This is a genomic window from Parendozoicomonas sp. 2304DJ65-17 (assembly GCF_058148445.1).
The window spans coordinates 288358-403700 of the sequence record NZ_JBYVJV010000003.1 but is presented as its reverse complement, the minus strand read 5'-3'; the positions used below and the strand labels follow the sequence as shown (position 1 = coordinate 403700).

Annotated in this window: 96 protein-coding genes (1 of these 96 running past the window's edge); 64 read left to right on the top strand and 32 right to left on the bottom strand. The window is 48.5% G+C overall.

Annotated elements, in window-relative coordinates; all coding sequences use genetic code 11:
• From cobB to gdhA, 3 genes are all read left to right on the top strand, one after another.
• A protein-coding gene (gene cobB, locus ACY2RR_RS11190) for a Sir2 family NAD+-dependent deacetylase (RefSeq protein WP_490108230.1) crosses the window boundary here: on the top strand, positions 1-387 show its 3' portion. The gene continues 318 nt to the left of window position 1, outside the view; only the last 387 of its 705 coding nucleotides appear in the window; the start codon falls outside the window, past its left edge; its stop codon occupies positions 385-387.
• A 158-nt stretch (positions 388-545) separates the two neighbouring features.
• A complete protein-coding gene (locus tag ACY2RR_RS11185) occupies positions 546-1229 on the top strand; it encodes a hypothetical protein (RefSeq protein ID WP_490108229.1) in 684 nt (227 codons plus the stop codon).
• Between the two features lie 127 nt (positions 1230-1356).
• Positions 1357-2718, top strand: coding sequence for an NADP-specific glutamate dehydrogenase (gene gdhA / locus ACY2RR_RS11180; RefSeq protein WP_490108228.1), 1362 nt, complete (start codon positions 1357-1359; stop codon positions 2716-2718).
• Positions 2719-2758: 40 nt separating this feature from the next.
• Here gdhA and ACY2RR_RS11175 read toward each other — a convergent pair whose 3' ends face one another.
• The 4 genes from ACY2RR_RS11175 to ACY2RR_RS11160 all read right to left on the bottom strand — a co-directional run bounded on the left by ACY2RR_RS11175 (position 2759) and on the right by ACY2RR_RS11160 (position 6858).
• Complete coding sequence (locus tag ACY2RR_RS11175) at positions 2759-3937, bottom strand: vWA domain-containing protein (RefSeq protein ID WP_490108227.1); 1179 nt, start codon at positions 3935-3937, stop codon at positions 2759-2761.
• 86 nt (positions 3938-4023) lie between these two features.
• Entirely contained in the window at positions 4024-4779 is a 756-nt protein-coding gene (locus tag ACY2RR_RS11170; protein ID WP_490108226.1) for a hypothetical protein, read from the bottom strand.
• A 162-nt stretch (positions 4780-4941) separates the two neighbouring features.
• Entirely contained in the window at positions 4942-5754 is an 813-nt protein-coding gene (locus tag ACY2RR_RS11165) for a helix-turn-helix transcriptional regulator (RefSeq protein WP_490108225.1), read from the bottom strand.
• 261 nt (positions 5755-6015) lie between these two features.
• Positions 6016-6858 (bottom strand): AAA family ATPase, encoded by an 843-nt coding sequence (locus ACY2RR_RS11160; RefSeq protein WP_490108224.1) that lies wholly within the window; start codon positions 6856-6858, stop codon positions 6016-6018.
• A 244-nt stretch (positions 6859-7102) separates the two neighbouring features.
• Between ACY2RR_RS11160 and cysK the strand changes: the two genes are divergently transcribed.
• Positions 7103-8074, top strand: a complete 972-nt coding sequence (gene cysK, locus ACY2RR_RS11155) for a cysteine synthase A (RefSeq protein WP_490108223.1) — start codon at positions 7103-7105, stop codon at positions 8072-8074.
• A gap of 14 nt (positions 8075-8088) precedes the next feature.
• On the opposite strand, the gene ACY2RR_RS11150 is transcribed toward cysK, so the two are convergent.
• On the bottom strand, positions 8089-8769 hold the full coding sequence (locus ACY2RR_RS11150) for a pseudouridine synthase (RefSeq protein ID WP_490108222.1): 681 nt from the start codon (positions 8767-8769) through the stop codon (positions 8089-8091).
• 258 nt (positions 8770-9027) lie between these two features.
• Between ACY2RR_RS11150 and ACY2RR_RS11145 the strand changes: the two genes are divergently transcribed.
• The 3 genes from ACY2RR_RS11145 (at position 9028) to ACY2RR_RS11135 (ending at position 12832) form a co-directional block, all read left to right on the top strand.
• Complete coding sequence (locus ACY2RR_RS11145; protein WP_490108221.1) at positions 9028-10254, top strand: OmpP1/FadL family transporter; 1227 nt, start codon at positions 9028-9030, stop codon at positions 10252-10254.
• 245 nt (positions 10255-10499) lie between these two features.
• Positions 10500-11744: an OmpP1/FadL family transporter gene (locus ACY2RR_RS11140; protein WP_490108220.1), complete on the top strand. Its 1245-nt coding sequence runs from the start codon at positions 10500-10502 to the stop codon at positions 11742-11744.
• A 137-nt stretch (positions 11745-11881) separates the two neighbouring features.
• Positions 11882-12832, top strand: a complete 951-nt coding sequence (locus tag ACY2RR_RS11135) for a LysR family transcriptional regulator (protein ID WP_490108219.1) — start codon at positions 11882-11884, stop codon at positions 12830-12832.
• A gap of 12 nt (positions 12833-12844) precedes the next feature.
• Here ACY2RR_RS11135 and ACY2RR_RS11130 read toward each other — a convergent pair whose 3' ends face one another.
• Together ACY2RR_RS11130 and ACY2RR_RS11125 are read right to left on the bottom strand one after the other, a co-directional pair.
• A complete protein-coding gene (locus tag ACY2RR_RS11130) occupies positions 12845-13615 on the bottom strand; it encodes a class II glutamine amidotransferase (RefSeq protein ID WP_490108218.1) in 771 nt (256 codons plus the stop codon).
• A gap of 37 nt (positions 13616-13652) precedes the next feature.
• Positions 13653-14054 carry a hypothetical protein gene (locus tag ACY2RR_RS11125; protein ID WP_490108217.1) on the bottom strand — a complete coding sequence of 134 codons (402 nt, stop codon included), beginning with the start codon at positions 14052-14054 and terminating at the stop codon, positions 13653-13655.
• 221 nt (positions 14055-14275) lie between these two features.
• Between ACY2RR_RS11125 and ACY2RR_RS11120 the strand changes: the two genes are divergently transcribed.
• From ACY2RR_RS11120 to ACY2RR_RS11085, 8 genes are all read left to right on the top strand, one after another.
• Complete coding sequence (locus ACY2RR_RS11120) at positions 14276-16327, top strand: S9 family peptidase (RefSeq protein ID WP_490108216.1); 2052 nt, start codon at positions 14276-14278, stop codon at positions 16325-16327.
• A 26-nt stretch (positions 16328-16353) separates the two neighbouring features.
• A complete protein-coding gene (locus ACY2RR_RS11115; protein ID WP_490108215.1) occupies positions 16354-17106 on the top strand; it encodes a DUF599 domain-containing protein in 753 nt (250 codons plus the stop codon).
• Positions 17107-17198: 92 nt separating this feature from the next.
• The gene (locus tag ACY2RR_RS11110) at positions 17199-17705 is read left to right on the top strand and encodes a PaaI family thioesterase (protein WP_490108214.1); all 507 of its coding nucleotides are present in this window, start codon (positions 17199-17201) and stop codon (positions 17703-17705) included.
• The gene (locus ACY2RR_RS11105) at positions 17695-18123 is read left to right on the top strand and encodes a PaaI family thioesterase (protein WP_490108213.1); all 429 of its coding nucleotides are present in this window, start codon (positions 17695-17697) and stop codon (positions 18121-18123) included. The genes ACY2RR_RS11110 and ACY2RR_RS11105 overlap by 11 nt, the downstream gene beginning before the upstream one ends.
• A complete protein-coding gene (locus tag ACY2RR_RS11100) occupies positions 18120-19067 on the top strand; it encodes an AEC family transporter (protein ID WP_490108212.1) in 948 nt (315 codons plus the stop codon). Before ACY2RR_RS11105 ends, ACY2RR_RS11100 begins: the two co-directional genes overlap by 4 nt.
• A 120-nt stretch (positions 19068-19187) precedes the next feature.
• Entirely contained in the window at positions 19188-21116 is a 1929-nt protein-coding gene (htpG, locus tag ACY2RR_RS11095) for a molecular chaperone HtpG (RefSeq protein ID WP_490108211.1), read from the top strand.
• Positions 21117-21273: 157 nt separating this feature from the next.
• The gene (locus ACY2RR_RS11090) at positions 21274-22950 is read left to right on the top strand and encodes a M4 family metallopeptidase (protein ID WP_490108210.1); all 1677 of its coding nucleotides are present in this window, start codon (positions 21274-21276) and stop codon (positions 22948-22950) included.
• A 26-nt stretch (positions 22951-22976) separates the two neighbouring features.
• Complete coding sequence (locus ACY2RR_RS11085; protein WP_490108209.1) at positions 22977-27002, top strand: ubiquitin carboxyl-terminal hydrolase; 4026 nt, start codon at positions 22977-22979, stop codon at positions 27000-27002.
• Positions 27003-27067: 65 nt separating this feature from the next.
• Here the strand turns inward: ACY2RR_RS11085 and fabB are convergent, their stop codons facing one another.
• Together fabB and fabA are read right to left on the bottom strand one after the other, a co-directional pair.
• Positions 27068-28285, bottom strand: a complete 1218-nt coding sequence (gene fabB / locus ACY2RR_RS11080; RefSeq protein ID WP_490108208.1) for a beta-ketoacyl-ACP synthase I — start codon at positions 28283-28285, stop codon at positions 27068-27070.
• A 17-nt stretch (positions 28286-28302) separates the two neighbouring features.
• Positions 28303-28815, bottom strand: coding sequence for a 3-hydroxyacyl-[acyl-carrier-protein] dehydratase FabA (gene fabA / locus ACY2RR_RS11075; protein ID WP_490108207.1), 513 nt, complete (start codon positions 28813-28815; stop codon positions 28303-28305).
• A gap of 401 nt (positions 28816-29216) precedes the next feature.
• On the opposite strand from fabA, the gene ACY2RR_RS11070 reads away from it, so the two are divergent.
• From ACY2RR_RS11070 to ACY2RR_RS11050, 5 genes are all read left to right on the top strand, one after another.
• Entirely contained in the window at positions 29217-30248 is a 1032-nt protein-coding gene (locus tag ACY2RR_RS11070) for an NAD(P)H-dependent glycerol-3-phosphate dehydrogenase (protein WP_490108206.1), read from the top strand.
• A gap of 73 nt (positions 30249-30321) precedes the next feature.
• Positions 30322-30654 carry a DUF4389 domain-containing protein gene (locus ACY2RR_RS11065; protein WP_490108205.1) on the top strand — a complete coding sequence of 111 codons (333 nt, stop codon included), beginning with the start codon at positions 30322-30324 and terminating at the stop codon, positions 30652-30654.
• Positions 30655-30664: 10 nt separating this feature from the next.
• Positions 30665-31111: a phosphohistidine phosphatase SixA gene (gene sixA / locus ACY2RR_RS11060; protein WP_490108204.1), complete on the top strand. Its 447-nt coding sequence runs from the start codon at positions 30665-30667 to the stop codon at positions 31109-31111.
• A 321-nt stretch (positions 31112-31432) separates the two neighbouring features.
• Positions 31433-32653 (top strand): MFS transporter, encoded by a 1221-nt coding sequence (locus tag ACY2RR_RS11055; protein WP_490108203.1) that lies wholly within the window; start codon positions 31433-31435, stop codon positions 32651-32653.
• A gap of 4 nt (positions 32654-32657) precedes the next feature.
• Positions 32658-33950 (top strand): MFS transporter, encoded by a 1293-nt coding sequence (locus ACY2RR_RS11050; protein WP_490108202.1) that lies wholly within the window; start codon positions 32658-32660, stop codon positions 33948-33950.
• Positions 33951-33958: 8 nt separating this feature from the next.
• On the opposite strand, the gene ACY2RR_RS11045 is transcribed toward ACY2RR_RS11050, so the two are convergent.
• From ACY2RR_RS11045 to ACY2RR_RS11035, 3 genes are read right to left on the bottom strand one after another with little or no spacing between them, the layout of a single operon-like run.
• A complete protein-coding gene (locus tag ACY2RR_RS11045) occupies positions 33959-35245 on the bottom strand; it encodes a TRAP transporter large permease (protein ID WP_490108201.1) in 1287 nt (428 codons plus the stop codon).
• Positions 35246-35253: 8 nt separating this feature from the next.
• Entirely contained in the window at positions 35254-35757 is a 504-nt protein-coding gene (locus ACY2RR_RS11040; protein ID WP_490108200.1) for a TRAP transporter small permease, read from the bottom strand.
• Between the two features lie 60 nt (positions 35758-35817).
• Positions 35818-36942 (bottom strand): C4-dicarboxylate TRAP transporter substrate-binding protein, encoded by a 1125-nt coding sequence (locus ACY2RR_RS11035; RefSeq protein WP_490108199.1) that lies wholly within the window; start codon positions 36940-36942, stop codon positions 35818-35820.
• Positions 36943-37138: 196 nt separating this feature from the next.
• On the opposite strand from ACY2RR_RS11035, the gene ACY2RR_RS11030 reads away from it, so the two are divergent.
• The 5 genes from ACY2RR_RS11030 to ACY2RR_RS11010 are packed head-to-tail and all read left to right on the top strand — an operon-like array spanning position 37139 to position 41691.
• Positions 37139-37558: a hotdog fold thioesterase gene (locus ACY2RR_RS11030; RefSeq protein ID WP_490108198.1), complete on the top strand. Its 420-nt coding sequence runs from the start codon at positions 37139-37141 to the stop codon at positions 37556-37558.
• 43 nt (positions 37559-37601) lie between these two features.
• Positions 37602-38486 (top strand): alpha/beta fold hydrolase, encoded by an 885-nt coding sequence (locus ACY2RR_RS11025; RefSeq protein ID WP_490108197.1) that lies wholly within the window; start codon positions 37602-37604, stop codon positions 38484-38486.
• 18 nt (positions 38487-38504) lie between these two features.
• Positions 38505-39077, top strand: a complete 573-nt coding sequence (locus ACY2RR_RS11020) for a DUF4892 domain-containing protein (protein ID WP_490108196.1) — start codon at positions 38505-38507, stop codon at positions 39075-39077.
• A 54-nt stretch (positions 39078-39131) separates the two neighbouring features.
• On the top strand, positions 39132-40109 hold the full coding sequence (locus ACY2RR_RS11015; protein WP_490108195.1) for a patatin-like phospholipase family protein: 978 nt from the start codon (positions 39132-39134) through the stop codon (positions 40107-40109).
• Between the two features lie 49 nt (positions 40110-40158).
• Positions 40159-41691: a peptide ABC transporter substrate-binding protein gene (locus ACY2RR_RS11010; protein ID WP_490108194.1), complete on the top strand. Its 1533-nt coding sequence runs from the start codon at positions 40159-40161 to the stop codon at positions 41689-41691.
• A 72-nt stretch (positions 41692-41763) separates the two neighbouring features.
• Here the strand turns inward: ACY2RR_RS11010 and ACY2RR_RS11005 are convergent, their stop codons facing one another.
• On the bottom strand, positions 41764-42312 hold the full coding sequence (locus tag ACY2RR_RS11005; protein ID WP_490108193.1) for a Smr/MutS family protein: 549 nt from the start codon (positions 42310-42312) through the stop codon (positions 41764-41766).
• A 193-nt stretch (positions 42313-42505) separates the two neighbouring features.
• On the opposite strand from ACY2RR_RS11005, the gene ACY2RR_RS11000 reads away from it, so the two are divergent.
• From ACY2RR_RS11000 to ACY2RR_RS10980, 5 genes are all read left to right on the top strand, one after another.
• A complete protein-coding gene (locus ACY2RR_RS11000; protein WP_490108192.1) occupies positions 42506-43249 on the top strand; it encodes a phosphatase in 744 nt (247 codons plus the stop codon).
• 81 nt (positions 43250-43330) lie between these two features.
• Positions 43331-44272 (top strand): 50S ribosomal protein L3 N(5)-glutamine methyltransferase, encoded by a 942-nt coding sequence (prmB, locus tag ACY2RR_RS10995; protein WP_490108191.1) that lies wholly within the window; start codon positions 43331-43333, stop codon positions 44270-44272.
• Positions 44273-44361: 89 nt separating this feature from the next.
• The gene (gene aroC, locus ACY2RR_RS10990) at positions 44362-45456 is read left to right on the top strand and encodes a chorismate synthase (protein WP_490108190.1); all 1095 of its coding nucleotides are present in this window, start codon (positions 44362-44364) and stop codon (positions 45454-45456) included.
• A 216-nt stretch (positions 45457-45672) separates the two neighbouring features.
• Entirely contained in the window at positions 45673-47316 is a 1644-nt protein-coding gene (locus tag ACY2RR_RS10985; protein ID WP_490108189.1) for an OmpP1/FadL family transporter, read from the top strand.
• Positions 47317-47330: 14 nt separating this feature from the next.
• Positions 47331-48284 carry a hypothetical protein gene (locus ACY2RR_RS10980; RefSeq protein WP_490108188.1) on the top strand — a complete coding sequence of 318 codons (954 nt, stop codon included), beginning with the start codon at positions 47331-47333 and terminating at the stop codon, positions 48282-48284.
• Between the two features lie 70 nt (positions 48285-48354).
• On the opposite strand, the gene ACY2RR_RS10975 is transcribed toward ACY2RR_RS10980, so the two are convergent.
• The 3 genes from ACY2RR_RS10975 to ACY2RR_RS10965 all read right to left on the bottom strand — a co-directional run bounded on the left by ACY2RR_RS10975 (position 48355) and on the right by ACY2RR_RS10965 (position 52919).
• On the bottom strand, positions 48355-50469 hold the full coding sequence (locus ACY2RR_RS10975; RefSeq protein WP_490108187.1) for a tRNA(Met) cytidine acetyltransferase TmcA: 2115 nt from the start codon (positions 50467-50469) through the stop codon (positions 48355-48357).
• A 33-nt stretch (positions 50470-50502) separates the two neighbouring features.
• Complete coding sequence (locus tag ACY2RR_RS10970) at positions 50503-51945, bottom strand: TrkH family potassium uptake protein (protein WP_490108186.1); 1443 nt, start codon at positions 51943-51945, stop codon at positions 50503-50505.
• Positions 51946-52049: 104 nt separating this feature from the next.
• Positions 52050-52919, bottom strand: coding sequence for a LysR family transcriptional regulator (locus ACY2RR_RS10965; protein ID WP_490108185.1), 870 nt, complete (start codon positions 52917-52919; stop codon positions 52050-52052).
• Positions 52920-53116: 197 nt separating this feature from the next.
• Between ACY2RR_RS10965 and leuC the strand changes: the two genes are divergently transcribed.
• The 4 genes from leuC to asd all read left to right on the top strand — a co-directional run bounded on the left by leuC (position 53117) and on the right by asd (position 57480).
• The gene (gene leuC / locus ACY2RR_RS10960; protein WP_490108184.1) at positions 53117-54553 is read left to right on the top strand and encodes a 3-isopropylmalate dehydratase large subunit; all 1437 of its coding nucleotides are present in this window, start codon (positions 53117-53119) and stop codon (positions 54551-54553) included.
• Positions 54553-55200 (top strand): 3-isopropylmalate dehydratase small subunit, encoded by a 648-nt coding sequence (gene leuD / locus ACY2RR_RS10955; protein WP_490108183.1) that lies wholly within the window; start codon positions 54553-54555, stop codon positions 55198-55200. The genes leuC and leuD overlap by 1 nt, the downstream gene beginning before the upstream one ends.
• Positions 55201-55263: 63 nt before the next feature.
• On the top strand, positions 55264-56340 hold the full coding sequence (gene leuB, locus ACY2RR_RS10950; RefSeq protein WP_490108182.1) for a 3-isopropylmalate dehydrogenase: 1077 nt from the start codon (positions 55264-55266) through the stop codon (positions 56338-56340).
• Between the two features lie 18 nt (positions 56341-56358).
• Entirely contained in the window at positions 56359-57480 is a 1122-nt protein-coding gene (asd, locus tag ACY2RR_RS10945; RefSeq protein ID WP_490108181.1) for an aspartate-semialdehyde dehydrogenase, read from the top strand.
• Between the two features lie 164 nt (positions 57481-57644).
• Here the strand turns inward: asd and ACY2RR_RS10940 are convergent, their stop codons facing one another.
• Positions 57645-60248, bottom strand: coding sequence for an inositol phosphate phosphatase SopB (locus ACY2RR_RS10940; protein WP_490108180.1), 2604 nt, complete (start codon positions 60246-60248; stop codon positions 57645-57647).
• 134 nt (positions 60249-60382) lie between these two features.
• On the opposite strand from ACY2RR_RS10940, the gene ACY2RR_RS10935 reads away from it, so the two are divergent.
• From ACY2RR_RS10935 to ACY2RR_RS10880, 12 genes are all read left to right on the top strand, one after another.
• Entirely contained in the window at positions 60383-61396 is a 1014-nt protein-coding gene (locus ACY2RR_RS10935) for an Asd/ArgC dimerization domain-containing protein (RefSeq protein WP_490108179.1), read from the top strand.
• A 203-nt stretch (positions 61397-61599) separates the two neighbouring features.
• Entirely contained in the window at positions 61600-64575 is a 2976-nt protein-coding gene (locus ACY2RR_RS10930) for a motility hub landmark protein FimV (protein ID WP_490108178.1), read from the top strand.
• Positions 64576-64707: 132 nt separating this feature from the next.
• Positions 64708-65547, top strand: coding sequence for a tRNA pseudouridine(38-40) synthase TruA (gene truA / locus ACY2RR_RS10925; protein ID WP_490108397.1), 840 nt, complete (start codon positions 64708-64710; stop codon positions 65545-65547).
• Between the two features lie 45 nt (positions 65548-65592).
• Complete coding sequence (locus ACY2RR_RS10920; RefSeq protein WP_490108177.1) at positions 65593-66237, top strand: phosphoribosylanthranilate isomerase; 645 nt, start codon at positions 65593-65595, stop codon at positions 66235-66237.
• Entirely contained in the window at positions 66227-67462 is a 1236-nt protein-coding gene (gene trpB, locus ACY2RR_RS10915; RefSeq protein WP_490108176.1) for a tryptophan synthase subunit beta, read from the top strand. Before ACY2RR_RS10920 ends, trpB begins: the two co-directional genes overlap by 11 nt.
• A gap of 11 nt (positions 67463-67473) precedes the next feature.
• The gene (trpA, locus tag ACY2RR_RS10910) at positions 67474-68301 is read left to right on the top strand and encodes a tryptophan synthase subunit alpha (RefSeq protein WP_490108175.1); all 828 of its coding nucleotides are present in this window, start codon (positions 67474-67476) and stop codon (positions 68299-68301) included.
• Positions 68302-68381: 80 nt separating this feature from the next.
• Complete coding sequence (gene accD / locus ACY2RR_RS10905; RefSeq protein WP_490108174.1) at positions 68382-69317, top strand: acetyl-CoA carboxylase, carboxyltransferase subunit beta; 936 nt, start codon at positions 68382-68384, stop codon at positions 69315-69317.
• Between the two features lie 123 nt (positions 69318-69440).
• A complete protein-coding gene (locus ACY2RR_RS10900; protein WP_490108173.1) occupies positions 69441-70766 on the top strand; it encodes a bifunctional folylpolyglutamate synthase/dihydrofolate synthase in 1326 nt (441 codons plus the stop codon).
• Positions 70767-70931: 165 nt separating this feature from the next.
• Complete coding sequence (locus tag ACY2RR_RS10895; protein ID WP_490108172.1) at positions 70932-71438, top strand: SPOR domain-containing protein; 507 nt, start codon at positions 70932-70934, stop codon at positions 71436-71438.
• A gap of 103 nt (positions 71439-71541) precedes the next feature.
• Entirely contained in the window at positions 71542-72036 is a 495-nt protein-coding gene (locus ACY2RR_RS10890; RefSeq protein ID WP_490108171.1) for a CvpA family protein, read from the top strand.
• Positions 72037-72159: 123 nt separating this feature from the next.
• Complete coding sequence (gene purF, locus ACY2RR_RS10885; RefSeq protein ID WP_490108170.1) at positions 72160-73671, top strand: amidophosphoribosyltransferase; 1512 nt, start codon at positions 72160-72162, stop codon at positions 73669-73671.
• Positions 73672-73760: 89 nt separating this feature from the next.
• Positions 73761-74954, top strand: a complete 1194-nt coding sequence (locus tag ACY2RR_RS10880) for an O-succinylhomoserine sulfhydrylase (RefSeq protein ID WP_490108169.1) — start codon at positions 73761-73763, stop codon at positions 74952-74954.
• 25 nt (positions 74955-74979) lie between these two features.
• Here ACY2RR_RS10880 and ACY2RR_RS10875 read toward each other — a convergent pair whose 3' ends face one another.
• Complete coding sequence (locus ACY2RR_RS10875) at positions 74980-76101, bottom strand: protein kinase family protein (RefSeq protein WP_490108168.1); 1122 nt, start codon at positions 76099-76101, stop codon at positions 74980-74982.
• Between the two features lie 99 nt (positions 76102-76200).
• Positions 76201-77271: a hypothetical protein gene (locus ACY2RR_RS10870; protein ID WP_490108167.1), complete on the bottom strand. Its 1071-nt coding sequence runs from the start codon at positions 77269-77271 to the stop codon at positions 76201-76203.
• Between the two features lie 150 nt (positions 77272-77421).
• Here ACY2RR_RS10870 and ACY2RR_RS10865 point away from each other — a divergent pair, with 150 nt between their 5' ends.
• Positions 77422-79671 carry a YgiQ family radical SAM protein gene (locus ACY2RR_RS10865; RefSeq protein WP_490108166.1) on the top strand — a complete coding sequence of 750 codons (2250 nt, stop codon included), beginning with the start codon at positions 77422-77424 and terminating at the stop codon, positions 79669-79671.
• A gap of 56 nt (positions 79672-79727) precedes the next feature.
• On the opposite strand, the gene ACY2RR_RS10860 is transcribed toward ACY2RR_RS10865, so the two are convergent.
• Complete coding sequence (locus ACY2RR_RS10860) at positions 79728-80189, bottom strand: pilin (protein ID WP_490108165.1); 462 nt, start codon at positions 80187-80189, stop codon at positions 79728-79730.
• A gap of 202 nt (positions 80190-80391) precedes the next feature.
• Here ACY2RR_RS10860 and ACY2RR_RS10855 point away from each other — a divergent pair, with 202 nt between their 5' ends.
• The 3 genes from ACY2RR_RS10855 (at position 80392) to ACY2RR_RS10845 (ending at position 84327) form a co-directional block, all read left to right on the top strand.
• On the top strand, positions 80392-81294 hold the full coding sequence (locus tag ACY2RR_RS10855) for an AAA family ATPase (RefSeq protein ID WP_490108164.1): 903 nt from the start codon (positions 80392-80394) through the stop codon (positions 81292-81294).
• Positions 81291-82250 (top strand): DUF58 domain-containing protein, encoded by a 960-nt coding sequence (locus ACY2RR_RS10850; RefSeq protein WP_490108163.1) that lies wholly within the window; start codon positions 81291-81293, stop codon positions 82248-82250. Before ACY2RR_RS10855 ends, ACY2RR_RS10850 begins: the two co-directional genes overlap by 4 nt.
• Before the next feature lie 64 nt (positions 82251-82314).
• Positions 82315-84327 (top strand): transglutaminase TgpA family protein, encoded by a 2013-nt coding sequence (locus ACY2RR_RS10845; protein WP_490108162.1) that lies wholly within the window; start codon positions 82315-82317, stop codon positions 84325-84327.
• Positions 84328-84343: 16 nt separating this feature from the next.
• Here the strand turns inward: ACY2RR_RS10845 and ACY2RR_RS10840 are convergent, their stop codons facing one another.
• Positions 84344-85048 (bottom strand): pseudouridine synthase, encoded by a 705-nt coding sequence (locus ACY2RR_RS10840; protein ID WP_490108161.1) that lies wholly within the window; start codon positions 85046-85048, stop codon positions 84344-84346.
• Positions 85049-85125: 77 nt separating this feature from the next.
• Here ACY2RR_RS10840 and radD point away from each other — a divergent pair, with 77 nt between their 5' ends.
• Positions 85126-86898, top strand: coding sequence for a DNA repair helicase RadD (gene radD, locus ACY2RR_RS10835; protein WP_490108160.1), 1773 nt, complete (start codon positions 85126-85128; stop codon positions 86896-86898).
• 207 nt (positions 86899-87105) lie between these two features.
• Here radD and arfB read toward each other — a convergent pair whose 3' ends face one another.
• Both arfB and ACY2RR_RS10825 read right to left on the bottom strand, forming a co-directional pair.
• On the bottom strand, positions 87106-87519 hold the full coding sequence (gene arfB, locus ACY2RR_RS10830; protein WP_490108159.1) for an alternative ribosome rescue aminoacyl-tRNA hydrolase ArfB: 414 nt from the start codon (positions 87517-87519) through the stop codon (positions 87106-87108).
• Between the two features lie 107 nt (positions 87520-87626).
• Complete coding sequence (locus tag ACY2RR_RS10825) at positions 87627-88247, bottom strand: phytochelatin synthase family protein (RefSeq protein ID WP_490108158.1); 621 nt, start codon at positions 88245-88247, stop codon at positions 87627-87629.
• A gap of 56 nt (positions 88248-88303) precedes the next feature.
• Here ACY2RR_RS10825 and ACY2RR_RS10820 point away from each other — a divergent pair, with 56 nt between their 5' ends.
• On the top strand, positions 88304-88681 hold the full coding sequence (locus tag ACY2RR_RS10820; RefSeq protein WP_490108157.1) for a GIY-YIG nuclease family protein: 378 nt from the start codon (positions 88304-88306) through the stop codon (positions 88679-88681).
• Here the strand turns inward: ACY2RR_RS10820 and ACY2RR_RS10815 are convergent, their stop codons facing one another.
• Both ACY2RR_RS10815 and ACY2RR_RS10810 read right to left on the bottom strand, forming a co-directional pair.
• Entirely contained in the window at positions 88682-89872 is a 1191-nt protein-coding gene (locus tag ACY2RR_RS10815; RefSeq protein ID WP_490108156.1) for a pyridoxal-phosphate-dependent aminotransferase family protein, read from the bottom strand.
• Between the two features lie 134 nt (positions 89873-90006).
• On the bottom strand, positions 90007-90492 hold the full coding sequence (locus ACY2RR_RS10810; RefSeq protein ID WP_490108155.1) for a DUF4442 domain-containing protein: 486 nt from the start codon (positions 90490-90492) through the stop codon (positions 90007-90009).
• A gap of 109 nt (positions 90493-90601) precedes the next feature.
• On the opposite strand from ACY2RR_RS10810, the gene ACY2RR_RS10805 reads away from it, so the two are divergent.
• The 6 genes from ACY2RR_RS10805 (at position 90602) to ACY2RR_RS10780 (ending at position 97321) form a co-directional block, all read left to right on the top strand.
• The gene (locus ACY2RR_RS10805) at positions 90602-91072 is read left to right on the top strand and encodes a DUF3465 domain-containing protein (RefSeq protein WP_490108154.1); all 471 of its coding nucleotides are present in this window, start codon (positions 90602-90604) and stop codon (positions 91070-91072) included.
• Positions 91073-91164: 92 nt separating this feature from the next.
• Positions 91165-91872: an SGNH/GDSL hydrolase family protein gene (locus tag ACY2RR_RS10800; protein WP_490108153.1), complete on the top strand. Its 708-nt coding sequence runs from the start codon at positions 91165-91167 to the stop codon at positions 91870-91872.
• 47 nt (positions 91873-91919) lie between these two features.
• Positions 91920-93656: a hypothetical protein gene (locus tag ACY2RR_RS10795; protein ID WP_490108152.1), complete on the top strand. Its 1737-nt coding sequence runs from the start codon at positions 91920-91922 to the stop codon at positions 93654-93656.
• Positions 93653-95395, top strand: a complete 1743-nt coding sequence (locus ACY2RR_RS10790; protein WP_490108151.1) for a hypothetical protein — start codon at positions 93653-93655, stop codon at positions 95393-95395. The genes ACY2RR_RS10795 and ACY2RR_RS10790 overlap by 4 nt, the downstream gene beginning before the upstream one ends.
• Positions 95396-95633: 238 nt before the next feature.
• Positions 95634-95813 carry a hypothetical protein gene (locus tag ACY2RR_RS10785; RefSeq protein WP_490108150.1) on the top strand — a complete coding sequence of 60 codons (180 nt, stop codon included), beginning with the start codon at positions 95634-95636 and terminating at the stop codon, positions 95811-95813.
• Positions 95814-95830: 17 nt separating this feature from the next.
• Positions 95831-97321, top strand: a complete 1491-nt coding sequence (locus ACY2RR_RS10780; protein WP_490108149.1) for a gamma-glutamyltransferase family protein — start codon at positions 95831-95833, stop codon at positions 97319-97321.
• Between the two features lie 45 nt (positions 97322-97366).
• On the opposite strand, the gene ACY2RR_RS10775 is transcribed toward ACY2RR_RS10780, so the two are convergent.
• The 4 genes from ACY2RR_RS10775 to ACY2RR_RS10760 form a co-directional block, all read right to left on the bottom strand.
• Positions 97367-100435, bottom strand: a complete 3069-nt coding sequence (locus ACY2RR_RS10775) for a MexW/MexI family multidrug efflux RND transporter permease subunit (protein ID WP_490108148.1) — start codon at positions 100433-100435, stop codon at positions 97367-97369.
• A 4-nt stretch (positions 100436-100439) separates the two neighbouring features.
• Positions 100440-101519: an efflux RND transporter periplasmic adaptor subunit gene (locus ACY2RR_RS10770; protein WP_490108147.1), complete on the bottom strand. Its 1080-nt coding sequence runs from the start codon at positions 101517-101519 to the stop codon at positions 100440-100442.
• A 210-nt stretch (positions 101520-101729) separates the two neighbouring features.
• Positions 101730-102893: an acyl-CoA dehydrogenase family protein gene (locus ACY2RR_RS10765; RefSeq protein WP_490108146.1), complete on the bottom strand. Its 1164-nt coding sequence runs from the start codon at positions 102891-102893 to the stop codon at positions 101730-101732.
• 89 nt (positions 102894-102982) lie between these two features.
• Positions 102983-103414, bottom strand: a complete 432-nt coding sequence (locus tag ACY2RR_RS10760; protein ID WP_490108145.1) for a DUF1499 domain-containing protein — start codon at positions 103412-103414, stop codon at positions 102983-102985.
• Positions 103415-103492: 78 nt separating this feature from the next.
• On the opposite strand from ACY2RR_RS10760, the gene ACY2RR_RS10755 reads away from it, so the two are divergent.
• The 5 genes from ACY2RR_RS10755 (at position 103493) to ACY2RR_RS10735 (ending at position 109084) form a co-directional block, all read left to right on the top strand.
• Positions 103493-104287 (top strand): MOSC domain-containing protein, encoded by a 795-nt coding sequence (locus ACY2RR_RS10755; RefSeq protein ID WP_490108144.1) that lies wholly within the window; start codon positions 103493-103495, stop codon positions 104285-104287.
• 101 nt (positions 104288-104388) lie between these two features.
• Positions 104389-105846 carry an aminoacyl-histidine dipeptidase gene (locus tag ACY2RR_RS10750; protein WP_490108143.1) on the top strand — a complete coding sequence of 486 codons (1458 nt, stop codon included), beginning with the start codon at positions 104389-104391 and terminating at the stop codon, positions 105844-105846.
• A 153-nt stretch (positions 105847-105999) separates the two neighbouring features.
• Entirely contained in the window at positions 106000-107133 is a 1134-nt protein-coding gene (locus ACY2RR_RS10745) for a hypothetical protein (protein ID WP_490108142.1), read from the top strand.
• 39 nt (positions 107134-107172) lie between these two features.
• Complete coding sequence (locus ACY2RR_RS10740) at positions 107173-108525, top strand: L-serine ammonia-lyase (RefSeq protein WP_490108141.1); 1353 nt, start codon at positions 107173-107175, stop codon at positions 108523-108525.
• A 163-nt stretch (positions 108526-108688) separates the two neighbouring features.
• A complete protein-coding gene (locus ACY2RR_RS10735; protein ID WP_490108140.1) occupies positions 108689-109084 on the top strand; it encodes a hypothetical protein in 396 nt (131 codons plus the stop codon).
• Between the two features lie 735 nt (positions 109085-109819).
• Here ACY2RR_RS10735 and ACY2RR_RS10730 read toward each other — a convergent pair.
• From ACY2RR_RS10730 to ppsA, 3 genes are all read right to left on the bottom strand, one after another.
• The gene (locus ACY2RR_RS10730) at positions 109820-111148 is read right to left on the bottom strand and encodes a Y-family DNA polymerase (RefSeq protein WP_490108139.1); all 1329 of its coding nucleotides are present in this window, start codon (positions 111146-111148) and stop codon (positions 109820-109822) included.
• A complete protein-coding gene (locus ACY2RR_RS10725) occupies positions 111109-111534 on the bottom strand; it encodes a LexA family protein (RefSeq protein ID WP_490108138.1) in 426 nt (141 codons plus the stop codon). The genes ACY2RR_RS10730 and ACY2RR_RS10725 overlap by 40 nt, the downstream gene beginning before the upstream one ends.
• A gap of 196 nt (positions 111535-111730) precedes the next feature.
• The gene (ppsA, locus tag ACY2RR_RS10720) at positions 111731-114100 is read right to left on the bottom strand and encodes a phosphoenolpyruvate synthase (RefSeq protein WP_490108137.1); all 2370 of its coding nucleotides are present in this window, start codon (positions 114098-114100) and stop codon (positions 111731-111733) included.
• A gap of 349 nt (positions 114101-114449) precedes the next feature.
• Here ppsA and ppsR point away from each other — a divergent pair, with 349 nt between their 5' ends.
• The gene (ppsR, locus tag ACY2RR_RS10715; RefSeq protein ID WP_490108136.1) at positions 114450-115286 is read left to right on the top strand and encodes a posphoenolpyruvate synthetase regulatory kinase/phosphorylase PpsR; all 837 of its coding nucleotides are present in this window, start codon (positions 114450-114452) and stop codon (positions 115284-115286) included.
• Positions 115287-115343: the final 57 nt, after the last annotated feature.

Sequence of the window (115343 nt, the reverse complement as noted above, 5' to 3'; positions counted from 1 at the left end):
GAAAACCTGATTCATATGCATGGGGAATTATTAAAGTCCCAATGCCTGAATTGCGGGGATGTCGCTGCCCGGTCAACGGATATTCAGAGTCTCAGTGAATGCGGTCATTGTAGCTCAAGCGGTGGTTTACGACCCCATATTGTCTGGTTTGGTGAAATGCCCCTTGAAATGGGAACTATCGACCGGGCTCTGGAGAGTTGTGATCTGTTTGTCAGTATTGGAACCTCCGGCAATGTCTATCCCGCCGCTGGCTTCTTTCAGCAGGCCAAGGCGGCCGGAGCTTATACCGTAGAGCTGAATCTCGATCCTGGTGAGCACGCCAGTCAGTTTGATTCCTGTATAAACGGAAGGGCTACAGAGATTGTTCCTTCGTTTTTCAATCCCTAAATACCTGGTTAGCCAGACTAACAGCAAATGTCAGTGCTTCTGACATTTGCTTGTTGGTATTGCTGAACCTTGTGTTAGCTGCTCTGTCTGAACAGGGGTAAGGATCACCAGATAACCGGTATGGATGCCGCCAGCAGATAATAAAATGGGGCAGACATATGACGTTCAGACTCTCAGGGGCTGTTTTTGGTATTGTTATGGCTGCGGGAATCGCTTTCCCGGCCGCGGCTACAGAAGACTTTCATCCAGTCCAAACTTATGAAACTAACACCAGAATTCTTGGGTTTGAGGTTGTCCTAAATGCCGATGGGAAATCCTGGCAGGGGCAGGTGGTTATGGCCCATGAACAATGGTTGAACGGTAGTAATCTCAGGCTCAGCAGCCACTTCTCTAACACTCCTCCGGAGCATGTGCGACTACCTGACTATGAAGATCTTCAGGAAGACGGTGGCATGATATTTACCCGGGTTTCTTCATCAGTGAAGCCTAAGAGTGACAGTGAAGAACTGGTACGGGTCACAGAATACGGAACATTCGCTCATATGAGTGAAATGGTGGGCAAGCTCTCTTCACTTCCTGAAGGGCGCAAATCTGTTAACAATAACCGGCTTTATCTCAGTCAATTTCTGTTGCTGGATGAGCCTGCTTCGGTCAAAGAAATTGATGCCAGCCATACAGGCAATGGTTATGAATACGACCTGATCATGAGCGACAGTTCACACATAACTTACCGGTTGGATAGCAAGAAAGAACTTCAAGGTATAACTATTGAAAGGCTCGATAAAACCCTGACTTACAGAGTCGCACCGTCCGTTGATACACGGGTTGCTACTCACCCCTGATGCATTTTGGTCGGCCTGAGATAAGAGCATTTTTAGAACAGGTTTTTCTGGCTGCCGTTCTGGTTGATGGGGAGAAACGGCGCTAGGATAGCCTTACAAACTGCTCTCATTTTGGGTAAAGGCTGCCATGAATATTCAGGGTATGAAGTTTGAAGAGGTGATGGACTGTTTTATGAACGGATTTCAGCGCAGAAATCCGGGAGAAGAAAACTTCCATCAGGCGGTCAGGGAGCTGGCAGCCGATGTCATTCCTTTTATGATTGTCACGCCGCGCTATGCCCGAATGAATATTCTTGAGCGGTTAACCGAGCCTGACAGGATAATCAGCTTCCGGGTCAACTGGCTGGATGATGAAGGTAATGTGCGCACTAACCGCGGTTACCGTGTTCAGCATAATAATTCTATAGGCCCCTATAAAGGCGGGCTCCGTTTTCACAAGAACGTTACCCTCGATACGCTGAAGTTTCTTGCCTTCGAACAAACCTTCAAAAACAGTCTGACCGGTCTGCCGATGGGGGGAGCCAAAGGTGGTTCTGATTTTAACCCCAAGGGTAAAAGCGAACGGGAAATCATGACCTTCTGCCAGGCCTTTATGTCTCAGCTTTATCGCTATATCGGCCCCCATACTGATGTGCCTGCCGGTGATATTGGTGTGGGAACCCGGGAAGTCAGTTTTATGTACGGGCAATATAAACGCCTGACTAATGAACTGACACCGGTTATGACCGGTAAAGATCTCGCCGTTGGTGGTTCTCTGATTCGGCCAGAAGCCACGGGTTATGGGGCGGTGTATATGGCTGAGAATATGCTCGCGACCCAGGGAGATTCTCTGGATGGAAAAACAGCACTGATATCCGGTTCCGGTAATGTGGCTCTGTATGCGGCTGAAAAGCTGTTAAATAAAGGTGCGAAAGTGCTGACCGTGTCGGACTCCAGCGGTTATGTTTTTGATCCCAATGGTATCGATGCCGATAAGCTGGCCTGGCTTATGGATTTGAAGTTTCAGCGTCGTGGACGAATTGCTGAGTATGCCGCTGAGTTTAAAGGCGTAGAGTTTTATGAAGGTCAGCGGCCCTGGAGTATTCCGGCAGATGTGGCATTTCCCTGTGCGACCCAGAATGAAATTGATGAAAATGAAGCCCAGGTTTTAATTGATAATAAGTGTCGTCTGGTTTCTGAGGGCGCCAATATGCCAACCCGGGAAGAGGGCGTTCGCCTGTTCCAGAAATCCGGATTGCTTTATGCTCCTTCCAAAGCTGCCAATGCTGGTGGTGTTGCGGTATCTGGCTTGGAAATGTCCCAGAACAGTATGCGGATGGGCTGGCCCCGTGAAGAAGTTGATAAGCAACTTCAGCAGATCATGAAGCAGATACATGGTCGTATGGTGGAGTATGGCGCGGAAGGTGGTTCGGTGAACTATATGAAAGGCGCGAATATTGCCGGCTTTATTAAAGTTGCTGATGCCATGCTGGCGCTGGGAATCATTTAAATGCATAAGCTCCCGGCGTATCCGGGAGCTTACTGAGGGGCTAGCGGCTTAGGTAACGCATCCCATCTTCAATACCCTTCACTGTAAGAGGGTACATCCTATTCTCAACCAGCTTCAGAATTTGGTCGGTTGAAGTTGTGTATTCCCAATGGGTTTCAGGATAAGGATTCAGCCATACCAGCTTGCGGTATTTTTCCATAAACCGCAGCATCCATGTGGAACCGGCTTCTTCGTTCCAGTGCTCAACGCTGCCACCGGGTTCTGTCACTTCATAAGGTGCCATAGTGGCATCACCCACAAAGATCACTTTGTAGTCCTCGCCGTACTTATGAAGAATATCCAGAGTCTGAATGCGATCCTGGTGGCGGCGCAGGTTGTCTTTCCAGACAGACTCATAAATAAAGTTATGGAAGTAGAAAAACTCGAGATGTTTGAATTCAGTTTTAATGGCTGAGAACAGTTCCTCACACACTTTAACGTGGGCATCCATGGTGCCACCGATATCCATAAACACCAGAACTTTCACATTATTGTGGCGTTCCGGCACCATCTTGATATCCAGCATGCCACCGGCTCGTGCTGTGGAATGGATGGTGTCATCCATATCCAGTTCTTCCTGGGCACCTTCTCGGGCAAACTTTCTTAAACGACGCAGGGCGACTTTGATATTACGGGTGCCCAGTTCGACCGAATCATCAAGATTCTTGAACTCCCGTTTATCCCAGACTTTTACCGCACTTTGGTTGCGGCCGCCATCCTGCCCCATACGAATGCCTTCAGGGTTAAAACCGTAGGCTCCAAAGGGCGATGTACCGCCGGTACCAATCCACTTGTTACCACCCTGGTGGCGTTTCTGCTGTTCGGCAAGACGTTCTTTGAACTGCTTAATCAATTCTTCGAAATTGCCAAGACTCATGACTTTGGCTTTTTCTTCGTCGGTAAGGAATTTTTCAAACTCCTTACGCAGCCACTCATCAGGAATCATAGCTTCAGGCAGCATTTCAAGAGTATCGACACCGTCAAAGAATGCTGAGAAAGCGCGGTCAAAACGATCGAAGTGTCGTTCGTCTTTGATAAGGATGGCTTTGGCTAAATGGTAAAACTCTTCACGATCAGCGAAAACAAGGTGAGCTTTTAGTGCTTCCAACAGATCCAGATACTCGCGGATACTGACAGGAGCTTTATACCGCCTGAGGGTATCAAAGAAGTTCAACAGCATATTCTTGTCGTTTTAATCAAATGCAGTGGAGCAAGAATAGGGGAGTTGCTGCGGGCATGCAATGGACTCCCCGTTTACTGACAGAATTACTGGTTTGCTGCAGCCAGCAGATTATCAACAATTTTACGATTAAAGCGGATCATGATCGTTGGGAAATTATTATCTTTATAATCAAGCAGCGGCTTTTCAATAAAGCGCCATGTTTTGTATGCATTCTGGATGGTCCGGAATGATGCTTCACTCTTATCAGTCTGATCGTAAAGAGCTTTCAGTTCTTTACTGAATTCCTGTGCTGCCAGATCAACCTCAAAGTTTTGTTCGCCTGTGTAAAATGCATCGCCTGAATCAACCGAGCTGGCTATAGAGAGGTAAGCCATTGTGATTTTTTCCATAGAGGTTGCGAGAGCTCGATAGGGGTTTGGAGTCAAACTGTTATTCTCAGCCAGTTTTTGCCGAGCCTGCTCAATTATCAGCGTTAATTTATCCAGAGTTTTGTTAAGGTCAATGATGGTATAGGCGTCGGTATAACCTTCACTGGCAATCGTGTTGCCGAGAGCTAGCTGCTGAAACTCGGGCATAATCTTTGCCATTTCGGAAACTTCGGTCGATATGCTTTCATCAGGTTTGGAAATTAAACCACCCAGAACAAGATCAATCTCTTTGAGAGTGTTCTCAACTGTGAGATTAGAAGCTTCAGAACCGGTTTCCAGTGTCACTATATAAAATGCTGCAACTGCCTGGTAAGACAATCGTTCAAGAGCATCAAGTTGTTGTGACTGGGACGCCAAAAGAAAACCGGAAGGGAAGGCGAGCAAGGTGGCCAGGATACAACGAAGCAACATATTTAATCCTTTAATAGATGCGTTTTTATTGTGTGCCTACCAAGAAAATCATAAATGGGACAAACGTTCAATGTCCGTTAAGCCATTAGCGGAGTTCATAAGTGGAGGAAAGGGGGAGGTATGTAATTCAGGACCTGACGTGCAGGCCCTGAGAGAGGCTGTTTAGATGATTTTGTGATCTTTAGCGAGTGATACCAGATGAGTCCGGTTTCTGGCACCGAGTACTCGTTTAGCTTCCCGGTAGTGATAGTTCACGCCGTTGTCGCTGATATCAGTCATATCTGCGATAGACCGTGAGGAATAACCTTCGGAAGCCAGTTTAAGAATGTGCCTTGCCCGAGGGGAAAGGACTTTTCTCACGATGTATGGGTTGAACTTTTCCTGCCTGAAAGCCATAAGCTCCAGGTGCCAGCCCAGTACCCGAGCATTCAGCTCTTTACGGACGCTTTGGTAATGAACGGCCAGCTCATTAGCCGGCAGCTGGCTTTGCAGTGAGAAAATGCAGAACCAGTCGGATCCTGTTTGCCAGCGCAAAGGCAGAATCACCATGCTGGAAATGTTGTAACGCTGGAAAAGATCCAGTGTGGCAGATGTACCAGTGCCTGGAGCAGGGTAGATAATCGGCTCGTGAGCGGATATCAGCTTGGTTATCAGATCATCGTCTTCCGCCAGTGTGTGGTAATAAGAGCGAAGAATCTTTTCGGATAAGGTGCCAAAGCCTTCCCGGCCATCGGCTCTCTGCTTAACGTCGAAGTTAAGGTGCTGACCACGCTCTTTATTAGCCAGACTGGTTGGAACTGAGCTGTAGCGGAAGCTGCTAAAACCAAGATTGGTAATAGTGTTCTGAATTTCCACCTGGATGACATCAAGTGATCTTGCGGATTGTGAAAAAATATCTTCGTTGTCCTGGCTACTGCTTTCCATAGCTAACTGGCTACTGAGAACAACTCTTCCCCCGGCTTTGACCTGTTGCATTAGAACCCCCTGTGTTATCCGTAAACGAATATGATTTCCCTTGTATCCATACGACGAGTGTCTTTTTATGTACTTGAATAATGTCAGACTCTGTTTTAGGAAGTAAGGGGTTTTCTAGGCAGATAAGAAAAAAAGTGTAAGAAAATGGTGTTTGAGGGATTAATTTTCGCCTAATTAGTTTTTGTAAAGACTAATTAGGCGAGCTTATTAAGGGAGAAATATAGATATTGTCGGTATTCTATTTTTGAATACGTTTATTTTTTAACCGCCACGCCTTGCCATGAAAGCAAGTTTTTCAAGCAGTTGAACATCCTGTTCATTTTTAACCAAAGCACCAGCCAGCGGTGGGATGGCTTTGGTTGGATCTCTCTCACGAAGCAGGTTTTCTGAAATTTCATCAGCCATAAGAAGTTTGATCCAGTCAACTAGCTCGGAAGTAGAAGGCTTCTTCTTGATACCGGGGACTTTCCGAACATCAAAGAACAGTTCTAGAGCTTCTTTCACCAATTCATCACGAACATCAGGGAAATGCACTTTAACAATTTCTTTCATTGTTTCCCGATCTGGGAAATTAATGTAATGGAAGAAGCAACGACGCAGGAATGCATCGGGAAGGTCTTTTTCATTATTACTGGTAATAATAACTATTGGTCGTTTTTTAGCCTTGATTTGCTGCTGTGTTTCATAAACATGGAATTCCATGCGATCAAGTTCAAGCAACAAATCGTTAGGGAATTCAATATCTGCTTTATCGATTTCATCAATCAGCAATACAACCTGTTCTTCAGATTCAAAGGCTTCCCACAGTTTGCCTTTCACAATGTAGTTGCTGATGTCGTTAACACCCTCAACACCAAGCTGGGAATCTCTCAGGCGTGAAACCGCATCATATTCATACAAACCCTGGTGAGCACGGGTTGTTGATTTGATATGCCAGGGAATCAGACGCATGTTCAGGGATTCTGCCAGCTCTTCTGCCAGCATGGTTTTCCCTGTACCGGGTTCACCTTTAACAAGCAGTGGACGCTCGAGAGTGATGGCGGCGTTTACGGCAAGACGTAAATCATCAGTCGCTATATATTGTTCTGTGCTGTTGAACTTCATTATTGTACCCGCGAGGTGGCTTATCCCGTGTGGCGCGGTCAGGGTGAGCCTGTACCGTCATTTTTGTTTTGATGTACTCTATCCATACGCTTGACTTATATCAATGTTTGAAGCTGCCAGAGGTAGGCATATAACCATTTCTTCTAGGGTCATAAGACAACAATCGTTTACAGCTCTTAAAGACTGGGAGATAGTTTTCGCCTGCTTTTTTAATTAACAATAATTTCAGGGATCAGTGATAACTATGAGTTCCATATTTCCCGATAATGCTCAGACGATTGGCAAAACACCTCTGGTTAAGATTCAGCGCCTAGCAAAAGGTAAGAATATCTTTGCCAAAATTGAATCCCGCAACCCAGCAGGCAGTGTGAAGTGTCGTATCGGTGCCAGCATGATCTGGGATGCGGAACAGAAAGGCTTATTAAAGCCTGGTGTTGAACTGGTGGAGCCAACCAGTGGTAATACCGGTATTGCTCTGGCTTTTGTCGCCGCTTCCAAAGGTATTCCTCTGACTCTGACCATGCCGTCTTCCATGAGCCTTGAGCGCAGGAAACTGTTGAAAGCTTTAGGCGCGAAACTGGAGCTGACCGAGCCTGCCAAAGGTATGAACGGTGCCATAGCCAAGGCGAAAGAAATTGTTGCCACCGATCCAGATCGTTACTTGTTGCTGCAGCAGTTTGAGAATCCTGCTAACCCCAGAATTCACGAGCAGACCACTGGTCCGGAAATCTGGAATGATACCGATGGCGAAATCGATGTACTGGTAGCTGGCGTAGGTACTGGAGGTACAATTACAGGTGTCTCTCGCTACATTAAGCAGGAGCAGGGCAAGCAGATTATCAGTGTTGCGGTTGAGCCGGTGTCTTCTCCGGTTATTTCCCAAACCTTGGCAGGAGATGAAGTGAAACCTGCTCCTCACAAAATCCAGGGTATTGGCGCAGGGTTTGTTCCAGGTAATTTGGATCTTTCCGTAGTTGACCAGGTTGAGCAGGTGACTAATGAAGAGGCTATTGAAACAGCCCTAAGACTGGCTCGTGAAGAAGGTATTCTCTGTGGTATCTCTTGCGGAGCGGCAATGGCTGCAGCCCTGAAACTGGCCGAAAAACCAGAGTTTGAAGGCAAGAATATTGTGGTTATCCTGCCAGACTCCGGTGAACGTTATCTCTCCAGCCCGCTGTTTGCAGATATGTTCTCCGAACAGGAGCTGGTGCAGTAATCAGCTGTAAGAGTTTAAAAAGGAGGAGTTGACTGCCCGGTTAGCTCCTTTCCTGTTTCAGGGTGTTTCACTTTCAAGTAGCAGGCGTGAAGGTTTAATCTTTCTGCCGCCTTTATTGTTTCCACTGTTCCATAAAACCGGCAACCGAGAATAGGGTGGCCCAATTCTGTGCAATGTACTCGTAATTGGTGAGAGCGACCTGTTATAGGAACCAGCTTGAGACGAGTTGTGTTCTGTGAACGATCTTTTTGTAAAACTTCGTAACGAGTCTGGGCTGATTTACCCAATTCAAAATCTACAATCTGTTTCGGGCGGTTTGGCCAGTCGCACCGAAGTGGTAGGTCAATAATTCCTTCATCCTTCTCTACAATGCCGGCAACTTTGGCAATGTACTCTTTTGTGGTTTCACGATCCTGAAACTGTCTGCTCAGTTCCCTATGGCTTTCTTTTCCTCTGGCCAAAATCATTACTCCGGATGTATCCATATCCAGGCGATGAACGATCAGCGCATCTGGGTAGGTTTCCTGAACCCGTGAAATGACACAGTCACGATTCGCCGGATGGCGCCCAGGGACAGACAACAGGCCTGAAGGTTTGTTGATGAGCAGGCAATGTTCATCGGCGTAAATAATTTCAACCTGCTCTACACATTCAGGTACAAAAAATTGAGGGCGTTCGAGGGTGTTGGCAGTCATCGGCTATGGAGGAAAAAATTGGCATCAAAGTCAGCGGTGGCACACCTTACCAAAAATAAATTGTATCTGTCTGTTTCAGAATTCCGAAGGTGATATGCATGAGGGGAAAATCAGATAGCTGCATAAGTCATTAGATTCATACTGTAACTTTTCGTAAAGTGCGCTCCGCAATAATGATCTGCGTCAATGTGATGGGTGAAGGTATTGCGCACTGACGTTATAAAAAACGCACCAGACTACACATTTCAAGGGGTTTTCATGAACCGCAACGGGACGATTAAGCTTTTCTCCCTGACCACTCTTTTTGCCGCAATGCTGCCTGCCATAAATGCCAGCGCTGCCGGTTTCCAGGTTAACGAACACAGTGCCGCAGGTCTTGGCCGTGCATTTGCCGGTGAAGCTGCTATTGCTGAAGATGCTTCCGTTGTTGCCCGTAACGTAGCGGCCATGTCTTTCCTTGAAGGCCCAATGTTCACTGGTGCGGTGAGCTACATCAAACCTGAAGTGGAAGTTGAAGGCCATTCCCCTCTCGGTACCAGCAAAGACAAAGCAGTAGCTGGTGAAGCCTTGGTTCCTGTTTTCTATTACGTGGCTCCTATCAATGATAAGTGGAGTTACGGTGTAGGCGGTTTTACTAACTATGGTTTTAATACAGACTACAAAACGAGCTCTGTTCAGACTTCTCTAGCAGATCATTCGGAAGTTATGTCGTATAACTTGAATGGTAGCGTTTCCTACAAAATCCAAGATAACCTGAGTGTTGGTTTCGGCTTGAATGCTGTTTATGTTGACGCTCAGCTGACTAACTCTGTCGGTGGCAGAGATATTATGGATGTTGCTGGCGATGACTGGGGTTATGGTTGGAATGTCGGTGTGTTCTGGGAACCTGTGGTGGGTACTCGTATTGGTGCAAGCTACCGTTCTGAAATCAAGACTACCCTTGAAGGTGAGTCTAAATCTGACGTGTTCAAAGGGCAGGCTGCCGGTGTCCCTAACTTTGTAAGTGATGGGTCTGTAGATCTCGATCTGCCTTCAATTGCAGAGATTTCTATCTGGCAGCAAATCAATGATCGCCTTGCTGTTCACGCAAGCTATATGCAGATCGGTTGGTCCAGCTTTAAAGAAATCGTAGTTGAACTGGATAACGGTGTGTCTATCACTGATGAACAAAACTATGAAGACAGCTCCCGTTGGGCCGTAGGTGCAACCTACAGGTACAACAAGGACTGGACTCTTCGTGGTGGTTACGCCTACGACAATAGCCCTGTAGGTAACCACGATCGCAGCTTCCGTATCCCTGACTCCGATCGCCAGTGGTTCACTGTGGGTGCTAACTACAAGATTGATAAGCAACAAAGTGTTGATCTGGGTTATGCCTTCCTGAAAGCAGCGAAAGCTGATATTGAAGAAGAAGGTGGTGTTGGTGGAGAAATCACCAGCGGGAATGCTCATATCATAAGTGTTCAGTACAACTACAGTTTCTGATCCTTATAATAACTTTCTCGAAAGCTCGTCTGATAAATTTCAGGCGGGCTTTTTGGTTTATGTAAACTTATGTTTCAAAAACAACTACAAAATAAAAAGATATGCGAATGGCGCAATTCTGATTGAAAGAAAAGTCATTTGTTGCATATGTGTGTGAACGGTAGAGTCTGCGGCGTCAATTGAGGCTGGTCTGGAAGCTGGCCCTATAAAAACATATTCAGACGCACACACATTTCGAGGTTGTTATGAACCGCAACGGGACGATTAAGCTTTTCTCCCTGACAACATTGTTTGCCGCGATGTTACCGGCCATGCAGGCCAGTGCTGCTGGTTATCAGGTCAGTGAACACAGTGCCGCCGGTCTTGGCCGTGCTTTTGCCGGTGAAGCTGCCATGGCAGATGATGCTTCAGTTGTGGCGCGTAACCCTGCCGGTATGAGTCTGTTAGATCGTACTACCGTCACTGTAGTGGGCAGCTATGTTATGCCCAAGATCAAAGTGAAGAACTACAGCGGTTCCCAGAGCGGATCTCGAAAGGTTGGTGATGAAGCCTTTGTTCCTGCCGCTTATATTGTTATGCCGGTAAACGACAAGTGGTCCATGGGCTTTGGTGCCAATACCAACTTTGGTTTTGGTACTGATTATGGTCTTTCATCTGGTATTACTGGATCAGCCGATGAAAGTGAAATCATTTCCATGAACTTTAATGGCAGCGTCGCATATAAAATTGATGATGCCTGGAGTGTTGGTTTTGGTTTGAATGCAGTACATACCGAAGCAACTTTGACCTCATCACTTCCGTCAGGGGCAGAAGTGATGGATCTGAATGGTGATGACTGGAGTCTTGGTTGGAACACTGGTGTTTTGTGGCAAGCAACAGCCAAGACCCGCTTAGGTTTAAGTTATCGTTCGGAAGTGAAGAATAAGCTTGAAGGTGAGTCTAAGTCTGAGGTCTTTACAGGTAATCCAGGTGGCATGGGGCCAAACTGGAACAGTGATGGCAGCGTTGACTTGGATCTGCCAGCAATTGCAGAATTCTCCATCAATCATCAGTTAACCGATACTGTGTCTGTACAGGCCAGCTGGATGCGTATCTTCTGGTCCAGCTTTGAAGAGATTGTGATTGACCTCGACAATGGTGGTAATGGTGTTGCTATTCCTGATACCCCTGAGAACTGGAGCGACTCCGATCGTCTGTCTGTTGGTGTCACCTGGGATTACAGCAATAAGTGGACATACCGTGCTGGATTTGCCTACGATGAGAGCCCGGTTGATGATCACTATCGCACCTACCGTATCCCTGATGTCGATCGTTACTGGTACACAACTGGTGCCACTTACCGCATCGATCAGGATCAGAGTGTAGACTTTGCTTATGCCTATATTACAGGTGATGGCGATAAGATTTACGAACGTGATGATGCGCCTCACGGTGAAATTGAAAGCTCTGAAGCACATATTGTCAGTGTTCAATACAATTACCGATTCTGATTCCAAACCGGTTTGTAACGGTTTGTAGTGGTAATTCCGTAGATGTTCGGCTCGCTCATCCGGTTAGGATGAGTGAGCCTGGTCGTATAGTCTCTCCAAGATTTTGTTTTTGCGGCCCGGTTACTCCGGAGCTGTAAATGAAACCTGATAATCTGCGTCGATTTGATCTTAATCTTTTGGTGACCCTGCATGTTCTTTTGGACGAATGCAGCGTAAGCCGTGCCGCAGATCGTCTGTGTCTCAGCCAATCGGCTATTAGTCGCTCCCTTGGGCGTTTACGGGATATCTTTGAAGATGACCTGTTTATTCGCCGCCCACACGGTTTGCAGCCAACGGTGAGAGCTATTGAGCTGCAGGCGGAACTTGCCGATGCTTTGGGTATGGTGTCCCGTGTTGTCGCCCCTCCGGAATTTGATCCAGCGCGATGTACCAAACAATTTACCATCAGTGTGATGGAGCATCTTTCCATGCAGATTATGCCGCCACTTCTGGCCCGACTAAGAAGAGAGGCTCCGGATGTGAAGGTGCGCGTGTATCCCTGGTCAGCCAACAGTCTCAATGATATGGCAACAGGCAAGCTGGATATGAGTATTAATATTCTGCCGCTGGAGCGTGCAGACCTGCACAGGCAGATTATTGTTCCGGTGCAGGGAAAGGTTGTTATGGCGCGCAATCATCCCTACGCCAGTCTTGAACGGTTAACCCGTTCTCAATACCTGGCTTATCCCCATGTCAGTTTGACGATTGCAGAATATGCAGAAAAACCCTTTGCCAACAAAATTGCAATGTTGCTGGCCAACCGGGAGATTATGCTGTCGACATCCGATCCGCACCTGGCTTTTGAAGTGGTCAGCCAGACAGACGCCATAATGATTGGTACAACATCTCTGAACAGTATGTTACTGGATCGATACAATCTCAGAGCCGTGTCGCTTCCAGAGGAGTTAGACTCTCTCTATTCACACTACCAACTGACCTGGCACCGTTTGATGAACCGCGATCCTGCACATATGTGGTTTCGGGGTTTATTGTTCGATGAGTGCCAGTCTTTGCAGCATGGTGACTTTGATACCCGTGGTGTGGCCTAGAAAGTTCCAGGCCTATAGAGGTATATCTTCACCTTTACGGAACACCTGCATATCTCCTGCTGATATAATGTTCCAGTGCTCGTTATCCGTCAGTGGCATGGTCGCTATAACGGTTACCACATCATTCGGTGTAGTTTCCTGGTGAAAGTCCACCGTCACATCCACGTCTTTCAATGACGCAGTGGTGAAGGGAGCTTTGCGGGTAATCCAGCAAAGCTTTGTTGAGCAGTAGCAACCCAGATCGCGGCCATCACTCAATAACATATTGAATACGCCCAAAGGCCGAAGCTGGTCGCATAATGTCCTGATAAAACGCCATAACGTAGCGGGGCGGGCAGGAGGTTTTGGATAACGCAGACGAATCTGGTCCATTATCCAGCAGAAGGCATATTCGCTGTCGGTTGTCCCTACGGGATGGTAGAACTCTAAAGCTTTGGATTTGATGTTTTTAAGCTGACCATTGTGGGCAAATGTCCAGTAGCGGCCCCAGAGTTCCCGGGTAAATGGGTGGGTGTTTTCAAGACATACCCGGCCAGCATTGGCCTGGCGGATATGGCTTATTACTGTTTCGCTTTTAATTGGATAGTTCTGCACCAATTGGGCGACTTCTGACTTGCAGGCTGGATCTGGGTCACGAAAATCCCGGATACCTTTTCCTTCATAGAAGGAAATACCCCAGCCATCCCGGTGAGGGCCGGTTACGCCACTGCGTTGCATCAGGCCGGTAAAACTGAAAACAATATCGGTAGGGGTGTTGGCACTCATGCCCAGCAGTTCACACATTTCTTATAACCTCAGGCACCCAAGACACTTAAGATAATTAACGTTTGGCCACAGAAATTTTCGGCTCGGAACGATTCTCGCCGGTAGGCTTTTTGGTTGCCTTCTTTTTAGCGGGGGCGGCTTTGCCAGAATTACGGAAGAATACAACTTTGATCAAACTGGCAAGAACCAGTGCACCTCCCACGATAATGCCATTACGAACCATAGCATCCGGACCAATGGTCAGCGCATCATAAATCATGGCCAGAAAAGCGGGGGAGAACCAGGTCATCTCTTGATTGGTAAACCCAGGAACAAGCACCAATACGGCAGCCCAGAGTCGGAGCCAGCTGGCAACTTTGGCATTCAGGCCTGAGGTGATCTTTACCCATACAGCAAGACAGCCGACAGCTGCAGCGAGATAAACAGTCCAGGCAATCAAATACTGTGTCAGGGTCATGGAATTGTAAGTAACCTTGAATTATTTAGGCTGAAATAATGCGCTAATTTTACTTGGCTGGTGGCTTTGAGGAAAGCACGGAACGTGATTTCCAGATTTCACCCTGCTTTATAGCCACTATTCTGTAATGACAGTGTCTATGGACACTCTCTATAATTGCCGGTTTCGTTTTCATGCGATCAACTTTTACAGCTTGCCTGAAATAAGGACAGTCCTACTTTATGGAATCCATGCCGTTCCCTCACTCTGCTACTCCACCTATTGCACCCCGCCGCTCGCAGATTATTAAAGACCCTCACGGCCAACGTGTGGATGAGTACCTTTGGCTGGAACAGCGAGGCAGTGATGAGGTGCAGGCCTGGCTGGAGGGGGAGAATGATTATACCCGCGCGGCTATGGCAGATACCGAAGCTTTGCAGAACACCCTTTATGAAGAAATGAAGGCACGGCTGAAAGAAGATGATGAATCCCAGCCTTACCAGTGGCATGGCTATGAATATTTCAGCCGAACGTTTACTGGTAAGGACTATGCAGTTCATTACCGCCGAAAGCCCGGAGCAAAGGAAAAGCAGGTTGTTTTCGATGGAAACGAGCATGCAGGGGACGAGGAGTATTTTGATCTTGGGGTTATGTCAATCAGCCCTGACAACACGCTGTTAGCCTGGGCAGAAGACTTTGCCGGTAATGAAAGCTGGACTCTACGAATCAAGGAATTGGAAACAGGCAAACTTCTCAAGGATGTTCTTGAAGGGTGCGCCGCTAATATTGTTTGGGCTAAAAATGGTCAGGCCTTCTGGTATATAAAGCTGGATCGTAACTTTCGCCCCTGGCAATTGTGTTTCCATCAACTTGGAACAGATTGTGCTGACGATAAAGTGATTCTTGAGGAAACTGATGAGCGTTTTTTCCTGTCAGCTTACCCGGATCGCAGTGAATCCCGACTGCTGGTAGAACTTTCCAGTACCGACACAACAGAATGTTTTGTTAGCGGGCTGAACAATGCTGATGAACAGCTGGTTATGATTCGGCCACGGGAGACCGGTCTCGAATATTACCCGGACTCCGATGGCGAAACATTGTTTATTCGCACCAATGACCACGGCATTAACTACCGCCTTGTAACGGCTGATTTTAATAATCCGGGCAACTGGCAGGAGTTTCTGCACCACCGAGAGAGTTCAACTCTGGAAGATTTTGAGCTATTTCCCGATCGGGTTGTGACTTTTGAGCGTGAACAGGGATTGGTGCAGGTGCGTATTCGCCCAATTCAGGGAAAGGTTATTACCCTGGAATTTCCTGATGATGCTTGGTCAGTGGGTGGGTGTGACAATGCGGAATATCATGCAGGCTTTCTTCGTCTGGAGTATGAGTCCCTGAACCGCCCATCATCGGTGATTGATGTTGACCTGGATACGGGAGAACAGACCTTACGGCGACAGATGCCTGTGCTGGGAAACTTTGACGCTAATAGCTATGAGACTCGTCGCCTTATGGCGAAGAGTCATGACGGTGTTGATGTTCCGGTGAGTATTGTTGGCCGCAAAGAGAGCTTTCAGAACAAAGCTCCCGTTCTGCTTTATGGCTACGGTGCTTATGGCATGAGCGAAGATCCTTATTTTGCCCGTGCCCGTTTGAACCTTTTGGATAGAGGGGTTCTGTTCGCTATTGCCCACGTCAGGGGTGGTGCTGATCTGGGCGAACAGTGGTACCGAGACGGACGTCGGTTGCAGAAGAAGAACTCATTCCATGACTTTATTGCCTGTGCAGAAGAGTTAATTCGTACCGGCGTAGCAGACAATGAGCGAATTGTTATTTCAGGAGGCAGTGCGGGTGGTTTGCTGATGGGTGCGGTTTTGAATATGCGTCCAGAGTTATTTGCCGGTGCTGTTCTTGATGTTCCTTTTGTGGATGCCCTCAGTTCCATGTTGAATCCGGATCTGCCTCTCACAGTCACTGAATATGATGAATGGGGCGATCCTGCTGAAAAAGACGTCTATGACTATATGGCAACCTATTCTCCCTACGACAATATTGCCGAGGTTTCCTATCCGCCCCAGTTGGTTATGGCAGGTCTGGAAGACCGTCGGGTACAATACTGGGAACCTGCGAAATGGGTGGCGAGAATGCGTGAGCGTTCAACAGGTGCCAATCCTGTGTTTTTGAAAACCCATATGGGAGCAGGGCACTTTGGTGCATCGGGGCGTTACGAAGCCATGAAAGAGGCGGCTTTTGAGCAGGCGTTTATTCTTAAGGTTCTCTCTGCGGAGACGTAGTTTTAGTTGGTAATAATTCGAGATAAATGAACGCTATTGAGCAGCTGCTAGGCAGTATTGAACATGTTGGGGAAACGGTGCAGGGGCTGGATGCCCTTGCGCTGAGCTGGATGCTTGGCATCTGGGTTGTGTACACCTTGTTCGCTAACTACCGAGGTAAAACCCATACCTGTCTAGCTTCTGTTCTATTGCTTTATCGAAAGCAATGGTTGTTGCGGATGCTGAAACGTGAGAATCGCATTGCAGATGCCAACCTTCTGGATCAGTTGCGCAGCAGTGTCAGCTTCTTTGCTTCCACCACCATTCTGGTTATCGCCGGATTAGCGACCGGTATGGCTGCCTCTGAGCAGGGGCTCAGCATTCTTTCTCATTTACCTGTGGCCGCCACTGATACCCGCGAGTTGTGGGAATACAAAATCCTGGTGATGATCGCCATTTTTGTTTATGCCTTTTTCGAATTTTCGTGGGCTGTGCGGCTGTACAACTATGCGGCAGTGTTTATGGGCAGCGCTCCTTTGCCGGAAGAGGTGAAAGATAACGATGCCTGGGCTGATGCTTATGCCGACAGCGGGGCGCGTACGATTTCATTGGCAGCCAAGCATTTTAATTATGGTTTGCGAGCTTATTACTTTGGGCTGGCGACACTGGCATGGTTTGTTTCGGTCTGGTGTTATCTTCTATTGGTCACCGTTGTAGTGGTGATTCTGTATCGTCGGGAGTTTCATTCCAAAGCTTTGCGAGCCATGGCTTACAGTTCTACTGACGGGACTGACTGTTAAAACACTCTCTTGGTTAGGACGTTTTGATCAGTAATTTATGGTATAAGGCGTCAGAGAATTAAAAATTACTGAAACAAACAATAAAGCTGTCAATGTCCGAATCAAAACAACCCGATAAACCGGATAATAAAACCATCCAGGTTATGGCAACACAGTTTCTGTCCGCAATTCCACATTGCAAAACACTGGGCATGTCGATTGTCAGTGCAGATCAGTCTGGTATCACCATTGAGCTGCCGTGGAGTGAACAAATTGTTGGCAACAAGGAAACCGGAGTTATTCACTCAGGCGTTGTGACCACGTTGATGGATACAACGTGCGGTATCTCAACAGTTACAGCCTTACCTGCCCCTGAAGCTTGTCCAACCCTCGACCTTCGTATTGATCACATGACCACTCCAGAGCCTCGTAAGTCTCTGTTTGCGACAGTAGAAGCTTATCGTGTGACCCGTAATATTGTTTTTACTCGTGGCACAGCCTGGCAAAACAGCCCTGATGAGCCTATTGCTCATGCCGTGGGTACATTTATGCGTTTGAATAAACTGTTGCCTGGCAAAATGGGTGGAAAAAACAAAAAGGGTAGTAATCATGAGTCTTGAGAGTGCAGTAAAACAGGCTCGTGAAACCGGGCAGTTAGATCAACTGATTGAAAATATTCCATACGCCAAAATGATTGGGGTGAAAGGGCAGCTTGTAGGGGATGAAGCTCTGTTTCTTTTACCTCCCCAGGATACCAATATCGGTAACCCTGTTCTGCCCGCCATTCACGGCGGTGTTATCGGAGGCTTTATGGAAACGGCAGCGGCCTTACATCTGCTGTTATTTATGAACCAGCCTAAAATACCGGCCATAATCGATTTCTCTATTGATTACCTCAGGAGTGGCCAGTTAAGGGATACTTTTGCGGAATGTCAGCTCCACCGTCAGGGGCGCCGAGTTGCCAATGTATCTGTCACTGCATGGCAGAGTCATCGTGATGTTCCCATTGCAACTGGGCGTGTGCATTTCCGGTTATGAGTGAAAGTTTCCAGGCAGTAGCCGTCCTGTTTCTCTACATCGCTCTTGGCTGGGTAGGTGTTCGCACCTTGCTCAGCCAGGAAATGATGCCGGGGCTGAATCGTTTTGTTTACTATTTTGCTGTGCCTGCGTTGTTATTTAATGCAGCCAGTAAGCTATCTTTGAATCAATTGTTGGCACCATTACCCTTAACTGCTTTTTTTGCAGGGGCTTTGGTTACCGGCTTGTTAACAGTTTTTAGCTGTCGTCTTTTGTTTCGTTGCACATCAGGAGCACAGCTAACAGCTCGAGCGTTAAATACGACCTTTGCCAACTATGCTTATATGGGTATTCCTGTGGTGTCCGCGATTCTGGGAGATGCCGGTTACGCAGCGATTATCACTATTATTCTGGCAGGCAATCTGGTGTTGATTGGTGGTGCCCAGATTTTGTTTCAAAGTTTTGAAAACAAAAGTGGTCAGAGTTCGCTTGGGCAGAAGGTGTGGTTGGTATTGCAGCAATCTTTGCTGAAAAGTCCGATTTTTCTCTCTACCGTGGCAGGTTTAATCTTTTCGGGAACAGGGCTGGTTATGCCGGATATTCCTGATCAGGTTCTGTCATCCATTGGAGCTACCACTGTACCGCTGGCGCTGTTCTGTCTTGGGGCTGGTTTGCAATTCCGGCTAGAAGACTCTTCTCTATCAGAAATCAGCTGGCTGATAGCTATTAAACTGTTCGTCCATCCGGCTGTAACATTCCTTATGCTCTGGCTTTTGGGTATTACTGACCCAATGTGGATGACGGCGTTGGTTATGATGACCGCTCTTCCCACTGGGGCTCTGGCCCATGTGGTGACTTCTCACCATGATGTTTTTGCCCGGGAAACATCCCAGATTGTCACTCTGACAACGCTGCTCTCTCTGCTTACTCTGCCAGTCTGGATAACCATCATGTCAGGCTTTTGAAAATTCTTCTGTTTTTTCCCCTTGAAAACCTCAGGGGGTGTCCCCATTTTCCGTTTTACCGAAACTTTGTAACTGTTCATGGCTTTGCCAGAACGTGAATTCCTGAGGACTTGTGGTTTTATGACGACTGAGACAAGCAGCACTGAGACTCAAAAAGAAACGCTGGGCTTTCAGACAGAGGTGAAGCAGCTTCTGCACCTGATGATCCACTCTCTGTACTCTCATCCAGAAATCTTCCTGCGTGAGCTGGTATCCAACGCCAGCGATGCGGCAGACAAACTGCGTTACGAATCCCTGCATGACACTACTCTGCTGGGCAATGATCCGAATCTTGAAATCCGTATTGGCTGCGATGCGGATACCAATACCGTAACCATTACCGACAACGGTATTGGCATGAACCGCGACGACGTGATTGCCAACCTGGGTACTATCGCTAAGTCCGGCACCGCAGACTTCCTGAAGAACATGACCGGTGACCAGAAGCAGGATTCCCAGCTGATTGGTCAGTTCGGTGTTGGCTTCTACTCCGCCTTTATCGTGGCAGAGAAAGTTCGCGTTGAAACCCTGAAGGCTGGCGAAACTGAAGCCATTGCCTGGGAGTCTGATGGTTCCGGTGAGTTCACTCTTGAGCCTGCGGACAAGAAAACCCGTGGTACCCGCATCACCCTGTTCCTGAAGGATGAGCACAAAGAGTTTGCCAATGGCTGGCAGCTGCGCACCATTATCCGCAAGTACTCTGACCATATTTCTCTGCCCATCATGATGCTGAAGGAAGAAATGCCTTCTGCAGAAGAAGAGGAAAACAAGGAAGAGAAAGCTCCTGAGTGGGAAACCGTGAACACTGCCAAGGCCCTGTGGACCCGCAGTCGCAGTGAAATCACTGATGAAGAGTACAAAGAGTTCTACCACCACATTGGTCACGACTACAGCGATCCGCTGAAGTGGAGCCACAACAGTGTGGAAGGTAAGCTGGAATACACCAGCCTGCTGTATGTTCCAGGCAAGGCACCTTTTGATCTGTACAACCGTGAAATGGATCGTGGCCTGAAACTGTTTGTTCAGCGCGTATTTATCATGGACAAGGCAGAAGAGTTCCTGCCTATGTACCTGCGCTTTATCAAGGGTGTTCTGGATACTAACGATCTGTCCCTGAACATTTCCCGTGAAATTCTGCAGCAGGATCCACAGGTAGATAGCATGCGTAATGCGCTGACCAAGCGTGTTCTGGATATGCTCACCAAGATGGCCAAGAACGACGCTGAAACTTACCAGACTTTCTGGAAAGAGTTTGGTCAGGTTCTGAAGGAAGGCCCGGGTGAAGATTTCTCCAACAAAGAGAAAATTGCCAAGCTGTTGCGCTTCTCTTCCACCGAAGATAGCAAGGAAGAGCAGGATGTTTCTCTGGAAGCTTACATTGAGCGCGTGAAGGAAGGTCAGGATAAAATCTACTATGTGACTGCGGAAACCTTCAATGCCGCTAAGAGCTCCCCACATCTGGAAGTATTCCGTAAGAAGGGTATTGAAGTTCTGCTGATGTCAGACCGTATCGATGAGTGGCTGATGTCCCATCTGAACGAGTTCGATGGCAAGCAGTTCGAAGATATTGGTCGTGGCGACCTGGATCTGGGCAAGCTGGATTCCGAAGACGATAAGAAAGCTCAGGAAGAAGTTGAGAAGCAGAGCGAAGATCTGGTTAAGCGTATTCAGGACACTTTGAAAGAAGAGGTTGAATCTGTACGTGTGACCCATCGTCTGACCGATTCCCCAGCTTGCCTGGTGGTTGGTGCCAATGATATGGGTGCCCAAATGCGCCGGATGATGGAAGCAGCTGGTCAGGCTGTGCCTGAGTCCAAGCCAATCTTTGAGGTCAACCCTGAGCATCCGCTGATTACCCGCCTGGATAATGAAGCTGATGAAGATCGTTTCGCTGAGCTGAGCAAGGTTCTGTTCGATCAGGCTCGCCTGGCCGAAGGTGGCCAGCTGGATGATCCGGGCGCTTATGTTCTCCGTCTGAACAAGCTGTTGCTGGAACTTTCTAATGGTTGATCGGCTTAACAGCTGATCTGCTTTTTAGCAGCCGTCGTTCCCAAAACCGCCATACCAGAAAGGGATGGCGGTTTTTTGTCATCTGCCTGTTAGTTTCTCACTGTTGCCAGAGAAGTACCGATAGCCAAGAGGATAAATTCTCTTTCAGGGATCTTCTATGGCCATCGCATTCCGCCGCTTTTCACTGCTCAGGTTCTGCCTGCTGTCTTTGTATTCTTCATTTTTGCTGGCTGCCCCTGTGCAGGCTGTAGATGATGAGCTGATAAAGGATGAATCTGCTGAAGATTTAAAGCAGTTTTCTCTTGTGGACGACACCACTGAAGATCTGGATGCTGATACCTTTGACCACAGCCTGGTGCAGATACGCAGTTTTACCCTGAAAGAAAATCGTTATGTCAGATATCGCCAATACTACCAGGGACTGGAAGTGGTGGGGCGCAGTGTGGTTGGTCACTATGGCAAGACCAGTGACAGCTGGGACCATGATGGAGCCCGCTTTTTTGGTAAGCTGGCCAAAAACATCAAGCTGCCTGTTCATAGCGAATACCTGACTGATACCTTCCGCTCCAATATGGGCACATTCGCCCGTGAAGATTTCAATACCCGTTTTAAAGTGACCGGCAAGGTATCGGATCTTGATACCCAGCCGGTGATCTGGATTGATAAGGACAGCAAACCCCGCCTGGCTTACCGGGTGAATTTCCGGGTTCAGCCACAAGCCGGTCCACCCCTGTGGCCTCATTACATGATTGCTGCTGCAGATAATGAGATTTTCCAGTACTGGAACAATGTTCAGGGGCTTTATTCTGACCGGGCCCCCGGAGGTAATGGTAAAACCGGGAAGTACCAGTATGGCTCCGCCAATATGCCTTCCTTTGCGGTGACCAACAACAACGGTACCTGCATGTTGGGGAATTCGCTGGTGAAGGTGGTTTCCCTTAATAATGGCTGGTGGGTGGCCAATAACCCGGCCCCTATAAGCTATGTGTGTGGTAAGAATACTGGTGATGCATCGAACGGAGCCTGGTCTCCGGGTAATGATGCTTATGTCTTCGCAAACCTGGTTTCATCCATGTATCAGGGCTGGTACAACTCGCCGGTTCTGGCTTATGCGAACGGTAATCCCAAGCAGTTACTGGTTCTGGTGAATGTTGGTCAGAACTACGAGAATGCCTTCTGGGATGGCACTTATCTGGCTTTTGGTGATGGGCATTTGAGCTATTACCCGCTGGTTTCCGTCTCCATTGTTTCCCACGAATTAAGTCACGCCTTTACCAATCAGCATTCAAATCTGATTTATGCCAATCAGTCTGGTGCTATTAACGAAGCCTTCTCAGATATGGCCGCTATCGCAGCTGAGTACTATCTCAAGTACTACAGCAGCGACGCTTATGAAACCCTGCTGGGCACAAGAAATATTGACTGGCGTATTGGAGACCGGATTACCAAGGGCAGCTTCTCCATGCGTTCGATGGATAACCCTTCAGCTTACAGTTCTGCCGAGTGTGAAAGACGGGTTTCCGGGTGTGACCGAACCTGGAGCGATGTTTTGACTGCTTCTGAACAGATTCCTTTCGCCAGCCGGCAGAGCTACATCGTTCATAAGGGTAGCGGTGTCATGAACAGGGCGTTCGTAAATATTGTGAACTCGTTGAATGGTGATGTTCGTAAAGCCTTTGCCCTTATGGTTCGCTCTAACATGTTGTATTGGACATCAACAGCCACGTTCTCTGAGGCTGCGTGTGGGGTGAAGCAGGCAGCACAGGTTGATGGCATAAGTACAAGCAAGATTGATCAGGCATTTGAGCAGGTGGGAGTAACGCCCGGTTGCTAATGGGATTTCGGTAAAGGGACTTTATTATGCGCGTAGATTCTCAACCTGGAGCTATCCGGCAGTTTCTGGATAAATATCTTCCCCCAATTGGGTGGCTGGTGGGGTGGGTTGTCAGTTTGGTGAAGCCTAAAAAGAATATTGGGCTGACACCCTCTCAATCCACTGAGGGAAGACCGCTGTCAAACTATTCAATTACCCAGGTTCCGCCCCATAAGGTTGAAACAATGGTTAAACCCAAAATTGTGCAGCCACTGGGTAGCCCTCCTCCACAGCAGATGCCCAGATATCGATCCTCTGTTGGTCGGGAAATGCCCCGCGGCCGGGTTGAAAGAGGGGTTGTTTCTCAAAGCTCCGGAAGAATAGATGTAGAGGCCTATCTCAAAGAGAAGAGTGTACCGATCAAGCATGAAGCCGCGCTAAAAATACGTGCAGCGTTACCTGAAGCCTGGGGAACAGAAGATTTGTGCCAAAAGCTGCAAACATTTCAGCACATGCGGTTTTATGGCGCAGAGCTGACATCGCAGGATTTTATTGATGCTTATGATCGTGGTTTGATCGAGCAGGAGTCCATAGATGCAGCGGTTTATAGAATGGGGACTGAGCTTAATATCATTCTGACTCAGGCGGGATACAAACTGCGCGAAGAATTACATCCAAAACCTCGACCTAATAAGCCCAGTGCAAGAAAAACTGTTACCCCTTCATCGAGCCCGTCCAGGTCTCCTGAACCACCAACAATGCCGGTTCATGTTTCAGAACCTCCTGTGACTGCCCAGACAACACCTTCTACCAGAGCTCCTCAGGATTTTAATTTTGAGGCAGAAATAACAGAAATTGTTCCGTTGGAAGATGTTCCCGTTTTCTTGCAGGGCTTGCAGCGAAAAGGCAAAAAAGCGGTTGGTGATATTAAGGCTCTTTATCAGGCAATGCGTAATACCAAGTTAACAGGGGCTATAACAGCTGAGCAATGTGTTCTATTGATGAATGCAGGTAGTGTGGATCGGGGGCAGTTGAAAAACTTTCCCAGAGAAGGGGTCGAGGAACACAGGTCGACAGCTCAACAACTGAGAAACTCTCTGACGGTTCCTGAAGCTCAGAGGACTAATGCTGTTTACACAGCTCCAGTTGTTAATGAGGCTCCGGTAGTTCAAGAGCAAACCCTTCCACCCGAATATGCTTTTGAAGCTCAGGTCACTGATATTGTTGGTATCAATGATGTTGCTTATTTTATGGGGGAGCTCGAACGAACTGATGCGAGTATTGTTTATCTCAAGGCGCTTTATCAGGCGATGAAGAAGTCCCCTGAAAAGCTAACCCGTGAACAGTGTGCATTGCTTATTAGTTCAGGTAATGTAAATGTACATGATTTGCTTGATAAGCCAGTTGAAACAATTAAGTCCTATCAGGAATTGTGTGGATTTTTGACTACTGGAGGATCAAAGCCTTCACAAGTTTCTCCAGCACCGCTGCCGTCTTCAACTCCAGAACTTGATGCACTTCGACCTACAACTCCGCCACCTCCAAAATTTAATTTTGAAGCTGAGATTACGGCCGTTGTTCCCCTTCAGGATGTGCCTGTCTTCCTTAATGGTTTACAGAGCAAAGATGAAAATGCCGTTGGTGTTGTTAAAGCCCTGTATCGGGAGATGAATAAACCGGATATGGGAGCGGCATTAACAGCCGGTGAGTGTGTGACTCTAATGAATGCCGGCAGCGTGAGTCATGAAAATCTAAGAAATCTATCCAGGCCAGGTCTTGAGGAACTTAAGTCGACAGCACAGCAATTAAAGGCATTTGAAACGGTTCCAGACGCGATACCAACAGCTCCTGCTGCCTATAAAGTTTCTGTGAATGCTGGCTCGCCGGTGGATACATTTCGAGTGGCAGTTGCTGATGTTGTTCCTGAAGATGAAATACCAAAGCTTGTGGATGGGCTCACAAAATTTGATGAGAAGGTTATAGTCGACACTCGAGCTTTGTATCAAGCAATGACAACTTCTGACCATTGGGTTCTCACCCCTGAGGAGTGTGCTGTTCTGGTCGAAGCTGGCGTTGTTGATGTTGAGCATCTTCAGCAGGCTCCTAAAACGGCCGTTTCTGAACACAAGAATGTGGCTCAAACTTTTGCCAATTCTCAGACAGTCAATGTGGCAAAACCAAAGCCTCAACCTCCTGTTGCAGCACCAGTCACGCCTCAACCAAATAAAGAATCTTCTACATCCAGTAAACCGCAAGCGCTGGTCAATACCACCGTGCCATCGAAGCCGGCTCAGCCAAATCGTGATTTAGCCGGTACAGAAGCAGCAAATGAAGCACTTTTCAATGAGCTAACGCGTAACCAAGACAAAAGTGGTAAGCCTCTTGTGGAAAGCAGGGCTGACTTTGAGGCATTGTTTGTTGACCTCGAGGCAGGGGTTTTCCAGCCAGCAGAGCTTGTTGTATTCCTTAGGCACTTCCGGAATGCGCAATATCATCAGCATGAAGCTGGTTATGTTTTTACGAACAGAATGTTTGCCAAAATGGTTGCCAGGGGAGAGCTGGCAAGAGATCCGAGCTATGTCTATCTGCCTTTCCATGAGGATGATATTGCCATCATGATACAGCAGGGAGGTGACCCGGAAGGTGACGCAAGAAGGGAAGCCTTAAGTCAGCTGTTTATGGGCGTTTGTAATGAAGATAACTTTGACCCGGATATTACCTGGCATGACAAGTTGTTAGATCAAGGTATACAGCCTGCCGGTGCAGGTTTATACAATTTTGGCAATATGTGTTTTATGAATAGCTCGATCCATGCGCTGGCGAATACATGGAAGGCCTCAGGTGTACTTGGTGAGATTCGTGCGGGTGTTCCTGTCGGGGTGTTTATTAACCTTTTAGATTCAATCGTTCCTGTTCATCAAAAGGAAGAGTACCCAGGGCCGGAAGGTGCGGATAGTGAAGAAGCTAAGGACTGGGCGAATGTTCAGAATCAGATTCGTGCTGGGCAAATAGCTGAGAGAGCTCAGCAAATGTCACTTAATCCTGATACGGCTTTGGAGCGTGATGATCCTCCTGGCATCGCAGCAAAATTACGAGCGTATAAGAAAGCAGCGAGCGCATTTGTTGCTTTGGCAGATGGCTTAAATGGGGATACCCCAGGGCAAAAAACCATGGTGGAAGAGCAGAAAGCATTTCTGCAGGCATTCATGGAATATGGGGTAGCCATGGATAGCAGGACCATTTCTTATGTCTTGAAATCCCAGAAGGGTAAGCCGCTAGAAATGGCAAGAGAAGGTGAAAAATTACTTTTAGCCAAGATTCAGCAACAGGATCCTGAAGAATTCTTATCAAGAATGTCTGAGTTGTTTGGCATTGAGTTCAGGGAAGGCTCTACAGTCGTTAATACCGATTGCTTCAAACTATTGGAGGATGGTGTACGTATTGATGCTCAGGTTAACCCCAGACCCGAAAAATTCCCAATGGTGTCTGTTCCCCTTGAAGGAAATAGTCTTCAAGAGTGCATCAATAATTTCGTGAAAGAAGATGAAATTGAATATCGTTGGCCTAAAGAAAGGCTCCAGAAACTGGGACTCGACGAAGAGACAGTAAAGGCAGACAAGTATTCTCAGAGAAAATCACTTGGGTTGTCTCATGCGGGTAAAAATCCACCTAATCAGGTTGTCATTCAAACGAAATTGGTTGGCTTCGATAAGAGAACATTTGAACAAAGATATCTTAGGGCTGAGGGACAGGCTCTAATACAAAACCTTGAAGATGAAATAGAAATACCTTTTTATCCCAGTGAAATTGAGGGGGATGAGGTTCCAGAACCCCAGTTAGTTAAATACAAGGTTTCTGCTCTTGTTTGCCATGCTGGTGAGAGTATGGAATCCGGCCACTATGTTGCAGTGAAATTCAAAAATGATGAGGCAGTTTTTTGCGATGATGACATTGTCGCTGATACACAAGGCTATGCAGCAGCAAGAGAGTTGGAAGGTGTACAGACTTGGAAAGATGCTTGTCGTAAACGGGGCTTATCCGGGTATGTCTTCACTCTCCAAAGAGTTGAGTAATTCTCAGTTTAAATACTTATAAAAAAGGGAAGCGGTAGCTTCCCTTTTTTGCATGGCCTTAATGATTAACCGTTGTAACGATCAAACACCAGACAGGCATTGGTACCACCAAAACCAAAGCTATTGGACATAACCCGGTTCATCTTCATCTGCTTAGGTTCACCAACAACCACTGGCAGACCTTCAGCCTTTTCGTCCAGAGTTTCCACGTTAGCGGAAGCTACAACAAAGTCATTTTCCATCATCAGCAGACAGTAAATGGCTTCGTGGACGCCTGCGGCACCCAGAGAGTGACCACTCAGGGATTTAGTGGAGCTGATCAGCGGGCAATCGTTACCAAAAGTTTCACGGATAGCGCCCAGTTCAGCAACATCACCAACCGGAGTACTGGTACCATGGGTGTTGATGTAGTCGATTTCACCATCAATGGTGCTCATAGCCAGCTGCATGCAGCGGATTGCGCCTTCACCGGAAGGAGCCACCATATCGTAACCATCGGAAGTCGCGCCGTAACCGGTCACTTCACCGTAAATCTTGGCACCACGGGCTAGAGCGTGCTCCAGCTCTTCCAGAACCAGAATACCGCCACCACCTGCGATAACGAAACCATCACGGTTGGCATCGTAAGCACGGGATGCTTTTTCCGGAGTTTCGTTGTATTTGCTGGAAAGGGCGCCCATGGCATCAAACATAGCAGTCTGAGACCAGTGCTCTTCTTCACCGCCGCCGGCAAAAACAATATCCTGCTTACCCAGCTGGATCTGTTCTACAGCGTTACCAATGCAGTGAGCGCTGGTGGCACAGGCAGAGGTGATGGAGTAGTTCACACCCTTGATCTTGAAAGGTGTCGCCAGACAGGCTGATACAGTGTTACCCATAGTACGGGTGACACGGTAAGGCCCAATACGTTTTACACCTTTCTCACGTAGAATGTCTGTGCTCTCAACAATGTTTGCTGTGGAAGCACCACCGGAAGCCGCGATCAGACCAGTGCGTGGGTTGGAAACCAGCTCTTCAGGCAGGCCCGCGTCAGCGATAGCCTGCTTCATGGCGATAAAGGTATAGGCCGCAGCGTCACCCATAAAGCGCATCTGCTTGCGGTCAATATGCTCGGCAAAGTCGATATCGACAGTGCCGGACACCTGGCTGCGGAAACCCTGTTCCGCATAGGACTCATTATGACGGATACCGGAACGGCCTTCTTTCAGGGAGGCAGTCACGGTTTCAGCGTCGTTACCCAGACAGGAGGTAATGCCCAGGCCGGTAACAACAACGCGTTTCATATATTCAAGAACCTGTATCAGAAGTTATCTGTGCGCGTAAACAGACCTACACGGAGGTCTTTCGCGGTGTAAATTTCCCGCCCGTCTACAGAGACGGAACCATCAGCAATACCCATCACCAGTTTGCGGGTGATCACCCGTTTAATGTGAAGATGGTAGGTGACCTTTTTGCTGGTGGGGAGAATCTGCCCGGTAAACTTCACTTCACCGGAACCCAAAGCACGTCCGCGGCCGGGGTTGCCCAGCCAGCCCAAATGGAAGCCAACCAGCTGCCACATGGCATCAAGGCCAAGGCACCCGGGCATAACCGGATCACCTTCAAAGTGGCACTGGAAGAACCATAGATCGGGATTGATATCCAGTTCGGCAATAATTTCGCCTTTGCCGTATTCGCCGCCTTCGGAACTGATGTGGGCAATCCTGTCCATCATCAGCATGTTGGGCAGGGGAAGCTGGGCATTGCCAGGGCCAAATAATTCACCCTTGCCACATGCCAGCAGTTCATCACGACTGAAGCTGTGTTTGTTCATCTTTCCTTCCGGTATGGCTGTGGCTTCTGTCTTTGTGGCAGATAGTAAGTCACGCCCTTGCTACCTTTTGACAGCCACTGAGAACTGTCTTGAATAACTGTGAATATGCGGAACTATATCACTGGCGGTTAACGGGTTTAATGACAATTCGTGCTCTGTAACAACTCTCCGACCCAAAGTCACGGAACTGTTACATAGCATGGAGGAGTCATTTTTGTGTGCAGCAAGAATACCACATACCAGCAAAGATTCAGCGATTTGTACGAACGTTCTTGAAAGTTTGATGGTTTTTCTTGTAGTTGTAACAACCGGGGACTTCTTTTCTCTACCGAAAATTCGATTCCAAGATTGTTCTGCTGGTGTATGATCGTTTCCTCTGTCCGGTAAATTGAAAATAAGGCATGACAAGCCAAAATACTGCAAAAACCTGCACAATCGCTGTCCTTGGTGGCGGCAGTTTTGGTACGGCTCTGGCTGATATCGCAGCGCGCAAAGGTCACACTGTACGTCAGTGGATGCGTTCTGAAGAACAGGCTGCAGAGATGAACCGCACCCACATCAATGCTCGTTATCTTCCCGAGTATTCTGTCAGTGAAAAAATAGTAGCGATCAGTGATCTTGATGCCGCCATAAAAGATGCAGACCTGATCTTTGTGGCGATTCCCAGTAAATCATTTCGCAGCGTTGTGACCCGTTTAAAAGGCAAGGTTGATAACGCTCTGGTGGTCAGCACTACGAAAGGTGTTGAAATGGGCACTTTCGATCTGATGACGGATATTCTGCATGAAGAAATCCCCGGTGGTCGTATTGGTGTGCTGAGTGGGCCAAACTTGGCCAAGGAAATCATGGCTCGTTGTATGACGGCAACGGTGATTGCCAGTGAGGATGACGAGTTATGCGAGGTCGTACAGGACGTACTTCACTGTGACTATTTCCGTGTGTATTCCAACCATGATCGCTACGGTGTAGAACTCGGTGGTGCACTGAAAAACATCTATGCCATTGTTGCCGGTCTGGCGACGGCTTTAGGTATGGGTGATAACACCCGGAGTATGTTGATCACTAGAGGTTTGGCAGAGATGAGCCGGTTTGCGGTGACCATGGGCGCAAACCCAATGACCTTTCTTGGCCTGGCCGGTGTTGGCGACTTGATTGTGACCTGTGAGTCCAAGTTGAGTCGGAACTTCCGAGTAGGTTTTGCCTTAGGGCAGGGACGTACACTGGAAGAGGCTGAAGCAGATCTTGGGCAGGTGGCCGAAGGTGTGAATACCCTTGCTCTGGTCAAAAGCAAAGCAAAAGAGCTTGGGGTTTATATGCCTATTGTTGATGGGCTGTATGCAATCATTATGGAAGGTAAAGATATCAGGGAAGTCACCAGTACCATGATGATGCGTGAACAAAAAACGGATGTTGAGTTTTCTGTAAAAAGTTGAGCTAGATGGTATCACCCTTCATCTACAGTGAATGGTGATACCAGATATCGGGCGAACAATTTCAAGGAGCAAGATGATGAACCAAGACGGCAATGATTATAAGGACTCTGTGAAAGACAACATACTTTCTGAGTCCATCTGGATTCGTATCCTTTATATGGTTCTGTTTTGGGCAGCCGGGCACTTGGTGGTTGCGATGGTGGTATTGATCGCTGTATTACAAGGTGCACTGGTACTGTTTACCGGGCAACCTAACCTGAGCCTGCAGGAGTTTTCTCTGGCTCTGAATCGCTACCTTTATCAAATGGCCAGCTTCCTGACCTTCAACAGTGAAACCAAACCTTTCCCTTTCTCTGACTGGCCCTCTGCCGGTCATGCAGAAGTGACTGATTCACGGGATTCCTGAGGGCGTAGTTGTGAAGTTGTATATTATGCGTCACGGTCAGGCGGAATATTCTGCCCCTTCGGATGAGCTGCGCCCGTTAAGTGGAATTGGTCAGGAACAGGCTCGCACTGTTGCTGAACAGCTGAAGGATATTGCCTTCACCGGCATTCTGGCCAGTCCTTATCTGCGGGCTCAGCAGACGGCTGAAATTGTCCGGTCAGTGATTTCCGGACCAGGAATCACCACCACCCAGAGTATTGTTCCCGAGGTCGCCCCTAATCTGGCTGTCGATCAGTTACCGGATCAGGGGAATTGGCTTCTGGTGGCTCATATGCCTCTAGTCGGTAAATTGACCAGCTTGCTGGTTGATGGGGTAGTGTCCACAGATATGCCGTATTCCACGGCGATGGTGTGTGAGTTGGAAATGGAACTCCCTGGGCCGGGTATGGCGTATTTGCAGCGTACATTCACTCCCTAGTGGCTTCTTTTTACCACCTTTTATAGAAATATCCCTGTTAGAGGAGCTGGCACCGCAGTCAGTTTCTCTAACAGCCTCTCTCCCTCTGAAACCTTTGCATCAGACCATGGTCTTATTTCTGCTGTGTTGATCCGTTGCTAGTTTAAGCAGTTGTTTACCAGCAACGTTTTACAACTTCACAGCAGGGGCAGGGATAGCTTCCTATACTGGATTCCCTTCTTCCTATAACGGTACTCCTCCGGCGGATTAACTGATCTCTGCCCGGGGAGTCTGACTGTGTGAACTTAAGACTTTTTAACCATGTGCAGGGGAGGTTGAAGAATGAAAATGACTGATATCAGCCTTCGAGGTTGTCTGGTAGTAACTATTGGCTGCCTGTTCGGCCTTTATCAGTTTTATATGCAGGCTTCTCCCGGGTTTATTGTTCCTCAGCTGATGCATGATCTTTCGCTGAACCGTGCAGAAACAGGGGTTCTGGCCAGCTCACTTCTTTATAGCTATGTATTGCTGCAGCTTCCTGCTGGCTGGTTAATAGACCGCTATGGCGTGAAAACCATGTTCCTTGTGTGTCAGGCTCTGATGGTGGCTGGCATTCTTTTGTTCAGCCAGGCAACCAGTCTGGAGATGGCGATTGTCGGACGTATGATTCAGGGGGCTGGCAGTGCATCGGCCATAGTTGGTGCTTTGTGTCTGGCGGCGGCATGGTTCCCAGCCAGATTATTTCCGGTGTTTGTAGGATTGGTGGAAATGTCAGCCATGCTCGGTGGTGCGGTTTCCAGCAGTGCGATTCCTGAACTGACGAACATTATGGGCTGGCGCTATGCCATGATTACCTCGGCTGGTGTTGGCGGATTGTTATGGCTGGGGATGTTATTTATTAGCAATCGCCCTCAAGCACTTGTGAGTGAACCGGTTGATGCAAGCGAACAGTCTGCCGAACGTGGTGATCTACGCAGAGTGTTTGGTTCTGTTCAGGTCTGGCTCAGTGCCACTTATGGCTTTGGGTTGTTTGGGTTGGTCAGTGTTTTCGGCATGATGTGGGGCGCGTCATTTCTCGAGTGTTTATACCCTTTGTCCCACACCTTTGCGGCCAATGGTATGACCCTGCTGTTTGTTGGCGTTGCTGCGGGAACGGTACTTTGCGGTTGGGTAATTGCCAGAGGTGGGACATGCCGGAGCTGGATGATTCTTGGGGCAGCACTTTCTCTGCTTTTGTTATTGGCTATTATTTTTCTGCCGGTAGCCTCGGTGATTATGGCTGTGCTGCTGTTCCTTCTCGGTATGGCGATGGGAAGTTACGGTCTGGCCTTTGTGGCTCCGGGTGAGTCGCTGCCTCAGTCAGGACTCGGGCTGGCTATTGCTTTTATTAATGTCTGCCTGTTGATTGCCGGACAGGTATTGCAGCCGTTATTAGGGCGAATTCTGGATATGCGGGCTGCGACCCAGGAGTTAGGGATTGTCGACTATCAGGTTGCCTTTATTCCTTTGCTGGTTCTGGCCGTGATGGCTCTTGTGGCCTCCTTGAAGCTAAAGGAGGCCTGAGGCAATGCATAAGCGTGCTGAACCTATTGCTCTACAAACAGAATCCGCTATCACAAGCCGGGTCATCTGGGCTTATTTAACCGTTGGTTTATTTGTTTCCCTGCAGTTTGTTCTGCAGGGTTCGGTCAGCTTAATGGTTCCCGAGCTGAAGGTTGATTTGGGAATTCATGAGGCTGGTGTGGGGATGTTGTCCTCGTTGTTTTTTTATCCTTATGTTTTTCTACAGATTCCGGCTGGCTGGATTCTGTCGAGAACCGGTGTGCGTACATTGCTTCTGGTTTCCGGTCTGCTTATGTCGGCTGGCTGCCTGATACAGGGCACTGCTGACAATGTGACTCAGATGATGATTGGCCGGGTGATTATGGGAATTGGGGCTGCGCCAGGTATTGTTTGTTTTCTCAAAACAGTAGAGATATCTTTCCCGCCGTTGTTCTTCGGGGTGCTTGCCGCGGGAATGGAGGTGTTTGGCATGGTTGGCGCAGGTATCGGTGATTTCCTGATTCCGGAAAGCATTCAGGTATGGGGCTGGCGTTCTACCCTGAAAATCTTTGCAATTCTGACCCTTATACCGGTTTTAGGTGGTTTATTTCTTATCGCTAAAGATAGCGGTTCTGCTTCCTGTGACTGCGACAATAAAACCGGGGAGTGGGTCAAGGTTTTTCGTAATACTGATGTCTGGCTGGTGGCGTTGTTCTGTGGGTTTATGTTCGCGATTATGAATGCCTTTGCTGCGCTCTGGGCAATACCTTATCTGGACACCAATCCTGATTGTATCGGGCAGTCCGGCAGAATTGCCGGAATGATCTTTATTGGCGCTGCAGTGGGTGCCCCGGTTCTGGGCTGGCTGGCTGATCACGGTATGGACAGCCGTAAAGCAATGATGGTTGGTGGAGTGATGACTATCGCGTTGTTGCTGGTGATTTTGTCTGGCTACCTGACTCCGGTTTTGTATTTCCCGTTGATGTTTCTTCTTGGGTTAAGCGCGTCGACTTATATGCTGCCTTTTGTACTGGTTAAGCACTGGCTGAAAGGGGAGCAGCTTTCTATTGGTTTGGCATTTACCAATGCCCTCAGTGTAATGATTGGGGCTCTGTTTTATCAGCCACTGATTGGCTGGTTGATTGGCATGTATTCAGAAGTTTGTACGGAAAACTATCGTGAGGTATTGATGATTCTTCCGGCGGGCGTTCTGGTGGCCTGTATTCTTGTGCTTTATGTGCGTAAAACCAGCCCGGTGGTTTTGAGAGTTGTTTCGACGGGGGAAGAGAAATTCAGGCTCCCAAAAACAAGAGCCTGAACAAAGGCTTAGGAAAGGAGGTTGTTTAGCAATAGCACCAGATCTTCTGACCAGGTAACGATCATCAGAACAACCAGCAATGCAAAAATCATCGGCATTACTTCCCGCACAAAGTCCGCAATTCTGACTTTGAGAATGGAGCAGACGGTAAACATCATCGATCCAAATGGTGGAGTCACGCCACCAATCATAATATTCACGATAATAATAATACCGAAGTGAACCGGATCTATTCCTGCATTCAACACCGCAGGCAGCAGCAGTGGTGTCAGCAGAATCATTGCCGCACCACCTTCGATAAACATACCGATAATCAACAGCAACAGGTTGATCAACAACAGTAGAACCATTGGATCATCGGTAAAGGCCACCAGTGCAGACGCCACGTTTTGGGGAATCTGTTCCAGAGTCATGTAATAACCAAACACCATGGCGCCAATAATGATAAACATCACGCTGGCGGTGCCCTGGATGGTTTCCTTAAGAATCTGGATAAAGTGGTGTGGCTTTAGTTCCCGATAAATAAACAGTCCGATAATAGAACACAGCAGAACCGCAATCGCGCCCGCTTCGGTTGGAGTGAACAGACCAAAGCGCATGCCCAGAATCACGCCAAAAGGAATCAGCAGGGCAGGCATAGCTTTGCAGAAGAAATGCCAGCGTTCCCCAGCAGTAGCAGGTTCGTCTCGTGATACCGGATAGTTTCTGCGCTTGGAGATAATGGCCACGGTAATCATCAATGCAGTCATCATCAAAAAGGCTGGCATGTAGCCACCAATAAACATCTGGTGCACAGATACGTTAGCCAGCAGCGCATAGATAATCAGGTTGATACCGGGTGGAATCACTGGGCCAATACTGGAAGAGGCAGCAGTAATGGCGGCACTGAAAGGCAGGTCATAGCCACGCTTGGTCATTTCCGGTACAAGAATCTTGGCCTGCATCGCGGCGTCAGCATTGGCAGAACCAGAGATACCGCCCATCAATGTACTCAAAGCCACGTTCACCTGAGCCAGACCGCCACGTTTGTGGCCGATAAATGATTCCGCAAACCGCAGCAGGCTACCGCTGATTCCCGAATAGTTCATCACTGATCCCACCATGATAAAGAAGGGAATCGCCAGCAATGGGAAGGATTCAACGGAAGAAATAAACCGCTGCATCACCAGGCTTACGGGAATGCTGGTATTCAGGAATACAAAATAAAAAACGGAAGAGGCGATCAAAGAGAAAGCCACCGGCACGTTCAGTAGAAACAGAACGAACAGAATAATAATTGGGAGAAAGGTATCCATAACTGGCCTTACTGCTCCATGGTCTTACGTGGTTGGCGCAGCAGGGCAATATCCTGTGCAAGGAAACGCAGGGTGTGGAAAGTCATCAGTCCAAAGCTGAGAACCAGCACAGAGTTGATATAGAAATAAGAGATGCCCATAACCGGCGTGGATTTTGAGGACAGCATCAGGTAATCAAAACTGAGCCAGCAGACAACAACATTCAGGAACAGAAGAAACAGGTGCAGTACGATCTGGTAACGCTGACGCAGGTGTTCCGGGAGTTGGGCAATAATAATGTCTACACCCAGGTGGAGTTTGTTTTTGTAGCAAGAACTACCACCCAGGTAGGTTGCCCAGATAAAACAGATAACGGACAGCTCTTCTGTCCAGGGGATAACAAAGCCAAAGCCATAGCGCAGAATAACGTTAAGAATAACGATTAGTACGGTGATGGAGATGGCGATACTGGCAAAGATTTCTTCAAAGTATCGGAGGATTACAGGCATGGTGCGGCTCAAGGGCTGAGTCATCAGAGTGGGCTGCACACATTGCATGTGTACAGCCCACGGAAGGAGTAGAACTAAATATGATTATTTGGCTTCACGAATTTTCTGCAGTTCCGCAAGGATCTTGCCGTGAATGCCTTCGCTCCAAGTTGGGAACTGGCTGTAAACCTTAGCAGTCAGCTCAGTGAACTCTGGCAGGTTGGACTCATTGAAAGTCACGCCTTCAGCGGTCAGCTTGTCGGTGTATTCCTGTTCCAGACGAACCAGGGCTTCGTTGTTGGAGAGGGCGCCGTTCTCCATTTCTTCGGTTACGATGGCCTGCTGTTCAGCAGACATCTGATCCCACAGTTTTGGAGAAATGTAGATACCCACGGAACCTAGGAAGTGACGAGTCAGGGACATGTTCTTGGCCACTTCGTAGATCTTGGTGGAGTACATGGTCAGGATGGAACCTTCCAGACCGTCTACTACGCCTTGCTGAACGCCAGCATAGGTTTCAGGGAATGGCAGAGCGGCAGGAGCTGCGCCCATGGATTGCAGGGTGCTGATAAACATCTGGCTCTTAGGAACGCGGATACGCATGCCTTTCATATCTTTAGCGGTCACGATCTCTTTATTAGTGATCATGTTGCGGAAGCCGAACATGTAGTCAGCGTTCAAAACCTTGATGCCTTTCTCTTCAGCCTGCTGTTTCAGGTCTTTCACCATGTCGGTGTGCATCATGGCTACGTATTCGTCGTAGCTGCTGTACAGCATGGGGCCCGCCAGAGCGGCGAAGTCAGGCACGTAGTCGCCCATGTAGGTCAGGTCTTCTACGGCAATCCAGTTGGCGCCGTTTACGACCTGTTCCATGTTGTCCTTATAGACTGGCAGCTGACCGCTTGGGAATACAGTGATGTTGATACCACCGTCGGTACGCTCACGAATCTTGTCGGTCACCTTGATCAGCTCTTTGGTGAGCAGTTCATTAGGGGTGAACACCAGGCTCATATTGATATCAATAGGCTCAACCTTTGCGGCTTCCTGAGAAGAGGCAGCCTGCTGCTCCTGGTTGTCTGAGCATCCCGTCAGCAGCAGAGTTGCTGCCAATACTGATCCGATGATCTTTTTCATCATGTGTCCCTGACGAAGGATAACGATTCCCCGAACCGGGAAACCAGAAAAGAGGTGAAAAAACAAAATCGCACGCAGAGCGACGTTTGCGCACATGGGGGTGAACCCTGCCATGATGAAAATGAATAAACAGGGCATCGAAAAATAATTTTCCACTTATTAAATGGCTAGTTTTTGTTTATTTGTTGAGCGGCTTTGTGTTGCGGGGATTGAGGCTGATGAATCCCTCCGGTAGTCTCGCTTTTACATTCGTTTATGGAATGGCAGCACTCACAATCATAAGAGGTATATCGTGAGCATCTGGAAGCGTGAAATTACCCTTGAAGCTTTAAATAACAGCCTGAAAGATACCCTGTGTGAGCATCTGGGTATGGTTGTTACTGAAATTGGCGATGATTATGTGACCGGTACCATGCCGGTGGACTCCCGTACTGTTCAACCTATGCGACTGCTTCATGGCGGAGCCAGCGTGGCACTGGCGGAATCTCTGGGGAGTATGGCTGCCAATGTTGCTGCTGAACAGGGGCATTACTGTGTTGGTCTGGATATTAATGCCAACCATATTCGTTCTGCCCGCAGTGGTCTTGTGACCGGTACGGCCAAAGCTGTTCACATTGGGCGCTCAACCCAAGTCTGGGAAATTATTATTAAAGACGACAATGATAAGTTGGTTTGCGTGTCTCGTTTGACTATGGCTGTTAAAAAAGCTTGATAACACCTTACTTTACAAAGGAATAAATCAAAGGAAAAAGAATATGGAAGCAGGGCAGCCGCTGACAATTAAAACCCCGGATATGACTTTTGCCGCATTGGCCTGGGGGCAGGAAGATGCGCCGGTTGTGCTGGCTCTCCATGGCTGGCTGGATAATGCTGCATCATTTACTCGACTGGCTCCTTTGTTGGAAGGGGTGCGGGTGATTGCTGTTGACCTGGCTGGGCATGGCTTGTCAGACCATCGTGGTGTTGGGGCTGATTATCCATCATGGTCTTATGTGGCTGATGTCATTGCGATTGCTGATGCCCTTGAATTGGACAAGATCCATCTGCTGGGGCACTCGATGGGAGCCATTGTTTCTATGCTGACGGCATCAACCATGCCGGACCGGGTAGCATCACTGACCCTGATTGATGGTTTGTGGCCTGGAAATGCTGATCATAGCGAAACAGTGGATCAACTTTCTAAAGCTATTGCATCTCGTGCCCGCACTTCACGAAGACCAAAGTCGCGATTTCCTTCTATAGATATGGCCGTGAAAGCACGAATGCTGGCAGGGTTTGGAAAAATTAGTGCGGAAGCGGCAGAAATCATTGTTAGACGTGGGCTGAAAGAAGACAATGGCCACTGGGTCTGGCGTTCTGACTCACGGTTGCTAGCGCCGTCTGCTTTGCGCATATCTGCACAGCAGTCTGCGTTAATGGTTGCAGCTGTTGAGGCTCCAGCCATGCTGGTGGCGGCAAAAAATGGTTTGATTGATAGTGCTGTTAACCGGTTTGCTGATACGCTGGATCATATTACAGTCAAAACACTGGATGGCGAGCATCACCTGCATCTTGAGGAGCAGGCCAGTGATGTTGCCCAGGTGATACAGCCTCATCTCAGTGAAGTGATGCAAGTTACTGAGATACAAGAAAACTGCTGACAAAATCAGGGTGAAACTGTGATCGGAATCGCGACTGGCTTAAAGGCATTGAGCCGCTCGGTAAAAATGGCAGGGTTGTGTGTCTGTGTGGGGTTGTCATTACCTTTACAGGCTGATGAGGGAGACCTTCCAAGTCTTGATCGTTACCCCAATGCCAGTCTGGAATTGTCTGAGTCCCGGGAGGCTCGGAATTATCCTCTGTTGTCCAGCCGGGTGAAGAAAATTCGCGGAGATATCCGGGCAGAGCAAGAAGAATGGAAGGATGGCCAGTTAGAGCGCAGAGTCTATGAAATGCCATCCGGGCATTCCAGTGATCGTGCTTTTGATTATTTTTCCAAAAAGATCAAAGCTCTGGGTGTTGATGTTCAATATGTGTGTGAGGGCAGGGACTGCGGCCCCAGCAACCTTTGGGCGAACGATATCTTTGGTGTAGCTACTCTGTATGGCCATGATCGTGAGCAGCGCTACATGCTTGCAACCCGCGAGTTGAATGGTCAGATGGAATATTATGTTCTCTATACCGTGACCCGCGGCACCCGCAGGGTTTACGCCATGATTGACCAGTTCCAGCCTTTAATGCCAACGCCATAATTCTCTTCACTTTCCCGCCGATAACTTCTGTCAGGAATGGCAGGAGTTTCGGTTATGTCCAAAACAGTCTCCCTGGTTCTCGGCAGTGGTGGTGCCAGAGGTTACGCCCATATCGGTGTGATTGAAGAATTGCAGGCCCGTGGTTATGAAATTCATGCCGTGGCTGGCAGTTCTATGGGAGCATTGATTGGCGGGTTGTTTGCGGCTGGTGAGCTGTCCAATTACAAGGAATGGGTTAAGGAACTCAACTATCTGGATGTCATTCGCCTGCTTGATCTTTCCTTTAAACATCCGGGGGTGATTAAAGGCTCTCGGGTTTTTGATGTGATCAGTGAAATGATTGGCTCCACCCGTATCGAGCAGATGCCCATATTGTTTACTGCCGTGGCTACCGACCTTCATGCCCGTAAAGAAATCTGGTTTCAGGATGGCGAGTTGTTACAGGCGATTCGGGCTTCTATAGCCATTCCAACCTTGTTCACCCCGGTGGTTTATAACGGTCGTACGCTGGTGGATGGCGGTGTATTGAATCCTCTGCCCATTGCGCCAACAGTTTCTGCTCACTCAGATATTATTGTTGCCGTGGACCTGAATGCTGATGTCGGGCCATTGGCTATGCAGTGCGAAGCGCCACCTCCCACCAAACAGCAGAAAATTCTTGATCGCTGGCTAAATAAACTGCGCTGGCGCTCCAAGAAATACTCTGAAGGTGGCGATCATGCTGAAGATGTGGTGAAGAGTGGCATGCTGGATATGTTTAACCAGTCTCTGGAAATAATGCAGGAGTCACTGGCTCGCTACAAAATGGCTGGCTATGCTCCAGACCTGCTGATTCCTGTGTCCAGAAGTCAGTGCCGCTTTTATGAATTCAACCGGGCAGATGAAATGATTCAACTGGGTCGCATAGTGACAGAAAGAGCGCTGGATCGTTATGAGGCAGGTCTTGGCTCTGGTTTTGAATACAGCTATGCCGGCAACAGCGAGCCACCAATTATTTTTCCGGGGCAGGGCATAGCTGGCTCAGAGTCATAAAGCTTTGTTTATTAGGGCTGTAATTTTCGTCCTGTTCTTTTTCAGTGCCGTGCTTCAAGCCGCTGAGTCGGTTATTCGCATCGGCAAGTTCAGTGATCCGCACACTCTTAATCCATTCCAGATTGCCAGTTCTGACAGTGCTGCACTGGCAGAGAATCTGTTTGAAGGATTAATTGTTCCCACTCCGGATGGCGGCATTGCTCCCGGGCAGGCGGAGAGTTGGCGCTTTGAAAATGATGGCCATCGTATTGCTTTTACTCTGCGAAAAGGTTTGCGCTGGAGTAATGGCGACCCGCTCACTGCGGAAGATTTTGTGGCTGGCTTTCGCTATCAGGGTGATCCGAAAAATGGCTTTATGATGGCTATTCGCCTGACCATGCTGAGGCTGGTCAATATTGATAAGGTGATGGTTGGCCAAATGGCACCGGAACAGTTAGGGGTTTCAGCTCCTGATGATCGGACGCTGGTTATTGAACTGAGTCAGCCTGTCGATCATGCCTTGTACCTTCTGACGAATCAGTATCCTTTGCACAGACCCACCTTGAAACGCTATGGCGAGCACTGGGCCAAGGTCGGGCAAATGGTCGTTAATGGCGCCTACCAGCCGGTAAGCTGGGTTTTGAATGAAAAAATTGAACTGATACGAAATCCCAAATATTACGATGCTGGCAAGGTTCGCATAGAAAAAGTGGAGCTATTCCCTTTCTCTGCAGATACCGAGTTAAAGCAGTATGAAGCTGGCTTTCTGGATATGACCTACACGGTTTTACCGGGTCGCTATGAATGGCTGAAAAAGAAGTTTGGCTCGGAGCTGAAGATAAACCCTTCTTCCGGAACCTATCTTTATACCTTTAACCTGGATAATCACCGGTTTCAGAATCCATCTCTCCGTCGTGCACTGGCCTATGCCATTGACCGGAGGATGATTACTGAAAAAGTTACCGGCTATTCCATGAAACCAGCGGTCAGTTTTGCCCCAGCAAAGAGTCTTGGTGACAGCCTTCCTGAAGATACGCCTCTTGCCGGTATGAACCAGAAACAGCGTGAAGCTGAAGCTCGGCGTTTATATAAGGAAAGTGGTCATGGGCCAGACAACCCGGTGAATGTTGAAATCCTCTATAACACCTTGGATAGCCACAGGGTTATTGCTTTGGCAGTTGCCGATATGTGGAAACGTGTTTTAGGGGTGAAGACCAGCCTTCGCAATGTTGAGTGGAACTCTCTTGAAGCCGTAGTAAAAGAGCGGAAGTTCGATGTGGTACGTACTGGGTGGATAATGGGGCACCCGAATCCCTGCTTTATGTACCAGATTTTCCATCACGATGCGCCTTCTAACTCATCCCACTACAACAGCATAGAATTTGAGCAGGCTTTCAGTCATACCTGTTACGGAAATGACCCGGCTTTACGCAGCCAGAGTTTGACTCGAACAGAAGAAATTCTGGATCGGGATATGCCAGCTATTCCCATTTACCACTACATCGGAGCAAGACTGGTGAGGAATCGGGTACAAGGCTATCCGGCACCGGGTAAATACCCTGTGTTCCGAATTCAGGATCTCTGGCTGAAAGAAGAAAAATAAATGGGGCTATTGTGACGTAGGTTGGGTTAGACGCGAAGCGGCGTAACCCAACATCCTAGTATGTCGTTTGCGTCAACGAGGCCTGCTCAGCAGTACATAAACAGCCCCGGTTCCGCCATCAACAGGCAAACAGGAAGCAAAACCCAGTACGCCGGGAATCTGTTTGAGCCAGGCATTCACATAACTTTTCATAGTTTCCTGCCGCCCCCACGAAGAGTGGGACTTACCGTGAACTACCCGCACTGTGGTGTAGTGGTTCTTGCGACAGAAACTGATAAAACGCTGCAACATATCCCGGGCATCTTCAAAGGTGTAGCCGTGAAGATCCAGGTTGTACTGAACTTCCAGTTTTCCTAACCGAAGCTTGGCTAGCTTACTGTGCTGCAGGCCTGGCTGAAGATGTTCGATATATTCTTCCGGAGCAATAGCGACTAAGTGGGTGTCAGATATCCCATCAGCCTCAATGGTGTTCTCAACAGTGGCCTGCCTGCGACGCAGGCGCATGGTGAATTCCGGAATTTCGTTTTTGCGTGAAGCCTTGGTATCGGCTTTGTTCTGTTTCAAAGGGCGCACGCCGGCCATCTCCTTGGCCAGAAGCTCTTTATCTTCGTCGTCTACCATCGTCTGTGCACCATTACTGGGATGTTGTCCCGCAATCTGAATTCAAAAAAACTATGTATCGCTTTTCAGAGGTTTCTGTCAAACCTCTAGGCTGGGTGATTGATTCTTTTATCGAAAAGGATTTTGCACTTGCTGCTATGGATTTCGTCTGGTGATTGCTATGTATTAATCAGTTTTTGGGAGGCAGTAGACTATGAAACTTCTTGTGGATACACATACCCATTCGGTATCTAGCGGACATGCTTACAGCACGGTTCTTGAATTAGCTCAGGCCGCTTCAGAAAAGGGGCTGAAAATGTTTGCCCTGACTGATCATGCTCCAGATATGCCCGGCGCTCCTCACCGCTGGCACTTTGCCAACAGTTATGTGATTCCGCGATTCCTGCATGGAGTTGCTTTTCTCCGTGGGGCTGAAGCCAATATTCTCAATGATGATGGTGATATTGATCTTGAACCTATGATTCTCGGGCGGCTGGATTGGGTGATTGGTAGTTTGCATGAACCGGTGCTGCCGCCGTCTACCAAAGAAGCCCATACTCGTTTGCTGGTAAAGGCTATGAAGGCAGGAGCTATTGATGCCGTAGGCCATCCCGGCAACCCAAACTATGACATCGATGTGGAAGAGGTGGTGCGAACAGCTGCAGACCATAATGTCGCTCTGGAGATTAATGGTTCATCGCTTTTGAAATCACGTCCTGGCAGTGCACCTAGGTGCGAAATTATTGCAGAGTGTGCCAGAGACTATGGAGCCTTTATGACCACCGGCAGTGATGCCCATTTTGCTGGAGATGTTGGCCGCTTGGAGCCCTGCGCCAAACTGTTGGAGAAGGTCGGTTTTCCTGAAGAGCGAGTGATTACCAGACATCCTCAGGCACTATTGGAATTTCTTCAACTGAGAGGTCGGGAACCTATCCCGGAATTTAAAACTCCCAGTTAATTGCTCCGACTAGTGGAATGAAATAGCCGCTACACTGTTGCCCTGATAGAATTCACCGCTTTTTAGTGCGAAGGATTGGCAATGTCCGGACATCTTCAAGATAACCTGACTGACACTGATGGCCTGCAGACCATTGGTGACTGGTTACGCTGGACTTACAGCCGCTTTAATGAGCATGACCTGTTTTTCGGTCATGGCAGTGATAACAGCTGGGATGAAGCCTGTTATCTGATATTGCAGGCTTTGGAGCTTCCTTGGGATTTTGACCAGAGCCTGTATGGCTGCCGGTTAACGGCAACCGAATCCACCCATTTGCAAAACCTGGTTCGCCGAAGAATTGAGGATCGAGTGCCTACGGCTTATCTGTTGAACAAAGCCTGGTTCTGTGAATTGCCGTTTTATGTTGATGAAAGGGTACTGGTTCCCCGTTCTCCCATTGCAGAACTCATTCAGAACGGTTTCCAGCCATGGATGGGCAATGTTCAGGTTGATCGTGTCCTTGATCTCTGCACTGGCTCTGGCTGTATCGGTATTGGCTGTGCGCAAACCTATCCAGAAGCGCAGGTTGATCTGCTGGATCTGTCTCCGGACGCTTTGGAAGTGGCACGCATTAATATTGATCGCTTCGAACTTTGGGATCGGGTTCAGGCGGTAGAATCTAACCTGTTCTCAGCGCTGGAATCCGAAGAAGAAAAGCCTCAGTACCAGATTATTGTGACTAATCCTCCGTATGTTGATGCCGAGGATATGTCTGACCTTCCAGACGAATACCACCACGAACCGGAGCTTGGTCTGGCGGCAGGTAATGATGGCCTGGATTTGGCTCGTACAATTCTGCGGGAAGCTCGTAACTATCTCACCGATGACGGTATTCTGGTAATGGAAGTGGGTAACAGCTGTTTTGCCCTGGATGAAGCCTTCCCTAACGTACCGTTTACCTGGCTGGAGTTTGAGCAGGGGGGTCATGGAGTATGTCTGCTGACAGCAGTAGAGCTGGATCAATACCGGGAAAGCTTCGCTTGATCATCCTTTACCTGTAGCGCTACGTATTGAGCAGGGTATAATCCTGCTCAATTCTGTATCTGAAGAACAATAACTGTCGGCGGAGCATTATGGCAGGCAATACAATTGGTAAGCTGTTCACTGTTACAAGCTTTGGCGAAAGCCACGGGCCTGCTCTGGGGTGCATTGTGGATGGTTGTCCTCCCGGGCTGGAACTGTCTGTTGAAGATTTGCAACAAGATCTGGACCGTCGTAAGCCCGGAACATCCAAGTTCACCACTCAGCGTCGTGAGCCTGATGAAGTAAAAATTCTGTCCGGAGTTTTTGAAGGCAAGACCACTGGTACACCCATTGGGTTGCTGATTGAAAATACTGATCAGCGTTCACGGGATTATTCCAATATCAAGGATATCTACCGTCCTGCCCACGCAGACTACACCTATAACCACAAGTATGGTTTCCGGGATTATCGTGGGGGTGGTCGTTCTTCAGCTCGAGAAACAGCCATGCGTGTAGCGGCTGGTGCGATTGCCAAAAAATATCTGGCGACTTTTGGTATTGAAATTCATGGTTATCTAGAGCAGATGGGCGATATCCGTGTGGAATCTTTTGACTGGAATGAAGTGAGTAATAATCCCTTCTTCTGTCCGGATGCTTCCAAGGTTCCAGAGATGGAAGAGCTGATTACCAATCTTCGAAAAGCTGGCGATTCTGTAGGGGCCCGTATCACTGTGGAAGCAACCGGGGTGATGCCGGGGCTAGGCGAACCTGTTTTCGATCGTCTGGATGCCGATCTTGCTCACTCCCTGATGAGCATTAATGCCGTAAAAGGTGTGGAGATAGGCGCTGGTTTTGACTCCGTAAGCCAGAAAGGTTCCGAGCATCGGGATGAAATCACTCCCGAAGGATTTCTTTCCAATAATGCTGGTGGTGTGCTTGGTGGAATTTCCTCCGGCCAGACCATTCGCGCCAGTATTGCTCTGAAGCCGACTTCCAGCTTGACCATTCCGGGGCGCTCCATTGATGTGCATGGTAATCCGGCGGAAGTGATTACCAAGGGCCGCCATGATCCCTGTGTGGGCGTAAGAGCCACGCCGATTGCTGAGGCGATGATGGCTATCACTCTGATGGATCATCTGCTGCGCCATCGTGGTCAGAATGCCGATGTTGAGTGTGCAACACCTGTGATTCCCTCTGAAGCCTGAGTCTTTGTAACAGGTTCATCAAAAAGCCGAACTTTCCATAAGGAAGTTCGGCTTTCTGGTTTTTATTGTCAGTAAATCTCTCTTTTTGAAACCATCGTGCTGCGAAAAATGCGGCAGGATCGCTCGATGCGGTCTATACCTGCACCCTCGTACATATCACTTACTTATAAAAATATATTTACGCAGGTGAAAATAACGACTGCGAGGGGAGGCGTTATGGTTGTAAAGGTTGCCAGTAGTTCCCTGACAGGACATTCGTCCGGTCATCTTCGTTTCACACTCTTATCACTGGCAATCGCCGGGGCCTTTTTAGGTCAGTCTTCACAATCCCATTCCGCCGGTTTGTCATTAGTCGACTTTAACTCTGTGTCTGCATTTGGCTCTGCGGGTGCTGGCCGAGGCGTAAATACCGATGCCTCTGTCATGAGCACAAACCCTGCCGGTATGGCTTTGCTGGGTAGACAGCAGTTTGTGGCTGGAGGTATGGGAATTTTTGCCGGAGGCGATGCTAAGGGTACCTATAACACCATGGTTCTGGATGACCCAAGGGGAAGAACTTATCACCCAGATGCCGATATCCAGTATTACCAGACGTTCGGCAGCCAGCAGAATTACAAGGATTGCACAGGCTTTGATGGCGACCCGTCTACCTGTTACGAGGTGCATGGTAAGTCTGATGATTTCCTGCTTCCGAAGTTTGTCCCCTCTCTCTACTACGCTCAGCCAGTCACAGATCAGCTATGGGTTGGTGTTGGGGTTTATGCCTCTTTTGGTGGAGAAACCAAATACAAAATTGAATCGCCATTCCGGTATCAGGCGCTGGATAGTCAGACTCGTGTTGTGAATGTCCAGCCAACAGTTTCCTGGAAGTTTGATGACTCTCTGGCTGTTGGTGCCGGGTTGATGATTTCAGCTGGTCATCTGGAAATGGGCAGAATGCTCAACCCATGGGCCGGAGCAGTGACTGATGCCAGTGCCATGATTGATGGCGATGGGGTTGGGGTTGGTATGAATCTGGGGATTATCTGGAAACCACTGCCTCCCCTTAGTCTTGGGCTTGCTTACCGGTCACCGGTAAAGATTAAGTTTGAAGGTGATCTGAGGGCTAACGGAATACCCGGTCTGGGAACGGTGATGGGGCGTTATGCTGAAAGCACATACGATCCAAATGATCCAACCACCTACCCTGAACCAATCCCAAATGCCCAGGCTTCCGCGCAATGGATTATTGCCAATCGTCCGGGAACCATGAAGGAAGACTCCAAAACCACCATCAAGTTTCCGGAGGCTGTTGATCTCAGTCTTTCTTATGAACTGGATGACCACTGGACTGTTCTTGCTAACGCTACCTGGACCCGCTGGAGTCGTATGGAGCGCTTCAAGGTAACCGCATCCGGTTCCCCGGCAGGGCAGAGAGCCTCGGATATTGTTTCGGTCAGCAACGGCGCACCGGGAAGTAATGTTGTGGCCTGGGTACCTCAGGACTGGTCTGATGTCTGGTCTATGGCATTAGGTGGGCAGTACCGTTTCAATGACAAGCTGTTGTTCCGTGGTGGTTATGCCCTGGATAAATCACCCACATCGGACTCTACCCGCACCGCCCGTATTCCTGACAATGATCGCCAGTGGCTGACAGTGGGGGCCGCTTATCAATTGAACCAGCGTTACTCGCTGGATGTTGCCTACGGCTATATGTGGATGAAGTCATTCACTGTTCATGATGCCAACCACAAAGTTGATGGCAGCCGCCAGGGTACAAATCCGGCCACCGCCAGTTTTGAAGACCCAGGTGCTACCACCGCTAAATACCGCAATATGCATGCGCATACTCTTGCAGCCCAACTGACTGTGAAGTTCTGAGAGAGAGTGGAAATATGATGTTGAAACAGCGAATGCTTTCAGCTTTTTACGGTGCTTTGCTGACCGTTTCGGCAACTATGTCAGCAACTATGGCCGTAGCCAATGAAAACTGGAAGCCTTACCCCAGTGATCTGTTCAAGCCTGACCTGACCGGAGACAACCTTGCCAAAGAGTGGCCCAATATCTCCAGGGCAACCCGTGATGCATTTCCAGAGGATCCCGCGCTTCAGGATGTGTGGCGTGTCCACTTTGAAGGTAACTTTGCTGATGCCAAAGCCAGAGGATTGGCCCTTGGAACACCTCAGGGTAAGTACGTGGCTTATCGTGCCCAGACCATCTATGCCATGTATATGACTCCCCAGCCTCCAGTTGGTGGAGAAGAAAGTGCGGAACGGACGGTTCTGTTAAAAGAAGCTGCCGATGAATTGAGAGCTCTGGTAGACGATATGGACAGTGGCAAGATTGAATCGTCACTGCAGATTCGTTTCTGGTTTGCTTATGCCATGGGGCGCTATGTTGAAATTATGAAGCCAACATGGGGCGTGTTGACCAAAAAGGCCAAAGTGAAGGAGATGCTCAAATATGCCAGCAATATTCCTCCAGCATCGGATATTCCAGCTTTCCACGCCTTTAGAGGTGGTGTATACGCTGCAATATATGATGACGGCTTCCTAGCCAGAACTACCTTCCGTGGTTACATTGAAAATTGTGAAGGCACCATTGTTGGCTATGAAGAGGGTTCTTTAAGCCAGTTTAAGTGTGCAGTTAAAGCATTAGGTGCAACACCTTTCCCTGAACTTTATAACAGCTATGCCAAAGCCTTGTTACAGCTGAACAGCAAGGCGTACCAGGATGAGGCTGAAACCTATAAGCAATATGCCACTGGAGCCAGCACTCCTCCTGGCGTGGATAATATGATTTTCAGTGCTGAAGACGCTATGGCTCGTAATGCCGCAAAAAAGCAGTAAAGCAGAAGGTTAAAGAGGAGCAGGTTTCAGGGAATAGTACGCCTAAGAGTTAACTATTCCCTGAAAAGGTTTATGAGTTGGCTTTCTGCAAAGCTACTTCATTTAAAAGTATTTTTACTGAGCGGAGCATTACTTGCTCCGCTTCCTTTCTTCCCGTCAAGCCTGCACGTTTAACTGTCTCTCCCCAGTTTTGGCATTGCAGTAATCTGGCAGTTAATACGATTAACTCCGCTTCTGATAATTTGTCTTTGTATAAAGGTAAAAGCTGACAGGTTAACTGAGACAGTTCGGGAAGAGTGGCATCGAAGGTTCTGTTTTCATTGCAGTAATCCTGAAGATTCTGAATCTCGAAATTTGTCAGACTTGGCTTCTGAGCAAATAGTGCGAGCAAAACCTGAGTCTCAAGATTGCTGAGTACATGATGGCTGAGTAGGGGGAGGGACTTTTGAAAACGAGCACAACAATTGTTATCCAATGCTTTGCCCAACGCTGAAAGCCCGGTAGTGACGATTACGCTATGGCAGCCACTGGCATTATTACGGGTACTGCCAATATGGGCTGGTCGCAAATTGCATTTGTTCCAGAAACCTAGGAGTTCAGGTGTTGCTCCAAAGCTACTCCCGAGAATATCAAAGCCCTGATCTGTCATGGCACTTTTCAGGCGATCCATCAGATGCTTGCCAAGTCCACTCCCCTGAACCGCAGGATGTACAGCAATCCGCATGACCCGGGCCATTTTCAAAGTAGGCGCTTCACAAAAACCACCATGTGCTGCCAAAGTTTGCGGCAATAAATGTCCCTGGGGACGTCTTTTTCCTGACCAAATTTGTGTGGACAGCTCCTGATCAAAACCACCTTCATGGCTGAGCAGTGAGGTGGCAATAATATTGCCATGTGAAGACAGGGTGGCAATGCTCAGATCTTCACGGTCAAGGAGCTGAACCAGATCGTCGGGGCGGGTCTGGTAATGAGCATTTACCAGCAAACCAAACAGCTCGTTCAGAGTCTGTTCATCATGGATAAGATCACTTCCAGTCTTCAAAGAAAACTGCGTATTTTGCAAAGATTTGGCTTCAACGAAATTATCCGGAGCAGGCTCTGCGTTAAGCATCAGAAGCTTCGCGATGAGCTCCTCCGCTGGATCATTGGCTGACCAGCGGATGGGAGTGCTAAGTTTGCAGCGTTGCCATTTAGGGGTGATTGCATCCAGCGTTTTACGAAAGCGTATGGCAAAGCCCCGCCCTGTACCTTCATAGCCATGAATTGTGCTGGCAAACACAATGCGGGAATACTTTTTCAACAGCTTCTCCAGAAGAGGCGCTGGGATAGCCGCCGCTTCATCCACCATAACCAGATTGGCTTCAGGTTGAGTGCTGGCCAGTTCATCGGGAGCTATAAATTGCAATTGACTATTGTCTGAGGTAATGGTGTTTTTATGAGCATCAGCACTCTCGGAAAGGCACTCGGCTGTATGGTGAAACACAGTGTCCGCTGTTTTGCGGGATGGGCCGGTAACCAGAATACGAACTTCATGATCCTGCATCAGTTGAGCGGCAGCTATTCCAAGGGCTGCTGATTTACCTCGGCCCCTATCTGCGGTGATAACCAGAGGGCGTCTTCGATGACCAGTTAGTACTCGTTTTATTGCAGTGATGGCCTGCTGTTGGTCAAAAGTAGCTGCTGGTGGTGTTGGCTGTTCGTGCTCTAAAAAAAGCTCTTTACTATCGAGTTGAATAGCACCGGAAATAAATGCGTTTTCAAAAAGAGTTGGCAGGTGACTCTCTTTTAGCAAGCGGGCAGTTCGCTTATGAAAAGGGGAGTCTCCTGGCCATTGAAACTCTGGGGGTAGAAGTAAAACCAGCAAACCGCCACCGTTCAGAGCGCCAGTAACAATGCCAAGGGCGTTTGCAGGAATGGTTTGGGTGAGATCAAGAATCAATCCATCAATAGATTGCCCAAGTAACTTGCTGGCTTTCTTCCATGGCAAAACCTCCAGTTCATTCCAACTCTGATCACTGAAAAAGAAAAAATCTTTTCTACAGTGTCTCTGAAGGTTGGTGATTTGTTCTGAAAGCCATGATTGGTTGCCTGAAAACAACAATGGCAGGCGGTGGTTATTCCGCTCTGCCGTATTCAGTGCATAGGCAAGAAAAGGGGCAAACTCGTTGAAATGATTATGGTTCATGCAGGTGTATCTGTTCCGGATACCGGCAGTGTATCAGTTTCTCCAGAACGATGGGGTCAGCAGAACCAGAACAGTAATAATCTCAAGGCGGCCCATCAGCATGCCGAAACTCAGCACCCATTTGGCGGCATCGGGAAGATTAATAAAGTTACCCGCCGGGCCTATCAGTTCACCAAAACCGGGGCCGACATTGCTGACCGCAGTAATTGAACCACTCATACTGGTGACCATATCCAGCCCCATAGCGGAAAGCAGAATGGTCATAATGGCAATCAACAGTGCATAGAAAAAACAGAAAGCCACCATGGAGCGAAGAATGTCGTTGGTGATTTCTACACCGTTGTAGCGATGAACCAGAAAAGCTCTCGGATGGCTGACCTGCTTCAGCTGCATAAGCAGCAACTTGAAGCCAATCTGGAAACGGAAGATTTTAATACCTCCCGCTGTAGACCCGGAACAGCCGCCCACAAACATCAGAAAGAAGAATACAGTTGTGGCTAATCCGCTCCAGGCACTGTAATCCGTCAGAGCATAGCCTGTGGTGGTCACTACAGATGTGGTGTTGAAGGCAACAAGTGTCAGGCTATAAAAGAAGTTCCAGTCGTTGGTCAAGGTTTGCCAGAGTGCCAGAGCAACCCACACAATAGCCATAAAACCAAGAAACGCCCGAACCTGACTGTCTTTAAACAGATCTTCTGAGTAGCCTTTGGTGCACTTCACAAACAGCACAAAAGGGAGACTGCCCAGAAGCATAAAGATAGTGCCATTCCAGTAAATCCAGGAATTAGTAAAGTGGCCCATGGAGGAATCTGAAGTGGAATAACCACCGGTGGAAAGAGTGGTCATGGAATGGTTGATCGCCTCAAAAAGAGTCATTCCCCCTAGCTTGTAACCAATAGCGCACAGCAAACTTAGGATGAGATAGGTGGCCACAACCCGTTTAGCGATGGAGCCGGAACGGGGCATACATTTATCCGACCAGTCTGAAGATTCGCTCTGGAACAGGCGCATACCACCGACTTTCAAAAACGGCAGAATGGCCACAGCCATTACAATAAAGCCTATCCCGCCAAGCCACTGCAGCAGTGAGCGCCACAGGAGAACGCCTTTATCAACCTGATCCAGTCCTGCCATAACTGTTGAGCCGGTTGTGGTGACTCCAGACATGGTTTCAAAAAAGGCGTCAGTGAAACTCATATCTTCAATCAGCACGAACGGCAGGGCACCGAAAGCACTGAGGGTGACCCAGCTCAGGTTGGTGAGAATAAAAATCTGGCGGGGATCAAGGCGGAACTGTGCTGTACGGGTTATCAAAACACACAGGCCACCGGCCAGAAATGTCCATATAGCCGATTCGAAGAAGGGCGCAGCATGAGGGCTGCCGAGTGTGAGGTCGCAAAGTGCCGGAACGAGCATCAGCAGGCCAAAGACCATGGTGAAAAGGCTGATGACATACAGGACCGGTTTAAGATTCATTGTTGAATTACTGCTTCATAGACAAGACCGCGTAGTTTCATTCAGCAGAAGACTGGTGTAATTACGGGTTTGTACGTGGTTTTGGTCGTTTCTGCCTTTGGAAATTACTGCTGCTCAAGCAGATCAATCAACGCTTGTCCGGCATTAGACAGTGTTCTGTCCCGATGATGAACATAGCCCAGGCTCCGGGTTATGGACATATTCTGCGGGGTGATGTCTATAACTTCTTCGGTGAGCATAGTGTGTGGCAAAACACTCCAGGCCAGCCCGATACTGACCATCATTTTCAGAGTTTCGAGGTAGTTGGACTCCATAACCACATCGAGCTTCAGCCCACTCTGGGCAAAGTGTTTATGGACAATAGAGCGGGTAAAGGTGTTGTGGCCGGGGAATACAGCCGGATGTTCGCTGATTGTTTCAAGGGTGGCATTGTCATATTGGGCGAGAGGGTGTGTACCGGACACCATGAAAATTAAGTTGTCTACCCAAATTTCTCTGGTAATAAACCGGTCGCTTTTCTGTTCCGGTGCAATGGTGATAATCCCAAGTTCAATCTCACCCCGCTGAACGCCTCCATAGGCCCACTCGGAATCTACAAAGCGAATATCCAGAGAAACATCCGGGTAGAGCTGGTTGAACTTTTGCAGAATCGGAGGCAGCCGGTGCAGGCCAATATGGTGACTGGTAGCAATACTTAACCGGCCACTGATTCTGCCAGAAAGGTTGGAGAGTGCCTGATGGGTGTCTTCTATATCCCGGAGAATATGACGTGCACGTTCGATCAGCAATTGGCCGGCCTCGGTCAGCATCACAGATCGGCCAACCCGGTCAAACAGGCGGACATTCAGCAGACTTTCCAAAGTTGCGATACGTTTGCTGATCGCTGGTTGCGTAAGGTGTAATTGTTCCCCGGCAAGAGAGAATGAACCTGTTTGCGCAACGGCCAGAAAGGCGGTCAGATTTTGGCTATCCATCTGTTTTTGATCATTGATTAACCCATTTTTCTTCGAACTCTATATCTATTCCTAATGGTTATCAAATAGATAAAAAATATGAATTTGTTTTATTTGTGAGGCTGGCATAGGATGCGGGTACAAAGAGAAAAATGATTGCCGTATCGCCGTTGAACCCGTCTACCTTGCGGGTTAGAGCAAAGCCTGAGGAGGAAGCTATGGCTGGAAAAACCCTCTATGACAAATTATGGGATGATCATCTGGTGATGAGCCGTGATGATGGCTCAGCTCTCCTTTATATAGACCGTCAGCTACTCCATGAAGTGACTTCTCCCCAGGCGTTTGAAGGCCTGCGTATGGCTGGCCGCAAACCGTGGCGTTTAAGTGCCAACCTGGCGACTCCCGATCATAACGTTCCTACAACCGTGAATGAGCGGGAAGTGGGTATTGAAGGAATTGTGGATCCGGTTTCCAAGATTCAGGTTCAGACCCTGGACGATAACTGCGGTGAATTCGGCATTGTTCAATATGCCATGCAGGATATTCGTCAGGGTATCGTTCATGTGGTTGGCCCGGAGCAGGGCGCGACTCTGCCTGGTATGACCGTTGTGTGTGGTGACTCCCACACCGCTACCCACGGTGCTTTCGGTGCACTGGCCCATGGTATTGGAACCTCCGAAGTTGAACATGTTCTGGCTTCCCAGTGCCTGGTGGCCAAGAAAATGAAAAATATGCGGGTGCGTGTAGATGGCAAGTTGGGTCACGGTGTCACCGCCAAAGATATTGTTCTGGCTGTGATCGGTAAGATTGGCACTGCTGGTGGTACCGGTTGTGCCATTGAGTTTGCAGGCACAGCGATTGAAGCTCTGTCCATGGAAGGTCGTATGACCATCTGTAATATGGCGATTGAAGCCGGTGCCCGTGTTGGTCTGGTGGCCGTTGATAACACCACGATTGATTACGTGAAAGGTCGTCCGTTTGCGCCGGAAGGTATGGAGTGGGAAGCTGCAGTCAACTACTGGCATACACTGCATTCCGATGTGGATTCCGTTTTTGATTATGAGGTGATTCTCGACGGTGCGGATATCCAGCCACAGGTGACCTGGGGAACATCTCCGGAAATGGTTGCTCCGGTAGACGCCTTCGTTCCCGACCCGGAAGCCGAAGAAGATGCCACCAAGGCTGATGGTATTCGCCGTGCCTTGCAGTATATGGGGCTGGAAGCTGGTCAACCGCTGACATCCATTAAGCTGGATCGAGTATTTATTGGTTCCTGCACCAACTCCCGTATTGAAGATCTTCGCGCCGCTGCCGTGGTGGTGAAAGGCCGCAAGGTGGCTGAGTCTATCAAGCAAGCCATGGTTGTTCCCGGCTCTGGTCTGGTGAAGCAGCAGGCGGAAGAAGAAGGCTTGGACAAAATCTTTGTAGAAGCCGGTCTGGAATGGCGCGAGCCTGGTTGTTCCATGTGTTTGGCAATGAACGCAGACAAACTGGGTGAAGGTGAGCACTGTGCCTCTACCTCAAACCGGAACTTTGAAGGTCGCCAGGGCTTTGGTGGCCGTACTCATCTGGTGAGCCCGGCCATGGCCGCAGCCGCAGCGGTAACAGGGTACTTTATTGATGTTCGCGAGCTGGTGAAGGAGGAGCAGGCATAATGAAAGCATTAACTGTTCATAAAGGATTGGTTGCTCCCCTGGATCGGGCGAATGTCGATACCGACATGATTATTCCCAAGCAGTTCCTGAAATCCATTAAGCGCACCGGGTTTGGTAAAAACCTGTTTGATGAGCTGCGTTATCTGGATGTGGGGCAGGCGGATCAGGATTGCAGCGGCCGCCCGGTAAACCCTGATTTTATTCTGAATCAGCCACGTTATAAGGGTGTGTCTGTATTACTGGCTCGCCAGAACTTTGGTTGTGGTTCCAGTCGTGAACACGCTCCCTGGGCGCTGGATGATTTTGGTTTCCGTTGTGTTATCGCTCCCAGCTTTGCGGATATCTTTTATAACAACTGTTTCAAGAATGGTCTGTTACCCATTGTTCTTTCAGAAGAAAGTGTGGATGAACTGTTCCGTGAATGTGAAGAAGAAGGCTATAGCCTGACCATTGACCTTGAACGACAGGTTGTTGTTAAGCCGGACGCTAGTGAACTGGCTTTTGAGGTTGACCCATTCCGCAAAGAGTGCCTGCTCAATGGACTGGATGAAATTGGTCTGACCCTGAAAGAAGCTGATGCTATTAGCGCTTTCGAAAAGAAACACGAACAAAAATTCCCGTGGTTGTTCCGGGAACTGGCAAATTAAGAATTAATAACAGGCAATTCAGGCGGGCAGGTAACAACCAGTTCGCCTTCAGGAGTTAAACAAATGAAGAAAGTTCTGGTACTGCCCGGCGATGGCATTGGTCATGAAATCGTGGCTGAAGCCGTGCGCGTTCTTGATGCGGTAAAAGAAAAATTTGGTCTGGCGATTGAGACCGACAGTGCGCTGGTGGGTGGTTCTGCTATTGATGCCACTGGCGTTCCTCTGCCAGAGGAAACCCTGGTCAAAGCCAAAGAAGCCGATGCACTGTTGCTGGGTGCTGTTGGTGGTCCCAAATGGGATGATCTGGATATGGCTATTCGTCCAGAGAAAGGTTTGCTGGGCTTGCGCTCCAACCTGGAGCTGTTTGCCAATCTCCGCCCAGCCACTCTCTATCCGCAGTTGGCAGATGCCTCTTCTCTGAAGCCTGAGATTGTCAGCGGTCTGGATATCCTGATTGTTCGTGAACTGACCGGTGGCATTTACTTTGGTCAGCCTCGCGGCATCCGCACCTTGGAGAATGGTGAGCGCGAAGGTTTTAACACCTACGTTTACAGCGAATCTGAAATTGAGCGCATTGGTCGCGTAGCTTTTGAAGCGGCACAGAAGCGTGGTGGTAAGCTTTGTTCCGTTGATAAGCATAATGTTCTGGAAGTGACAGTGCTGTGGCGGGAAATTATGGACAAGCTGGCGCCGGAATATCCGGATGTTGAACTGTCTCATATGTATGTAGATAACGCGGCTATGCAACTGGTGCGTGCACCCAAACAGTTTGATGTGATGGTTACCGGCAATATGTTCGGGGATATTCTGTCTGACTGCGCTGCCATGCTGACTGGTTCCATCGGTATGCTGCCGTCCGCTTCTCTGGATGCCAATAACAAAGGTATGTACGAGCCGGTTCATGGTTCCGCCCCAGATATTGCCGGGCAGGATCTGGCTAACCCACTGGCAACGATTCTCTCTGTTGCCATGATGCTGCGTTATTCCCTGGGTGAGACTGAAGCTGCCGATGCCATTGAACAGGCGGTCAGCAAGGTTCTGGATGCAGGTATCCGTACCGGTGATATCTGGTCTGAAGGTTGTGAAAAGGTGGGCACCCGCGGCATGGGTGACGCCGTTGTTAATATGTTGAATAGCTAACGCTGAGAGGTTTTGGCCGTGAAAAAGGTAGGTTTAATCGGCTGGCGAGGCATGGTGGGTTCCGTGCTTATGCAGCGTATGGAGGAAGAGGGCGATTTTGCCCACATCGAGCCGGTATTTTTTACTACGTCTCAGGCTGGGCAGCCTGGTCCTGCACATCTGGTTGGTGGGGCCGCTGTACCGGCACTGAAAAGTGCTTACGATATTGATGAACTCTCTGATATGGAGATTATTATCTCCTGTCAGGGCGGTGACTTTACCGGTGAGGTTTATCCCAAACTGAGAGAGTCCGGCTGGAGTGGCTACTGGATTGATGCAGCTTCCAAACTGCGTATGGACGACAGCGCCGTTATTATTCTCGATCCAGTGAATCGTTCGGTGATTGATCAGGCTCTTGAGCAGGGCGTGAAGACCTATGTTGGCGGTAACTGTACTGTCAGCCTGATGCTGATGGGGCTGGGCGGCTTGTTCCGTGAAGGTTTGGTGGAGTGGACATCGGCCATGACTTATCAGGCTGCCAGTGGTGGCGGTGCTCGCCATATGCGTGAGCTAGTCAGTGGCATGGGCGTTATTCGTGATGCTGTAGCCGATGAACTGGCTGACCCAGCTTCAGCTATTTTGGATATTGATCGTAAAGTTGCTGACACCATTCGTACTGGCCTCGACACCACCGAGTTTGGCGCACCTCTGGCCGGAAGCCTGATTCCTTATATTGACTCTCAGCTGGCCAACGGTCAAAGCCGTGAAGAGTGGAAAGGGCAGGCAGAAACTAACAAGATTCTGGGTCGTGAAAGTAACCCTGTTCCCGTGGATGGTTTGTGTGTCAGGGTAGGGGCTATGCGTTGTCACTCTCAGGCACTGACTTTGAAATTGACAAGTGATGTGCCAATGGCTGATGTGGAGTCCATTCTGGGTGAAGCAAACGACTGGGTGCAGGTTGTGGCTAATGACCGTGATGACTCTATGCAGAAGCTGAGCCCCGCTGTTGTTAGTGGTGGATTGAATATTCCTGTTGGCCGCTTGCGGAAAATGAATATGGGGCCTGAGTACCTGTCTGCATTTACGGTAGGTGATCAGCTTTTATGGGGAGCAGCAGAGCCTCTGCGCAGAATGTTGAATATTGTTTTGGGTAAGCTCTAACCCATTAATTTCTCAAAATAGAATAAGCCCGATTAAGGCATCTTTAATCGGGTTTTTTTATATGTCGTATTCTGTATAATTTATAATATACAATCATATTAATTATCTTTGCATAATAAAACCTGAAACTCTGAGTTACACCGCTAATTCAAATGAAGCTAGGGCTAAACCTGCGCAGGTTTTTTGCCCCGGCCAGTACCAAAGCTAAAGCGTGACTTCTTTTCTTTGTATTTGGTGTCTTGTTTGTATTTTCTTGCGGCCTGAACCTCTTCGCCCACAAGCTCTTTCTCACCATCGTTCTTATAACCCATGGCGCCATTCCATAGCTGGACGATAAGCTGTAGTGTCATGGCAAAGGCCTGCGCATTAAATCGCCTGTCAGCGGTTAAGGATGGTTCTCCAATAATGCTCAGGTGATTCATATCGTGAACAGCCATGTTACGGCTGGCAGATGCAACACCGGCACCGGTGCGGTCCTTACCACTCTTACAGAAGCGAATCACAACAGGGTTGAGTTTTCTTCGTGGCGCAGGTGTTGTGTCATCAGTTTCGATTGGTTGGTGGGTTTTGGTGAAGGCGGTAACGGCAGGGTTATCGTCCCTTACAAGATTACATATCCTAGCCGGGAAGTTGGCAGCCTTAAAGGTATCGTATTCAGCCTTGTGGTGTTCTTCGGTCAGTATGATTGCCCGCCACTCATTGATTTCCCTGATGATTTTCTTTTCGTTCGGATGAGGGTGGCCATAAAGGCTTTGGAAATGATTTAGCCGTTCTCCGATCCAGCCTTCAATTTCATCTCCGGGGAATTCTGAACCTGTCATTTCCAGTACGGCATCACGGTTGTAGAAATCCGCGACTTCCCAGGGGCGGGTGACCGCACCATATTTCAAAGCTATGCTGTTACTTCCACAGTTGGTGACAGCCAGTTTAGGTTTGGTATAAATAGTTCTTACGATCTGGTTTTTATCTTTAAATGTGATTTTTGTTGGCTTTCCGTCGCTGCTTATAAGGCTCTTGAAGGCCTCGCATGTTGTGACATGCATATTCAGCTCATCATCATGAATGCCTGTGTAACTGCGAATTTTGTCGGTTGTCAGATAGCTTTCCAGTAGAACCTCAATGTCAGCAGCCTGATCTTCCGAGCCGCAGAAAGCTTCAAGTGCTTCGGCGTCGCCTTCAAAGTCCTGCAGTAAGCCTGCCGCAATTTCCTGCCTGGCTCGCTCTTGTGCCCCTCTAAACTGTGTTTCAGGGTCTTCAACCATATAGGGGGTTGGTACAGCAGAGCGTATGCAGGTATCAATAGGCTCATTTGTAGTTACAGAGCGCACCCGATGAGCAAGTGCATTGCAAGGCTTGTCTGTTACGTATTGGGCTGTTGAAGGAACTCCCCCTTTGCGCCCAAGCATGCTTTCTACAGTTTGAACATCAATGGTATATAGCTTTGTTTCCAGACCGTTCCTAACCGGTACAAGCATGGCCGTTGGTTCCCAGCCATGCTCGGAGCGCCATTGCTCGAACGCGAACTCCAAATCATCTTTAATTCCCAGTTTTCCACCAAGTTCTTTACACTTGCTTTCCAGTTTTCTCAGGTCGTAGATAATATTTGGCCGTATATCTCCTCCCTTTAACTGAGTCAGTGCCTCCAGGTGTTCATTAATGAATTTCAGGAGTTTCTCTTTATCTTTTTTGGAGCTCTTGGGAAATCTGCAGGACTCTACTAACTCTTTAGCGGGTTCAAGAACACTGCGTGCGCCAGCAATGTAATTGCTTTCAACCCTGTAATCCATAGCCCGCAACTGGTGTAGAAGTTGAATTTCACCCCCTAGTTTTTGTTCTATAGCTTGTAAGTCTCGCTTCAGGCTATGAGTGAAATCGTTGCTGGTTTCAGTCGGGGTAAACATTCTGGTGATTCTTGCAATTTGGCTTTGATGGGCCAGCAGCTTGACTTGCAGTGAGTCATGAGCTGCTTTTTCTCTCTCAGGATCACCGCAGTGAATCTCTTCGAAATATTGGGTTCTCAATGTTTCGATAATAAACGGGAGTATGGAGCGGAGTTCTGCCCAGGCCATTTTGGCTTGGATGTCTTCTGTGCTTTTAGCTTCCTTGGGTGTGGCAAGTGTAGTGATTACCACAGGAGCGTTTGGGTTTTTATTTTTTGCCTGTGTCTTTCGCCAATTATCCAAATTGGGTAGAAGTTGGCAGGCTAAAGGTTTTGATCTGACCACATCTTGAAGAATGTTAAAGGCTTCTGCTTCTGGGGCATCTTCGTTGATTAACGGCTCAATGTGTTCCAGCATTGATTCTTGGAGAAACTCAACCTCTAGTGGAGAAAGGTCTGTAATAACAGCTCCGGTAGCGGCTTGGAAAATCTGTGCACCCATGCTTGATGGGTTTTTCAGGTCGGTCCACTCCTTAAACTTATCTCTGTTATCGCTTCTGAGCTTTTTGACCTGCTTGATACGATCCTTGCGAGATATTGTGGTTTTATCCACCGGCCCGGCAGCCTCGCTACTCTCTGAGGAGGAAATTGAAGGCAGGTGGCGACGTGAAGCAATAAATGCAACCGCACGGCTTACCAGACCATCTCTGTGAGCTTTTTCTACCCGCATCGTTTCTGGAGAAGGGGGCTGTGATAAGCGGGTTTCCGATGAAGATTCGGTGACTTCCGACCCACCGAAACTCCCTGATCTTTGGCTGACCGAGTCTGACTCGGAGCCGCTGGAATGTCTAAGTGGTCTTCTGGGAGCTTCCGGGCCGCGAGTTGCCATGATTTTTTACTCAATAGCGATATTGTATTAGCTATCGGCAGAAAACTGGCAGCCTTTCTCTTCTTTCGGGTTTTGCAAAGGCTTCGGTCTCCCTATACAGTTGCGCCAGTTTTCCTGTTTAAAGCTTATTATTTATGTCTGATACACCTCTCGCTCTGGTCGGAGCAGATACCTTTGTCGGTGAATCCGTTCTTTCCATGCTCGGAGCTTTAGAGCTGACACCTGAAAAGGTGGTAGCAATCGCGTCAGAGCCTGATGCGGAAACAACGGTCAGCATGGGTAGTCATAGCCTGCCTGTTCAGGCGCTGACTGAAACTCAGTTTCAGGGTGGGCAAATCGTTATCTGTGCCGGTGATGCTGAGCTGGCGGAAGCTGCAATTAATATGGCTGGTTCTGCCGGAGCGATGGTTCTTGATGCGACTTCCTTTAGCCGCAGTCAGGATTATGTGTCCCTGGTACACCCGGATGTAAACCCTGAAGCGCTGATGACCCTCCAGCAAAATGGTGTTGTAGCCATTCCTGGTGATATTGCTATGGCTGTGGCTCCTGTGTTGCGGGCATTACGCCAGCTGGGAGATATTGGCCGGGTAGATATGTCCTGCTGCCTGTCAGTGAGCAGTGCTGGTAAGGATGGTGTGAGTGAGTTGGCGGCACAAACCAGCCGTCTGCTGAATGGTTTGCCAGCAGAACATTCTGCGTTTTCTGAGCAGGTTGCCTTTAATGTTCTGCCATCCCTGAATGGAAATTGTGGCGATGCGACGACAGCTGCCCATGAACTGGTTACCTTATCTGGACATGAAGGCTTGCCTGTTCATGTCAGCAGTATGGTAGGTTCCGTTTTTTATGGGCAGGCTATTCATCTGTCTGTATCCCTGGATTGGGCCGTTGGCGTCAGCGAAGTTTGGGAGGCTCTCGAGGGTATTCCGTCAGTTAAAGTTGCTGCAGATCCTGAAGAGGCATTTACACCAGTCTCTCTGGTCGGTGCTGATGATGAGCAGCGTCGTCTGATTCACATTTGCGGGCTTGGGTCATCAGAGGCCCAGGAAAATGTTCTGAATATGTGGATTGTGTCTGATAATGCCCGTTCCGGAAGTGCTTCAGGAGCCGTACAACTCTATCAGTGGTTGATTACAGAGTTTCTGCAGTGATAACTTAACATGTAATTATAATTAGTGGGTGCTGTCCCAATACGACGGCACCCTTGTATCCGCAGTGTGACACTGAAGCAGTGTCCGGATAGCTAAAGATCAGCGCAGGGCTATCTGTATAATGCAATGGTTCTGACGGTAGTATTTTTTTCTGCTTCCGCCTGATTCGTACCGCGCAAATAAAAAGAAAGGATAGAGGATATATGTTACGTAAGCTCGCCGCAGCCATTGCCATAGCTGGTAGCGTAACTGGTACGCTTGGAACCAGCGCCGCTTATGGGCTTGGTCTCGGTGATATCCGACTTAACTCTGCATTGAATCAGCCTCTTGATGCAGAAATTGAACTTGTTCAGGTACGGGATCTGACTCAGGGGGAAGTCTTGCCTAGTATGGCAACCCGTGAAGACTTTGAGCGTGCAGGTGTTGAACGCCCTTACTTTCTATCGGAACTACGATTTAGAACCATAAAGAGAGAAGACGGCACGGCCTATGTACGGGTGACCAGTCGCAAGCCTGTCGTTGAACCTTACCTTAACTTTTTGATGGAAGTTCACTGGCCGGATGGCCGGTTGTTGCGGGAATACACACTTCTCCTTGACCCTCCATCCTTTAGTAATGAGGTTGTCGCTGCCTCAGCCACTCCCAAAGCCATTAATGTTCCAAAGCCAGTGCCAGCCCCTGCTCCGGTAAAGCCGGTGAAGCGGCCGGTTGTTACAGCACCAGTTTCTGGAAGTGCTGTACCAACTTCTTCTCCTGAGAACAGCAGATCCCCTGAAACTTATCGGGTCAAACAAGGTGATACTCTCTGGGAAGTTGCTTTACGCACCCGTCCAGGTCGGGATGTTACGCCTGTTCGAATGATGGCAGCACTACAGTCTGAAAACCCTTCCGCGTTTATCAATGGCAACATTAATCTGCTGAAACAGGGCTCTCTGCTGAGTATTCCTGACCGGGCAGCTATTGATGCTCTCGATGGTGCGACAGCAAACCGTACGGTCACTGAGCAGAATCGTCAGTGGCAGCAAGGTTCGGGAAGGGTACAGGTTGATGCTACCCGTAAAACCGAGGTGGTGGAAACCGCTCGCGGAACTATCGAACAGGATCGTCTGAATATCGTAACCGCCGGGGTTCAAAACTCAGCAGAAGACGCCTCTGACCAGGGTGGTGGCCAGAACGCTGTGGCTACCCGCGCGCTTGAAACTGCAATCTCTGTTAATCAGGAACAGCTGGATACCCTGACCAGGGAAAATACTGACCTGAAAGACCGTCTCAAGGAGCTGGAAGGTCAGATTAAATCTCTCGAAAAGCTGGTTGTTCTCAAAAATGATGAGCTGACGGCTGTCCAGCTTCTGGATCAGCAGGTGCAGGCTGCCCAGCAACAAGCAGCAGTACAGCCAGAGCTCGAAGAAGAGATTGACTACAACTATTACGAAGTTGAAGAGCTCGATAAATCTACCAGTGGGAATGTTGCACCTCCTGTAACTCCAGCTGGAGGGAATTCTTCTCCCAGCCCGGCCCAGGTCGACCCGGTTGAGTCAGCATTTGGTGGTGCGCCAGTTGCGGACCCTGAACCAGATCTCATGTCACCTGAAGGTCTGATGAATCTTGTTATGAAGAATCAGATGTATCTGGCAGCCGGTGGCGGTGCTCTGGTTCTGATTCTTGCGGCTGTGGCACTGCTGGCTCGACGTCGTAGACAGCAGGCAGAAGATGAAGACGAAGAAATGGTTTCCGAGTCTGCTTCCGATGATCTGGAAGATTTGCCAGAGGTAGAAGATATCTTTGCTTCTCAGGATTCTGAGCAGAAGGAATCTACATCTGAAGAGTCTGCAGAAACTCCTGACCTTGATATCGATAAGGAACTGTTTGATGAGCCTGCCAGTGAGCAGGCTCAGTCTGCCGATCCACTGGGTGAAGCGGATATTTATATTGCTTACGGTCGCCTCGAACAGGCGACCGAGTTGCTGTCCACTGCGATCTCTGGGTCTCCGCAAAGGGCTGATCTGCGCATTAAGCTGATGGAAGTTATGGCAGATAGCCAGAACGTTCAGGGCTTCCTTGAGCAGGAAAAGGCGCTGGAAAATATGGGAAGCAGTGAAGGGCTTAACCGGGCCAGTGAACTGCGTACCCGTTTCCCTGCCGGAGCCCTAGAGCCAGCAACCTCTGAACCCGAACCTGTTCAGGCTGCAGCTGAGACTGTCGCAGCAGAAGAGCCAGTTCCGGCGCAAAAAGTAGAAGATGAAGCTCCCGATGTTGATGACTTTGATCTCGACCTTGGTGGCGAAGAGTTCGATACCGGGTTGGAATTTGATCTGGATGATTTTGATGGCGCAGCCGATGCTGGCCAGCAACCTGAGCCAGTAGTTGAAAGCGAGCCTGAGCAAGTCTCTGATGCAGTTGCAGAAGTTGAAACAGCTCCTGGAGAAAGTGCAGGCGAAGCGGGCTTGGAAGATTTTGATCTGGACTTCGACTCTCTTGATACTGACGAAACTCCAGAAGGCGCTGAAAAGCAGGAAGAGTTACCTGAGCTTCAGGATCTTGAACTGGATGCTGGTCTCGACTTCGAAGAAGTGGAAGTTGCACAGCCTGAAGTTGAAGAGGTGATAGCTGAAACTGAAAGCGAACCAACTCTGGAAATCGAAGATGAATTATCTCTCGATGATATAGCGCTGGAAGAAACGCCAGTTGAGGAAGCAGCAGCTCCAGCTTCTCAACCAGCTGAAGATCTGGACTTCGATACTGAGCTTGAGCAGCTGGATGCTGAGCTTGCAGACCTTTCTGCAGACTTTGATCTTGATGATGCCGCTGTTAAAGAAGGTATGGCGCCTGAATCGACTTCCGGTGAGTCTTCTCAGCCTGAAGAGTCAGCGATTCATCCAGAAGTGAAGGAAGAGGCAGCTGTTAATCAGGCAACAACTGATGCTGTTTCTGAACAGCTTGATGCTGCGCTGGCGGGAATTACTGATTCCGATGCTGCCGGTGATCTGGGTCAGATGGAAGATGAGTTCTCCTTCCTTGACGATACCGATGAAACAGCAACCAAGCTTGATCTGGCCCGCGCTTATATGGAAATGGGCGATGAAGAAGGTGCCAAGGATATTCTGGATGAAGTTGTTCGAGAGGGAAGTGATGCCCAGCAGGAAGAAGCGAAAGGGTTGATTGAGAAGATCGGCAGCTAATTCTCTTTCCTGTCAGAAAAAGGCTGGTATATGATACCGGCCTTTTTTATGTCTGTTCGTTCACGCCTCAGGCGTTGGATGAACAGCTTATTAGGTGAAAGACCGTTGAGTGAAACACCAGAGAATGAAGTAATGGTAGACACCGGTGTCTCTGATGAAGCTGCTCCAGAGACGTACCGGTTTGCTGCCTGTGTCGAATATGATGGTTCAGCCTACCATGGTTGGCAATCGCTGAAGAGTGGCCTGCCTACCATTCAGGCTGCGGTTGAAAAAGCCATTGGCAAGGTTGCCAATCATACGGTGTCTGTTGTCTGTGCCGGGAGAACTGATGCCGGTGTTCATGGTAGTCGGCAGATTATCCATTTTGATACCACCGCTGTGCGCAGTGAGCGTGGCTGGGTTTATGGTTCCAACACCAATTTGCCAGACTCCATAGCTGTGCGTTGGGTCAAACCCGTCTCAAAAGATTTCCATGCCAGGTTTTCAGCACTGGCAAGACGATACCGCTACGTGATATACAATAACCCTATCCGGCCAGCACATCTTAGCCGGGGGCTTACCTGGAACTACCGTCCACTTGATATTGAGAGAATGCGGGCTGCGGCAGCACATCTTGTCGGTCAGCATGACTTTACCTCCTATCGTGCGGTGCAGTGCCAGGCCAAGAACCCGGTAAGAACAATCGAGCATCTGCAGCTGCACCGATTTGGTGATTTGATCGTAATGGATGTAAAAGCGAATGCCTTCTTGCATCATATGATCCGCAATATTGCCGGTGTACTCATGGCGATAGGTTCCGGGAAACGTGAACCAGATTGGGCGAAAGATGTGTTAGAAGCCCTGGACCGCAGCGCAGGCGGAGTGACGGCACCACCATGGGGGCTGTACTTTGTCGATGTTGTGTATCCTGAAGAATTCGATTTACCAGAAGAGCCTTTAGGGCCTTCCTTTGTTGGACCACTGCTGGTTTAACTCACCAGCAGGGACTGCTAAAAGCAAAAGGGTGGAGTGGTTTTAATGTTGTTTGATAGCAGTTCTGACAACCGAGTGCACGTTAAAATCTGTGGCTTGCGTGAACCTGCACATGCTGTTGTTGCTGCGGAATGTGGTGCTGACGCTGTGGGTTTCATGTTTTATCAGCCCAGCCCACGAAACCTTACCCTTGATGAAGGCAGACTACTGTCGTCTGCGGTTGCCGGACAGGTAACCCGTACAGGCGTGTTTGTAAATCCTGAGCCACAATTCCTGGAAGAGGTTTTGCGAACAGTTGAGCTTGATGCCCTGCAGTTTCATGGTGATGAATCCAATGATTTTTGCCAGCGTTGGGGGCTGCCGTGGATTAAAGCCGTTCGGGTGCGGGATGACAGTGATGTCGCCTCAGAACTGGAACAATGGCCACAAGCCTCGGCATTTCTGCTGGATTCCTACACTCCGGGTGTTTATGGTGGCACCGGAGAAGCCTTTGACTGGGATCGCTTTCCTAAGCATCTTAAGCAACCTTTAATTTTGGCGGGAGGGCTCTCTCCTGCCAACGTGGCAGACGCAATTGCCACTGTTCAGCCCTGGGCTATCGATGTTTCGAGCGGCGTTGAAAGTTCCCGGGGGAAAAAAGATGAAACTCTCATTCGGGAGTTTATGGAAGAGGTCAACAATGTCCGATAGAGATAACGGGACAATGAAAAATGGCGGGCAGCCTTACTGCCAGCCTGACGCGCGCGGCTATTTTGGAGATTTCGGTGGTCAGTTTATTCCCGAAACCCTGATGCCCGCAGTTCAGGAACTCAGCGAAGCTTTTAATAAGTACGTTGCTGATCCTGAATTTATGGAAGAATTTGACCGGGATCTGGCCCACTATGTTGGTCGCCCATCCCCTCTCTATCATGCTGAACGATGGTCCCGTATGCTCGGCGGTGCCCAAGTTTATCTTAAGCGTGAAGACCTCAACCATACAGGTGCTCACAAAATTAACCATGCTGTTGGTCAGATTCTGCTGGCCAAGCGTATGGGCAAAACCCGCATTATTGCTGAAACCGGAGCCGGTCAGCATGGTGTGGCCACGGCAACAGTTTGTGCCCGTTTAGGATTGGAGTGTGTTGTGTATATGGGAGCGAAAGACGTTGAGCGTCAGTCTGCCAACGTATATCGCATGAAACTGTTGGGTGCCAAAGTTGTACCAGTGACTAATGGTTCTCAGACCCTGAAAGACTCCATCAACGCCACCCTCCGTGACTGGGTGACCAACGTAGATAATACTTTCTACCTGCTGGGTACAGTGTGTGGTCCGCACCCTTATCCGCAGATGGTGCGCACATTTCAGAGCATTATTGGCCGTGAAGCCCGTCGCCAGATTCTGGATATGACCGGAAAACTTCCTGACGCTCTTGTCGCCTGCGTAGGTGGTGGTTCCAATGCCATGGGGCTGTTCAGCGAATTTATTGATGATAAAGACGTGAAGATTTACGGTGTGGAAGCCGGTGGTCTTGGTGTGGAATCCGGCAAGCATGCGGCGCGCTTCAGTGATGGCCGTAAGGGTGTTTTGCAGGGTAACCGTACTCACATTATGTGTGATGACGCAGGCCAGATTATTGAAAGCCATTCCGTATCGGCTGGCCTGGATTATCCGGGAGTTGGTCCTGAGCATGCATGGTTGCATGAAATTGGCCGGGCTGAATACCCATATGCCACAGATGATGAAGCCCTGCAGGCATTCCATGATCTGACTCTTTATGAGGGTATTATTCCCGCGCTGGAAAGCAGCCATGCTCTGGCTTATGTCACCAAGCTGGCTCCCACCATGTCTCCGGATCAGAGCATTATTGTGAATCTGTCCGGTCGTGGTGATAAGGATATGCATACTGTTGCTGCCATTGACGGCATTACTTTGTAAGGAGGCTGACAATGACGGCAATACAAACAACTCCGGAGACCAAGCGAATTGCAGCCTGTTTCTCCCGATTGGAGAGTGAAGGGCGCAAGGGTTTGATCCCTTATGTAACAGCCGGTGATCCTGGTCCTGAAGCCACTGTGCCGCTGCTTCACTCCATGGTAGAAGCTGGCGCGGACATTATAGAATTGGGTATTCCTTTCTCTGACCCTGTTGCTGATGGGCCAGTGATTGAGCTGGCTCACCAGCGCGCTGTGTCACATGGCGTTACACTTGCTGACGTTCTGTCAATGGTCGCGGAGTTCAGGAAAAAGGATAATGTAACTCCGATTGCCCTGATGGGATATTTGAATCCTATTGAAATCATGGGCTATGAGACATTTGCCCGCAGAGCGGCAGAAGCCGGTGTTGATGCATTACTGGCGGTGGATATTCCGCCGGAAGATGCAAAAACACTGTTGGACCCTCTGTATAAGGAAGGACTGGAAACAGTCTTCCTGGTATCGCCAAATACTGTGGATGAGCGTATTCAGAACATCTGCTCAGTGGCTGGCGGATACATATACTACGTGTCACTCAAGGGAGTGACAGGGGCCGGAAACCTCGATACCGACGAGGTACAGAGCCGTGTTGAACATATCAAGACGTTCACGGATCTGCCGGTGTGTGTTGGATTTGGTATACGTGACGGTGCATCTGCAGCTGCTATCAGCAAAACAGCGGATGCGGTCATTGTGGGAACTGCGCTGGTGAAAGAGCTGGCGGCCCATGAAGACCTCGCTGCCGGGCGGGCTGCTGTTGCAGCTTGCTTAACCGAAATGCGAACCGCCATGGATCAGTAACTCTTTTCCCTGATCAGCCTTTTTCGGGCACGGGAAAGGTTGGTTGGGGGATTAACTCGAATGTGCAACTGGAAAGCGTCATGAGTGGCAGTTGGCTGGATAAACTTGTTCCTTCACTGTCCCGGTCTACTAAACCGGGGAAAAGCAGTGTTCCGGAAGGACTCTGGAAGAAATGCGTTAAGTGTGAGTCGGTTCTTTATCGTCCCGAACTTGAACGTAATCAGGATGTCTGCCCGAAATGTGAACACCACATGCGTGTACCTGCCCGTCAGCGCCTGGAGCGGCTGCTGGAGGAAGAGGGCCGGGAAGAGATGTTTACCGAACTTGAGCCAGTAGACCGGCTGAAGTTTAAAGACAGTAAAAAGTATCGTGATCGTCTGAGTCAGGCTCAAAAGGCCACTGGCGAGAAGGATGCTTTGGTATGCATGCGCGGCAATATTGAAGATATCGAAATTGTTGCTGTGGCTTTTGAATTTGCCTTTATGGGCGGTTCAATGGGAACCATTGTGGGTGAGAAGTTTGTTCGCGCTGGTGAGTACTGCCTCGAACATCGCATTCCTCTGGTTTGCTTCTCTGCCAGTGGTGGTGCCCGTATGCAGGAAGCTTTGTTCTCCCTGATGCAGATGGCCCGAACCAGTGCTGTGCTTGAGCGTTTAAAGCAAGCCGGAATTCCCTACATCTCAGTTTTGACTGACCCTGTTTACGGTGGTGTTTCTGCCAGTCTCGCCATGTTGGGTGACCTGAATATTGGCGAGCCTCGTGCGCTGGTCGGTTTTGCCGGCCCCCGTGTTATCGAACAGACTGTTCGTGAAAAACTGCCGGAAGGCTTCCAGCGCAGTGAGTTTCTTCTGGAACATGGTCAGGTGGATATGATTGTTCATCGCCATAAGCTGAAGGCGACACTAGCACGTAGCCTGCGTCGTATGATTGGGCATCTTCATCCTGAAGTTGAGGAGCCGGTTGCGCTGTCAGAAGAACCTGATAGTGATTTCGATGAGACCGAAATTCCGTCTTGATGTTTTACCAATTATCAGTGAAGGCTACAGAACCTGTTGCAGCTTTCACTGATAATTGCTTGAAATAATTGCGCTTTCACTGTACTTAATGGTTGAATTTTCTAACCGGTCAGCAATGCAGTGATGAACGCCTTCTCCACATCTTTTCCGGACAATCCCAACAGCCTTTCTTCCTGGCTGGGCTTTTTAGAAGCCCGACGTCCCGAGCATGAAATGGTGCTTGGCCTTGAGCGTGCCGACCGTGCGGCCAAAAAACTTCTTCCTGCATCGTTTTACTCTGACAACCGCCCGGTAAAAGTTATTACTGTGGCTGGCACAAATGGCAAAGGCAGTACCGTTGCTACTTTGGCCTCTGTGCTGAAATCTGCCGGCATTCGCGCCGGAGCATGGACCTCTCCTCATCTGGAAGTTTTCAATGAGCGCATCTGTGTTGATGGCGAAATGGTGGCGGATCAGGCGATCTGTGATTCCTTTTCCCGTATAGAAAAACTGCGTGGTGAGGACTTCCTTAGTTACTTTGAGTTTGGCGCACTGGCGGCACTGGATATTTTCGTTCGGGAACAGGTGGACGTTATTCTGCTTGAAGTGGGGCTGGGTGGCAGGCTCGACGCCGTTAATATTGTTGATGCGGATGTTTCCATCGTGACCACTGTCGATCTCGACCACCAAGCATGGCTGGGAGACACCATCGAAAAAATAGCCCGTGAGAAGGCGGGAATATTCCGCTCTGGCAGGCCAGCGATTTGTGGTGAGGCACAGCCTGCGAATTCCCTGTTGGAACATATTAAAAACATTCAAGCTATTGAACTCCGGGAATCTCAGGTTTTTCAGGTTTCCATTGCAGATGATGTTATGAGCTTTCATGGCCAATGCGAAGGTGGAAGTCAGAGAACGATAGAAAACCTGCCTGTACCTTCTTTGCCATTAACCAGTGTGGTCTGTGCGTTGCAGGCACTGATCTGGCTGTTCCCGGATTTAACTGATGACTGTATCCGTAAAGGTTTGGCGGAAGCTCAACTGGCCGGACGCTGCCAGATGGTGAAGACAACTAATCATCAGGGTGAGCCGGTCACTGTCATGCTTGATGTTGCCCATAATCCTCAGGCTGCACGTTTTCTTGCTGAACGGGTTAAAGCTTTAGGTGAAAGTGCACCAGTGGCTGTTCTGGGAATGCTGGACGACAAGGATATGAGCGGCGTGCTGGAGCCACTGAAAGGATGTTTTCGCCAGTGGTATACGGCAACAGTTGGCTATGCTGCCAGGGCCCGTACAGGTGTGGACCTAGCGGATGAACTGGTTCGCCTTGGTGAATCTGTTACCAGCTATGGGGGCGTTGAGGCTGCTTTGAGCACAGCTCTTGAGAGTTCACAGGCTGGTGATCATATTGTTGTGCTGGGGTCATTCCACACGGTTGGAGAATCTCTCTCATTTTTGCGCGGCCGGGCATAACTGCTCTCAGAAATTATGTCTGAGAATCATGGATAATCGACAGTCTGCCATCTGGCCGGTTAGTATCTGTTTATATTTGTTTTATGGGGTTCATTCGGCTGATGTCTGCAAAGCCTTCGAAAGAGGGCGTTTTAGCAAAGCAGCCGGGGAACAAGGAATGCCAATATGGATCATAAGCGCAAACAGCGCCTGACCGGTGCACTGGTTCTGGTCGCTTCAATTGTTATTCTTTACCCGCTGCTGTTCAGTGGTGGGTTTGAAGATGAGGATATGGTTCTGACAATACCTGAGCCACCAGAGGCTCCGGAAATTCCCAAATATGTCGAGCGACTTGATATCCCTATGGAAGTACCGCCGGAACCGGCTGATTTTTCTCCGGCACCACCAGCCGCTCCGGAAGAAAGGCCTTCTCTGGATAAAGAGCAGTTGCCTGTCAGCTGGAGCCTCCAGCTGGCCGCATTCTCAAAGCAGCTGAATGCTGTACAGCTTCAGGACCGGCTAAGAACCGATGGTTTTCACGCCTATACCCGTGAATCCAAAGGCTCCAAGGGGCGTACCTTGTACAGGGTTTACGTAGGACCAGATCTTCGTAAAGAAAAGATACTGGAACTGCGAAATAATATTGAGAAGGATTACAGTCTGAAAGGAATGGTAGTGAGATTTGTACCCTGAATACATATTCAGAAAACAAGAGCCTGACTATAGTACGGGAATACTGTTAGAATTCCCGCCCGAATACTGACCTTATGTGAACAGAAGCGAGTTTTGCGATTTCATGAACTTGATCTGGGTTGACTGGGCCATAGTGGCTGTTGTTGTGATCTCCGCACTGATCAGCCTGTCCCGTGGTTTTTTTAAAGAAGTATTGTCTCTGGTTACCTGGGTAGCCGCTGTCGTTATTGCCTGGCTGTTCAGTGGCAGCCTGGCGCTGATGTTTGAAGAATACATTTCTACTCCCTCGTTACGAACCATTGCCGCTGCCGGTCTGTTATTTGTTGCCACGTTATTAACCGGCGGCATTATTAATACCGTTATCGGTAAACTTGTTGAAGTAACCGGGTTATCAGGAACTGACCGTGCCCTGGGCATGGTTTTTGGTGCCCTGCGTGGGGTTCTGCTGGTGACTATGCTGGTTGGCATTGCTGAGTATATGCCGGTGCAGCAGGATAACTGGTGGGCAACGTCCACACTTGTTCCACATTTTGAAATTGTCTCTGAATGGGTAAAAGGTCTGGCCATGGATACTCTGGCTCCGCTGTTTGTCCGTTAAGGCAACAGCCCTATAAACTCATATCCAGAAGGTTTCGTCGCTGGGGTGCAGCACCCACTGTACCCCGATTAAGAAAAAGCAATCCTGGACTGGAATTGCTGACTATATGAGGTATATGGACGCATGTGTGGTATTGTCGGGATTTCTGCAGCTAGCCCGATTAATCAGGTGCTCTATGATGCACTGACGGTTTTGCAGCACAGGGGCCAGGATGCAGCGGGGATGATGACCTGCCATGAAGGGCGGTTTCATCTTCGCAAGGATAATGGTCTGGTCAGGGATGTGTTTCACACGCGTCACATGAAACTCCTCCAGGGCAATATCGGGATTGGCCACGTGCGCTATCCCACAGCAGGCAGTTCCAGCTCTGCTGAAGCCCAGCCTTTCTTCGTAAACTCACCTTATGGCATCGCTCTCGCCCATAACGGAAACCTCACCAACGCTCAGGACATTAAAGAAGAGATGTATCGCACCCAGCTGCGGCATATCAACACCAGTTCTGACTCTGAAATCCTGCTGAATGTTTTTGCCCATGAACTTCATGAACAGGGGCAGTTGCAGCCACAGCCAGAGCATTTCTTTACCGCGATAAGCCGGGTGTTACAGAGATGCCAGGGCGGTTATGCAGTCGTGGCACTGGTGAATGGTCATGGGCTGGTTGGTTTCCGCGATCCTCATGGTATTCGCCCGTTGATTTATGGTCGCCGTGAAACGCCGGAAGGTCCGGAGTTTATGATTGCCTCTGAATCCGTGGCCCTGAGCGCACTGGGTTTCGAACCTGTGCGGGATATTCTGCCCGGTGAAGCCATTCTGATTTCTCCCGAAGGTGAAGTTCACACCCAGATGTGCACGGAAACCAGTCAATTGACCCCCTGTATTTTTGAGTATGTGTACTTTGCCCGCCCGGATTCTATTATCGATGGGGTTTCCGTGTATAAGTCCCGTCTGCGTATGGGGCAGAAGCTAGCAGAGAAGGTGCTCAAGGAATGGCCTGACCATGATATTGATGTGGTAATGCCGATTCCGGACAGTAGCCGCCCGGCCGCAATGGAAATGGCAAAATATCTGGGTGTGAATTACCGAGAAGGTTTTGTGAAAAACCGCTACATCGGTCGCACCTTTATTATGCCCGGCCAGACAGAACGTAAGAAATCAGTTAAGCAAAAGCTCAACGCCATTGCTCTGGAATTCAAAGGCAAGAATGTGATGCTGGTTGACGATTCCATTGTTCGTGGTACCACATGCAGCCAGATTATTGAGATGGCGCGGGAAGCGGGGGCGAAGAATGTTTACTTCAGTTCTGCGGCTCCGGAAGTGCGTCATCCCAACGTTTACGGCATTGATATGCCTGTTGCTCATGAACTGATTGCTCATGGCCGGACTGTGCCTGAAATCGCCGAATTGATTGGTGCTGATAAGCTGTTCTATCAGGAACTCCATGATTTGGTGGAATCTGTTCAAGTGGGTAATCCGACGATCAAAGAGTTTGACTGTGCTGTCTTTGATGGCAAGTATCTGGCCGGGGATGTCGATGAGGCTTATTTGAACCAGCTGGCTATGTCCCGCAATGATGCTGCGAAAACCGCCAGTTCCAAAGATGATTCTGTGATTGATGTTTATAACCAGACAGCTTGATCAGTGCTCTTTTAAATAATTATTTTTTCGTGTGTTAATGTGCAGCATCAGAGATACTGATGCTGCATTTTTGTATAGAGATAACCAGAATGAAAAACCGGCAAGAGCTACCTGAATCTGCTTCCTTTGAAACCCTGTCTGTTCGTGCCGGAACTGTGCGCTCACCTGAACGGGAACACAGTGAAGCGATTTACCTGACCTCCAGCTTCACCTATGAATCTGCTGCTCAGGCCGCAGCAGTTTTCGCCGGGGATGAAGAGGGTAATGTCTATTCGCGTTATACCAACCCCAGCGTTCGTATGTTTGAAGAGCGAATGATGGCGCTCGAAGGTGCGGAAGAAGGCTGCGCAACTGGTTCTGGAATGGCCGCCATTCTGGGCATCTGCATGGCGCATCTGAAAGCCGGTGATCATGTGATTTGCTCCCGCAGTGTGTTCGGCACAACAGTTACCATTTTTGGCAAAACACTGGCCCAGTTTGGTGTGACCTGTACTTTTGTAGAACTTACTGACCTTGATCAATGGCAGGCCGCTATGAAGCTGGAAACAAAAATGCTGTTTCTGGAGACACCTTCCAACCCTCTGTGTGAGGTCGCAGATCTGGAAGCCATTGCTGCTATTGCCCACGAAGGCGATGCATTGTTCGTGGTTGATAACTGTTTCTGTACTCCAGCTCTTCAGCAGCCATTGGCCTGGGGCGCAGATATTGTGATGCACTCTGCCACCAAGTTCATAGACGGCCAGGGACGTTGTATGGGCGGTATTGCTCTGGGCAGCAAAGAGTTGATTCAACCTATTCACCTCTGGCAGCGTGCGGCTGGTGCCAGCTTAAGCCCGTTTAATGCCTGGGTTCTTCTGAAAGGTTTGGAAACCCTGAAACTGCGTATGGATGCTCACTGTCGTAATGCCCAGCAATTGGCCTGGTGGCTGGCTGAACATCCGAAGGTGGTTGATGTACATTATTGTGGTTTACCTCATCATCCCGGTGCAGCTCTGGCTCGTAAGCAACAGCAGGGATACGGCGGCGTACTGTCTTTTGAAGTTGAGGGTGATCGTGAAAAAGCCTGGAAGGTGATTGACAGTGTTCAGATTATTTCCCGCACGGCAAACCTTGGTGATACCCGGACAACGATCACCCATCCAGCATCAACAACCCATTGCCGCTTAAGTGATGAAGATAAGCAAAAAGCTGGTATTGCTGAGGGGTTGATTCGTATCGCTGCAGGCCTTGAGAATGTTGAAGACTTGAAGGCAGATCTTGAAAGAGGATTGTCTCAGCTCTGATTTTCTGTCAGAGCTGGCCAGTTGATTAAGCTATCAAGCTAACGCGTTTGAACTGCCTAAATTCGGTTTTGTGTCTGACAGGCCCAATTGTCTCCACTGCGGGGCTAAGGGTTGGGTCTGTCTCCTCAAGAAGAGTCAGTAGTTTTTCCGCCGTTGGCCTGGCTGATGCTTTCTGGGTTTTGGCAAGGGCGGCAATATCTTCCAGTTCCGGGTCATCTCCAGCTTTTTTTAACATTTCCGAGATTATCAGGCCGGCAGCATAAACATCGACACCGTGGTCGTAGCAACACCTGCCGTCTGCATTGACTAACCCATAGCAGAATTGGTTTTTATTTTCCGGGGCTCGATAGTTAACGTCGTTCAACATACCATCGTATGTCTGCATATCCCCTGGTTTCAAAGCCAGGACATAACCATAATCTGCAATTTTCAGATGCCCATCGAAGCTCAGGATAACATTTCCCGGGCGTAAGTCCCTGTGTACATAACCTTTGCTGTGGAGATAGTTGAGACCTGAGAGAATGTCATGAGCCCATACCCGAACTTGTTCTTTGCTCAGCTTTACTGATCGTGAGAGAGGATGACGCAAATCTTCCAGACCTCGCTCCATCACAATGCCATCGCAATACATGCCTTCGCCTGATGGCTGCCAGTATACATGTTGGAAAGCGATAATATTGGGATGACTCAGCTGACTATGTACCTTGGCTTCATCTGCCAGAATCCTGGGGCCGGTGGCCATATTTCCACCAGTAATTTTTCCATGGTGGTCTAGCTCCCCCCAGGTTTTTAGCGCAGCATTTCCATTTTTTGCCGTAACGCTGTAAACACTGCCGTATTCTCCTTTCCCAAGTTCTTCATGAACCGTTAACTCTCCCAGCCATGTTGGTACCGGAATAATATTGATAGTGATTTTATTTATGCGCTTCGGCGGTGATTCTTCCAATGGTTGCCGGATGACATCTTCTGTTCTTTTTCGCTTTCTTTCAGGGATGAAGGGTTCCTGACTCTTTTCTACCGACGAAACAGGTTTGTGGGCAAATCGAGGCGCTTCCCCACTCTTAACCACAGGAGGATGTAGTCGGGACTCTTCCAAGGGCTTTCTTGAGAGATCAAGTGACCTATAACGTGGCAACGAAAATGACATGACATACCTGTCCGAATTTCCTTATAAGTGATAATTAGATTCCGAGTGGTGGCGGGTGTTCACAGGCAGGAACTAACGAGTCAGTATGTCTAACAGATCCTAGTGTTTCAGTGTGGAGAACATAAATGCCGCTTCATCTTTAATATCTGAGAGCTGAGCATGGAGCTTTGCCGCCAGCGGCGGTATAACCTGATTAAGATTCATACCTTCACCCCACCAGGCGCGAGCATCAGCAGCGGCTTCGGATTTCCCTTTCAAGAGATCCCGGGTGAGATCTTTTACTCCACCGCCCTGAGTGAGAAGGTCATTCAGTTTGTTTTCAAATTTCTGGGCTGTTGGGCAGCTGGCGCTTAGGATATTCAGCGCCTCTTTCTCCAAACTGTTAGCGATAAGGTTGCTGGCTGCGGCATCAAAGAGCGGGTAAGCCGAATCAAAAATATCTTTATCAAAGAGAAGTAGTTCTCTGGCTCCCTGGCGCAGCTCGTCAATATCCTGATAGCTATTGGCAATATAGGACTGAAGATCTTCCGATGAAATATCTTCACCGTTCATCATTCCGTTCAGTAGCTCCAGAAAGCCTTCAAGGTTTTCCGGTGCAGCACTGCCTACACCATCTACGGCACTGTCGGTAAAGGCTACATGCTTAACACTTGCACTAGCATCGCCAGTGCTTTGAAACTGCACGAACGGTTCTGGTTCCACTCCCTGCTGACCCTGTTGCTGACTTATCGCCGAAGCGGGGGAGAGTTCTACCGACTTTTCTTTAACAGAAGTTGGAGAGGCATGGCTGGCTGTTGCTTCTGAAGTTGTAAGATCTGGCTCTACTTTGGGTGAATCGTTTTTCGTTTCGGTGAATTTTTCTGGTTGAGGTTTGGGGGTTTTGTTTCGTGCAGCCCCTAGCACAACAGCATCAAGTTCTGAAAAGTCGGGCATTGGCTGCTTGAGGCTGAGTGAAGGGTCGGGTTCTATAACAGTGGCCCGCAACATCTGTGGACTTGGTGTTGAAGGTGTTTGTTGTGGTGCCTGCGGCATAAAGCGCGGCTGGGTCTGCTCATAAATCGAATGACGCTTATATTGCTGAACCACAGGGGCGCTTGGCTGATTATCTGGCCTAACGGTTTGTAATAGCTTTTTAGCCGCTTGGGCTGCGAAATCCCCAATCCTGCTCATTGCATAATCCCTGATGCTTTTTTCCAGTTTAGGCTGTTAATGCTTATTCGTTTGGTGAAACCCCTGCATCACCTGTGGTTGAGAGAGATACCATCGCGGGCTATTCAGGGTTAGAATGCGCGACTTTCCAGATTTTTGACCTGAGTTCCAATGACAAAAGCCACCCAGCGCATGCCAGTACAGGCTCCAGATCTGTTCTCTTATCCCAAATACTGGGCGGAGTGTTATGGCACGGCTCCTTTTCTCCCAATGTCTCGTGCAGAGATGGATGAGCTGGGCTGGGACTCCTGCGACATTATTATTGTGACCGGCGATGCCTATGTGGATCATCCCAGCTTCGGTATGGCTGTGGTTGGCCGGTTTATGGAATCCCAGGGATTTCGTGTGGGAATTATTGCTCAACCAGACTGGACCAGCCCCGATGACTTTATGAAGCTGGGCAAGCCAAACCTGTTCTTTGGCGTAGCTGCGGGCAACATGGATTCCATGATCAACCGTTACACCGCTGACCTGAAGGTTCGCAGTGACGATGCCTACACACCTCACGGTGAGCCGGGCAAACGTCCTGACCGTGCGGTAACGGTTTACAGCCAGCGCTGTCGTCAGGCTTACAAAGATGTACCTATTTATATTGGTGGTATTGAGGCAAGTCTTCGTCGAATCGCTCAGTATGATTACTGGACCAACGAAGTACGCCGCTCTGTTCTGGTGGACTCCGGCGCTGATATGCTGATCTACGGAAATGCTGAGAGGGCTATGGCTGAATTGGCTCACCGCATTTCTAACGGCGAGCAGATTGACAAAATTGATGATATTCGTGGCACGGTAGTCATGAAGCCTTCTACGCCTGAAGGCTGGACTGAAATTGATTCCTCTCGTATTGACTGGCCCCGGGATATTGGTTCCCTCGAAGAAGCCTACGGTGGCAGCCCTTACGAGTGGAAAGAAGAGAGTGAGTGCGACAAGAAAAAATCCGAAGCTGAAGACGATGTTCAGTCGGTTCGCATTATTCCTCTGCCGATGCATCGCAAAGCGGAACTCGATGAAAATACCTGCATCCGCCTGCCATCGTTTGAAAAGGTCAACAGAGATCCAGCATTGTATGCCCACGCTTCCCGGGTTCTTCATCAGGAAGCCAATCCTCACAATGCCCGGGTGCTGGTGCAGCGTCATGGCAACCGTGAAGTATGGGTGAACCCGCCTCCAATTCCTCTGGAAACTCCGGAGATTGATGGTGTATTTGCTCTGAATTATCAGCGCCGACCTCATCCTGCTTATGGTGACGCGAAGATTCCGGCCTACGATATGATCAAAACCTCCGTGAATATTATGCGTGGGTGTTTTGGGGGCTGTACGTTCTGCAGTATTACCGAGCACGAAGGACGGGTGATTCAAAGCCGTTCTCAAGAGTCCGTGCTGCAGGAGCTGGAAGATATTCGGGAAAAGGTTCCAGGCTTTACCGGTCAAATTTCCGATCTTGGTGGCCCAACCGCCAATATGTATTTCCTGAACTGTAAGTCTGCTGAAATTCAGGCCAATTGCCGTCGTTTGTCCTGCGTGTTCCCTGGTATCTGTAAAAATCTGGAAACGTCGCACAAACCAACAACTGAACTTTACCGTGCCGCCCGTAAAGTGCCGGGTATTAAGAAGATCGCTATTGCTTCCGGTCTGCGTTACGACCTGGCTGTGGAAGATCCGGAATATGTGAAAGAGCTGGTAACCCATCATGTTGGTGGCTACCTGAAAATTGCTCCGGAACATACCGAGAAGAATACTCTCGACCTGATGATGAAACCGGGCATGGGTACTTACGACAACTTCAAGAAAATGTTCGAGAAGTTCTCAAAGGAAGCCGGTAAGAAACAGTACCTGATTCCTTACTTTATCGCTGCTCACCCGGGTACGACCGATGAAGATATGATGAACCTTGGCCTGTGGCTGAAGAAGAACGGCTTCCGGGTGGATCAGGTTCAGACCTTCTACCCATCACCCATGAGTCTGGCAACGGCCATGTATCACTCTGGTCGGAACCCTTTGAAGAAGCTCAGTTATAAGGGCGATCGTCTCTATATTCCACGGGAATACAGCCAGCGCCGGATTCACAAAGCTTTCCTGCGTCATCATGACGAGAAGAACTTTGATCTGTTGCGTCAGAGACTGACAGAAATGGGGCGGACGGATCTGATCGGTCATGGCGAACACCAGCTGGTACCACCTGCTGAGCGCAAAGGACGTCATACTCCGGGCCGTCAGGGCAACCGGCCACCTGCAAAGAAAGCCGCTGGTAAGCCTTATCAGAAAGCGCGTGGCGGTCAGTGGGATAGCCGGCCGGCTGGAAAAGGCGGGGTGAAAAACCGTAAGCCTTCCTCATCAAAAAATGCGGTTCGGAAAAAGGGGTAATATCAAGAGAGGGGCGGACCTATAGCCGTCCCTCTCACAGACCAATAACTGAAGAATTAAAATCCGGGGCAGGTGTTATGGCACTGGGTTGGCATGACTTCAGAAGGAATCACCCGTGTCGTTGGATGCTGGCAACAGGTCCATTGCGCATCTCCTCCCTCATAAAATTCCCCAACAAAAAGCAATGCCTGCTCATTGTGCCAGCCGTTATAGAAGTTGGTTGGAAAGAGAATAATTCGATAGCTCCCCGTACTTCCTTTGTAGAGGGAAACCCGGCGCAGATAATCCGTGCCCGGATCTTCAACTCTGTTCGGCGGTGGTGTGCCATTCACCGCAAAGTATTCATTAACTTCAAGCTTGTAGGCAGATGCCAGATTGTAGATTTCCACAAATTTGGATCTGGCGGTGAAGTTTTGATACTGAGGAATCGCAAAGGCCACGATGATGCCTATGATGGCGACTACGATCATCAACTCGATAAGGGTAAAGCCGGATCGCTGGCTTGAGTGAAGTTTCATCCGTGTAACCGTGTTTTTTACTCACTGCTTTGAGCATAGCAATCACTTAGTTTTATAGGTGTTAAAGCCAGTGTCTTGAATCCATACTCCGTGTTTTTTCGTAAACCCCTCAGGCAGAAATCAAAACAGATGGTTGAGTTTCTTTAAGGATGCTCACTACAATCAAATTTATAAGCCAACGGATAACAAGAAATTCCAATTTATGTCTCTGATTGATCAGTCTATTTCCTCCCTTGCCCAGGCTATCAGTGGTAAGGATCAACAACTGCGACTGGCTCTGTGCTGTTTGCTGGCTCGTGGCCACCTGTTAATTGAAGATGTTCCCGGTATGGGAAAGACAACATTGGCTCAGGGACTAGCCAAAGTCACAGGCCTGGATTGGCAGCGTGTTCAGTTCACCAGTGATCTGTTGCCGGCAGACATTCTTGGGGTTTCTATCTTTGATAGAAACGAATCCGTGTTTCGTTTCCAGCCCGGCCCGGTCTTTACCCAATTGTTGCTGGCCGATGAAATTAATCGGGCAACGCCCCGTACTCAGAGTGCTTTGCTGGAAGCAATGGAAGAAGGGCAGGTGTCTGTAGAAGGTGAATCTCGACCACTACCTGAGCCATTCTTTGTTATTGCCACCCGTAACCCGATTACTCAATCTGGCACCTTCCCATTGCCGGAATCCCAGCTTGATCGTTTTTTGATGCGTATTCAGATGGGATATCCAGACCCCGCGGCAGAGCGAGCCATGCTCAGTGGTGAAACGGGCCGGGCGGTTATGGATAAAGTGAAGGCTGTTATTAATACCGAGCAGTTGGTTGAACTTCAAAATAAGGTTCAGCAGGTTCAGGCTCGTGAGCGGTTACTGGATTATATTCAACGGCTGGTTGCTGCGACCCGTGAAGGTGATCGTTTTGTCTGTGGCTTGTCCCCGCGAGCTTCTCTTGCTCTATTGGCCGCGTCCAAGGCTTGGGCATTTATGTCTGGCAGGGATTATGTATTGCCAGAAGATGTGCAGGCTATTTTCCCAGCGGTAGCAGAGCACAGGCTGCAAAGTCGCAGAGGCGGGGCAGTTAAAGCTCTGCTTATGGAAGTTGATGTGACCGATGCCCGATGAGTGTAATCAAACAACAGCAGGCTCGCTGGAAGAAATGGCTTAATCGGCGTATTCCTCCAGCTCGTTCGGTCACATTGAATCAGAAAAGCCTTTTCATTCTTCCTACAAAGGCTGGATACAGCTTTCTTATCGTCGCCGTTCTGGTATTTCTGGCGGGGGTAAATTATCGCAACAGCCTGAGTTTTGGTGTCTCTTTCTTTATGGTCGCATTGTTTCAGGTGGCTCTGTGGCAAACCTGGCGCAACCTTGCCGGCATAACCCTGACAGCTCGAAAAGCGGATTCTGTTCATGCAGACCAGCTGGCAGGATTTCATATTGCCTGCCGTGGTGAAGAAGGGCGACAGCAACAGGGAGTGATGATTGGCTGGCCCGATGATTCTCAACCTGATGAAGGTTTAGTAAGGGTTGATCCTCTAGGGGAAGAGGTGGAGACCACGGTCAGTTACCCGGCTTCCAAGAGAGGCTGGTTATCACCTTCCCGGTTAAGAATTGAAACGATTTATCCTCTTGGGCTTTTTCGTGCCTGGAGCTGGGTAGATCTTGATCAGAGAACACTGGTCTGGCCACGACTGCAAACTGTTGAAAGTGTAGATTCGACTGGTTTTGGAGAAGACGGCCACAGAATTGTTCCCGACGGTATGGATGATTTTGCCGGGTTTCGTGCGTTTAATCCGACTGACTCTGCTGCCCAAGTTGACTGGAAAGCTCTGGCCCGCAGTGATGAATTGTTAGTTAGGCAATTTCATGGTCTGGCCGGTGAAGATTTGTGGCTGAATTATGATGAAGCGCCCGGACGGGATATGGAAGAAAGGCTGAGTTGGTTGGCCAGCCAGTGTGTTCAATTGGGGAATGGTACTCAAATCTGGGGGCTCAAGTTAGGTGGGCAAACCATTGAGCCGGGGCAGGGGACCAGCCATGCCCACAGATGCCTGGATGCTCTTGCGCTTTATCACTAACTACCAGCCCTTTAAATAATAAGTAACCAAAACGTTGAATATGTTTGGTAAGAAGAAAAGTACAATGCCACCCAAGCCGGTAACCAGAGCGGCAAGTTTTAGTCTGGTTATTATTCTGGTTATGGTGAGCCTGCCTCTGGTGCCTTTGCTGCCGCCGGGAATAATGGCGCTGGCGGCTCTGGCCGTTATCTGGCGATTGACACTATTGCGCTCAAGGGGCAGAAATCCGGGATGGGTGATTCGAACGGCGTTGGTTATTGCGGCGCTTGTGATGATCGCTATGCACTACGGCACCTTGCTGGGGCTGGAGGCCGGCGCGGCGACTCTTGTTTCTGCTTATACCTTAAAACTTCTGGAGATGCGCAGCCGACGGGATGCGTTATTGCTTTGTTTTCTCGGATTTTTTGTTGCGGTTACCGGCCTGCTGTTTTCTCAGTCGATACCAATGACGGTGTATTTGCTGACCTGTCTGGTTATGCTGGTTTCATCCCTTGTAGGTTTGCACCAATCTTCAGAAAAAACAGCAGTTTTTCCTGTATTAAAAACCGGCTTGGTGATGACACTTCAGTCATTACCTTTGATGGTTCTTCTTTTTGTACTGGTACCCCGTATTCCTCCTTTATGGATTGTTCCTCTTCCGGATAACAGCACCAAGACCGGATTGTCTGATGAGATGGCTCCCGGAGATATAGCCCGCTTAAGCCAATCAGCGGAATTGGCCTTTCGGGCAACCTTTACTGGAGCCGTTCCGACACCTGATGAACGCTATTGGCGTGCCGTTGTCATGCACTTTTTTGATGGTCGACGTTGGTTCCAGGGAGACAGTGATGACTGGATTGGCATAGGTGTTGATCCGAATAAGTTAGTGAGTTGGTATCCCACTGAGCCTTACTGGCCTGTTCCCGGAGAAGATGAAGAGTCGGTTGTTTATGACTACGACATTATTCTTGAGCCCAGTGGGCGGCCTTGGCTGCCAGTTTTGGGATCGGCGACAGAAACTTTTGAAGGTGCGGGTTTAACCAGAGACTGGCGATTACTGGCAAAAGATAACGTCGATCTTCTCAAGCAATATCGTATGCGCTCCGGGCAGTTGGAAGGGTTTGACCGTGAACTTCCTTACTGGCTGAAAAAGGCAAGCTTGCAGCTGCCTAAAAAAGGTAATGAGCGCAGCCGTGCATTGGCTCAAGAGTTAAAGCAGCGTCATGGTGATAATGTTTCCGGCTTTATTGAGGATATTCTTTATCGCTTCCGGTTCCAGCAGTATTACTACACCCTTCGCCCGCCTCTGCTGGATGGCAACCGTATAGACAGATTCCTGTTTGATACCAAACGTGGTTTTTGTGCCCATTACGCTGGCGCACTCACATTCCTGTTGCGCGCCGCTGGCATACCAGCCCGTGTTGTGGCCGGTTATCAGGGCGGTGAGCTGAAGGACGGCAAGATTATTCAGGTGCGACAGTTTGATGCCCACGCCTGGGTAGAGTTCTGGCAGCCCGGTTATGGTTGGGAAAGAGTTGATCCAACAGCAGCCGTTGCGCCAAACCGCATAGAAGAAGGCCTGGAATCTGCTGTGGCGATGGAAGGTTCCTTCCTTGAAGGCGCTATCTTTTCCCCGATTCGTTATCGGAATATTTCCTGGGTGAATACACTGCGTTTGAAGTACGAAAATCTGGAATACCAGTGGCAGCGTATGGTTCTTTCTTACGATGAGAACAGCCAGAAAGGGTTGTTCAAAAAACTGTTTCCAGGGCAGGACACTTTGATGGTGTTGATGCGGTTGTTGATTATCAGTGTACTGGTGGTCATGGTTGTGACTGCCGTGATGCTGATAAAGCCCTGGAAGCAGCGAATGGCACCAACAGAACGTTATTATCGTAAGTTCTGCAAACGGATGGCTCGTAAAGGTATTCCCAGAAACCCGGGAGAAGGGCCTGAAGATTATGCCCGCCGTATTATGCGGGAGAAACCGGAATTAGGACGAAAGGCGATGCAGGTGACTTCTCTGTATATCCGGTTGGTTTATGGGGCTGAACAGTCTGGTGACCTTGGTAAACTCAGAAAGGCGGTATTGACTTAGGAATGAGCCCGATGAGCTAAACGTTGTTTATTTCATCGGGTGTCAGTTCCCGGTACTGGCCGGGGGCAAGTGTTGGGCAGAGTTGAATATTGCCAACCGAAACCCGGTGCAGAGCCAGTACTTGGTTTCGAAATCGCCCAAACATGCGCTTGATCTGGTGATATCGGCCTTCCTGAAGTGTCACTTCTGCCACAAATAACGACAGCTGTTTAAAACCTGCCGGGCGAGTGGTCAGGTTTTCAAACTCAAAGTGCATGCCTTGATTGAAGGCTTCCGCATAAGAGTCATTGAGTGGCTTTTGCAGGGTGACCCGATAACGTTTTTCCACCTTATGATCAGGTGCTGTTAACCGTGATGACCAGCGACTGTCGTTTGTCAGCAGCAGTAATCCTGAGGTATTTAGATCCAGTCGCCCGGCAATATGTAGATCGCTGTCTTCTGGTTCGTTAAGAAGTTCCAGTACTGTTTTATGTTCGGTGTCACGGGTTGCACTGACTACGCCTACAGGTTTATGAAGCATCAGGTAGCGGGGCTTGTTGTCCTGCAGGATTTTTCCGTCAAAGGAGATCTGTGAAAACCGGTCGATTTGCTGATTGCCATCCAACGCTATTTTTTCATCAACCTGAATACGCCTCTGGGCGAACAGAATGCGAGTATCGCGGCGGCTGATATTGAGTGTGGAGCTCAGAAAACGGTCGAGACGGCTACGGTTCAGGGCCATGAAAAGTAAATTACTGGTGTTCTTAAAGGAGGTAGGGATATTCTATCCGGCAGATATTGTATGAATTTAAGTCCTTTATGTCATTCCAGCTTCGCCCTTATCAGAAAGACGCCGTCCGAAGTGTGATCCAGCATTTCCGCAAAACCAGTGATCCTGCTGTTGTTGTTTTGCCTACCGGCGCTGGTAAAAGTCTGGTGATCAGTGAGCTTGGCCGTATAGCTCGTGGCCGGGTTCTGGTTCTCACCCATGTCAAAGAACTGGTGGAACAGAATCACAGTAAATACGAAAGCTATGATCTGAAAGCATCTATTTTCAGCGCTGGGCTTGGGCGTAAAGAAGCCAGTGAGCAGGTGGTGTTTGGCAGTGTGCAGTCTGTTGTTCGCAACCTGTCTGAATTTAACGACAGCAGTTTTACATTGCTGGTCGCTGATGAATGCCACCGTATTTCTCTCGAGAAAACAAGCAGCTATCACAAGGTTATCAATCATCTTCGTAAGCTGAATCCTAATTTGAAAGTTCTGGGGCTGACTGCCACACCTTATCGTTTAGGTATGGGCTGGCTTTATAACTATTTCTCCCAGCCGGAACAGCAGAAAAAAGTACGAACCGAAGAAGAGCGCTTTTTTACTGACTGTGTGTTTGAACTGCCACTGTCTTACATGATCGATAACCAGTTTCTTACGCCGCCCAAAATGATTGATGCGCCGGTGACCTGGTATGACTTCAGCCGAGTTACTAACCGCAACGGACATTATCCAGAAGCAGATTTGAACCTTTTGTTAAAAGGTGAGGGCAGGGCAACGGCGGCGATAATGGCTCAGGTGATAAAAGAATCAGAAGATCGCCAGGGCGTGATGATTTTTGCTTCTACGGTAGATCATGCCAAAGAGATATTGGGTTATCTCCCAGAGGCGGAGTCTGCACTGATTATTGGAGATACACCCGGTGCTGAACGGGATAAGCTGATTGCGCAGTTCAAGCAGAAAACGATCAAATATCTGGTGAATGTCTCGGTGCTTACCACCGGCTTTGATGCCCCCCATGTTGATGTAATTGCCATTCTTCGGCCAACAGAATCCGTAAGCCTGTATCAGCAGATAGTTGGCCGGGGGCTTCGTCTTGCTGAAGGCAAGGATGATTGTCTGGTCATGGATTTCGCGGGCAATAGTTACAATATCTTCAGTCCGGAAATTGGTGAACCCCGCCCCAATTCCAATAGTGTGCCCGTGGATGTGGATTGCCCTGTATGTGGTTGCCAGAACAGTTTTTGGGGTGTTGTCGATAGTGAGGGTGATCTTGTTGAGCATTATGGCCGTCGTTGCCAGGGTTATATTGATTCCCTTGATGGTGAGCGGGAACGCTGTGATTTCCGTTTTCGCTTCAAAGAATGCAAACAATGCAATGCGGAAAATGATATTGCCGCCCGCCGCTGTCACGACTGTGGCAATGTTCTGGCTGACCCGGATGACAAACTGAAAGATGCTTTGAATCTACGCAATGTGACGGTGTTGCGATGTTCGTGGATGGATATGAAGGTTGATAAGGATAAAGCGGGGCAGTCACGTATTCGGGTTGCGTACTTTGATGAGGAAGGTTTAGAAGTAACCGAATATTTCCGACTGGAAACACCTGCCCAGCAGGGGGCGTTCTACCATCATTTTGGCAAACTTCACCAGATTAACCGTGGAGAAGCCTTTCGTGCCCGTACTCCGGAAGATGTTGTGGCCCAAAGCAAAAAATTCCGTAAGCCGGACTTCGTAATTGCTGCAAAAGAGAAACGGGGTTGGAGTATAAGAGATAAGATTTTTGACTATGAAGGCGCTTATCGTACGGCAGTGGAAGCCGGTTGACCGTTGGTTATGTGAGAGTGCTAATGGTTGTTAAGGAAGGGTAAGTTCAGAGAGTACAGGGATATTGACGTTTATTCCCCATAGTGACCAATCTGGCTAATCCGTAACCTATAGCCATCGGATGCCACGACTCAATTTATCCGAAGAACCGGGGGCTTGGTGGGACAGGCCCCCGGTTTGTTTATAAATGTTGTTATCACGTTTGAATTAATCATAAACCCGCCCTCTCATTGATTTTACATTGCTTCGCTTGGCTTTGCCTTTCAGCCGCCTTTCCTTTGAGGCCTTTGTCGGCTTTGTCGCTACCCGCTTTTTTTGCACTTTGGTGACGGAATAAACCAGCTCAGCCAGTCGCTCCAGTGCATCATTACGGTTTTTCTCCTGAGTGCGAAACCTCTGGGCTTTGATCACAATAATGCCATCTTTACTGATGCGGCTGTCTGACAGCTTCAGCAGGCGGGATTTGTAAAAATCCGGCAGTGATGAATAATTGATATCAAAACGCAAATGGATCGCACTGGACACCTTATTAACGTTCTGGCCTCCAGAGCCCTGAGCGCGAATCGCGGTGATTTCTATTTCGTCATCCGGGATGGAGACGTGAGTCGATATCCTTAACATTGTTATGTCCTTGGTGATTAACCTGCCTCGGAGAGCAGGGTGCGGCATTATCTGTGATTCATGTTGAGAATTAAAGCAAATGGCCGGAGCAGGCTTTGGGGGAGAAGTTAGTGAAGCGTGTTTTTCCTGATTGAGAGATAACCACGGCCTGTATCTAAGTGAGGGCGTGACACCTGCATGGCTTTAATCAAATCCTGAATGTCAACCCAGAACCAGGGTGTTTTGTGGCGTGCAGGGTCTATCAGAAGAACCCTGCACGTCTGCGGGTGCCAGGCTGCAGCCAGTGCATAATGCCCATGGGTTGTTTTGTTGAGAACTGAACCGTGAAAGTTAAATACCCAGTAATAATCATCAAAACATGCAGTGAGCTGATCGACGAGAGTGTGACAATGCAGCTGATCAGCTGACGTCATATTCACCGAACCAAACAGTTTCTCAGCCACTTGATGAAATTCCTCAATATCCATACCGGCTGGTGATTGATTCTGACATTTGCCAACCACCTGATCCCGGGTTCTGACACTTTCTACCTCTTCAGTGAAAATATCATCACAGGTGATAAAGCCGTTGTTCTCTGAGTTTTCTGCCGTAAGAATAGTTTTTAGGCAGGCAATCGCGCAGTAGAAGGGGTTTTCCTGGGGCACAAAGGATTCGACCAAAGCCCAGTTGACGGACTCGGTACTTCGAAGAAGCTGCACTCCCATATGACTGGTGAATTTTACGATCACGGGCTTCCCTCCTCACACGCGATCTTCACCTTAAAAGGTTGAGCCGGATATTTCTCTTGGACATTGGTCGTATGCCGGAGATAGCTCTTGGCGTTAAGCAGCGCAATCTGTACATTTCCAAGCAGAATTCAAGAATTTGCGAGCTGATGAATCACTGGTTTCTATATCTTATTCGTTGTAAAGACAACAGCCTCTACTGTGGGATTACGACTGATGTTGAGCGACGCTTCGCTGAACATCAGTTTGGTAAGGGCAAGGCTGCCCGCTATTTACGGGGGCGCGGGCCGCTGGTGCTGGTTTTTTCAGAAAAAGTTGATAACCGCTCCCATGCATTAAAAGCGGAATACCGGTTAAAGAAACAGCCAAAAGCCACCAAAGAACAACTGGTGGCTGGCAAGGTATCTTTGAAGGATGTTGTTTTAGATTTGGACTGATTACTGGTTGAGGGACCGTTCCAGCTCCGCCACACCGGCAGGCACATCCATTTTGGCTCCCAAGGACTGCATGCTGGAACCTAGGGCGTGAACGGTTCGGAACAGATGATGAGAGCGGCACTGCTCTCCCATCTGACCAATACGAACAATATTGGGGCCAAATGAGCCGGCAATCTCAACCCGATGCACAGCGGATATATGCTCCAGCAGTTCCTTGCCAATAATGCCGTCAGGCAGGTTTATTCCGATTACAGAAGGAAGGCGAGCTGGTTCCGGTACATAAAGGCTCAGTCCCATAGCTTCAATGGCATTTTGCAGGGCTCTTGAACAGCGTTTATGGCGCAGGATTCTTCCTTCAAGACTTTCTTCACAGATCAAGTGCAAAGCTTCATGGAGAGCTAGAAGGCCGGATACCGGGGCGGTGTAGTGATAACCCTTTTCATTCCAGAACTGTACTGCCAGCCGGGCATCAAGACACCAGTGGGGCATAGGACAGTCACGGCTTTCAATACGTTCCCAGGCTTTATCTGAGAAGGCAATCAGGGAGACGCCGGGAATTGAAGATAAACCTTTCTGGCCGCCGGTAATAATGGCATCCACACCCCATTCGTCCATTTCCAGCGCCATGGTGCTGAGAGTGCAGACTGCATCCACAACCACTAATGCGCCATGTTCATGGGCAAGAGTGCAGATTTCCTTAAGCTCTTTATTCCAGACGGTATGGGAAGTTTCGCCCTGAACCAGAGTGATGACATCAAAACTACCGGATTGCAGAACTTTTTTGATTTCATCCGGATCAACGCCTTCACACTCCGGAACCTTGTATTCTGTAACATCAGCACCAACCCGTTCTGCCATTTCCCCTAAACGGGTGCTGAAAAAACCATTGGTAATACTCAGAACGTTGGAGCCGGGCCAAACCAGATTGGTAATGGCCATTTCCATAGCGGCTGAACCGGGGCCAGCCACACCCATCAAATGCCCGCAGTTAGTCTGGAACACATAGCGAGCCATGACTTTCACCTGCTCCAGTACTTTCGCCATGGTGCTGCCAAGATGGTTGATAACCATCGAGTTTGCCGCCGCCACTCTTGGAGGTACGGGAACAGGGCCCGCTCCCATCAACAGGAGAGGTTCGTCAGGCAAAATTTTGTGCAGCGATGTAACAGATGGCGGAGTGATACTGGTCATGTGTGCTCGGGCTGTTGATTGGATTTATGCCGAAAGGACATTTGCCGGAATCACGATCATAACGTTGAGGCGGGAGGACTGCCAGCCGCAGATTAGGCACCTGCGGCAGGAATAAAGCTTTACATCAACAGAACCTAGCGACGTTTAGGTGTCCAGGCCCAAATCATTTCCACTTTGATGGGTTCAACATTGTTGGCATCAGTTACGGTGCAGGGAACAACGAGTTCACCTTTTTCCGTATCACGGATCATTTTGGTCTGCTCTTCGGTGAGCCAGGCTTTGGCGGTGATATCGCCAGCAGAACGCTTCACAAACTGCACATTCATGCTTTTGATAACTGGCACACGACTGTCTGGTACATTCATGCCCACCATCAGACCCGTCGCAGACTCGGCTGCCAGCGCCATACCACAGGCGTGTACACTGCCAATATGATTCTGGTTGCGCTTCAGGTTGCGAATAACAATAGTGCTACTGCTTCCGGTCAGTTCTTCAATACGGATTTTGGTTGTTCCTACCAGCTTTACTGCTTTACCCAGCAATTTGCTGACCAGCCATACCCGCATGCCTTCAGGGGCTTTGTTGAGCATGTTAACGGCGCGGCTCATGCGATTGGCCATGGGAACTCCTCGGAATTGTTATTACTTATGATTGTTATGCTTTGCGGGCGCAGGTTACCTTTGGTTACATGGTAGGGCAACTGTTTGTCGCTTGGGGAGGTGTGTCACTGTGGCCAATTTACTGATGTCTAAATTCAAGAAGCTTCTGGTTGTTTGCCTGATGGGTGTGGGGATTTTCGGGTACCTGCAGAGCAACCTTCAGGCTTTACAGGCTTCAGAAAAATCTTTTGATTCCAACTATTCAGCAAGTGATCTGACGCTCGCAAAAGCTTTTGAGAGAAAGCAAAGCCATGTGCAGGTTGGCGGTTCAGGTAAGGTGATTAAGGTTTTGCCTGATGACTTAAAAGGCCGCAGGCACCAGCGCTTTATTCTTCGATTAGCGCCCGGGCAAACGATTCTGGTCGCCCATAATATCGATCTTGCGCCACGTATTCCTTCTCTGAAGGTTGGTGATCAGGTTGAGTTTTACGGTGAGTATGAATGGAATAAGAAAGGCGGTGTCATTCACTGGACTCATCATGATCCACGTGGCCGCCATGAAGATGGCTGGTTGGTGCATGATGGAGTTACTTATAAATAAGCTCCTGTTCATAGGGGAGTTATTTTGAGGTTCGGATAGTTGTACACTGTGAAGCACAATAAGAACTAAACAGATCCAGATATTCTATTAATATGCTCCTCCTCTTCCTCATCACTGTTTGCACGCTTTTTCTTGTTTTATTTCAGGCTCGTTATGCCAAGCGCAATGCCCTGCGATTACCTGAAGCTTCTGGCACGAGAGAAAATTTGGGAACTGGAGGGCGCTCTCTGCTGCATATCGGCGAAAGTACTGTAGCGGGGGTTGGAGCGGAAAGGATCGAAGATGGACTGACAGCCAGTATTGTCGGTTCTTTGGAAAAACAGACAGGCTCGGAGTTTGACTGGCAGGTGCTGGGGCTGAACGGAGCAACAGTTTCTGACTCCCTCTCTTTCCATTCAGTCATCAACCATCCTGATATTCTGATAGTGACCTTTGGGGTCAACGATACCACGAAGCTTTCCAGCAAAAGCCGATGGTTAAAGAATATTAATGCCTGTGTTCGCAAGTTTGCTGATAGCAACACGCAGGTGTTTTTCACTGCGATCCCTCCCATGCATAAGTTTCCACTTCTGCCTGCACCTTTAAGCTGGGTACTGGGTTTGCGCTCCAGCCTGTTGAATTTTTATCTGAAAAAAGAATGCGCCAAACAGAATTGGACTCATGTGCAACTGGACTTTGAATCTGCCAGTGACTTGATGGCTGAAGATGGCTATCACCCTAATGCCAATGGTTATAAAGCGTGGGGAGAGGGGATCGCTGAGAAAATTTCTGAAATTTTGGTTTCTGAAACTGCGAGTTAATGTAACTGTTAAGAATACCAAGAGTATCGATATAGGAATGAACAGACGTGGATGACCTAAAAGGTAAACTGATTCAAGCATACAGGGGTGGCAACTTTTTTGAATTCATCCAAGGAATTTATTATCAAGACAAAAAAGATGAAAAGCTTCTATCTAGCACTTTGGTTGAATTGCATAATGAAGAGAAATTAAATCTCGTAGAGTTATTCACCAGTTTTAAAAATAAAACTGAAAATCATGACTTCTTTTCAGTAAGACATGTTTTCGAAGAGGTTTTACCGGATATTAATGCTCCGGTAAAAGACGTTGCTGATTGTGTGAAACATCTTACGCTAGAAGCAGGTCAAGATATGGCCGCATATATGCTTTTGCCCCAATTTAAAGAGTTCTGTAAAAAAGATGCAGATAGGCCCAAAGGTTTATTTGATATCGCTTTAAATAATATTGATGAAGGCTTTGACCATTTATCTACTGCTATTGAAACAGGGGCAAGCAATGATGAAGTTCAATACGTTAATAAAGCGATTAAACTGCTTGCTCATGAAAACGAGTTGATTGTACAAAGATCCATTTTTGCATTGGGCAGAATTAATTACCAAGACAAAATGCTATTGAAGCCAGTTGCAGTAGCTATCAAAAAAGCATCCGTGTCTTCACCAACGGATGTGATTTTGGCGGCATCAATGAGAGCTATGTTTGAAATTATTTCTCACTCTAATGATTTAGAGAGTCTGTTCTTAGATTTTTTAAACACGCATTCAGATCACTTAGATGATCGATATATTCATGCTGCTTCAGAGATATTATTTTATGACGGGAAAAAAGTACGCGGAAGTATTGAACCAAAGTTGTTGAAGATTTGTAGTCATACCAAACCAAAAAACCAAGGGACTATTAATAATATTGATTACGCTTTGGAGCGAATATTAAAAAGAGATAGTTTCGATGATTGTGTTGTTTTTTTAGAGCGACTCTTTGAATTAAGCGGGTACAAACTGTCTATAAAGCATTTCGATAGTTTTGTTCGAGAGCTGCATAATTACCGAGATACTCATCTATCCTCATTGCTTACACGATGGTTATTGTCAAAAGAAGTAAAGCTAGGCAAATATGCTTCTGACCTTCTTCGGGATTCAGATAAAGGTATTTCTATTAGTTTTGACGGTTCCTACGTAACTAAAGAAAGCAAAGGCGTGCATCTATTTTTAGCGAGAAAAGCTTGTGGGTGGTTCTTTACTCAACCTAAAACAGCAATCAGCTTAGTTGAGTCGTTGATACTAGATGCTCCTGATGATGAATTAAAAGATATTCAGCAGCTCATTTTTCACCCGCTTTGTGTGAGTTACCCTGAAAGTATTCGTGACCACTTGGAAACAATGAACGAGTCAAAAGAAGAAAGGGTCAAACAGATAGCATCTGATGTTTTGTCTGAATACGAAGAATATCAAGCATCAGTGAAAGCGGCTTTAAAAATAAATGAATTAAGCCCTAGTGAGCAGGATAGGCATACGTACTGGAGGCATCACAATAAATTAATGAGCGAGTCTATGGAGAAGGCCAGAAGCAAATCGTTCCTTACCTCTTTGTTTGCTGGGAATGAATCAGTATTACTATATGGGAATAAATCGATTCACTATATACATCATGGTGAGCAAAAGACTCGTCAGGAAGTCCCTCTTAGTGAAATTAGTACATCATTTGAATTTGCATCAATGCATAACCTCGACCCACACGGTTTAGAAAATATGATCTGGCAGTTTAAAGCTGAGGGTTGTACGTCATGAAGTTAGTGATTAGACAATACTTGGCATCTTTGAAAGAGCGAGGCGAATTGGATGCATTATTGCCCGACTTACTGTCACAAATGGGGTTGGAAGTATTTTTAAAACCTGGCGTTGGCAGCAGACAGTTCGGAGTAGATGTTGCAGCTTTTGGTAAGCTGACTAGTGAATCTGAAAGCACTGTATACTTATTCTCAGTGAAGTCTGGGGATTTGGACAGAAAGGATTGGGATAGTGGTAATCCACAAGACTTGCGTCCTTCTATCAATGAAATAATCGATGTGTTTATTCCTACTCGAATTCCAGTAGAATACAAAGATAAACCTGTTGAGATTTGTTTATGTTTTGGTGGTGAAGTTAAAGAAGAAGTAAGATCTAACGTAAGTATGTTTTTAGGCAAGTTAAAAACAGGTAACTTAAGCTTCTCTGAATGGAATGGCGACAGGCTTGCTGATTTAGTGGAGCAGCACATGCTTCGAGAGGAACTGTTACCCAGTAATTGTCGCGGTTTACTTCGCAAGTCACTGGCGATGATTGACGAGCCAGAAGTATCATTCAAACACTTTAGTCAGCTTGCCATTAGCCTCACTTGTACTGATGACAAAAAGCCAAAAGATATTTTAACAGGTGTCCGCCAATTATATTTATGTCTTTGGATATTATACTCATGGTGCAGAGATGAGGATAATCTAGAGAGCGCATTCCTATCAGCAGAATTTACAATGCTAAATGCTTGGGAAGCCGCGAAATTTGCGTTTGGCAAAAAAAATAAGGTAGCAGTTTCAACACAGACAACTTTGGATTCAATTCTTAGGCTAAATCTACAAGTATCAAATCAATACATTGGCGAAAAAATCATACCTCATTGCAATAATTTGTATGCTATATCACATGCAGTAAAACCGTCTTGTGCCACAGATGTAAACTTAAAGTTGTTTGATGTTCTAGGCCGGCTAGCCCTTACAGGTTGTTGGTCTTATTGGTATTTAGATCAAGTTAGTGATGAAAATTTAGAGGCTTGCAGATTTTTTTCAGAAGCAGTAACTAAATATCAAGATTGCATTAAGCAGTTAATTGTAAACAACCCTATTTTGTTTACACCATACAAAGATGAACAAGCAATTGATTTAGTACTAGCTCTTTGGTTCCTTTCTCTTGACCATAAGCATTGGCGTGATATCAACTCCTGGTTGAGTAATATGTCACGGGAGATATATCAAATGTTTAAGATCAGCGATAAATACCCGACAACCATACGAAGCTACGCTGAATTAATAGAACACCCCGTTGATAAAACTGAAGATTATAAGAAGAGCGTAACTAAAGGTTCAATATTATACCCCTACATATCTGCTTTTTCAGCAGTTATGGGATTTTCAGAGCCATATGAGATAGTTAAAAAAATTAAAGAAGAGTTCTTATCACACTGTAATTTTCAAGTATATTTTCTTGATGAATCTTCTGAGGATCACTTTTACCGATTCGATAAAATACATGGTGCAACGTTATCTGATGTTTGCGTGACCGAAGCGCCAGATGAATTGATTCAGCAGTTGGTTAGTGAGTGTGACCAGTCAAATAAAGTTTATGAGATGACTGCTTTTAGATATTCTTTTTGGCCGATTATCTTAACTGGTTGCAGGCATTACAGGCTACCCGTTCCAATGCATTTTATAATTGATATTTTCAAACAAAGAAAAGAGCATGCAGCTGCAAGTGGTAAAGAGGCAGAAGAATCTTAAGCATGCAAGTCTTTTCCATACATACAGTTAACAAGCGCATGTTGGCGGACTGGTTTTCCGCTGCGCTCCAAACCAGCCGCAAATGCGAGCGTTCATAACAGCCTCTGACTGGCAGGAGTAAGAGGCTGCTCTAATCTTTCTATAAACCTTCATAGAGAACATAACCATGCATGGATGCATTGGGTTTGTCAGGACGACGTGTGTTCAATTTTTGAGTGGCGTTATAGGAATCCTGTTAATGACTGTGTCACCCCCATCAATTACAGAGAGTAGAGCAGAGTCGTTAGATATTTATAAAACCATTCCTTCCCGTGTTTTTGCCCCCAATGGCATGGTGGCTACCAGTGAGCCGCTTGCCGTGGATATAGGGTTGGATATTTTGAAGCAGGGTGGCCCATTGATGCCGCGATTGCGGTGAATGCAGCTTTAGGGCTTATGGAGCCAACTGGTAGTGGTATTGGTGGAGATCTGTTTGCAATTGTCTGGAGCGCAAAAGACCAGAAGCTTTATGGGCTTAATGCCAGTGGCCCTGCTCCCTCAGAACTCAGTTTTCAGAAACTGCAGAGCGAATTAAAGCGATTAAATCGTGATGATATCCCTCCTTTCGGAATATTACCCATTACTGTACCGGGAACGGTGGATGGCTGGTATGAGCTGCGCAAGCGGTTTGGAAGTATGTCGATGTCCGACATTCTGGCTCCTGCGATTGACTATGCCAAAAAAGGTTTCCCGGTTAGTCCGCTGATTGCCAAACATTGGGGGTGGGGTGTGTACTGGTTAACAGGCCAGCCTGGTTCTTTTGTTGATACCTTCACCATTAATGGTAAGGCTCCTAAAGCCGGAGAAATGTTTAGAAATCCTGATCTTGCCCGTACTTACCAGCTTATTGCCGATCAAGGCCGCGATGCTTTCTACCAGGGCAGTATTGCTAAACAGATTGATGCGTTTATGCGCAAAGAAGGTGGATTCCTGCGGCTTTCAGATTTATCTGCATTTCGCTCGGAGTGGGTAGAGCCGGTTTCAACCAATTACAGAGGCTTTGATATCTGGGAGCTGCCTCCTAATGGTCAGGGCATTACTGTGCTGCAGATGCTGAATATTCTTGAAGGCTATGATCTCAGTGCAATAGAGCCTAACAGTGGCGAGATTCTGCACCTTTTGATTGAAGCGAAAAAACTGGCCTTCGAAGATCGTGCCCGTTTTTATGCAGATACGGCTTTCAGTAAATTGCCTGTAAAAGGACTGTTATCTAAAGACTATGCCCGCAGTCGTAGAGAGCTTATTGGTGATAATGCGGCTCAGCGCATTGATGCCGGTAATCCTCATCTCTACAACGGGGACACTGTTTATCTCACAACGGCCGACAGTGAAGGCAATATGGTGTCGTTGATACAAAGCAATTATCGGGGGATGGGCTCTGGTGTTGTTGTGCCGGGGTTTGGGTTTATCTTTCAGAATCGTGGGCAGTTATTCTCTATGGATCCTGAGCATGCCAATGTGTATGCGTCGAGAAAGCGACCTTTTCATACAATTATCCCTGCCTTTATGACCAAAGACGGGAAACCGCTGATGAGTTTTGGTTTGATGGGTGGTGCTATGCAGCCTCAGGGGCATGTGCAGGTTCTGGTTAATCTCATTGATCTGGGAATGAACCTGCAACAGGCTGGCGATAATCCACGCTGGCGGCATGAGGGTTCTACTGAACCCACAGACAAACATAATGCTTATACAGAGGGCGGAGGTAAGGTCATGGTTGAACCTGATTTTCCTCAAGCAGCCGCAGAAGACTTGAAGCTTCGTGGTCATAAAGTGAAAAAGAGTGATTTTGGCTTTGGTGGTTATCAGGCTATCTGGTTTGATGAGAAAGCCGGGGGATACTACGGAGCCACTGAGAAGCGGAAAGACGGTAAAGCGGAAGGTTATTAATATTTCGCCATCCTGTTGGATGGCGAAATATTTTTTATGGAAGTGTTAAGCGCTCTGCTTCTGATGATCACGGGCAATGTAGGTATACATTACCGGAATCACAAACAGGGTAAACAAAGTACCGATGGTCATACCAGAGGTAATAACCAGACCAATATTAAAACGACTCACAGCACCAGCACCGGTTGCCAAAAGCAGGGGCGTAATGCCCAGAACAGTCGCGGCAGTTGTCATCAGGATTGGTCGCAGACGCAGAGCAGCAGCTTCGAGAATAGCATCCTTCATGCTCATCCCTTGCTCCTGAAGCTGGTTGGCAAACTCGACAATCAGAATACCGTGTTTGGAAATCAAACCAATCAGGGTTACCAAGCCAATCTGGGTATAAATATTCATGGAAACATTAATTCCCAGACCAAACTGGAACAGCATGCCCATCATCAGCGGAATCAAAGCACCGCAAATGGACATAGGTACGGTAAGCATTACCACCAGAGGATCGCGGAAGCTTTCAAACTGTGCCGCCAGTACCAGGAAGATAACCACCATGGAAATTGCGAAGGTGAACAACAAAGCGTTGCCTTCCTTCATATATTGCCGTGATGTACCTTCGTAGTCAGTGCCAAAACCTTCCGGAGCCAGTTCTTTGGTTTGTTCCTGCAGGAAGTTCAATGCTTCACCCAGGCTGACACCTGGCAATAACATTCCCTGGATTTTGGTGGAATTCAGCTGCTGGAACTGGGTTAACTGGTTAGGACGGGTTTCACTCTTCAGAGTAATAATCGCCGACAGAGGAACCAGCTCACCGCTCTGGGAACGCACATAGTAACGACCCAGCCACTCTTTATTCAGACGGAATTCCTGATTGGCTTGAGGGATAACCTTGTAGCTGCGGCCATCAATACTGAAGCGGTTCAGGTCACCATTGCCCAGCATGGTAGACAGCGTTGTACCGATATCGCTCATGCTGACGCCAAGAATGGCGGCTTTATCCCGATCAATCAGAATCTCTGTTTCTGGCTTGTTAAAGCGCAGCTCGCTTTCCACAAACATAAACATGCCAGACTGCATAGCTTTACCAACCAGCTGATTGGCAACATCAACCAAGGTACTGTAATCACTGGTGGTGTTGAGAATAAACTCAACCGGCAGACCGCCACCGGCACCCGGCAGAGAAGGCATGATAAAGGAGAAGGTGCTAATACCTGTTATCTGGCTCAGATAGTTATTCTGCAGCTCCTTCTGAACTTCAAATACGCTGCGCTCACGTTCACTCCAGGGTTTCAGTACCATACCGGCAAAGCCAACATTGGGGCTGCCATCACCATTGATCAGGAAAGACTGCTGATATTCAGGGAATTTCCTGAACATTTCTTCCATCTCGCCGGTGTATTTGTTCATGTAATCGATATTGGCGTACTGAGGAGACTTGGAAATGATAAATACCAGTCCGCTGTCTTCAGCTGGTGCCAGTTCCTTTTTTGATTCCATAAACATAGGAGGAATGGTGGCGAGTACAATCAGTGCAAAAACCAGAGTGACCGTTCTTGTTTCCAGCGAACGGGTTAAGCGGTTTTTGTAGCGATCCTTCAGACCATTGAATTTTTTATCCAGCCAGTGAGTGAAAGCACTCTCATTGTTGGCTGGCTGCATCAGCTTTGAACACATCATTGGCGAGAGTGTTAAAGCTACAACTCCAGACACCAGTACAGAACCGGCGAGGGTAAAGGCAAACTCCCGGAATAGAGCACCGGTCAAACCTTCCATAAACCCGATAGGTGCATATACAGCCGCCAGGGTAATGGTCATGGCAATTACTGGTAGCGCGATTTCCCTCGCTCCCAGAAGGGCAGCATCTAAAGGCGATTTGCCTTCCTCGATATGGCGGTGAATGTTCTCCACCACCACAATGGCGTCATCAACAACCAGTCCAATGGCCAGAACCATGGCCAGCAATGTCAGCAGGTTGATGGAGTACCCCATCATTTGCATAACAAACAGAACGCCAATCATGGACAGTGGAATAGCCACTACAGGAATGATAACTGTGCGCCAGGAGCCGAGGAACAGGAAAACAACAGCGATAACGATCAATGTTGCTTCTATCAGGGTCTGTACAACTTCATCGATAGATTCCTGAATGAACTTGGTCGCGTCATAAACAATGTCGCCGTTCAAGCCGCTTGGCAGCTGGCTTTTCATATCCGGCAAATGAGTGCGAACACGTTTAATAACATCCAGCGGGTTGGCGGATGGTGTTGCCGATACACCTACATAGGTAGAGGGCTTGCCGTTAAAGGCAACAAAGCTGTCAAAGTTTTCCGCTTCCAGTTTGATATCCGCGACATCTTCCAGGCGAATCAGGGTTTCGTCGGTGGTTTTCACCACAATGCGGGAGAAATCTTTAACTGTAGAAAGATCGGTCTGAGCATTGATATTGGATACAACCAGTTCACCGCGGGTTTGGCCAGCTGCCGATTGCACGTTACTGCTTAACAGAGCGTTGTTGATGTCGGCTGCCGTCACCTCAAAGGCACTCATGCGGATCGGGTCAAGCCAGATCCTCATGGCAAAGGTTTTTGCCCCCAGAATTTCCGCTGAACCTACGCCTTCAATAGTGGAAAGCTGTGGCTGGATAACGCGAGTCAGGTAATCGGTCACCTGCTCGCTGCTCATGGTGTCGCTGTAAAAACTCAAATAGAGCAGGGCACTGCCGCGGTTGTCACCTTTGGTAATCACCGGGTCTTCAGATTCTTCGGGAAGCTGACTGCGAACCTGGTTCACCTTGGACATGATTTCCGTTAGTGCTTTATCAGCGCTGTAACCCAGTCGCAGGTGGGCTGTAACCGTAGAAATGTTTTGGTTACTTGAAGAACTCAGGTAATCAATACCTTCGGCACTGGCGATAGCCTGCTGCACAGGAGTGGTAATAAAGCCCTGGATCAACTCTGCACTGGCACCGGGATAAGAGGTCGTAACCGTCACCACAGCATCTTCAAGGGAAGGGTATTCCCGTACCGGCAGTTTCTGAAAAGCCTGCAGGCCAATCAGAACAATCAGCAGGCTGACAACCGTTGCCAGAACCGGCCGGCGTATAAACAGATCAGTAAATGTCATCTGCTTACTCCCCGGCTGACTTAATGGCTACTCGGGCGCCGTTCCGCAGTTTCAGCTGACCAGATGCCGCAACTCTGTCGTTAGCCTGTAACCCGGTAAGAATTTCTACCCGGTCGCCCTGAATATCACCAGTGGTTACCTGGGTCAGTTTCACTGTCAGGTTTTCAGGATCATCACTGTTGATCAGGTAAACAGAATCACCGTACAGGGAATAGGTAATAGCGGTCCGTGGCAGGGTAATTACATTCTTTGGTTTTTCTGCCATCACTTTGATATCAGCAAACATACCGGGAACCAGCTCTCGCATGCTGTTATCCATCATGGCCCGGACTTCGATGTTACGGGTGTTGCTGTCGATCTTGGCGTTTATGGCATCAACAACAGCATCAAACTCTTTGTCCGGATAAGCCTGAACAGAGAAACGAACAGACTGGCCAATATACAGTTGTGGGTAATCCTGTTCTGGCAGGGCGAAATCAACATAGAGTTGATCAATATTCTGCAGGGTGGCGAGAATATCGCCTTCTTTCAGGTAATCACCAGGTTCAGCCTGTCGTATACCAATGCGACCAGAAAAAGGGGCGATAATTTTCTTTTTACGTAGAGTGGCGCGGGTCTGTTCCACTGAGGCTGTTGCTTCATCCAGATTGGCTGACGACTGGTCGAATACTGTTTGCGAGATAGCTTTTTGCTCAATCAGGGATTTATCACGGGCCCAGGTCAGCTTTGCCAGCTTTTGACGAGCCTGGAAACTTTTAAGATTTGCTCGCTCGGTATCATCGTCAAGTTGTGCCAGCAGAGCGTTATCTGAAATTTCCTGACCGGATTCAAAATGAATCTCGCTGATCACCCCGGCCACTTCTGAACGAATATCAACACCTTGCCGTGCACTTAAAGTTCCAACAGAGCTTAAGTAGGGATACCAGGTTTCGCTGCTGGCAGTTGCCGGTTTGATAATGGTTGGCGGAGGAACATAACCGGCCATGCCCTTGGCCATCTGATCATTCATAAAAAATTTGAAGCCGAAGAGGGCTCCGAACAAAGCCACTGTGCAAAACAGCATCAACAGCATTTTTTTCATCATTGGATTTATTCCTTGGCAGACGGTTTATCCGTTCTGAATGCGCAGTGACTATATCGCAACGAATTAGGTGTTTGTACTTGTTTTGTAACGATGGTTATTGGTTTTTGTCAGTCAGGGGAAACAGACTGTTTTAGTAAGTTTTGTTGGGATTCCCAGTCATTGAAAATCCCACAAAACTGTGTGCATAATTTGCGACACTTATCTTACAAGTCATACCATCATGTAAGGTGATGACAGCGGAAGATCCAGAATGCTTTGAGCAACATCTGAGAAGTGTTCTGTTTTGAAAATGCTGTGCTGAAGAATCGCGTGTATATCCCTGTGGTTTTGCTCGATAACACAGTCACAATAAAGAGCTGGAACTCCAGTGACTTTGTGAATATCAGAAATGATATCTCTACAGGTGAGTGCGATACCCGTTTTGCATCCCCAGAGTGTAGCGCGCAGCTCGGTTGAAATCGGTTCACCTCCCTGGCAGTCATTCCAGACTCGCTCCATTGTCGTATGAAGCAGCAGTCGCGCTGATTTCAGGCGGGTGATGCAGGAACCGATGGCGAGCTGAACGTGAGGACGTTCAATTAAGGGCGGTGTTGCACCGGATGTTCTGCTGGCTTCCGCCAATTCGATTAAACAATCAATCGTACTTTGGGCGGCTCCCAGACATATGGCTGCTCCCCCGGTACCCAGATTGATAAAAAACGGCAATCGGGCAGAAGGAGTATCGATATGTTTTTTATGGCTCCATAACCATGTGTGCTCTTTGGGAATCTCAATATCGTCGACAATAACATCATGGCTCCCCGTACCGCGCATACCGCTGACATTCCAGGTTTTCAGAATTTGACAGGATTCACGAGGTAGAAGCACCATTACTTTTTCTGGTGAACCGTTGTCAGCAAGAACAGGTTGGCTGTCCTTAACCAAAGTGCACATCAAGGTGATTTTGTTGGCAAGAGCACATCCGGACACCAGAGCCCAGCGACCGGAAATACGGTAACCATTTGGGGTTATTGTTGCTGTACCTGTCGGGCGGGTGGAATTGGCATAAATATTCGCCGGATCATTGAAAAGCTCATTCCCTATTTCAGGGGGGAAGTACCAGCTGGCCATGGAAACCAGCTGATTATTCCACATAACCCAGGACGCCGAAGGATCGGCCCATGCCAGCTGCTCATAAACCTTGAGGTTATCAACCGGATGATTTTCCAGTCCGCCAAGAGCCTTGGGCAGCATAAGCTGATTAAGACGTTGCTCAATGAGTTTTTTGACAACATTGTCAGTTAACTGGCAGGCTTTTTCCGCTTCAAGACGGGAGGCGCGGATCAGCGGAGAAAGGCTTTCTGCGGCATGGACAGGTGAGAGTTGTTTCGCCATTTATCTCTATTCTAATCATCCAGAAAATTCTGATTAGAATAGGCAAGGGTTGGAATGTTCGCCCTGTGTTCAAAGGGCGAACAGCATTATCAATTCTCGAAGTGTGCGCGAAGAGCTTCAACGCGCTTCCGGTTAACCTTGAAATCGTAGTAGCCGGTTCTGGAGGCCGAGCGAACATCAACCATGCCGTTTGACTGGATTACCAATGTCAGATCATCAACAAACCCCATCATTCGGGAGCTGAATTCCGCCTTGATGATGTTTCCTTCATTTTGGGTAACTACTGTTCTTGGCGAATTCTCCAGCCAGACTAACAGACGATCACGAATGGCTGTTGTATCCTGCCCTTGAAAATCTAATGGGGCGATAAAATGATCTTCCTGAGCCTCACTGCTCACACAGTTCGGGCTGCTTGGGCAGTCCATAGGTGGGGTTTCTTCTGCCCTAACAGTTGTAGTGAGAGAGCATGAGAGAAGAATTGCCCCGATGAAACCTTTGGCATGCTTTGAGCGCTGAAACATAAGACTGCCTTTTTATTTTTGAATATTATGCCATTTGCAGGTACGACTTTGCCTGAAAAATCAGAAAAAGAGAAAACTATGCTGACAGTATCAGAACTCGCCGTTTACCCCATGAAATCCTGCCGCCAGCTTACCGCAGACAGCTGGAAAGTTGATAGTTTTGGTTTTGCTGGGGATCGCCGTTGGGTTGTTGTTGATAGTGAAACCGGAACTTTTGTCAGCCAGCGTACTCATCCGCAGATGGTAAAAATTATCTGTTTGCCAACGATTGGTGGTATTTCTCTGAGTCACCCAGAGAAGGGAAGTATTGAAGCTGTTGCACCAGAAGCTGAAAACATTGTTCAAGCAACCGTTTGGGATGATACCTGTGATGCTTTGGATGCCGGTGAAGAAGCCGCCAATTGGTGTAGTGAGGTGATTGGTAAGCCTTGTCGTCTGGTTTATATGCCAGACTCCACCTTCCGGCAGGTTGATCGTAAATATGCTGAGGAAGGCGTGCGAGCAAGTTTTGCTGACGGTTTTCCTTTCCTGATCATATCTGAGGGTTCCCTCGAGTTGTTGAACAGTAAGCTGGACAACGCTGTTCCTATGAAACGTTTCCGCCCCAATATTGTGATTAAAGGCTGTGAACCCCATGCAGAAGATAACTGGAAACGTATCCGTATCGGCGGCATAGAATTTTCCGGTGTAAAGCTGTGTACCCGTTGTGTTATGACCACTGTTAATACAGAAACGGCAGAAAAATCCCCAGAACCCCTTCGAACGCTGGCGAAATATCGTCGTTTTAATAAGAAAGTGATTTTTGGGCAGAATATGATTCATCATGGAACCGGGGTGATTTCTAAAGGAATGTCCGTAGAAATTCTGGAATAGCGGGATATATTTCTGTTATCTCTGGATTGCGGTATATCCCTATGTGGAATGTTGTAATGCAGGTTGTATAAATGCCGCAAATTTGTAGAAGGATTGATCATATGTCTGATCTTCTCAACCTGAAACCGGCTGCTCTCTGGACCCACTTCCAGAATATCTGCAACATTCCACACCCTTCCGGTGAAGAAGAAGCTGTACGTCAGTACGCTCTCGCGTTTGCTGCTAAGCATGGACTGGAAGCAGAAACTGATGAAGCGGGTAACGTGGTTATCCGCAAGCCTGCCACTCCTGGTTTTGAAAACCGTGTTGGTGTGATTCTGCAGGGCCACCTGGATATGGTTCCTCAGAAGAATGCTGATACCGAGCATGATTTCAGCAAAGATCCTATTCAGGCTTATGTTGATGGTGAGTGGGTGAAAGCCCGAGGCACTACTCTGGGTGCTGACAATGGCATCGGTATGGCTGCTGCTCTGGCTGTTCTGGAAGATAAAGAACTGCAACACGGCCCAGTTGAAGCGTTGTTCACCATTGATGAAGAACGTTCCATGGTGGGTGCGGAAGAACTGAAAGCTGGCTGGCTGCAGGGTAAAATCCTGCTGAACCTAGATACTGAAGAAGAAGGCGAACTGTACGTTGGCTGTGCCGGTGGCGTAGATGCTATTGCTGAAGCGGCTTACGCTGAAGAAACTGCTGAAGCTGGTATGAACTGGCTGAGCCTGGAAGTTAAAGGCCTGAAGGGTGGTCACTCCGGTTGCGATATCCATCTGCAGCGCGGTAATGCCAACAAGATTATGGTTAACCTGCTGAAAGCTCTCCAGGCTGTTGGCGCGCGTGTTGCCAGCATCAATGGTGGCAGCCTGTCTAACGCGATTCCTCGTGAAGCTTTCGCCGTTGTTGCCGCTCCTGCTGGCAAGGCTGAAGAAGTTGCAGCAATTGTTGACGAGCAGCTGTCCATCGCCCGTAACATTCTGGCAGAAACTGATGCTGGTGTTGTGATCACTGCGACGGCTACTGACGCTGGTGAAAAAGTGATGGCTCAGGCTGACCAGCAGAAGTGGCTGGATCTGTTCCACGTTATTCCTAACGGCGTTGACCGTATGAGCGAAAGCGTGGAAGGTGTTGTAGAAACTTCCAACAACTTCGCCATCATGACCGTAACCGCAGGCAAGATCGGCGTACACTGCTTTGCCCGTTCCCTGGTAGACAGCGCCACTTCCGAAATGGGTGAGCGTCTGATCGGCCTGATGCGTTTAGCTGGTATGGAAGCTCGTCTGGAAGGTCAGTTCCCAGGCTGGCAGCCAAACATAGACTCCGCGATCCTCGCGTCCATGAAGGAAACCTACGAATCCCTGTACGGCAAGATTCCTGAAGTGAAGGTTATTCACGCTGGTCTGGAATGTGGTCTGCTGGGCAGCAAGTACCCTGAGTGGGATATGCTTTCCATTGGCCCAACCATCTGCTTCCCTCACTCCCCAGATGAGAAAGTAGAAATCAACAGCGTTGAAAAATTCTGGAGCCTGCTGAGCGAAGCTCTGGCTCGAGTACCTGTTGCGGAATAATTTCTACTTATTCTGTCGCATTAAATAAGCCGGCATTTTTGCCAGCTTATTTTTATCATTATTGAAATTTCAATAATGCCCTCAACCAAGAGCAGAAGCGATAAAAAGCCCCTAACCTGAGTGAAGGAATTATAAAAATGAATGGAATTCATAATGAGAACCTTTCTCACGGCTGTTGGCCAAGCTGCTGCTATTACTTCAGCCGCGCTGTCGATTTTTGCGGCGCACGCTACACCAGTTGATACAGTATCCCTGGCTGCAGGCGAACGTTGCTTCTCTTTTACGGAAAAAGTTTGGCAGTTTAAGGCCAAAAGCGACAGCCAGTCTCCAAGGCCTGTTGAAGATAACGAACTGCTCTTAGCAACCTCGATACAAGGGGAGTCAACGAAGATGGGGGCCGCATTCCTGAGCCGGCTTCCTAGGCCTCCCTTTGAGTTATCCTTCGAAATGCGCAGCGCATCTAACAGTCGATATGGGAGCGCAAATACGAGGCTGAATGTTTTTTTCTCCAATAGGAAAATAGGGGATATCGATCCTTTTAAAACCTACCCGCCAATCTTAGAGGCTGGTCATGGCCTGGAATTGAGTTCTGCCCGGTATCCTTTCACAACAGATCCTGCGGTTTTTGGTTTTGCCGGAAAGTGGGCCTATCCAGGCTCTCTTAAGACAAACAACTGGGTTAAGGTTTCGCTCACTGTACTCAATAATCAGGCGATTGTGTGGCTTGATGGCACACCTTTATTTCGTTCAGAGTCAGACAACACGCAGTTGAAAGTGGGCGGGTTTTCTGGAAGAGCCAACTCTGCCAGTGAAATCAGGGTGAAGAATGTGTGCTTACGAAAAGCCCTTAAACCTCCAGTGCTTCACGCACGCACACCATTGCATCCAGACAATAGTGTTCCTGAATCTCTGGTTGTTAATTCGAAAACATCACTCAAAATCGAAGATGCCCTTGATGCTGAAGAGTTTTGTCCTCAAATTTGTGGGCGGGTGACACCGTGGAATGGTCGTTGGGGGGCGTGGGTTCCCGGATCAGGGTGGAAACCCTATGGTGAGAGTAGCTGTGAATGCCGCATCAGCCCTTTGCGCAGTGTGACCGGAGACTATAGTCAGGAGAGTACTCCTGCTGGCGCGTATAACTTTGTTCTGAAGAATCAAACCGAATTCACCCGAACGATAGCGACGGGGCGTTGTATTAAAGCCTGTCGTTTTCAGGGCATGTACTGGTCGGGATTATGGTGGCAGACAGAGCAGCCGGAATACAAAGTATGTCAGTGTGAAATGTAAGCTTGATATTCCCTGTGACCATACCAGAGCCTGTTAAGAATGACTGTTAGCGTATTTGATCTTTTTAAAGTGGGTCTTGGGCCTTCGAGTTCCCATACAGTCGGGCCAATGTTGGCGGCTTTCCAGTTTGCTTCTGAATTGTCTGATGCCAACGTGGCTTCATTACGAGTGACTCTTTATGGTTCGCTTGCTCTCACCGGGATAGGGCATGGTACAGATCGTGCCGTTACCCTGGGGTTGGCTGGCTGTCACCCGGAAACAACCCAGCCAGATCAAGCCAATATATTGTGGCACGGTATCTGTCAGTCTAATGAGCTGAAGTTGTCACAAGGTTGTATGGTGGCTTTTGATCCGAATGCAGATATTGTTTTTGAAGGTCAACCTCTGCCCGAACACCCTAATGGTGTGAAATTTGAGGCCATGACTGCGGATAATCAACCGATTGCCTCACAAGTTTATTTTTCTGTAGGTGGCGGCTTTATTGTTTCAGCTGAGGAGTGGGATAAGCCAACAGCTCCTCAAGAACAGTCCGCAGCTCCTTATCCTTTTTCTTCTGCTGAACAATTGCAGCAATTGTGTGAGCAGAATCGATTGTCTATTGCCGAGCTGGTGATGGCTAATGAATGTGCTGACAGTCATGATGTTAATGAGCGCCTGGATGCCATCTGGCTAGCTATGGAGTCTTGTATACAGCGAGGCTACAGCACTTCAGGTGTGCTGCCTGGAGGCTTGGGCGTAGAGCGCAGGGCTCCGGAATTATACCTTCGCTGGCAAAAAGAGAATGCTGGTAAAGATCCCTTGCAGGTTATGGATTGGGTGAATGTCTGTGCGTTGGCGGTGAATGAGGAGAATGCTGCTGGCGGCCGGGTTGTGACTTCGCCAACGAATGGTGCTGCAGGGGTGATACCTGCAGTTATTGCGTTTCACAAGCAATATGACCGGGAAGCGAGTACGGAAACTATTCGTCAGTTTCTGCTGGCTGCCGCCGCTATAGGAATGCTCTATAAAAAGAATGCATCCATATCTGCGGCCGAAGTAGGTTGTCAGGGGGAAATCGGCGTGGCGTCCTCTATGGCTGCGGCCGGGCTTGCGGCAGTGTGGGGCGGTTCGGTAGCTCAGGTAGAAAATGCCGCAGAAATAGCTATGGAGCATCATCTGGGGATGACTTGTGACCCTGTTGCCGGGTTGGTGCAGGTGCCCTGTATTGAACGTAATTCTATGGGCGCGGTAAAAGCTATTAATGCTGCGCGGCTGGCTGTGAGCGGTGATGGGCGGCACCGGGTATCATTGGATCAGGTGATTGCCACCATGTATCAGACCGGGAAAGATATGCAGGACAGGTATAAAGAAACTTCTCTGGGAGGGCTGGCGGTTAATGTCGTTTATTGCTGACGTACGTACCATTTATGAGAAAAGAGTGCTTTTTATCGATTTTTTTGCCCAAATGGGCTGACTTATTGTTTTGAAAGTGTATAATCCCGCGGCTCCTACACATCAAAATATCACTCCAAAATTGAATCCCGCACAGAAAGATATTGTCCAAGAGGTAAATCCAATGGAAACGCTCAGCATGGGCGGACGTTTCTTCAAAAGTGAAGAGCTCGAGCTGATTGAGCAGCGTCGGCTGGAAGCGCTTCTGGAAATCACCACGAAGCACAGTGAAGAAGTTCAATCCCTAAAGAGTCAAATTGAAACGGCCGACCAGAAATTTGCTAAGGCTGGCAATCAAATTAAAGGACTCGACAAAGAAATTAAGGTTCTCCGTGAACAGAACCCTGATCGCATGAAGAAGCAGATTAAGCGTCTTCAAGAGCAGAACAGGGATATGACTGCTGAGAACAAAGCCCTCAAGAGCAAGCAGAAGCAGTTACAGCAGCAACTGGACGCTGCCAAGCTGGATCTGGACAAGCTCAAGGCAGAAGCTGAAGAGAAAGAAGCGGAAACCGCTTAATAATCTGACGCTGACATTGGCCCCGGGAAAGCCTGTTATTCAAACTTGTTTGATCTTTGCAGGATTTCCTGATGTGCCAGTCGATAAAGGTTAGCGTTTATCGCACTAACCTTTATTGTTTTCAAGTTGAGTTTTTTTAAATTGCAACTTTGTGTTTTGGTTGCTGAAATAGTAAGTCGTTTTTCTATAATTTTGTCTGCCCAGGCAAAATACCTTCCCAATTTCTCTCCTTATTTTTCTTTTTGAAGATTCAGGCGTTCTCTGCTTATTGTATTGCATGGTTATTTAGTTTTCTTTGAATCCTGATGCTTGCTAGATGCTGGCAATATTGTTGCCATTTATTGCATTTTTTCAGATTTTTCGGCCAGAAAAATTATTAACTTTATAAAAATATCATCTAATGAGGGGCTGGCGTTCCGTTCGAAGTGGGTAATACTTACTCCCGCCAGTGTGATTGATGTCCCCCTACTATCGCACTGGCGAGGTCAGCTAATGACCTTGGTACTTTTGGATTGTGTACCGTTTCACTCTATGGTCTTGGCCGGTGATGCTTCCCCCAGCGCACCGGTTCTTTTTTCCGGCATTGAGTGAGGCTTGAATCTGTGCGTTAAGAGTTTTGAAAACGCTGATAGAGAAGGGCTTTAAACTTTATTTAAGGCTGATTTTTTACCAGTGTTATCAAGGTCTTGATATGGTCTTGGCCGGTGCCGCTTCCCCCAGCGCACCGGTTCTTTTTTATGTGGTTTTACAAATAGGAAGGCTGTTCCATTGTGTCGTGTATTTTGGGGAAAGGTATTCCTGTTTCATATGCCAGCGTTTTTGGTTCAGGCCTGTGGCTGCAGAATGCAAATGATTGGCACCAAAGCGGCAATTAATCTTATCCATCACCTCCATTAATGGATCGGTCGAGTTATTGGAACTGTCGTTAAAAAACAGGTCTTCTTGAATAATGTCCTTGCTGCCTATATCCATCAGTAAAAAACCGGCCTTTCTATAAATAAGCCCGTCCCGGTAAATGGCTTCTACACCTTTTCTTGCCAGGTGTTGCCATGTTTGTGAGCTGTCTGTAGGGCGTGGGCTTTGTAAAGTGATTGACCCGGTGTATTGGTTCTGATCTTCCCGGAAGGGATCAGTGCGGATAAACAGCTGCGCCAGAGACGTTGATTTGTTTTGCTGGCGCATCTTCTCACAGGCTCTGGCAGCAAATGTGGCTGTTGCTTCGTGGATTTCGGCTTTGGTGGTCACTCCCATTCCAAAAGAGCGGCTGCACATAATTGTATGTTTGTTGCCGTCGCTATCATCATCCCATGGCAGGCAACTTTCTCCCTGGAGTTCGCGAACAACTCGCTCAACCGTGACGGAAAATTTTTTGCGAATATGGGATGGGTTCTGGCTGGCTAAATCGAGAGCCGTGATAATTCCTGTCTCTTTTAAGTTGCGCGTTAGTCGCCGGCCAATTCCCCAGATTTCCTCAATTGGTGTCAAGGCCATAAGTTTTTGCTGTCGAAGGGGAGAGGTAAGATCAACAACGCCTGCGGTAGCGGGATAGTGTTTGGCTGCATAATTGGCAAGCTTGGCCAGGACTTTGGTAGTGGATATCCCAACGCCAATGGGGAGTCCGGTCCATTGTCCGACTCTTTGTCGGATTTCTCGCCCCTTTTGTTCCCAGCTGGATTCTTCAAACCCTTCGAAGCGGAGAAAGGCTTCATCGATGCTGTACGCCTCAACCTCGGGGGTAAACGATTCCAGCACGGACATAAAGCGATTAGACATGTCGCCATATAACGGATAATTGCTGCTTCTTATCGCCAGCTGGTTCTGGCGCATCAGGTGTTTGACCTGAAAAAAAGGGGTTCCCATAGCAATTCCCATTGCTTTCAGCTCTGGAGTGCGGGCAATTATGCAGCCGTCATTGTTAGATAGCACGCCTACGGGCTTTCCGGCCAGGTCTGGCTCAAAGACTCTGTGACAGCTGCAGTAAAAACTGTTGGCGTCGCAATGGGCGATAGCGGGTTTCACAGGTGTTATCTCAGAGAGTGGATGGCGTGAATCACAACTCCCCATACATCCAGCGTTTGACCATCTGAGAGTTGAATGGGGGAATAGGGTGGGTTGGCGCTGTGCAGCTCTATAGTATCTGCTTTTAGACTCAGTGTTTTGATGCATAGCTCGCCGTCAAGCAGCGCCATCACCACATCGCCATCTCTGGCCTTAAGAGATCGGTCAACAATCAGTACGTCCCCATCAAATATTCCTTTGCCCTGCATGGAGTTGCCCTGTGCCCGGGCAAAGAAAGTGGCGGCTGGGTGTGTGATCAGTAGATCATCCAGGGAGAGGGCTTTCTCCAGGTAATCTGCCGCTGGGCTGGGAAAGCCGCAGGCCGCGGGGGATTGATATAAAGGGTATTCCGCTCCTGAGCGGCGGGGAAGAATGATTTCTACTTTGAGCATTGTGACAACACTGAATACTGTTTTTATATACAGTATTGTTGTTTTGGAAGGCGACTGCAACCCATCTTGATAAACCCGAGAGCTTCTGCCTGCCGCAAGAGTTATTCCGTGAGGTGTTGAAGAAAGAATAATGCCACTCGTTTTCAGGCGAGTGGCATTATGTATTAACGGTGGCGCTTAGAGATTAATGCAGCTTTTAGCTGGCATCTTTCTCTGCCAGGTAGAGCCAGGTTTCCAGAACGCTGTCGGGGTTCAGGGATACGGTATCGATACCTTGCTCCATCAGCCATTTGGCCAGATCTGGATGGTCGGATGGCCCCTGGCCACAGATGCCAATATACTTGCCCGCCTTGCGACAAGCTTGTATTGCCATAGCCAGCAGTGCCTTCACTGCATCATTACGCTCATCAAATAGATGGGCAATAATGCCGGAGTCGCGGTCCAGGCCTAAGGTCAGCTGAGTCATATCGTTTGAGCCGATAGAGAAGCCATCGAAGTACTCAAGGAAAGACTCGGCCAGCAGGGCGTTGGCAGGTAGTTCACACATCATAATAACCCGCAGGCCATTTTCACCTCTGCGCAAGCCGTTGGTTGCCAGCAGATCAGAAACCTGGCGAGCCTCACCAACAGTGCGAACGAATGGCACCATGATTTCCACATTGGTCAGGCCCATTTCGTCGCGCACTCTGCGCATGGCGCGGCATTCCAGCTCAAAGCAGTCGCGGAATCCTTCGGAGATGTAGCGGGAGGCCCCGCGGAAGCCCAGCATTGGGTTTTCTTCCTCGGGCTCGTACAGGCTGCCGCCAATCAGGTTGGCATATTCGTTCGACTTAAAGTCGGAAAGGCGAACAATCACCTTGGCTGGGTAGAAGGCTGCCGCGATAGTGGAAACACCTTCGACCAGTTTGTCGACATAAAAATCTACCGGACTTTTGTATCCAGCCATGCGCTTATCAACGCTGGCGCGAATATCAACCGGCAGACTGTCATAATTAAACAGTGCTTTAGGGTGAACGCCAATCATGCGGTTGATAATGAATTCCAGGCGAGCCAATCCAACACCGTTATTTGGGATGGCAGCAAAGTCGAAGGCACGATCCGGGTTGCCGACATTCATCATCAGCTTGAACGGCAGTTCAGGCATGGAATCTACAGAATTGCTTTGAATATCGAAATTCAGCAGCCCTTCATAAATTAAGCCAGTGTCGCCCTCGGCGCAGGAGGCTGTAACATCCATGCCATCTTTCAGTTTTTCGGTTGCATCGCCGCAACCAACAACGGCTGGAATACCAAGCTCGCGGGCAATAATGGCCGCGTGGCAGGTACGGCCGCCACGATTGGTAACGATAGCTGCGGCACGCTTCATGATCGGCTCCCAATCGGGATCGGTCATATCTGTAACCAGAACATCGCCCGGCTCAACGCGATCCATCTCAGAAATATCGTGAATGATTTTCACGGTACCGCTGCCGATACGTTGGCCGATACTGCGGCCTTCGACCAGGACCTTGCCTTTTTCCTTAAGCAGGTAGCGTTCCATGGTACCGGCTGCACGGCTTTTTACTGTTTCCGGTCGAGCCTGCACAATGTAGATCTTGCCATCGTCACCATCTTTAGCCCACTCAATATCCATTGGGCGTTTATAGTGCTTCTCAATAATAAGCGCCTGACGAGCCAGGTCTTCAACTTCACTATCGCTGATTGAGAACTGGTTGCGTTCGGATTCATCAACATTCAGGGTTTGTACGGAGCGGCCCGCAGAAGAGTCATTGGTGTAAACCATCTTCAAGGCTTTGCTGCCAAGGTTGCGGCGCAGTACGGCAGGGCGGCCAGCTTCCAGAGTTGGCTTATGTACGTAGAATTCGTCAGGGTTTACGGCGCCCTGTACAACCATCTCACCAAGTCCGTAAGAGGAAGTGATAAAGACAGCATCACGGAAGCCTGATTCGGTATCCAGAGTAAACATAACGCCGGAGGATGCAGTTTCACTGCGCACCATTTTTTGAATGCCGGCAGACAGGGCGACATTGCGGTGATCGAAACCCTGGTGAACCCGGTAGGCGATAGCTCGATCATTAAACAGGGAGGCGAAAACTTCCTTTATCGCTACAAGAATATTCTCATAGCCGCGGATGTTCAGAAAAGTTTCCTGCTGCCCGGCAAAGGATGCATCAGGAAGGTCTTCTGCGGTTGCAGAAGAGCGAACAGCAACCGACAGGTTGTCATTGCCACCTTGCAGAGCTTCCCAGCTGGATTTAATTGCAACTTCCAATTCGGGCTGGAAGGGTTCATCAACGACCCATTTACGGATTTTAGCACCCGCCTCAGTCAGGGCATTTACATCATCAACATCCAGGGTATCCAGCAGAGCGTGAATGCGCTCATCCAGTCCGCTTTTTTCCAAAAAGTCACGATAAGCCTGAGCTGTTGTGGCAAAACCACCAGGAACAGAGACTCCGGCACCGGCAAGATTACTGATCATCTCGCCAAGGGATGCATTCTTACCCCCAACAATCTCGACATCATCGGCACCGAGCTTTTCAAGACCGATTACATAGGCTTCCAAAAGACACCCCCTTAAGAAAACAATCCCTGAACGATATTCGCTAAACAGAGATTCTTCTTTGCCCGCTTATGGGGCAAAAAAAATCAATTCTGCTTATTTAAAACCTTCCCAGAAGGAGTATTTCGCAACCCTGAATCCGGGCTGCTTACAATACCGGTTTCGGACGAATCCGAACAGGGGTGAACAAGTATAAACCGTACAAACAACCATGAGCGTGCAGGAGTTCTGCACAAAGGGGTCTTTGTCAGGTGTTGACAGTGCGCGTACTATACGTGCAGCCGCAGCAGGAAAAAATACCTGCCGTGTGAGTTTACGTGTATATGCCTAGGTGAGGGTTTAACTTTCCAACATGATCGAACAAAAAAGCCCAACAAGTGTTTTTTTTATCTCTGATGGCACCGGTATTACTGCCGAGTCGTTTGGTCAGAGCTTGCTGGCTCAGTTTGAGCATATTGAGTTCGAAAAAGTCACGCTTCCTTATGTTGATACGGTTGAAAAGGCTCATCAGGTTGTTGATGAAATTACCCGGGTCAGCAATAAAGGTGGCCCGCAGCCACTACTGTTCAGCACCATTATTGACGAATCTATTGCTTCGGTTATCCGGGAGGCACCGGCTTACCATGCCGATATTTTTGATACCTATATGCCATCCCTCGAGAATCAGCTGAACTCCCACGCAGTCCATAAAGTCGGGAAAAAGCGCTCCATTCATGGATCCAGCGGCAAATATAACCAGCGCATAGAGGCGGTACACTTTGCCATTGATAATGATGATGGGGCTAAAACCCGGTTCTATGACCAGGCCGATATCATTGTGATAGGTGTGTCCCGTTGTGGAAAAACGCCTACCTGCCTTTATATGGGGCTTCAGTTTGGCATACAGGCTGCTAACTACCCTATTACCGAAGATGACCTGGATATGATGCGTTTGCCTAAGGCCCTCAGGCCTTTTAAAAACAAATTATTCGGTTTGACTATCAGTCCTGAACGTTTGTCTGCAATCAGGCACGAGCGCCGCCCCAATAGTCGTTACTCGTCGCCCAGGCAATGCGCTCTGGAACTGCACGAAGTTGAGCAGATGTTTCAGCAGAACAATATTCCGTACCTTGATACCACCCATTATTCCGTTGAGGAGATATCAACCCGGATTATTGCTCAGACAGGCATTGAACGACGTGTGAAATAAGAATATAAAATTCTCGTAACCTATTGATTTGCAATCACTCTGTCTATATTATTCACC

Bases quoted from the DNA above. Each gene is read 5' to 3' on its own strand.
- ACY2RR_RS11185 (WP_490108229.1), top strand. From the start codon at position 546: ATGACGTTCAGACTCTCAGGGGCTGTTTTTGGTATTGTTATGGCTGCG.
- gdhA (WP_490108228.1), top strand. From the start codon at position 1,357: ATGAATATTCAGGGTATGAAGTTTGAAGAGGTGATGGACTGTTTTATG.
- ACY2RR_RS11175 (WP_490108227.1), bottom strand. From the start codon at position 3,937: ATGCTGTTGAACTTCTTTGATACCCTCAGGCGGTATAAAGCTCCTGTC.
- ACY2RR_RS11170 (WP_490108226.1), bottom strand. From the start codon at position 4,779: ATGTTGCTTCGTTGTATCCTGGCCACCTTGCTCGCCTTCCCTTCCGGT.
- ACY2RR_RS11165 (WP_490108225.1), bottom strand. From the start codon at position 5,754: ATGCAACAGGTCAAAGCCGGGGGAAGAGTTGTTCTCAGTAGCCAGTTA.
- ACY2RR_RS11160 (WP_490108224.1), bottom strand. From the start codon at position 6,858: ATGAAGTTCAACAGCACAGAACAATATATAGCGACTGATGATTTACGT.
- cysK (WP_490108223.1), top strand. From the start codon at position 7,103: ATGAGTTCCATATTTCCCGATAATGCTCAGACGATTGGCAAAACACCT.
- ACY2RR_RS11150 (WP_490108222.1), bottom strand. From the start codon at position 8,769: ATGACTGCCAACACCCTCGAACGCCCTCAATTTTTTGTACCTGAATGT.
- ACY2RR_RS11145 (WP_490108221.1), top strand. From the start codon at position 9,028: ATGAACCGCAACGGGACGATTAAGCTTTTCTCCCTGACCACTCTTTTT.
- ACY2RR_RS11140 (WP_490108220.1), top strand. From the start codon at position 10,500: ATGAACCGCAACGGGACGATTAAGCTTTTCTCCCTGACAACATTGTTT.
- ACY2RR_RS11135 (WP_490108219.1), top strand. From the start codon at position 11,882: ATGAAACCTGATAATCTGCGTCGATTTGATCTTAATCTTTTGGTGACC.
- ACY2RR_RS11130 (WP_490108218.1), bottom strand. From the start codon at position 13,615: ATGTGTGAACTGCTGGGCATGAGTGCCAACACCCCTACCGATATTGTT.
- ACY2RR_RS11125 (WP_490108217.1), bottom strand. From the start codon at position 14,054: ATGACCCTGACACAGTATTTGATTGCCTGGACTGTTTATCTCGCTGCA.
- ACY2RR_RS11120 (WP_490108216.1), top strand. From the start codon at position 14,276: ATGGAATCCATGCCGTTCCCTCACTCTGCTACTCCACCTATTGCACCC.
- ACY2RR_RS11115 (WP_490108215.1), top strand. From the start codon at position 16,354: ATGAACGCTATTGAGCAGCTGCTAGGCAGTATTGAACATGTTGGGGAA.
- ACY2RR_RS11110 (WP_490108214.1), top strand. From the start codon at position 17,199: ATGTCCGAATCAAAACAACCCGATAAACCGGATAATAAAACCATCCAG.
- ACY2RR_RS11105 (WP_490108213.1), top strand. From the start codon at position 17,695: ATGAGTCTTGAGAGTGCAGTAAAACAGGCTCGTGAAACCGGGCAGTTA.
- ACY2RR_RS11100 (WP_490108212.1), top strand. From the start codon at position 18,120: ATGAGTGAAAGTTTCCAGGCAGTAGCCGTCCTGTTTCTCTACATCGCT.
- htpG (WP_490108211.1), top strand. From the start codon at position 19,188: ATGACGACTGAGACAAGCAGCACTGAGACTCAAAAAGAAACGCTGGGC.
- ACY2RR_RS11090 (WP_490108210.1), top strand. From the start codon at position 21,274: ATGGCCATCGCATTCCGCCGCTTTTCACTGCTCAGGTTCTGCCTGCTG.
- ACY2RR_RS11085 (WP_490108209.1), top strand. From the start codon at position 22,977: ATGCGCGTAGATTCTCAACCTGGAGCTATCCGGCAGTTTCTGGATAAA.
- fabB (WP_490108208.1), bottom strand. From the start codon at position 28,285: ATGAAACGCGTTGTTGTTACCGGCCTGGGCATTACCTCCTGTCTGGGT.
- fabA (WP_490108207.1), bottom strand. From the start codon at position 28,815: ATGAACAAACACAGCTTCAGTCGTGATGAACTGCTGGCATGTGGCAAG.
- ACY2RR_RS11070 (WP_490108206.1), top strand. From the start codon at position 29,217: ATGACAAGCCAAAATACTGCAAAAACCTGCACAATCGCTGTCCTTGGT.
- ACY2RR_RS11065 (WP_490108205.1), top strand. From the start codon at position 30,322: ATGATGAACCAAGACGGCAATGATTATAAGGACTCTGTGAAAGACAAC.
- ACY2RR_RS11055 (WP_490108203.1), top strand. From the start codon at position 31,433: ATGAAAATGACTGATATCAGCCTTCGAGGTTGTCTGGTAGTAACTATT.
- ACY2RR_RS11050 (WP_490108202.1), top strand. From the start codon at position 32,658: ATGCATAAGCGTGCTGAACCTATTGCTCTACAAACAGAATCCGCTATC.
- ACY2RR_RS11045 (WP_490108201.1), bottom strand. From the start codon at position 35,245: ATGGATACCTTTCTCCCAATTATTATTCTGTTCGTTCTGTTTCTACTG.
- ACY2RR_RS11040 (WP_490108200.1), bottom strand. From the start codon at position 35,757: ATGACTCAGCCCTTGAGCCGCACCATGCCTGTAATCCTCCGATACTTT.
- ACY2RR_RS11035 (WP_490108199.1), bottom strand. From the start codon at position 36,942: ATGTGCGCAAACGTCGCTCTGCGTGCGATTTTGTTTTTTCACCTCTTT.
- ACY2RR_RS11025 (WP_490108197.1), top strand. From the start codon at position 37,602: ATGGAAGCAGGGCAGCCGCTGACAATTAAAACCCCGGATATGACTTTT.
- ACY2RR_RS11015 (WP_490108195.1), top strand. From the start codon at position 39,132: ATGTCCAAAACAGTCTCCCTGGTTCTCGGCAGTGGTGGTGCCAGAGGT.
- ACY2RR_RS11005 (WP_490108193.1), bottom strand. From the start codon at position 42,312: ATGGTAGACGACGAAGATAAAGAGCTTCTGGCCAAGGAGATGGCCGGC.
- ACY2RR_RS11000 (WP_490108192.1), top strand. From the start codon at position 42,506: ATGAAACTTCTTGTGGATACACATACCCATTCGGTATCTAGCGGACAT.
- prmB (WP_490108191.1), top strand. From the start codon at position 43,331: ATGTCCGGACATCTTCAAGATAACCTGACTGACACTGATGGCCTGCAG.
- aroC (WP_490108190.1), top strand. From the start codon at position 44,362: ATGGCAGGCAATACAATTGGTAAGCTGTTCACTGTTACAAGCTTTGGC.
- ACY2RR_RS10985 (WP_490108189.1), top strand. From the start codon at position 45,673: ATGGTTGTAAAGGTTGCCAGTAGTTCCCTGACAGGACATTCGTCCGGT.
- ACY2RR_RS10980 (WP_490108188.1), top strand. From the start codon at position 47,331: ATGATGTTGAAACAGCGAATGCTTTCAGCTTTTTACGGTGCTTTGCTG.
- ACY2RR_RS10975 (WP_490108187.1), bottom strand. From the start codon at position 50,469: ATGAACCATAATCATTTCAACGAGTTTGCCCCTTTTCTTGCCTATGCA.
- ACY2RR_RS10970 (WP_490108186.1), bottom strand. From the start codon at position 51,945: ATGAATCTTAAACCGGTCCTGTATGTCATCAGCCTTTTCACCATGGTC.
- ACY2RR_RS10965 (WP_490108185.1), bottom strand. From the start codon at position 52,919: ATGGATAGCCAAAATCTGACCGCCTTTCTGGCCGTTGCGCAAACAGGT.
- leuC (WP_490108184.1), top strand. From the start codon at position 53,117: ATGGCTGGAAAAACCCTCTATGACAAATTATGGGATGATCATCTGGTG.
- leuD (WP_490108183.1), top strand. From the start codon at position 54,553: ATGAAAGCATTAACTGTTCATAAAGGATTGGTTGCTCCCCTGGATCGG.
- leuB (WP_490108182.1), top strand. From the start codon at position 55,264: ATGAAGAAAGTTCTGGTACTGCCCGGCGATGGCATTGGTCATGAAATC.
- ACY2RR_RS10940 (WP_490108180.1), bottom strand. From the start codon at position 60,248: ATGGCAACTCGCGGCCCGGAAGCTCCCAGAAGACCACTTAGACATTCC.
- ACY2RR_RS10935 (WP_490108179.1), top strand. From the start codon at position 60,383: ATGTCTGATACACCTCTCGCTCTGGTCGGAGCAGATACCTTTGTCGGT.
- ACY2RR_RS10930 (WP_490108178.1), top strand. From the start codon at position 61,600: ATGTTACGTAAGCTCGCCGCAGCCATTGCCATAGCTGGTAGCGTAACT.
- truA (WP_490108397.1), top strand. From the start codon at position 64,708: ATGGTAGACACCGGTGTCTCTGATGAAGCTGCTCCAGAGACGTACCGG.
- ACY2RR_RS10920 (WP_490108177.1), top strand. From the start codon at position 65,593: ATGTTGTTTGATAGCAGTTCTGACAACCGAGTGCACGTTAAAATCTGT.
- trpB (WP_490108176.1), top strand. From the start codon at position 66,227: ATGTCCGATAGAGATAACGGGACAATGAAAAATGGCGGGCAGCCTTAC.
- trpA (WP_490108175.1), top strand. From the start codon at position 67,474: ATGACGGCAATACAAACAACTCCGGAGACCAAGCGAATTGCAGCCTGT.
- accD (WP_490108174.1), top strand. From the start codon at position 68,382: ATGAGTGGCAGTTGGCTGGATAAACTTGTTCCTTCACTGTCCCGGTCT.
- ACY2RR_RS10900 (WP_490108173.1), top strand. From the start codon at position 69,441: ATGAACGCCTTCTCCACATCTTTTCCGGACAATCCCAACAGCCTTTCT.
- ACY2RR_RS10895 (WP_490108172.1), top strand. From the start codon at position 70,932: ATGGATCATAAGCGCAAACAGCGCCTGACCGGTGCACTGGTTCTGGTC.
- ACY2RR_RS10890 (WP_490108171.1), top strand. From the start codon at position 71,542: ATGAACTTGATCTGGGTTGACTGGGCCATAGTGGCTGTTGTTGTGATC.
- purF (WP_490108170.1), top strand. From the start codon at position 72,160: ATGTGTGGTATTGTCGGGATTTCTGCAGCTAGCCCGATTAATCAGGTG.
- ACY2RR_RS10880 (WP_490108169.1), top strand. From the start codon at position 73,761: ATGAAAAACCGGCAAGAGCTACCTGAATCTGCTTCCTTTGAAACCCTG.
- ACY2RR_RS10875 (WP_490108168.1), bottom strand. From the start codon at position 76,101: ATGTCATTTTCGTTGCCACGTTATAGGTCACTTGATCTCTCAAGAAAG.
- ACY2RR_RS10870 (WP_490108167.1), bottom strand. From the start codon at position 77,271: ATGAGCAGGATTGGGGATTTCGCAGCCCAAGCGGCTAAAAAGCTATTA.
- ACY2RR_RS10865 (WP_490108166.1), top strand. From the start codon at position 77,422: ATGACAAAAGCCACCCAGCGCATGCCAGTACAGGCTCCAGATCTGTTC.
- ACY2RR_RS10860 (WP_490108165.1), bottom strand. From the start codon at position 80,189: ATGAAACTTCACTCAAGCCAGCGATCCGGCTTTACCCTTATCGAGTTG.
- ACY2RR_RS10855 (WP_490108164.1), top strand. From the start codon at position 80,392: ATGTCTCTGATTGATCAGTCTATTTCCTCCCTTGCCCAGGCTATCAGT.
- ACY2RR_RS10850 (WP_490108163.1), top strand. From the start codon at position 81,291: ATGAGTGTAATCAAACAACAGCAGGCTCGCTGGAAGAAATGGCTTAAT.
- ACY2RR_RS10845 (WP_490108162.1), top strand. From the start codon at position 82,315: ATGCCACCCAAGCCGGTAACCAGAGCGGCAAGTTTTAGTCTGGTTATT.
- ACY2RR_RS10840 (WP_490108161.1), bottom strand. From the start codon at position 85,048: ATGGCCCTGAACCGTAGCCGTCTCGACCGTTTTCTGAGCTCCACACTC.
- radD (WP_490108160.1), top strand. From the start codon at position 85,126: ATGTCATTCCAGCTTCGCCCTTATCAGAAAGACGCCGTCCGAAGTGTG.
- arfB (WP_490108159.1), bottom strand. From the start codon at position 87,519: ATGTTAAGGATATCGACTCACGTCTCCATCCCGGATGACGAAATAGAA.
- ACY2RR_RS10815 (WP_490108156.1), bottom strand. From the start codon at position 89,872: ATGACCAGTATCACTCCGCCATCTGTTACATCGCTGCACAAAATTTTG.
- ACY2RR_RS10810 (WP_490108155.1), bottom strand. From the start codon at position 90,492: ATGGCCAATCGCATGAGCCGCGCCGTTAACATGCTCAACAAAGCCCCT.
- ACY2RR_RS10800 (WP_490108153.1), top strand. From the start codon at position 91,165: ATGCTCCTCCTCTTCCTCATCACTGTTTGCACGCTTTTTCTTGTTTTA.
- ACY2RR_RS10790 (WP_490108151.1), top strand. From the start codon at position 93,653: ATGAAGTTAGTGATTAGACAATACTTGGCATCTTTGAAAGAGCGAGGC.
- ACY2RR_RS10785 (WP_490108150.1), top strand. From the start codon at position 95,634: ATGACTGTGTCACCCCCATCAATTACAGAGAGTAGAGCAGAGTCGTTA.
- ACY2RR_RS10780 (WP_490108149.1), top strand. From the start codon at position 95,831: ATGGAGCCAACTGGTAGTGGTATTGGTGGAGATCTGTTTGCAATTGTC.
- ACY2RR_RS10775 (WP_490108148.1), bottom strand. From the start codon at position 100,435: ATGACATTTACTGATCTGTTTATACGCCGGCCGGTTCTGGCAACGGTT.
- ACY2RR_RS10770 (WP_490108147.1), bottom strand. From the start codon at position 101,519: ATGATGAAAAAAATGCTGTTGATGCTGTTTTGCACAGTGGCTTTGTTC.
- ACY2RR_RS10765 (WP_490108146.1), bottom strand. From the start codon at position 102,893: ATGGCGAAACAACTCTCACCTGTCCATGCCGCAGAAAGCCTTTCTCCG.
- ACY2RR_RS10760 (WP_490108145.1), bottom strand. From the start codon at position 103,414: ATGTTTCAGCGCTCAAAGCATGCCAAAGGTTTCATCGGGGCAATTCTT.
- ACY2RR_RS10755 (WP_490108144.1), top strand. From the start codon at position 103,493: ATGCTGACAGTATCAGAACTCGCCGTTTACCCCATGAAATCCTGCCGC.
- ACY2RR_RS10750 (WP_490108143.1), top strand. From the start codon at position 104,389: ATGTCTGATCTTCTCAACCTGAAACCGGCTGCTCTCTGGACCCACTTC.
- ACY2RR_RS10745 (WP_490108142.1), top strand. From the start codon at position 106,000: ATGAGAACCTTTCTCACGGCTGTTGGCCAAGCTGCTGCTATTACTTCA.
- ACY2RR_RS10740 (WP_490108141.1), top strand. From the start codon at position 107,173: ATGACTGTTAGCGTATTTGATCTTTTTAAAGTGGGTCTTGGGCCTTCG.
- ACY2RR_RS10735 (WP_490108140.1), top strand. From the start codon at position 108,689: ATGGAAACGCTCAGCATGGGCGGACGTTTCTTCAAAAGTGAAGAGCTC.
- ACY2RR_RS10730 (WP_490108139.1), bottom strand. From the start codon at position 111,148: ATGGGGAGTTGTGATTCACGCCATCCACTCTCTGAGATAACACCTGTG.
- ACY2RR_RS10725 (WP_490108138.1), bottom strand. From the start codon at position 111,534: ATGCTCAAAGTAGAAATCATTCTTCCCCGCCGCTCAGGAGCGGAATAC.
- ppsR (WP_490108136.1), top strand. From the start codon at position 114,450: ATGATCGAACAAAAAAGCCCAACAAGTGTTTTTTTTATCTCTGATGGC.